Origin of the sequence: Luteibacter sp. W1I16 (assembly GCF_050434905.1) — a bacterium.
Classification (GTDB): Bacteria; Pseudomonadota; Gammaproteobacteria; order Xanthomonadales; family Rhodanobacteraceae; genus Luteibacter.
This window is the reverse complement of the sequence record NZ_JBNDJJ010000001.1, coordinates 3,386,545-3,501,159: the sequence shown is the minus strand read 5'-3', so window position 1 is coordinate 3,501,159 and position 114,615 is coordinate 3,386,545. Positions and strand designations below refer to the sequence as shown.

105 protein-coding genes and 1 pseudogene (2 of these 106 cut by a window edge) are annotated in these 114,615 nt (G+C 64.4%); 48 read left to right on the top strand and 58 right to left on the bottom strand.

The genetic code is table 11. The features are described 5' to 3' along the window. The 5 genes from QFZ41_RS15450 to grxD form a co-directional block, all read right to left on the bottom strand. A protein-coding gene (locus QFZ41_RS15450) for a TonB-dependent receptor (protein ID WP_429199563.1) crosses the window boundary here: on the bottom strand, positions 1-414 show its start. 2,943 nt of this gene lie to the left of the window's left edge; the window shows 414 of its 3,357 coding nt (coding positions 1-414); the start codon lies at positions 412-414; the stop codon falls past the left edge of the window. 490 nt (positions 415-904) lie between these two features. Continuing rightward, entirely contained in the window at positions 905-2,611 is a 1,707-nt protein-coding gene (locus QFZ41_RS15445) for a lysophospholipid acyltransferase family protein (RefSeq protein WP_429199562.1), read from the bottom strand. Positions 2,612-2,826: 215 nt separating this feature from the next. After that, complete coding sequence (locus QFZ41_RS15440) at positions 2,827-3,423, bottom strand: YhgN family NAAT transporter (RefSeq protein WP_429200260.1); 597 nt, start codon at positions 3,421-3,423, stop codon at positions 2,827-2,829. Positions 3,424-3,457: 34 nt separating this feature from the next. Further along, entirely contained in the window at positions 3,458-4,231 is a 774-nt protein-coding gene (locus QFZ41_RS15435) for an SDR family NAD(P)-dependent oxidoreductase (RefSeq protein ID WP_429199561.1), read from the bottom strand. Then, entirely contained in the window at positions 4,228-4,551 is a 324-nt protein-coding gene (grxD, locus tag QFZ41_RS15430) for a Grx4 family monothiol glutaredoxin (protein ID WP_371023936.1), read from the bottom strand. The genes QFZ41_RS15435 and grxD overlap by 4 nt, the downstream gene beginning before the upstream one ends. 108 nt (positions 4,552-4,659) lie before the next feature. On the opposite strand from grxD, the gene QFZ41_RS15425 reads away from it, so the two are divergent. Further along, positions 4,660-5,238 (top strand): superoxide dismutase, encoded by a 579-nt coding sequence (locus QFZ41_RS15425; RefSeq protein WP_429199560.1) that lies wholly within the window; start codon positions 4,660-4,662, stop codon positions 5,236-5,238. A 289-nt stretch (positions 5,239-5,527) separates the two neighbouring features. Here the strand turns inward: QFZ41_RS15425 and QFZ41_RS15420 are convergent, their stop codons facing one another. Then, entirely contained in the window at positions 5,528-6,682 is a 1,155-nt protein-coding gene (locus QFZ41_RS15420; RefSeq protein WP_429199559.1) for a 5-(carboxyamino)imidazole ribonucleotide synthase, read from the bottom strand. After that, positions 6,679-7,194, bottom strand: a complete 516-nt coding sequence (gene purE / locus QFZ41_RS15415; protein ID WP_429199558.1) for a 5-(carboxyamino)imidazole ribonucleotide mutase — start codon at positions 7,192-7,194, stop codon at positions 6,679-6,681. The genes QFZ41_RS15420 and purE overlap by 4 nt, the downstream gene beginning before the upstream one ends. A gap of 73 nt (positions 7,195-7,267) precedes the next feature. Here purE and QFZ41_RS15410 point away from each other — a divergent pair, with 73 nt between their 5' ends. From QFZ41_RS15410 to QFZ41_RS15390, 5 genes and pseudogenes are all read left to right on the top strand, one after another. Further along, positions 7,268-7,549 carry a Trm112 family protein gene (locus QFZ41_RS15410; RefSeq protein WP_429199557.1) on the top strand — a complete coding sequence of 94 codons (282 nt, stop codon included), beginning with the start codon at positions 7,268-7,270 and terminating at the stop codon, positions 7,547-7,549. Positions 7,550-7,593: 44 nt separating this feature from the next. After that, a pseudogene (locus QFZ41_RS15405) lies at positions 7,594-9,075 on the top strand (DUF1631 family protein); the annotation flags it as partial. Continuing rightward, entirely contained in the window at positions 9,002-9,901 is a 900-nt protein-coding gene (locus QFZ41_RS15400; protein ID WP_429200259.1) for a DUF1631 family protein, read from the top strand. The pseudogene QFZ41_RS15405 and the gene QFZ41_RS15400, both read left to right, overlap by 74 nt. A 33-nt stretch (positions 9,902-9,934) precedes the next feature. Then, positions 9,935-10,807: a carboxylating nicotinate-nucleotide diphosphorylase gene (nadC, locus tag QFZ41_RS15395; RefSeq protein ID WP_429199556.1), complete on the top strand. Its 873-nt coding sequence runs from the start codon at positions 9,935-9,937 to the stop codon at positions 10,805-10,807. 50 nt (positions 10,808-10,857) lie between these two features. After that, positions 10,858-11,253 (top strand): DUF3301 domain-containing protein, encoded by a 396-nt coding sequence (locus QFZ41_RS15390; protein ID WP_429199555.1) that lies wholly within the window; start codon positions 10,858-10,860, stop codon positions 11,251-11,253. Positions 11,254-11,282: 29 nt separating this feature from the next. Here QFZ41_RS15390 and QFZ41_RS15385 read toward each other — a convergent pair whose 3' ends face one another. The 5 genes from QFZ41_RS15385 to petA form a co-directional block, all read right to left on the bottom strand. Beyond that, a complete protein-coding gene (locus QFZ41_RS15385) occupies positions 11,283-11,714 on the bottom strand; it encodes a ClpXP protease specificity-enhancing factor (protein ID WP_429200257.1) in 432 nt (143 codons plus the stop codon). 122 nt (positions 11,715-11,836) lie between these two features. Then, on the bottom strand, positions 11,837-12,481 hold the full coding sequence (locus QFZ41_RS15380) for a glutathione S-transferase N-terminal domain-containing protein (protein ID WP_429199554.1): 645 nt from the start codon (positions 12,479-12,481) through the stop codon (positions 11,837-11,839). 71 nt (positions 12,482-12,552) lie between these two features. Next, positions 12,553-13,308: a cytochrome c1 gene (locus QFZ41_RS15375; RefSeq protein WP_429199553.1), complete on the bottom strand. Its 756-nt coding sequence runs from the start codon at positions 13,306-13,308 to the stop codon at positions 12,553-12,555. Next, positions 13,301-14,602, bottom strand: coding sequence for a cytochrome b (locus QFZ41_RS15370; protein ID WP_429199552.1), 1,302 nt, complete (start codon positions 14,600-14,602; stop codon positions 13,301-13,303). Before QFZ41_RS15370 ends, QFZ41_RS15375 begins: the two co-directional genes overlap by 8 nt. Then, a complete protein-coding gene (gene petA, locus QFZ41_RS15365) occupies positions 14,602-15,201 on the bottom strand; it encodes a ubiquinol-cytochrome c reductase iron-sulfur subunit (RefSeq protein WP_426285239.1) in 600 nt (199 codons plus the stop codon). Before petA ends, QFZ41_RS15370 begins: the two co-directional genes overlap by 1 nt. A gap of 235 nt (positions 15,202-15,436) precedes the next feature. Between petA and QFZ41_RS15360 the strand changes: the two genes are divergently transcribed. Continuing rightward, the gene (locus tag QFZ41_RS15360; protein ID WP_429199551.1) at positions 15,437-16,621 is read left to right on the top strand and encodes a S1C family serine protease; all 1,185 of its coding nucleotides are present in this window, start codon (positions 15,437-15,439) and stop codon (positions 16,619-16,621) included. 378 nt (positions 16,622-16,999) lie between these two features. On the opposite strand, the gene QFZ41_RS15355 is transcribed toward QFZ41_RS15360, so the two are convergent. Continuing rightward, the gene (locus QFZ41_RS15355) at positions 17,000-18,001 is read right to left on the bottom strand and encodes a lytic transglycosylase domain-containing protein (protein WP_429199550.1); all 1,002 of its coding nucleotides are present in this window, start codon (positions 17,999-18,001) and stop codon (positions 17,000-17,002) included. Positions 18,002-18,289: 288 nt separating this feature from the next. On the opposite strand from QFZ41_RS15355, the gene miaB reads away from it, so the two are divergent. The 7 genes from miaB (at position 18,290) to tssA (ending at position 25,883) form a co-directional block, all read left to right on the top strand. Continuing rightward, positions 18,290-19,639 (top strand): tRNA (N6-isopentenyl adenosine(37)-C2)-methylthiotransferase MiaB, encoded by a 1,350-nt coding sequence (gene miaB, locus QFZ41_RS15350; RefSeq protein ID WP_429199549.1) that lies wholly within the window; start codon positions 18,290-18,292, stop codon positions 19,637-19,639. A gap of 5 nt (positions 19,640-19,644) precedes the next feature. Next, entirely contained in the window at positions 19,645-20,622 is a 978-nt protein-coding gene (locus QFZ41_RS15345) for a PhoH family protein (RefSeq protein ID WP_429199548.1), read from the top strand. Beyond that, positions 20,619-21,080 carry an rRNA maturation RNase YbeY gene (gene ybeY / locus QFZ41_RS15340; protein ID WP_429199547.1) on the top strand — a complete coding sequence of 154 codons (462 nt, stop codon included), beginning with the start codon at positions 20,619-20,621 and terminating at the stop codon, positions 21,078-21,080. The genes QFZ41_RS15345 and ybeY overlap by 4 nt, the downstream gene beginning before the upstream one ends. Before the next feature lie 300 nt (positions 21,081-21,380). After that, positions 21,381-22,229, top strand: coding sequence for an HlyC/CorC family transporter (locus QFZ41_RS15335; protein ID WP_429199546.1), 849 nt, complete (start codon positions 21,381-21,383; stop codon positions 22,227-22,229). 177 nt (positions 22,230-22,406) lie between these two features. Continuing rightward, positions 22,407-23,615, top strand: coding sequence for a DUF4105 domain-containing protein (locus QFZ41_RS15330; RefSeq protein ID WP_429199545.1), 1,209 nt, complete (start codon positions 22,407-22,409; stop codon positions 23,613-23,615). A 269-nt stretch (positions 23,616-23,884) separates the two neighbouring features. Then, a complete protein-coding gene (locus QFZ41_RS15325) occupies positions 23,885-24,868 on the top strand; it encodes a LysR family transcriptional regulator (protein ID WP_429199544.1) in 984 nt (327 codons plus the stop codon). Next, a complete protein-coding gene (gene tssA, locus QFZ41_RS15320) occupies positions 24,855-25,883 on the top strand; it encodes a type VI secretion system protein TssA (protein WP_429199543.1) in 1,029 nt (342 codons plus the stop codon). Before QFZ41_RS15325 ends, tssA begins: the two co-directional genes overlap by 14 nt. A gap of 17 nt (positions 25,884-25,900) precedes the next feature. Here the strand turns inward: tssA and QFZ41_RS15315 are convergent, their stop codons facing one another. The 20 genes from QFZ41_RS15315 to tssB are packed head-to-tail and all read right to left on the bottom strand — an operon-like array spanning position 25,901 to position 50,224. After that, positions 25,901-26,224: a hypothetical protein gene (locus QFZ41_RS15315; RefSeq protein WP_429199542.1), complete on the bottom strand. Its 324-nt coding sequence runs from the start codon at positions 26,222-26,224 to the stop codon at positions 25,901-25,903. After that, positions 26,224-29,112 (bottom strand): bifunctional serine/threonine-protein kinase/formylglycine-generating enzyme family protein, encoded by a 2,889-nt coding sequence (locus tag QFZ41_RS15310; protein ID WP_429199541.1) that lies wholly within the window; start codon positions 29,110-29,112, stop codon positions 26,224-26,226. Before QFZ41_RS15310 ends, QFZ41_RS15315 begins: the two co-directional genes overlap by 1 nt. Next, positions 29,112-29,837 (bottom strand): PP2C family protein-serine/threonine phosphatase, encoded by a 726-nt coding sequence (locus QFZ41_RS15305; protein WP_429199540.1) that lies wholly within the window; start codon positions 29,835-29,837, stop codon positions 29,112-29,114. Before QFZ41_RS15305 ends, QFZ41_RS15310 begins: the two co-directional genes overlap by 1 nt. Further along, entirely contained in the window at positions 29,834-30,445 is a 612-nt protein-coding gene (gene tagF / locus QFZ41_RS15300) for a type VI secretion system-associated protein TagF (RefSeq protein WP_429199539.1), read from the bottom strand. The genes QFZ41_RS15305 and tagF overlap by 4 nt, the downstream gene beginning before the upstream one ends. After that, positions 30,442-31,137: a type VI secretion IcmF C-terminal domain-containing protein gene (locus QFZ41_RS15295; RefSeq protein ID WP_429199538.1), complete on the bottom strand. Its 696-nt coding sequence runs from the start codon at positions 31,135-31,137 to the stop codon at positions 30,442-30,444. Before QFZ41_RS15295 ends, tagF begins: the two co-directional genes overlap by 4 nt. After that, positions 31,103-33,886 (bottom strand): type VI secretion system membrane subunit TssM, encoded by a 2,784-nt coding sequence (gene tssM / locus QFZ41_RS15290; protein WP_429199537.1) that lies wholly within the window; start codon positions 33,884-33,886, stop codon positions 31,103-31,105. Before tssM ends, QFZ41_RS15295 begins: the two co-directional genes overlap by 35 nt. Further along, positions 33,883-35,184: a type IVB secretion system protein IcmH/DotU gene (gene icmH / locus QFZ41_RS15285; protein WP_429199536.1), complete on the bottom strand. Its 1,302-nt coding sequence runs from the start codon at positions 35,182-35,184 to the stop codon at positions 33,883-33,885. The genes tssM and icmH overlap by 4 nt, the downstream gene beginning before the upstream one ends. A gap of 4 nt (positions 35,185-35,188) precedes the next feature. Further along, a complete protein-coding gene (gene tssK, locus QFZ41_RS15280; protein WP_429199535.1) occupies positions 35,189-36,529 on the bottom strand; it encodes a type VI secretion system baseplate subunit TssK in 1,341 nt (446 codons plus the stop codon). Further along, a complete protein-coding gene (gene tagH, locus QFZ41_RS15275) occupies positions 36,526-37,866 on the bottom strand; it encodes a type VI secretion system-associated FHA domain protein TagH (protein WP_429199534.1) in 1,341 nt (446 codons plus the stop codon). Before tagH ends, tssK begins: the two co-directional genes overlap by 4 nt. Next, a complete protein-coding gene (locus QFZ41_RS15270) occupies positions 37,863-38,372 on the bottom strand; it encodes a DUF6931 family protein (protein WP_429199533.1) in 510 nt (169 codons plus the stop codon). Before QFZ41_RS15270 ends, tagH begins: the two co-directional genes overlap by 4 nt. A 35-nt stretch (positions 38,373-38,407) precedes the next feature. Next, positions 38,408-40,372, bottom strand: coding sequence for a type VI secretion system Vgr family protein (locus tag QFZ41_RS15265; protein ID WP_429199532.1), 1,965 nt, complete (start codon positions 40,370-40,372; stop codon positions 38,408-38,410). Between the two features lie 7 nt (positions 40,373-40,379). Continuing rightward, a complete protein-coding gene (locus tag QFZ41_RS15260) occupies positions 40,380-41,018 on the bottom strand; it encodes a hypothetical protein (protein ID WP_429199531.1) in 639 nt (212 codons plus the stop codon). A gap of 14 nt (positions 41,019-41,032) precedes the next feature. Beyond that, a complete protein-coding gene (locus QFZ41_RS15255; RefSeq protein ID WP_429199530.1) occupies positions 41,033-41,632 on the bottom strand; it encodes a hypothetical protein in 600 nt (199 codons plus the stop codon). A 1-nt stretch (position 41,633) separates the two neighbouring features. Next, a complete protein-coding gene (tssH, locus tag QFZ41_RS15250) occupies positions 41,634-44,300 on the bottom strand; it encodes a type VI secretion system ATPase TssH (protein WP_429199529.1) in 2,667 nt (888 codons plus the stop codon). Continuing rightward, on the bottom strand, positions 44,297-45,334 hold the full coding sequence (gene tssG / locus QFZ41_RS15245) for a type VI secretion system baseplate subunit TssG (protein WP_429199528.1): 1,038 nt from the start codon (positions 45,332-45,334) through the stop codon (positions 44,297-44,299). Before tssG ends, tssH begins: the two co-directional genes overlap by 4 nt. After that, on the bottom strand, positions 45,298-47,163 hold the full coding sequence (gene tssF, locus QFZ41_RS15240; protein ID WP_429199527.1) for a type VI secretion system baseplate subunit TssF: 1,866 nt from the start codon (positions 47,161-47,163) through the stop codon (positions 45,298-45,300). The genes tssG and tssF overlap by 37 nt, the downstream gene beginning before the upstream one ends. Before the next feature lie 5 nt (positions 47,164-47,168). Next, entirely contained in the window at positions 47,169-47,672 is a 504-nt protein-coding gene (tssE, locus tag QFZ41_RS15235) for a type VI secretion system baseplate subunit TssE (protein WP_429199526.1), read from the bottom strand. A 7-nt stretch (positions 47,673-47,679) separates the two neighbouring features. Next, positions 47,680-48,186, bottom strand: a complete 507-nt coding sequence (locus QFZ41_RS15230) for an Hcp family type VI secretion system effector (protein WP_429199525.1) — start codon at positions 48,184-48,186, stop codon at positions 47,680-47,682. 28 nt (positions 48,187-48,214) lie between these two features. Next, on the bottom strand, positions 48,215-49,708 hold the full coding sequence (tssC, locus tag QFZ41_RS15225) for a type VI secretion system contractile sheath large subunit (RefSeq protein WP_429199524.1): 1,494 nt from the start codon (positions 49,706-49,708) through the stop codon (positions 48,215-48,217). 3 nt (positions 49,709-49,711) lie between these two features. Then, complete coding sequence (gene tssB, locus QFZ41_RS15220; protein ID WP_429199523.1) at positions 49,712-50,224, bottom strand: type VI secretion system contractile sheath small subunit; 513 nt, start codon at positions 50,222-50,224, stop codon at positions 49,712-49,714. Positions 50,225-50,456: 232 nt separating this feature from the next. Here tssB and QFZ41_RS15215 point away from each other — a divergent pair, with 232 nt between their 5' ends. The 6 genes from QFZ41_RS15215 to QFZ41_RS15190 all read left to right on the top strand — a co-directional run bounded on the left by QFZ41_RS15215 (position 50,457) and on the right by QFZ41_RS15190 (position 60,014). After that, positions 50,457-51,479, top strand: coding sequence for a magnesium and cobalt transport protein CorA (locus tag QFZ41_RS15215; protein WP_429200255.1), 1,023 nt, complete (start codon positions 50,457-50,459; stop codon positions 51,477-51,479). Between the two features lie 379 nt (positions 51,480-51,858). Further along, complete coding sequence (locus QFZ41_RS15210; protein WP_429199522.1) at positions 51,859-56,142, top strand: RHS repeat-associated core domain-containing protein; 4,284 nt, start codon at positions 51,859-51,861, stop codon at positions 56,140-56,142. 2 nt (positions 56,143-56,144) lie between these two features. Beyond that, entirely contained in the window at positions 56,145-56,495 is a 351-nt protein-coding gene (locus QFZ41_RS15205; RefSeq protein WP_429199521.1) for a hypothetical protein, read from the top strand. A 278-nt stretch (positions 56,496-56,773) separates the two neighbouring features. Further along, a complete protein-coding gene (locus QFZ41_RS15200; protein ID WP_429199520.1) occupies positions 56,774-56,983 on the top strand; it encodes a hypothetical protein in 210 nt (69 codons plus the stop codon). 1,274 nt (positions 56,984-58,257) lie between these two features. Further along, complete coding sequence (locus QFZ41_RS15195; RefSeq protein WP_429199519.1) at positions 58,258-59,046, top strand: hypothetical protein; 789 nt, start codon at positions 58,258-58,260, stop codon at positions 59,044-59,046. A gap of 308 nt (positions 59,047-59,354) precedes the next feature. Continuing rightward, complete coding sequence (locus QFZ41_RS15190) at positions 59,355-60,014, top strand: methylglyoxal synthase (RefSeq protein ID WP_429199518.1); 660 nt, start codon at positions 59,355-59,357, stop codon at positions 60,012-60,014. 34 nt (positions 60,015-60,048) lie between these two features. Here the strand turns inward: QFZ41_RS15190 and QFZ41_RS15185 are convergent, their stop codons facing one another. Beyond that, on the bottom strand, positions 60,049-62,139 hold the full coding sequence (locus QFZ41_RS15185; protein WP_429199517.1) for a prolyl oligopeptidase family serine peptidase: 2,091 nt from the start codon (positions 62,137-62,139) through the stop codon (positions 60,049-60,051). Between the two features lie 164 nt (positions 62,140-62,303). Here QFZ41_RS15185 and QFZ41_RS15180 point away from each other — a divergent pair, with 164 nt between their 5' ends. From QFZ41_RS15180 to QFZ41_RS15150, 7 genes are all read left to right on the top strand, one after another. After that, complete coding sequence (locus QFZ41_RS15180; protein WP_429199516.1) at positions 62,304-63,680, top strand: hypothetical protein; 1,377 nt, start codon at positions 62,304-62,306, stop codon at positions 63,678-63,680. 90 nt (positions 63,681-63,770) lie between these two features. Next, entirely contained in the window at positions 63,771-65,123 is a 1,353-nt protein-coding gene (locus QFZ41_RS15175) for an ArnT family glycosyltransferase (protein WP_429199515.1), read from the top strand. A 100-nt stretch (positions 65,124-65,223) separates the two neighbouring features. Next, on the top strand, positions 65,224-65,661 hold the full coding sequence (locus tag QFZ41_RS15170) for a pilin (RefSeq protein ID WP_429199514.1): 438 nt from the start codon (positions 65,224-65,226) through the stop codon (positions 65,659-65,661). A 295-nt stretch (positions 65,662-65,956) separates the two neighbouring features. Further along, a complete protein-coding gene (locus QFZ41_RS15165) occupies positions 65,957-66,400 on the top strand; it encodes a pilin (protein WP_429199513.1) in 444 nt (147 codons plus the stop codon). 424 nt (positions 66,401-66,824) lie between these two features. Next, on the top strand, positions 66,825-68,603 hold the full coding sequence (locus tag QFZ41_RS15160; protein ID WP_429199512.1) for a tetratricopeptide repeat protein: 1,779 nt from the start codon (positions 66,825-66,827) through the stop codon (positions 68,601-68,603). After that, entirely contained in the window at positions 68,600-70,561 is a 1,962-nt protein-coding gene (locus QFZ41_RS15155; RefSeq protein WP_429199511.1) for a hypothetical protein, read from the top strand. The genes QFZ41_RS15160 and QFZ41_RS15155 overlap by 4 nt, the downstream gene beginning before the upstream one ends. Continuing rightward, positions 70,558-71,781 (top strand): lipopolysaccharide biosynthesis protein, encoded by a 1,224-nt coding sequence (locus QFZ41_RS15150; protein ID WP_429199510.1) that lies wholly within the window; start codon positions 70,558-70,560, stop codon positions 71,779-71,781. The genes QFZ41_RS15155 and QFZ41_RS15150 overlap by 4 nt, the downstream gene beginning before the upstream one ends. On the opposite strand, the gene QFZ41_RS15145 is transcribed toward QFZ41_RS15150, so the two are convergent. The 7 genes from QFZ41_RS15145 to QFZ41_RS15115 all read right to left on the bottom strand — a co-directional run bounded on the left by QFZ41_RS15145 (position 71,758) and on the right by QFZ41_RS15115 (position 78,457). Next, positions 71,758-72,660, bottom strand: a complete 903-nt coding sequence (locus QFZ41_RS15145) for a hypothetical protein (protein WP_429199509.1) — start codon at positions 72,658-72,660, stop codon at positions 71,758-71,760. The genes QFZ41_RS15150 and QFZ41_RS15145 overlap by 24 nt on opposite strands. After that, complete coding sequence (locus QFZ41_RS15140; RefSeq protein WP_429199508.1) at positions 72,653-73,624, bottom strand: class I SAM-dependent methyltransferase; 972 nt, start codon at positions 73,622-73,624, stop codon at positions 72,653-72,655. The genes QFZ41_RS15145 and QFZ41_RS15140 overlap by 8 nt, the downstream gene beginning before the upstream one ends. Before the next feature lie 98 nt (positions 73,625-73,722). Further along, positions 73,723-74,514, bottom strand: coding sequence for a class I SAM-dependent methyltransferase (locus QFZ41_RS15135; RefSeq protein WP_429199507.1), 792 nt, complete (start codon positions 74,512-74,514; stop codon positions 73,723-73,725). 262 nt (positions 74,515-74,776) lie between these two features. Beyond that, positions 74,777-75,715, bottom strand: coding sequence for a glycosyltransferase family 2 protein (locus QFZ41_RS15130; protein ID WP_429199506.1), 939 nt, complete (start codon positions 75,713-75,715; stop codon positions 74,777-74,779). Continuing rightward, a complete protein-coding gene (locus QFZ41_RS15125; protein WP_429199505.1) occupies positions 75,705-76,850 on the bottom strand; it encodes a glycosyltransferase family 4 protein in 1,146 nt (381 codons plus the stop codon). Before QFZ41_RS15125 ends, QFZ41_RS15130 begins: the two co-directional genes overlap by 11 nt. A 6-nt stretch (positions 76,851-76,856) precedes the next feature. Next, a complete protein-coding gene (locus tag QFZ41_RS15120; protein WP_429199504.1) occupies positions 76,857-77,588 on the bottom strand; it encodes a class I SAM-dependent methyltransferase in 732 nt (243 codons plus the stop codon). Next, a complete protein-coding gene (locus QFZ41_RS15115) occupies positions 77,585-78,457 on the bottom strand; it encodes a glycosyltransferase family 2 protein (protein WP_429199503.1) in 873 nt (290 codons plus the stop codon). Before QFZ41_RS15115 ends, QFZ41_RS15120 begins: the two co-directional genes overlap by 4 nt. Positions 78,458-78,629: 172 nt before the next feature. Here QFZ41_RS15115 and pilB point away from each other — a divergent pair, with 172 nt between their 5' ends. The 4 genes from pilB to coaE all read left to right on the top strand — a co-directional run bounded on the left by pilB (position 78,630) and on the right by coaE (position 83,319). Then, positions 78,630-80,357, top strand: a complete 1,728-nt coding sequence (pilB, locus tag QFZ41_RS15110) for a type IV-A pilus assembly ATPase PilB (protein ID WP_429199502.1) — start codon at positions 78,630-78,632, stop codon at positions 80,355-80,357. 147 nt (positions 80,358-80,504) lie between these two features. After that, positions 80,505-81,770 (top strand): type II secretion system F family protein, encoded by a 1,266-nt coding sequence (locus tag QFZ41_RS15105; RefSeq protein WP_429199501.1) that lies wholly within the window; start codon positions 80,505-80,507, stop codon positions 81,768-81,770. An 80-nt stretch (positions 81,771-81,850) separates the two neighbouring features. Next, positions 81,851-82,720: a prepilin peptidase gene (locus tag QFZ41_RS15100; protein WP_429199500.1), complete on the top strand. Its 870-nt coding sequence runs from the start codon at positions 81,851-81,853 to the stop codon at positions 82,718-82,720. Continuing rightward, positions 82,717-83,319, top strand: coding sequence for a dephospho-CoA kinase (coaE, locus tag QFZ41_RS15095; protein ID WP_429199499.1), 603 nt, complete (start codon positions 82,717-82,719; stop codon positions 83,317-83,319). Before QFZ41_RS15100 ends, coaE begins: the two co-directional genes overlap by 4 nt. A 16-nt stretch (positions 83,320-83,335) precedes the next feature. On the opposite strand, the gene QFZ41_RS15090 is transcribed toward coaE, so the two are convergent. Next, entirely contained in the window at positions 83,336-84,586 is a 1,251-nt protein-coding gene (locus QFZ41_RS15090) for a putative bifunctional diguanylate cyclase/phosphodiesterase (protein WP_429199498.1), read from the bottom strand. After that, positions 84,583-85,803, bottom strand: a complete 1,221-nt coding sequence (locus QFZ41_RS15085; RefSeq protein WP_429199497.1) for an HD-GYP domain-containing protein — start codon at positions 85,801-85,803, stop codon at positions 84,583-84,585. The genes QFZ41_RS15090 and QFZ41_RS15085 overlap by 4 nt, the downstream gene beginning before the upstream one ends. 162 nt (positions 85,804-85,965) lie before the next feature. Between QFZ41_RS15085 and msrA the strand changes: the two genes are divergently transcribed. Then, positions 85,966-86,637: a peptide-methionine (S)-S-oxide reductase MsrA gene (gene msrA, locus QFZ41_RS15080; protein WP_429199496.1), complete on the top strand. Its 672-nt coding sequence runs from the start codon at positions 85,966-85,968 to the stop codon at positions 86,635-86,637. Between the two features lie 203 nt (positions 86,638-86,840). On the opposite strand, the gene hutU is transcribed toward msrA, so the two are convergent. Continuing rightward, entirely contained in the window at positions 86,841-88,514 is a 1,674-nt protein-coding gene (gene hutU, locus QFZ41_RS15075) for a urocanate hydratase (RefSeq protein WP_429199495.1), read from the bottom strand. 82 nt (positions 88,515-88,596) lie between these two features. Further along, the gene (locus tag QFZ41_RS15070; RefSeq protein WP_429199494.1) at positions 88,597-89,010 is read right to left on the bottom strand and encodes a hypothetical protein; all 414 of its coding nucleotides are present in this window, start codon (positions 89,008-89,010) and stop codon (positions 88,597-88,599) included. Positions 89,011-89,064: 54 nt separating this feature from the next. Here QFZ41_RS15070 and QFZ41_RS15065 point away from each other — a divergent pair, with 54 nt between their 5' ends. Genes QFZ41_RS15065 through QFZ41_RS15045 form a run of 5 tightly spaced genes read left to right on the top strand, consistent with a single transcriptional unit; the run spans position 89,065 to position 93,622 of the window. After that, positions 89,065-90,327, top strand: coding sequence for an ectonucleotide pyrophosphatase/phosphodiesterase (locus QFZ41_RS15065; protein WP_429199493.1), 1,263 nt, complete (start codon positions 89,065-89,067; stop codon positions 90,325-90,327). Between the two features lie 36 nt (positions 90,328-90,363). Continuing rightward, positions 90,364-90,756 carry a hypothetical protein gene (locus QFZ41_RS15060; RefSeq protein WP_426285291.1) on the top strand — a complete coding sequence of 131 codons (393 nt, stop codon included), beginning with the start codon at positions 90,364-90,366 and terminating at the stop codon, positions 90,754-90,756. After that, a complete protein-coding gene (locus QFZ41_RS15055; RefSeq protein ID WP_429199492.1) occupies positions 90,757-91,350 on the top strand; it encodes a biliverdin-producing heme oxygenase in 594 nt (197 codons plus the stop codon). Then, complete coding sequence (locus QFZ41_RS15050; protein WP_429199491.1) at positions 91,343-92,863, top strand: GAF domain-containing protein; 1,521 nt, start codon at positions 91,343-91,345, stop codon at positions 92,861-92,863. Before QFZ41_RS15055 ends, QFZ41_RS15050 begins: the two co-directional genes overlap by 8 nt. 57 nt (positions 92,864-92,920) lie before the next feature. Continuing rightward, a complete protein-coding gene (locus QFZ41_RS15045; RefSeq protein WP_429199490.1) occupies positions 92,921-93,622 on the top strand; it encodes an arginyltransferase in 702 nt (233 codons plus the stop codon). Positions 93,623-93,668: 46 nt separating this feature from the next. Here QFZ41_RS15045 and QFZ41_RS15040 read toward each other — a convergent pair whose 3' ends face one another. Genes QFZ41_RS15040 through pdxH form a run of 3 tightly spaced genes read right to left on the bottom strand, consistent with a single transcriptional unit; the run spans position 93,669 to position 95,552 of the window. Then, positions 93,669-94,511: an ABC transporter substrate-binding protein gene (locus QFZ41_RS15040; RefSeq protein WP_429199489.1), complete on the bottom strand. Its 843-nt coding sequence runs from the start codon at positions 94,509-94,511 to the stop codon at positions 93,669-93,671. Next, positions 94,511-94,951, bottom strand: a complete 441-nt coding sequence (locus QFZ41_RS15035; RefSeq protein ID WP_429199488.1) for a secondary thiamine-phosphate synthase enzyme YjbQ — start codon at positions 94,949-94,951, stop codon at positions 94,511-94,513. Before QFZ41_RS15035 ends, QFZ41_RS15040 begins: the two co-directional genes overlap by 1 nt. Positions 94,952-94,964: 13 nt before the next feature. Further along, positions 94,965-95,552, bottom strand: a complete 588-nt coding sequence (gene pdxH, locus QFZ41_RS15030; protein WP_429199487.1) for a pyridoxamine 5'-phosphate oxidase — start codon at positions 95,550-95,552, stop codon at positions 94,965-94,967. Positions 95,553-95,575: 23 nt separating this feature from the next. Here pdxH and QFZ41_RS15025 point away from each other — a divergent pair, with 23 nt between their 5' ends. Beyond that, on the top strand, positions 95,576-96,388 hold the full coding sequence (locus tag QFZ41_RS15025) for a kinase (RefSeq protein ID WP_429199486.1): 813 nt from the start codon (positions 95,576-95,578) through the stop codon (positions 96,386-96,388). 39 nt (positions 96,389-96,427) lie between these two features. Here the strand turns inward: QFZ41_RS15025 and QFZ41_RS15020 are convergent, their stop codons facing one another. Further along, positions 96,428-97,270: an SDR family oxidoreductase gene (locus tag QFZ41_RS15020; protein WP_429199485.1), complete on the bottom strand. Its 843-nt coding sequence runs from the start codon at positions 97,268-97,270 to the stop codon at positions 96,428-96,430. 7 nt (positions 97,271-97,277) lie between these two features. Here QFZ41_RS15020 and QFZ41_RS15015 point away from each other — a divergent pair, with 7 nt between their 5' ends. The 4 genes from QFZ41_RS15015 to hemE are packed head-to-tail and all read left to right on the top strand — an operon-like array spanning position 97,278 to position 100,260. After that, on the top strand, positions 97,278-97,808 hold the full coding sequence (locus QFZ41_RS15015) for a shikimate kinase (RefSeq protein WP_429199484.1): 531 nt from the start codon (positions 97,278-97,280) through the stop codon (positions 97,806-97,808). Continuing rightward, positions 97,808-98,875, top strand: coding sequence for a 3-dehydroquinate synthase (gene aroB / locus QFZ41_RS15010; RefSeq protein WP_429199483.1), 1,068 nt, complete (start codon positions 97,808-97,810; stop codon positions 98,873-98,875). Before QFZ41_RS15015 ends, aroB begins: the two co-directional genes overlap by 1 nt. A gap of 58 nt (positions 98,876-98,933) precedes the next feature. Beyond that, on the top strand, positions 98,934-99,197 hold the full coding sequence (locus QFZ41_RS15005) for a WGR domain-containing protein (protein WP_426285300.1): 264 nt from the start codon (positions 98,934-98,936) through the stop codon (positions 99,195-99,197). Continuing rightward, positions 99,187-100,260 carry a uroporphyrinogen decarboxylase gene (gene hemE / locus QFZ41_RS15000; protein WP_429199482.1) on the top strand — a complete coding sequence of 358 codons (1,074 nt, stop codon included), beginning with the start codon at positions 99,187-99,189 and terminating at the stop codon, positions 100,258-100,260. Before QFZ41_RS15005 ends, hemE begins: the two co-directional genes overlap by 11 nt. Before the next feature lie 130 nt (positions 100,261-100,390). Here hemE and QFZ41_RS14995 read toward each other — a convergent pair whose 3' ends face one another. The 5 genes from QFZ41_RS14995 to purT all read right to left on the bottom strand — a co-directional run bounded on the left by QFZ41_RS14995 (position 100,391) and on the right by purT (position 107,141). Continuing rightward, positions 100,391-100,903: a tetratricopeptide repeat protein gene (locus QFZ41_RS14995; RefSeq protein ID WP_429199481.1), complete on the bottom strand. Its 513-nt coding sequence runs from the start codon at positions 100,901-100,903 to the stop codon at positions 100,391-100,393. Positions 100,904-100,906: 3 nt separating this feature from the next. Then, complete coding sequence (gene mrcB, locus QFZ41_RS14990; protein WP_429199480.1) at positions 100,907-103,237, bottom strand: penicillin-binding protein 1B; 2,331 nt, start codon at positions 103,235-103,237, stop codon at positions 100,907-100,909. A gap of 97 nt (positions 103,238-103,334) precedes the next feature. Continuing rightward, entirely contained in the window at positions 103,335-104,168 is an 834-nt protein-coding gene (locus QFZ41_RS14985; RefSeq protein ID WP_429199479.1) for an SDR family oxidoreductase, read from the bottom strand. Positions 104,169-104,176: 8 nt separating this feature from the next. Then, entirely contained in the window at positions 104,177-105,889 is a 1,713-nt protein-coding gene (locus tag QFZ41_RS14980; protein WP_429199478.1) for a hypothetical protein, read from the bottom strand. 70 nt (positions 105,890-105,959) lie between these two features. Beyond that, positions 105,960-107,141, bottom strand: coding sequence for a formate-dependent phosphoribosylglycinamide formyltransferase (gene purT / locus QFZ41_RS14975; RefSeq protein ID WP_429199477.1), 1,182 nt, complete (start codon positions 107,139-107,141; stop codon positions 105,960-105,962). Positions 107,142-107,264: 123 nt separating this feature from the next. Between purT and QFZ41_RS14970 the strand changes: the two genes are divergently transcribed. The 3 genes from QFZ41_RS14970 to QFZ41_RS14960 all read left to right on the top strand — a co-directional run bounded on the left by QFZ41_RS14970 (position 107,265) and on the right by QFZ41_RS14960 (position 110,383). Next, a complete protein-coding gene (locus QFZ41_RS14970) occupies positions 107,265-108,758 on the top strand; it encodes a transglutaminase-like domain-containing protein (RefSeq protein ID WP_429199476.1) in 1,494 nt (497 codons plus the stop codon). A gap of 69 nt (positions 108,759-108,827) precedes the next feature. Continuing rightward, on the top strand, positions 108,828-109,694 hold the full coding sequence (locus QFZ41_RS14965; RefSeq protein ID WP_429199475.1) for an SPFH domain-containing protein: 867 nt from the start codon (positions 108,828-108,830) through the stop codon (positions 109,692-109,694). 503 nt (positions 109,695-110,197) lie between these two features. Further along, the gene (locus QFZ41_RS14960; RefSeq protein WP_429199474.1) at positions 110,198-110,383 is read left to right on the top strand and encodes an Arc family DNA binding domain-containing protein; all 186 of its coding nucleotides are present in this window, start codon (positions 110,198-110,200) and stop codon (positions 110,381-110,383) included. Here QFZ41_RS14960 and QFZ41_RS14955 read toward each other — a convergent pair. Further along, positions 110,340-110,762, bottom strand: a complete 423-nt coding sequence (locus QFZ41_RS14955; protein WP_429199473.1) for a DUF423 domain-containing protein — start codon at positions 110,760-110,762, stop codon at positions 110,340-110,342. The two genes, QFZ41_RS14960 and QFZ41_RS14955, sit on opposite strands and share 44 nt — an antisense overlap. An 81-nt stretch (positions 110,763-110,843) precedes the next feature. Here QFZ41_RS14955 and QFZ41_RS14950 point away from each other — a divergent pair, with 81 nt between their 5' ends. Both QFZ41_RS14950 and QFZ41_RS14945 read left to right on the top strand, forming a co-directional pair. Further along, positions 110,844-111,461, top strand: a complete 618-nt coding sequence (locus tag QFZ41_RS14950; RefSeq protein ID WP_429199472.1) for an SCO family protein — start codon at positions 110,844-110,846, stop codon at positions 111,459-111,461. Then, positions 111,458-111,913 (top strand): copper chaperone PCu(A)C, encoded by a 456-nt coding sequence (locus QFZ41_RS14945; RefSeq protein WP_429199471.1) that lies wholly within the window; start codon positions 111,458-111,460, stop codon positions 111,911-111,913. The genes QFZ41_RS14950 and QFZ41_RS14945 overlap by 4 nt, the downstream gene beginning before the upstream one ends. 146 nt (positions 111,914-112,059) lie before the next feature. Here the strand turns inward: QFZ41_RS14945 and QFZ41_RS14940 are convergent, their stop codons facing one another. Genes QFZ41_RS14940 through QFZ41_RS14930 form a run of 3 tightly spaced genes read right to left on the bottom strand, consistent with a single transcriptional unit; the run spans position 112,060 to position 114,066 of the window. Then, positions 112,060-112,329 carry an acylphosphatase gene (locus QFZ41_RS14940; RefSeq protein ID WP_429199470.1) on the bottom strand — a complete coding sequence of 90 codons (270 nt, stop codon included), beginning with the start codon at positions 112,327-112,329 and terminating at the stop codon, positions 112,060-112,062. 1 nt (position 112,330) lies between these two features. After that, positions 112,331-112,798, bottom strand: coding sequence for a TlpA family protein disulfide reductase (locus QFZ41_RS14935; protein WP_429199469.1), 468 nt, complete (start codon positions 112,796-112,798; stop codon positions 112,331-112,333). Then, the gene (locus QFZ41_RS14930) at positions 112,795-114,066 is read right to left on the bottom strand and encodes a YihY family inner membrane protein (RefSeq protein ID WP_429199468.1); all 1,272 of its coding nucleotides are present in this window, start codon (positions 114,064-114,066) and stop codon (positions 112,795-112,797) included. The genes QFZ41_RS14935 and QFZ41_RS14930 overlap by 4 nt, the downstream gene beginning before the upstream one ends. An 80-nt stretch (positions 114,067-114,146) precedes the next feature. Between QFZ41_RS14930 and wrbA the strand changes: the two genes are divergently transcribed. Next, positions 114,147-114,615, top strand: partial view of an NAD(P)H:quinone oxidoreductase gene (gene wrbA / locus QFZ41_RS14925; RefSeq protein ID WP_429199467.1) — the 5' portion only. It continues 134 nt past the right edge of the window; the window shows 469 of its 603 coding nt (coding positions 1-469); its start codon is at positions 114,147-114,149; its stop codon lies beyond the right edge, outside the window.

The following is a 114,615-nucleotide window of genomic DNA, read 5'->3' as shown; positions in this document are numbered from 1 at the left end:
GTTCTCGGAGGTGAACTGGCCGGACACGGCCGACACGGTGACCGCGCCCAGCGCGGTGGCATCGGCGGCGCTGGCTGCGCCCACGGTCAGGTTCACCGCGGTGTCGCTACCCAGCTGCAGGTAGACGTTGTCCTGGCGAACCGACGGGCTGCCTTCCTTCGTCGCGGTCACGTCGAACGGACCGCCGACGCGCAGGCCCTGCGCCGAGTAACGGCCGCTCGCGTCAGTGGTGGTGGTCTTCGTGGTGCCCGAGGGCTCGTGGACGATCACGACGGTGGCGTTGGCCACCGGCTGGCCGGCGGCGTCCAGCACGCGGCCGCTGATCGTCGAGGACGTTTCCTGCGCGAACGCAGGCACCGCGAAGAGCGATGCGATCGCCAGCGGCAGGAGTTTGGCGCGGATTCGGCTATTCATCTAATGGTCGACCCTGTGGCTTGCAACGAAAAAAGTTTTGGCCAAACGAATGGCTACCTGGCGGTGGGCCGGGTGCTGCGTTCGTTTGAGCTTTCCCCAATCTTTGGCTGTGTCGTCTCGTGTGATCCCGGTCACATCCATGAGCCCGGTGGCGACAGTTGTTAAGCCAACTTTAACGGCATTGTATGACAGATTTGTAACGTTTTCACGCCAGATTGATAAATACCACTTTTTCCTACGCGGGGCGGTTTTGCTTCCAACTCACTGTTGTTGATGATTATTTATCTTTGCCTAGCGGGGCTTGTAGCGGACGAAGAGAAGCCACCGGGCGTGTCATGTGGGTGCGGAAGTTGTGGGAGCCGACCCTGTCGGCGATGGGTGCTCGCCTTGATCCGGCCCGCTGCCGCGGGATCGCCGACACGGTCGGCTCCCACCCAAGCGGAGGCAAGCACTCATCGCCGACGGGGTCGGCTCCTACCGGCTCTTGGGGTCAGTCTTTTCCGAGGTAGCGCGAGCGCTTCGCCGGCTTGAGCGACGCGAGGTCGAGCATCACGAGGCCGTCGACGCAACCGGCGAAATCCGGGTCCTCGCCGAAGGCGAGGAACTGAACGCCCTGCGGGTCGACCAGGTCGACGTACTGGCGGTAGAGCACCGGCAGGGTGACGCCGAGGGCATCGAGGCGATGCTTCAACTTGCCGAGGCCTTCGGCGGGATCGAGACCCTCGAGTTCACGGCGTACCGACTCGATGGTGGCTTCCGGAATCACGAACGGCTGCCGCGCGGCGGCCAGGCCCTGCACGCCGAAGAAATGCTGATGCGCGGCCGCGATCCACTCGCGCGCTTCCCGCGGCATGCTGACCGACATGCTCACGGGCCCGAACAGGTAACGCAGTTCGCGATGCCGTTGCAGGTAAAGACCGATGCCCTGCCAGAGCTGGTCGAGCGCACGCGAGCGCCAGTAGGCAGGGGCGATGAAACTGCGCCCGAGTTCCAGACCCTGGGCGAGGCGCGACTCCAGTGCCGGCGAATAATCGAACAGGCTGGACGTGTACAGCGCACTCATGCCGTGCTTGGCGATGAGACGGCCACCATGACCGAACCGGTACGCGCCCACGACGCGCAAGGCCTTGGCGTCCCACAATACGAGGTGCTCGTAGAGCGGGTCGTAGGCGTCGAGGTCACGGCGCTTGCCGGTACCCTCGCCCACGCGGCGGAAGGTCAACTCACGCAGGCGTCCGATCTCGCGCATGGCGTAGCTGTCGCTGCTCCCCTGCAACAGCAGGATGCGCTTGCCATCCGGCAGTTCCGCGAGCAACTCGGCCTTCTCCAGTTCGGCGACCACGCGCTCGACGGGTTCGGGGTGCGCCAGCGGGGTTTGCCCGCCGAAGACGAGGCCGCGCTGGCGTGCGACACGATACACGTGCCGGCGCATCAGCTTGGCTGCACGCTCCGATGAACCGCCACTGGCCTGCTTTAATTCCTCGGGGTCGACGAGTTTGCCGATGCGAAAACCCACCCGCTGCTTGCCCGAAGTGGCCTCGCGCGGAAGCATGGCGGTGCTGAGCGGCTTGGCCAGCATCGACAGTCCGTAGAACGCGACGGAATTGCGCGCGGCGATATGCACGGGAAGCACCGGCACGCCGGCGCGCATGGCGATGCGCGCGAAGCCATCCGACCACTTGCCATCACGCACGCCGCCGGGGCGCATGCGGGAGACCTCGCCGGCCGGGAACATGATGAGTACCTCGCCCGCCTCGATCGCGCGGAAGACGTTGCGCATCTTCGAGGTGGCGCCCTTGCCGAAGACGTCCACCTTCAGCAGCAACGAACCCAGCTGCGGCACCGCCGACAGCACGTCGTTGCCGAGGATGCGAACGTCGCGGCGAACCGAACCGATCAGCTGGATGAGGGCGATCGCGTCGACCATGCCCAGCGGATGGTTGGCCACGACGATCAAGGGGCCTTCGACGGGGATGTTCTCGCGTTCGCGTTCGGTGACACGACAGCTGACGCCGAGGTAATCCAGCGTCTTCTCACAGAATTCGAAGCCTTGCGCGGGGCCGGCAAACGCCAGCGTGCGATTGAAGCGGTCCTCGTGCGCCAGCGTCTCCAGCATGCCGACCAGCGGCTTGCGCAGACGGGGGTGCTGGGCCAGCCATGGCATGCGTTCCAGCAGGGTCTGATCGATGCTCAGCATGACTTGGGCTCCCTTGACGTCGAACGATGGCTACCTTGCCGGGCCGGTGCGGAGTCGTGATTTCTCATAGTGCCTTCGAACATCCTCTGTGCCCCTGAGAGGGCTTTCGACCCATGCCCGGTGCCAGGAGCGTTCCTGGCCCCGGCCATGCTCGCGGGCAATTATGACAGTAACCCTACCGCCACGTATGTTCTTGCGGCAATCACCCTTACGTGTCAGACCGCCAGGTGCAGGTAGGCCGAGATGCCGGCGAGGAACATCTGAACCGACAAGGCGATCAGCAGCATGCCCATCAGGCGCTCCAGCGCGGTGAGGACGCTCTCGCCCAGCCAGCGGAACAGGAAGGTGGAGCTGAGCAGGATGACCGCGGTGGCCAGCCAGGCCAGGAACAGGGCGATGCCCCACTCCGCCGTGCGGCCGGGCTGCGAGTTGGTCAGCAGCAGCAGGGCGGCCATGGCCGAGGGGCCTGCCACGCCGGGAATGGCCATCGGCACGATGAAGGGCTCGCCCTCCCCCGTCTTGCCGAACACGCCGCCTTCCACTGGCGGGAAAACCATGCGGATGCCGATGAGGAACAGCACGATGCCGCCGGCGATGCTCACCGATTCCTGGCGCAGCTGGAGCACCTTGAGGATGTACTGCCCGCCGAGCAGGAACGCGATCAGGACGGCCAGCGCGATCAGCAGTTCGCGCACCATCACCTTGCGCCGGCGCTGCGGCGGCACGTCCTTCAGCAGGGCGAGGAACAACGGGATATTGCCCAGCGGATCCATGATCAGGAACAGCAGGATGCCCGCGGACAACGTCGTCATCTGCGTTTCCATGGGGTAGAACTCCTGCGGTAAGTCAGTGGGTGGGGCGTAGATCGAGGATGGCACCGCGCGCATCCGCGCCGGCACCGGAAAGCAGGTAGACGATGGCATCGGCCGCGGCCGTCGGCAACGGCTTCTCCAGGGTGTTCTCGCCGTAATAGGCCGCGCGGCGCAGGGCCGTGCGCATCGGCGTCGGCAGCAGCGTGTGCACGCGCAGGGGGCCGCGCCCGTTCTCGGCGTGCAGCACCGCGGCCATGCGTTCCACGGCGGCCTTGGACACGCCGTAGCCGCCCCAGTGGGCGCGCGAGAGCAGGTCCGGATCATCCAGCACGAAGACCACGGCGCTGTCGTCGGAACGCGTGAGCAAGGGCATGCACGCCTGGGTCAGCGCGAAGGGCGCGGACACGTTCACCTGCATCGCGCGCAGCCAGTCGTCGGGCTTGTGCACGGCGATGGGCGTGAGTTCGTTGAAATGCGCGGCGGCATGCACGATACCGTCGAGGCGCCCGAACTCGCGCTCGATGCCTTCGGCCAGCGCGGCGTAATCCGCCGGCGTGGCGCTTTCCAGGTCGAGCGGATGAATGACCGGCTCGTTGCCGCCGAGCGCGACGAGTTCGTCGTAGCGTTTCTCCAGCGCGCGCACCTTGCGCCCCGTGATCACCACCGTGGCGCCCGCACGGACCACGGCTTTCGCCGTCTCTCCGCCCAGGCCACCGGTGGCGCCGGTGACGATCACGACGCGGCCCGCCAGCGCGCCCGGCGCCACGGACCAATCCTCGGGCAGCCGGACGGAAGGCAACGCGCTCACGTCGCGGCCCCGGCCACGTCGGCCGCCATGCGCTTCAATTCGCCCGCGGCGTGCAGGTCTTCGACGATGTCGCAGCCACCAATGAATTCGCCGAGCAGGAACAACTGCGGGAACGTCGGCCAGTTCGAGTAATGCGGCAGGCCGGCGCGGATGCGCGGGTCGGCCAGCACGTTCACCGAATGGAACGCCGCACCGGCGGCCTGCAAGGCCTTCACGGCGCGATCGGAGAAGCCACAGGTCGGATATTCCGGCGTGCCTTTCATGAAAAGCACGATCGGGTGGGCCGCCACGATGGCCTTGATCTCGTCTACGACGTCCATAGCTCGGTTTTCATCATTAGAATGCGACTAGTTGCATAGTGTAGCAGTGCCCGGCCTCGCGGCCCCTGCTTACGCCCTTCCCCCCAGCCACCGCTAAGGAGTCCCGCAATGGCGTTCGAACTTCCCCCGCTCCCGTACGAGAGGGATGCCCTGCAGCCTCATATCTCCGCCGAGACCCTCGATTACCACCACGGCAAGCATCACCAGACCTACGTCACGAACCTCAACAACCTGATCAAGGGAACGGAGTTCGAGGGCAAGAGCCTGGAAGACATCGTCAAGACCTCGTCCGGCGGCATCTTCAACAATGCGGCGCAGACCTGGAACCACACCTTCTACTGGAACTCGATGCGCGCCCCGGGCGGTGCCGAACCGCCGGCCAAGCTGGCCGACGCGCTGACCAAGGCTTTCGGCTCGCTCGACAAGTTCAAGGAAGAATTCGCCAAGCAGGCGGCCGCCAATTTCGGCTCGGGCTGGACCTGGCTGGTGCAGCGCCCGGACGGCTCGCTGGCGATCGTCAACACGTCGAACGCCGCCACCCCCATCACCGGCAGCGACAAGCCGCTGTTCACGGCCGACGTGTGGGAACACGCGTATTACATCGACTACCGCAACGCGCGCCCGAAGTACCTGGAAGCGTTCTGGAACATCGTCAACTGGGATTTCGCGGCGAAGAATCTCGCCTGATTTCCTCAGGGCGGTTTTAGAGCCCTGGCTATGAAATGAGAAAGGCCGGGTCGCGAGACCCGGCCTTTTCTTTAATTCTGTGGGAGCCGCTAATTCTGTGGGCGCCTCCAGGTCTGTGGGACCCGTTTCAGCGGCGATCCCGCGGCAGCGGGCCAGGTTAACGCAAGCACCCATCGCCGACAGGGTCGGCTCCCACCAGGGCAGCGGGCCCGCCGTAGCTGTGGGCGACTCGATGGACTGGTGGGAGCCGACCCTGTCGGCGATGCTCTTAGCCCAGTGCCTCGACCGCCTAGCCCAGCGCCTCGACCGCAGGCGCCACCTGCCCTTCCCGCTCCAGCGCGGCGCCCACCTCCACCAGCTTCGCCCGCAGGCTGCCCGCGTCGGTGGCGCAGATCGTGGCATGACCCACCTTGCGGCCGGGCCGTGCCTCCTTGCCGTAGTCGTGCCAGTGGCCATCGGCCACGGACAGCACGGGTGCCGGATCGGGCATGTCGCCGATCCAGTTGAGCATCGCGCTCGCCCCGCGCACGCCGGTGTCCCCGAGCGGCAGGCCGAGCACCGCGCGGATGTGGTTCTCGAACTGGCTGGTGTGCGCGCCCTCGATGGTCCAGTGCCCCGAGTTGTGCACTCGCGGCGCCATCTCGTTGCCGAGCAATTCACTGCCGCGGACGAACAACTCCAGCGCGAACACGCCGACGTAATCCAATCGCTCGGCGATGGCCCGCGCATGCGCGATGGCCTCCTTTTCGAGCATGTCGGAGGTGCCTGGCGCCGGCGCCAGGCTCAGCGAGAGCACGCCGTCGACATGCCAGTTGCGCGTGAGCGGCCAGGTGCGGAAGGCCCCGTCGCGACCGCGCACGGCCACGACCGACAACTCGCGGTCGAACGGCACGAAGGCCTCGAGGATCAGGCCATGCCTGGATGCGGCGTCGCCGAGGGCGGCCCAGGCCGCGTCCACATCGGCCGGCGTCTTCAGCCGGAACTGGCCCTTGCCGTCGTAGCCGAGGCGGCGCGTCTTGAGGATCGCCGGCAAGCCGATGCGCCCGACCGCGGCGACCAGGTCGTCATGGGTGTCGACCACGGCGAATTCCGGCGTATTCAGGCCGGACTCGCGGAATAAGGTTTTCTCGGACAGCCTGTCCTGGGCCACGGCGAGCGCGCGCGGATTCGGGAACACGTCGACCTGGCCGGCGAGCCGTTCGGCCGTGGCCGCCGGCACGTTCTCGAAGTCGAAGGTGACCACGTCGACCTGCCTGGCGAATTCCGCCAGGGCGGCCTCGTCGTCCCAGTCGGCGACCACCAGGCGGGAGACCTGGCCGGCGCAGGCATCGGCCGCGCCGTCGACAGCGAGCGTTCGAATGCCGAGGGGGGCGGCCGCCAGGGCCAGCATGCGGGCGAGCTGCCCGCCACCGAGAATTCCGACGGTGGGGAGCGTGCGACTCATGTGCGCGGGTCCGGGTGGTCGAGCACCGAACGGGTCTGCCCGGCGCGGAAGGCGTCCAGCGCCTCGGCCACCGCCGCATCGTGCAGGGCCAGCACCGAAGCGGCGAGCAACGCGGCGTTGGTCGCGCCGGCGCGGCCGATGGCCAGGGTGCCGACCGGGATGCCAGCCGGCATCTGAGCGATCGAAAGGAGGGAATCCATGCCGTTGAGCGCCTTGGACTGCACCGGCACGCCGAACACCGGCAGGGCCGTCTTGGCGGCGATCATGCCCGGCAGATGGGCCGCCCCGCCGGCACCGGCGATGATGACCTGAATGCCCCGGGCACGAGCCGTTTCGGCGTAGTCGAACAGCAGGTCGGGCGTGCGGTGCGCGGAGACGACGCGGACCTCGTGGACGATGCCCAGGCGGGTCAGCGTGGTGGAGGCATGCTCCATGGTTTCCCAGTCCGAACGCGAACCCATCACCACGCCCACGCGCGGCGCGTTCGCTTCGTTACCCTCGTTGGAAGTCATGGCCCGAGCACCCAAAAGTCGCTATTGTAAAGGCATTCCCGTTTATCAGGTTGGCCCCCGGCGGCCACTTCCCATGGACAAGCGTCTACTCGACATCCTCTGCTGCCCCGTCAGCAAACGTCCGCTGCGCCCGCTCACGGCGACCGAGCGCGATCAGCTCAACGGAGCGATCCGCGCCGGGGCGGTCGACACCGTCGCCGGCGAGAAAGTCGCCGAGCCGATCACGGAAGGCCTCATCACCACCGACGGTCAGCTGGTCTACCGGGTGGAGGACGGCATCCCCGTCATGTTGCCGGAGGCCGGCATCGGCACGCTCCAGCTGTCGGGCTTCGCGCCTGAAACGGGCCGCGCATAAAATCCGTGACGCGAGTCACGCTATAAAGCATTGGTTCCCGCACAATGACGCCTCGGGCGGGGGCCAGAAACATTCCAGGATGCGCGATGAACAACGCGAGCGAGCCGTCTAACGTCGTCGATCTCAGTCAGCGCCTGGATCCGCGCAGCGAGAGCGTGGGCGCGTTGCTGGTGACGGTGCGTGGGCTGGCCACGAAGCGCCTGCACGCGCTGGCGTCGAACATGTTCGAGAACATCGACGACGCCCTGTTCGACCTCGCCGAGAAGGCCGAGAACAACGCGGCCCAGACCCAGTTCTTCGACGGCATGCGCGAGGTTCGCAAGAAGCGCGCGATCGTCGAGCGTACCTTCCTGGGCCAGGTCGCGCGCGACCTGGCCGATTTCTCCGCCGGCCGCACGCGCGCTCCGGACGCCGATGGCTCGGGCCGTCCGCTCGCCAACATCGAACTCAGCCTCGTCGGCGAGAACGAACTGGAAGAATCCCTCGCCATCACCAGCATGATCGGCAAGAACGAGCAGCGCCTGGCGCGCGCCCTGTTCGCCGTGAACCAGCGGCTGTCCGTGATCTGCGGCGGCAACAAGATGGACGACGCGTCGAACCCGGTCGGCCCGGCCTCGCTGGCCGGCGCGTTCCGCCAGGCGATGCGCGAGCTGATCGTCGAGGTCCGGGTCAAGCTGATCATCTACAAGCTGTTCGACCGTTACGTGCTGGCCGGCATCGACGAACTCTACGACGACATCAACAACGAGCTGGCCAATGCCGGCGTGCTGCCGCAGTTGCGCCACGAGATCGCCACCCGGCGCAGCGATGCCCCCGCGCCGATCGGCCCGGTATCCGCGGCCGCCGCCCCGCCGGCCGCCACCACGCCGGTGACCGACGCGGCCGCCGCGGAGTTCATGCAGTCGCTGCACGCGCTGTTCTCCGCGCGCCGCGACAGCATTCCGGCAACGGGTGGGCCGATGGGCGGCGCGCCGATGCCGGCCGGTCCCTTGCCGAGCCCGGCGGAACTGCTCGGCGCGCTGACCTTGCTGCAAAGCCAGATCGCCACGCTGCCGAACACCGCCGCCCCGCTCGCCACCCAGGCCGACGTCAGCCGCGATGTGGCCCAGCTGAAGGAACAGCTTCTCGCCCAGATCGGGCAACTGCGTGGCCAGCAAACCGCGCATGTGTCGGGGATCGACGAAGACACGATCGACCTGGTCGGCATGTTGTTCGAGTTCATCCTCGAGGACGACAACCTGCCGACGGAGATGCAGGTGTTGCTCGCGCGCCTGCAGATTCCCTACCTCAAGGTGGCGCTGCTCGACCGCCGCATGTTCGCGCACAAGTCGCATCCGGCGCGCCAGTTGCTCGACGCGCTGGCCGACGCGGCCAAGGGATGGTCGGCCGAAGCGGACCGCGATGGACGCCTGTTCGACAAGATGAAGTCGATCGTCGACCGCCTGCTGCACGATTTCGACGACGACACCGCGATCTTCACCCGTCTCGCCAGCGACCTGCAGGATTTCCTGGACGTCAGCCGCAAGCGCGCGGAACTCGCCGAGCAACGCGTCGCCGAGTCGACACGCGGCCGCGAAAAAACTAGAGCAGGCCCGCCGGCGCGCCGCGCAGGAGATCGTCGGACGCATCGGCGGCGCGTCGCTGCCGCCGCTCATCTATGGCGTGCTGACCCGTGCATGGGCCAACTACATCGTGCTCACCCTGCTGCGCCAGGGCGAGGAATCCCACGAGTTCCGCGATTCACTGCGCTTCATCGACGACTTCATCGCCAGTGCGCGTCCGGTGCACGACATCCATGGCCGGCGCGACCTGCGCGTCATGTTGCCGGGCATCGAGCGCTCGCTGCGCCGTGGCCTGGCCGCTGTGGCCTTCCAGGAAAACGACACCGAACAGTTGCTCGGCCAGCTGCACGCCTTCTATCGCCAGCAGCTCGGCGAAGCGGCGCCGGACACCGCGTCGGGAACCATCGTCGCCAGCGTGATGCCGCTGCCCGAGGCGATCCAGGCCATCGAGGAACCGGTGATCGAACCGGAACCGGACGATGAGGTCGAGTCGCTGATGGACGAGGCCTTCGACGAGCGAAACCTCGCCCAGGCACGCGAGCTGAAGGTGGGCCAGTGGCTCGAGTTCACCGCGGCCGACGGCACCACCGACCGCGCCAAGCTGTCGTGGGTCAGCCCCATCAGTGGCCGCTACCTGTTCGTCAACCGCCGTGGCCTCAAGGTCGCCGACCACAGCCTCGCCGGGCTCGCGCAGGCCTTCGCCAGTGGCACGGCGCGCGTGCTCGATTCCACGCTGTTGTTCGACCGCGCGATGGACGCCATCGTGGAAAAGCTGCGTCAACCCGAATAAGGTAGCGTCCTCTTCCACGGAGGCCGCCACCCGATGAGCCCTGCCGATCCGCGCCACCTGGCCGACGCCTTGCCAACGCCGGGCGAGATCCTCGCCGATGTCGAACGCGCCTTCGCCGAGGACGTAGGTCCGGGCGATGCCACGGCCGACCTGCTCGATGCGGAAGCGACCGCCACGGCCGTGCTGACCTGCCGCGAGGATGCCGTCCTCTGCGGCGCACCCTGGTTCGAGGCCTGCTTCCGCAAGCTCGATCCGGACGTGAAGGTGGAATGGCTGGCACACGATGGCGACCGCGTAGCGGCGGGCTCGGCGATCTGCCGGTTGGCCGGCAATGCCCGGGCCCTGGTCACGGCCGAACGCTCGGCGCTCAACTTCCTGCAACTGCTGTCTTCGACGGCCACCGTCACCGCGCGCTACGTGGATGCGCTGGCGGGCACCCGCACGCGCATCCTCGACACGCGAAAGACCATCCCCGGCCTGCGGCGCGCACAGAAGTACGCCGTGCGCTGCGGCGGTGGCACGAATCACCGTATCGGCCTGTTCGACGCGATGATGCTCAAGGAAAACCACATCATCGCCGCGGGGGGCATCCGGCCCGCCGTGCGTGCCGCGCGCATGATCCATCCGGCCCTTCCGCTGATCGTGGAAGTGGAAACGATGGACGAATTGGCCGAGGCGATCGACGCAAGCGCCGACCGCGCCATGCTGGACAATTTCACGCCGGACATGCTCAAGGAAGCGGTGGACTACACGGCGGGGCGCATCCCGCTGGAGGTTTCGGGCAACGTCGAACTCGATACGGTTCGCGCGATAGCGGAAACCGGCGTGGATTTCATCTCGAGCGGCGCGCTCACGAAACACGTCCGCGCGATCGACCTTTCCCTGCGGCTGGACGTGAAGCACTGAGACCCGGCGAGGGGCTTGTGGTCCGTGCGAACGGGCCACACACTGACCCCATGTCTTCGTTCACCGACCTCTTCTGGCTATTCGCCCTCGCCGCCGGCATCGCAAGCTGGTACCGGTTGACCCGCGCCCGTGAGGTCGCCGTGCGGGCGGCGACGGCGCTGTGCAAGCGTCACGGCCTGCAATTGCTCGACCAGAGCGTGGGCCTGCGCTCGATCCGGCTGCAGGGGGTCGACGGGGTGCGCCGGCTGGAACGCTGCTACGCCTTCGAAGTGAGCGAGGATGGCCAGTCGCGGCAAGCGGCTCGCCTGTGGATGGCGGGCAACGAAGTGGCCAGCTTTTCGCTGCCGCAGTCGGGATCGCCGGAGCTGGAGACCGTGGTGGCGACGGATTCGGTGGTGCACACCGGCAACGTCATCTCGCTGGCCGATCGCCGGCGGCTCCACTGAACCGCGAACGCCTTACCTGACCACCCGCGTTACTTGACCACGCGAAGGTGCGGTGCGCCGCGCTTCGGGCGGTCGTCGTCGCCACCGGCCTGTGGCGGGGCTTCGTTGACCTCGTCCGCCGCATCGGCGGCGTTCGCCGGGAGCGCTTCGTTCTCATCGGCAGGGAACATCATGCCCTGGCCATTCTCCTGCGCGTAAAGCGCCAGCACGGCATGCATCGGAATCACGATGGACTGGCTCACGCCGGAGAACCGCGCCTGGAAGGTGATGCGCTCGTTACCCAGGTCGAGGTTCGCCACCGCGCGCATCGCGAGGTTGAGCACCACCTGCCCGTTCTTCACGACATGGGCCGGCACCTGCACGCCGGGCTGGCCGGCGTCGACCAGGACATAGGGCGTGAAGCCGTTGTCGCTGATCCAATCGTAGATGGCGCGCAGCAGGTAGGGCCGATTGGAAGTCATGCCCGCGTTTTCGTTCGTATCCATGGAAAGCATCCTCGTCGTACCCGCCGGTCGGTCGGGAACCACCAGCCCGGCAGGGCAAGGTCAAGACGAGAGTTTAACGGGATACGGGCGCCTGAGGGCTAACCGGGGCTGAAGTTGAAGTCCGGTCGCATGTCACGCTCCTCCGGCGTGAGGCTGCGGGCGAAGCCCTGGCTGTGGAACAGACGCTCGCCGTAGTCGACGATCGGCTTGCCCTCCTTGCCCAGGTCCACGCCCAGGTGGGGCAGGCGCCAGACCACGGGGGCGACCAGGCAGTCGATCAGGCTCATTTCCGGGTTGAGGAAGAAGCGCGACGCCCGGAACAGCGGCACGGACAGTAACAGGTGTTCGCGCAGGCGCTTGCGCGCGCCATCGCCGACCTTGCCGCCTTCCGCGATCGCCTCGATTTCGGGCAGCCAGTCATTCTCGATCCGCCACGTGCCCAGGCGAAGCCGGGCGCGGGACAAGGGATCGATTGGCATCAACGGCGGGTGCGGATAGCGCTCGTCGAGGTATTCGACGACGACCGCGGGGTCGTAGAGGGTGAGGTCACGGTCGACCAGGGTCGGCAGCGTGCCATACGGATTGAGTTCGAGCAGGTCCGGCGTGGGCTGGTCGGGCTTCAGGATGATCCGGTCGTAGGCGACGCCCTTGGCGGCCAACACGAGGCGCGTACGGTGGCAATGGATGTCGTCGGCACTGGTATAGAGCGTCAGTGCCGAGCGCGAACGTGCGTTCTGGACCATGCTTTCGATCTCCCTCCCTGCTACCTGAACGAAAACGGGGCGACCGCGAAGCCGCCCCGTCGGGACATCAATCAGTGACTCTCGTGGACGTCCTTCCAGTACTCATGCTTCAAAAGGTACAGGAGGAACGTCAGGCCGGCCAGAAACAGGATCACCCACACGCCGATCGACTGACGCTCCAGGGCGGCGGGTTCGGCCGCGTATTCCAGGAAGGTGGTCAGGTCGCGGGTGGCGCCACGGAACTGCTCCGGCGTCATCCGGCCCGGCGTGGTGATTTCCAGCTTCTCCACCACCGCTTCCTCGCCCGGCTTGGCCTCGCCGTGCACGGCGGACTGCAAGCCCTGCAGCTCCCACAGGGGGTTGGGCATGGAAGCGTTGGGGAACACCGTGTTGTTCCAGCCGACCGGACGGCTCGGGTCGAGGTAGAACGAGTTGAGGTAGTTGAAGATGAAATCGACGCCCTTGGCGCGGGCTTCCAGCGAGAGATCCGGCGGATCCTTGCCGAACCAGGTCTTCGCGCTGTCGGCCGGCATGTGCGAGATCACCGGCTCGCCGAACTTCGCCCCCGTGAAGTTGAGGTTGGACATCACCTCTTCCTCGGACAGGCCCAGGTCGGACGCCAGGCGCGAATAACGCACGTACTTCAGCGAGTGGCAGCCGACGCAGTAGTTGAAGAACAGCTTGGCGCCTCGCTGCAGCGAGGCACGATCGCCCACGTTGGTGCCGGCTGACGCCAAGCCTTCTCCGCCTTCGGCGGCGAGGGCGGGAATCGTGGCGGCCGCGAGGCCCAGCGCCAGGGCGAGGGAGTAGATATAGCGCTTAATCATGCAGCGTCACCCGTTCCGGAACCGGCTTGGTTTTCTCGAACCCAAAGCGCGTGTAGACCCATACGAATACGAAGAATCCGAAGTAGCCCAGCACCATGAGCCTGCCGAAGGCGTTCTCCCAGGTGGTGACGTCCGCGCCCGGGAACCACTCGGGTATGACCTCGGCGGTGACGCCGGCGCCGACCAGGCCCAGGGCCAGGAAGGAGAACACCAGCACGCCGAGCGCGATGCGGAAGCCCAGGCCGCGATAGCGGACCGAGCGGACCTCGCCCTTGTCGATCCAGGGCAGCAGGGCCAGCAGCAGGATCGCGCCGAACATGCCGATCACGCCCCAGATCGCCGTACCGAAGAAGGACGGGATCATGCGCAGGATCGCGTAGAACGGCGTGAAGTACCACGACGGCTTGATGTGGCTCGGCGTGACGAGGTTGTTCGCCGGGGTAAAGTTGTCGTGCTCGAGGAACCAGCCACCGAAGGTCGGGGCGAAGAAGATGATGAACGCGGCGATGGTGAGGAAGAAGCCCACGCCGACCAGATCCTTCACCGTGTAGTACGGGTGGAACGGGATGGCGTCGGCCGGCTTTTCCGGGTTCCAGCGATTGCCCTTCGGACCATGCTTCACGTCCACGCCATCGGGGTTGTTCGAGCCCACCTCGTGCAGCGCGGCCAGGTGCAACACCACCAGGAGCAGCAGCACCAGCGGCAGCGCGATCACGTGCAACGCGAAGAAGCGGTTGAGCGTGGCGTCGGCGGGCAGGAAGTCGCCCATGATCCACTCCACCAGCGAATTGCCGATGTAGGGAATGGTGCCGAACAGCGAGATGATCACCTTGGCGCCCCAGAACGACATGTTGCCCCACGGCAGCACGTAGCCCATGAAGGCCTCGGCCATCAGCACCAGGAAGATCAGCATGCCGAGGATCCAGACCAGCTCGCGCGGACGCTTGAACGAGCCGTACATGATCCCGCGGAACATGTGCAGGAACACCACCACGAAGAACAGCGAGGCCCCGGTGGAGTGCATGTAGCGGATCAGCCAGCCCCACTCCACGTCACGCATGATGTACTCGACCGAGTTGAACGCTTCCAGCGCACTCGTCTTGTAGTTCATGGTGAGGAAGATGCCGGTCACGATCTGGTTGACCAGGACCAGGAGCGCCAGCGAGCCGAAGTAGTACCAGAGGTTGAAGTTCTTCGGCGCGAAGTACTCCGTCATGTGCTTCCGGTACGTCGGCGCCAGGTTGGGCGCGCGCTCGTTGACCCAGTCGCCGATACGGGTAAGGACGTTAGCCATCAGCCTGCCTCCTGCGGATCGACGCCGATCTGGATGTGCGTGTCGTCCACGAAGTGGTACGGCGGCACAGGCAGGTTCTTCGGCGCGGGCACGCCGCTGAAGACACGACCGGACAAGTCGTAGCGCGACTTGTGGCAGGGGCAGTAGAAGCCACCCTTCCAGTTCGCGTCGAACGGCTCCGGCTTGATGTCCGGCACGAAGTCGGGCACGCAACCCAGGTGGGTGCACAGGCCGATCACCACCAGCCACTCGGGCTTGATGGAGCGGTTTTCATTGGTCGCGTACTTCGGCTGCTGTGCGGCGTCGGACGACTGCGGGTCCAGCAAGCGGGGCTCGAGGCCCTTCAGCTGCGCCAGCTGGTCCTTGGTGCGATTGACGACGAAGACCGGAAGGCTGCGCCATGAAAAGGTGACTTTCTGGCCGGCCTCGATGGCACTGATATCGACCGTGACAGGCGCCCCCGCTGCCTTTGCCCTTGCGCTCGGTTCCCACGACTTGATGAAGGGCACGACCGCCGCGACCACTCCCGCCCCGCCGACAACTGCTGTCGTAACGGTTAGGAAGCGACGGCGCCCGTGATCGACGACTTCGTTCGCCATCAGGCTCTCCGGAACTTATGCCATTGAGAATGCGGACCCCAACGCCGGCTCTTTTCGGAAATCGGCTTCCGCAAATCGCGTCAGTGTAACGTCAGCACCAGCCACGTACAATAAACTGAACGCTACCCTGTCCCTTTCGGGGCTGGGGCCGCCACGGAACCGCCTGGACGCGGAAAACAAGGTTGCGCTTCGTGGGCAAGGCGATGCGACGACGACAGGACCCCTTCGCTCTTTCATGAAACACGCCGCCCGCACGCTCGCCTTCGTCGCCCGCTTCGTCGTGCTCGGCCTCGCCGTCGCCTTCGTCATCGGCTTGTTCTGGCCCGGCAGCGGCGCCTTTCTTCGTCAGCGTTTCTCCCCCGCCCCGGCCGGCGAACAGGCCTCGGTGTCCACCTCCCTCGCCAGCGGCGGGCCGGCTTCGTATGCCGACGCCGTGGCCAAGGCCGCCCCTTCGGTCGTAAATATCTACGCCAACAAGCTGGTCACCGAGCAGCCGCGCGAGCTGTATTCGGACCCCGTGCTCCAGCGCATCTTCAGTGTCCCGACCGGTCCGGCGCGTACGCGCCGGCAGCAGAACCTCGGTTCGGGCGTGATCGTCAGCGAGGATGGCTACGTCCTGACCAACAACCATGTCATCGCCAACGCCGACGACATCCAGCTGCTGCTCTACGATGGCCGCGTGGCCAAGGCGCGCGTGGTGGGCTCCGACGACGAGACCGACCTGGCGGTGCTCAAGGTCGACGCCGGCAACCTGCCGGCCATCCGCATGACCGATGCGGACAGCCGTCCGCGCGTGGGCGACGTGGTGCTGGCGATAGGCAATCCCTTCGGTATCGGGCAAACGGTGACGATGGGCATCGTCAGCGCCATCGGCCGCCAGCTCAACCTGTCGAGCCTGGAGAACTTCATCCAGACCGACGCGGCGATCAACTTCGGCAATTCCGGCGGCGCGCTGGTCAACGCCCATGGTGAACTGGTGGGCATCAATACGTCGCTGATCGGCCAGGCGGTGGGCGCGGAGGGCATCGGCTTCGCCATTCCCGTGCAGAGCGCGCGCGATGTGCTGGACCAGATCGTGCAGACCGGCCATGTGGTCCGCGGCTGGATCGGGGCGGATTATGGCGCCGTGCCCGTGTCGGCCGACAGCGGCCTGCCCTCGGCGGCGCGTGGCGTGGTGGTCAATGAGGTATCGCCGGGCGGCCCGGCCGCGCTCGCCGGCATCCAGCAGCGCGACGTGCTGCTGCGCCTGGGCGACGAGGACATCCTCGATCCGTCGGACCTGCGGCGGCACGAGGCTTCGCTGAAACCGGGCGTTCCGGTGCAGGTGTCGGGGTTGCGCTCCGGCGCACCGTTCACCGCGACGGTCACGCCCACGCAGCGGCCGCCGAGCGCGCCGATGCAGGCGTTGCGGCAGCCCTGATCGCCGGCTGTGTCGCCCGACTGTGGCCTGATCGCCGGCTGTGGGAGCCGCTTCAGCGGCGATAGCAGGCTGGCGGCAAGCTTGCCCGCTGCCGCGGGATCGCCGACAAGGTCGGCTCCCACCAAGGCTTAGGAGCATCGCCGGCCAGCCGGCTTCCCACCAGCCAGCAGTAACCCGGTGGGCAGTCAGCCGCAACCTGGTGGGAGCCGACCCTGTCGGCGATGCTCTTGCCTTTATGGGAACCGCTCTGTTTGTAGGGAACCGTTCTGGTGGGAAGCCGGCTGGCCGGCGATGCCCCTGGTCCCTGGTGGGAAGCCGGCTGGCAGGCGATGCTCTTCAGCTCTTGTGGGAGCCGACCCTGTCGGCGATGCCTTCGCCTCAAGCCCCCCGCTCAGCCAACGGCACCCCGGCAGTCGCCCGATGCCGCAACGTCTCCCCGTACCGTTTCCTCAGCACGCCCACGCGCTCGACATAGACCTGTGTCTCGTCATACGGCGGCACGCCGTTGTACTTCTGCACCGCGCCGGGTCCGGCGTTGTACGCCGCCGCTGCAAGGCGCTCGTTGCCGTTGAAGTTGCGCAACAACAAGGCGAGGTATCGCGCGCCACCGCGAATGTTCTGGTCGGCATCGAAGGCGTCCAGCACACCCATGTCGCGTGCGGTGCCCGGAATCAACTGCATCAGCCCCTGCGCCCCCGCGACCGACAGCGCCCTTGGGTTGAACGCGCTCTCGGCATGGATCACGGCACGCAGCAAGGCTTCGTCCACGCCGAACTCGTTGCTGGCCGCATGGATCGCGTCGCCATACGAGGTCAGGTTGAGCGCCACGCTGTTCCAGTCGATCTTCGAATGGACATCGCAGGCGGCACAGGTGGCGATATAGGTAAAGAGCATCTTGATGCTCTGCCCCTTCGTGCCCCCGCCGGGTGGGATGTTGGTGTATTCGACGCCGCCATCGGCCCGCGTGATCCGGTAGACGGCGCCACGCAGCACGCGCGAACCCTTCGGTGACTCGGGTGCCGCGGCCGCCGTCAGGTCGCCGGTGGCCGATTCGCGATAGTCCCAACTGCCCTTCGGGGCGGTAACGGGTGGCAGGACGACGGCATCGCCCCCGGCGCCCACCACCGACCCGGTCACCCCCGCCAGCGAGGAAGCCGCCGCGGGAGCGGAGACCACGCTGCCGGAAACGCCTTTCAACGAAGGCGCGCCGGCCACCGGCTCGAAGACAGGCGCTTTCACGGGCGCGGCCACCGCGGACGGTTTCGCCGGGCGCGCGGAGCCGGTGCTGCCGAGCCGCTTGCAGTCCTTGTAGCCCGCCGTGCTTCCGGAAAAGACGGTTTCGCCCGTGCTGCCGACACATCTATAGAGGGAGCCTGCCACGGCGGGTCCGGCCAGCAGGCCCGACAGCAGGACGCACGCGACCGCGGCCCTGCGCAGTGCGGGCCGGGATCTCAGGAAACGGCGGGCGGCATGGCCGGCGCTTTCCCCTGGCGTCGCGTCGTGGACCATGGGCGCGAGTGTGCCCGAGGCCCCCTTCTCTGCCAAGGCCCGCGAGCGTGACGATGTTCACGCAAGTCATTGATCCACGGCGGGCATCTGGCAAGGTGGGCGGGGGCGGCGTAAACTGCGCGGTTCGGTCAACTCCCACGAATCACGGTACCCCGGCCCATGAGCGGCAAGCTTTTCATCAAGACCCACGGCTGCCAGATGAACGAGTACGACTCGGCGAAGATGGCCGACGTGCTGCGCGCGTCGCATGGGCTGGAGCTGACCCAGGACGAAGCCGAGGCCGACGTCATCCTGGTCAACACCTGCTCGATCCGGGAGAAGGCGCAGGAAAAGGTCTTCAGCCAGCTGGGCCGCTGGAAGGCGCACAAGCAGGGCGGCAAGCCCGTGCTGATCGGCGTCGGTGGCTGCGTGGCCTCGCAGGAGGGCGAAGCGATCATCAAGCGGGCGCCCTACGTCGACCTCGTCTTCGGTCCGCAGACCCTGCACCGCCTGCCCGAGATGATCGAGGCGCAGCGCGCCAGCGGCAAGGCGCAGGTGGACATCAGCTTCCCGGAGATCGAGAAGTTCGACCGTCTGCCGGAACCGCGCGCCGAAGGCCCCACCGCCTTCGTCTCGATCATGGAAGGCTGCTCGAAGTACTGCTCCTATTGCGTGGTGCCCTACACCCGCGGGGAGGAGATCAGCCGTCCCTTCGACGACGTGATCGTGGAAGTGGCCCAGCTCGCCGAACAGGGCGTGCGCGAGGTCAACCTGCTCGGCCAGAACGTCAATGCCTACCGTGGGCCCATGCACGACGGCGATATCGCCGATCTGGCCGTGCTGATCCATGCCATCGCGCAGATCGAGGGTATCGGCCGCATCCGCTTCACCACTTCGCATCCGCTGGAGTTCTCCGACTCCCTGATCGAGGCCTATGCCAACGTGCCGCAACTGGCCAACTACCTGCACCTGCCCGTGCAGGCCGGTTCCGATCGCATCCTCGCGGCCATGAAGCGCGGCTACACGTCACTCGAGTTCAAGCAGCGCATCCGCAAGCTGCGCGCGGTGCGTCCGGACATCTGTGTGTCGTCCGATTTCATCGTGGGCTTCCCCGGCGAAACCGACGAGGATTTCGAGAAGACCATGAAGCTGATCGACGATATCGGCTTCGACCAGAGCTTCTCCTTCATCTTCTCGTCGCGCCCGGGCACGCCTGCGGCGAACCTCGCCGACGACACGCCGGCCGAGGTCAAGCATGCGCGCCTGACCCGCCTGCAGGCGGCGATCAACGAGAACGCGCGCAAGATCAACGAGGCGATGGTCGGCACGGTCCAGCGCGTCCTCGTCGAGAAGCCCAGCCGGAAGAACCCGAACGAAATGACCGGACGCACCGAAAACATGCGCTATGTGAACTTCCCCGGCCATGCGCGGATGATCGGCCAGTTCGTCGACGTGGTGATCACCGAGGCGATGTCGAACTCGCTGCGCGGCCGCGTCCGCCTCGACGACGAGGTGGCGCTCGCCTCGTGAACGCCATGACCCTTTCCCAGCGCGATTTCGCCCTCGATCCCGAAGACAACGCCCGCCTCGCCAATCTCTGCGGTCCGCTCGACGAGCACATCCGCCAGATCGAACTGCGCCTCGGCATCGAGATCGACCACCGCGGCAGCCTGTTCCGCGTGATCGGCGACGAGGCCTCGGCCAAGGCCGGTGAACAGGTGCTGCGCGTGCTTTACGACGCCACGGAGACCGAAACCCTCACCGGACAGACGATCAACGTGCGGCTGGCCGAATCGGGCATCGACGCGCTGAACGAGCAGGCCGCCGAGTCCGCGCAAGACGTGGTGATCAAGGTCAAGCGTGGCGTGATCAAGGGGCGCGGCCCCAACCAGGCCCGTTACCTGCACGCGATCACCACGCACGACATCAATTTCGGGGTCGGTCCGGCCGGTACCGGCAAGACCTACCTCGCCGTGGCCAGCGCCGTCGAGGCACTCGAAGCCAATCGCGTGCAGCGCGTGCTGCTGGTGCGCCCGGCGGTGGAAGCGGGAGAGAAGCTCGGCTTCCTGCCCGGCGACCTCAGCCAGAAGATCGATCCTTACCTGCGCCCGCTCTACGACGCGCTCTACGAAATGGTCGGTTTCGAGAAGGTGTCCAAGCTGATCGAGCGCAACGTGATCGAGATCGCGCCGCTGGCCTACATGCGCGGCCGCACGCTCAACGATGCCTACGTGATCCTCGACGAAGCGCAGAACACCACCGTCGAGCAGATGAAGATGTTCCTGACCCGCATCGGCTTCGGCTCGGTCGCGGTCATCACCGGCGACGTGTCCCAGGTGGACCTGCCGCGTCATGTCCGCTCCGGGCTTCGCCACGCCATCGAGGTCCTGCGTGGCGTGGAAGGCATCAGCTTCACCTTCTTCACCTCGCGCGACGTGGTGCGCCATCCGCTGGTGGCGAAGATCGTTCGCGCCTACGAGGCCTTCGAGCAGAAGCAGGACGACGAGCGGTGAGTTCGCTGGATGTGGCCGTGGGCTATGCCACGTCGCGCCGGGGCGTGCCCGCCCCGGCCAGTTTCCGCCGCTGGGTGGAGGCCGCGCTCAAGGGCGCACGCCGGCGCAAGGCCACCGAGGTGGCCATTCGCATCGTCGATGCCGATGAAGGCCGGGCGCTGAACCTGCAATATCGCGGGCGCGACTACGCCACGAACGTGCTTTCGTTTCCCGCCGACCTGCCGCCCGGGCTGAACCTTCCGCTGATCGGCGACCTGGTGATCTGCGCGCCGGTGGTGGTCCGCGAAGCCGCCGAGCAAGGCAAGAAGCCGGCCGATCATTGGGCCCACCTCACCGTCCACGGCACGCTGCACCTGCTGGGTTACGACCACATCGACGAGGCCGAGGCCGAGGCGATGGAGGGATTGGAGACGCGGGTACTGGCGGGATTGGGCATCGCGGACCCTTACCTGGCTTGAAGGCGGCCTGGCCTTTGTGGGAGCCGCTTCAGCGGCGATGCGTGTGTGCCAGGATGGCGGGTTCGCTCCGTAGCCATCGCCGACAGGGTCGGCTCCCACCGGAAAAGCCGTCACCGTGTGGGGCTGGGCAAGTGCCATCGCCGACAGGGTCGGCTCCCAACGGGTTCGCCGCCATCGGGTGGGAAGCCGGCTAGCCGGCGATGCTCTTCCGCTCTGATGGGAGCCCCCGTCTTCCTGAACCGTCACACGAATTCCGTTAGACTGACCCTTCCGCCCCGTAGGGCAGAACTCCAAAGAGTAATGAACGAGGACCCTGGTAGTACCAACGGCCCGGCTCACCGATCCTGGTGGGACCGCCTGGGCCATCTGTTTTCCGGCGAGCCGCGCAATCGCGACGAACTGATCGAGGAACTGCGCAACGCCCAGGTCAACGGCCTGCTCTCGAACGACACCCTGACCATGGTCGAGGGTGCGATCAAGGTGACCGAGCTCAGTGTCGACGACGTGATGGTGCCCCGCGCCCAGATCGTCAGCCTGCCGGTCGACGCCCCTCTCCCTGAAATTCTCGCCTCCGTGGTCGAATCCGGCCATTCGCGCTTCCCCGTGCACGGCGAAGACAAGGATGAAGTGCTGGGCATCCTCCTGGCCAAGGATCTCTTGAAGTATTTCGGCCAGAGCGAAGGCTGCGACGTGCGCGCCCTGCTCCGCCCCGCCGTGCTGATTCCCGAATCGATGCGGCTGAACGTGCTGCTGGCGGAGTTCCGCCTCACGCGTAACCACATGGCGCTGGTGGTCGACGAGTACGGCGGCGTCGCCGGCCTCATCACCATCGAGGACGTCCTCGAGCAGATCGTCGGCGAGATCGACGACGAGCACGACGACGAGGAAGATCCCGTGCTGGTGCAGGCCCTGGAGGAAGGCGGTTTCGCGGTGAGCGCACTCACGCCTATCGCCGACTTCAACGAGGTGGCCGGCGCGCATTTTTCCGACGAGGAATTCGACACCATCGGCGGCATGATCACCTCCGAGTTCGGCCATCTTCCGGCCGCGGGGGAAGAGATCGCCGTGGGTGGGTTCCGGTTCCGCGTGACCGAAGCCGACGATCGCCGTGTGCAGCAGTTCCACGTCGCCCGCGCCGACGCCGCCTGATCGATCACTCCGTCATCCCGGTGGGAAGTCTCCCGGGGTGGGGAACCTCCAGGTGAGGAACCTCCGGGTGGGAAGCGGCCTGGGCCGCGATCGGGAGCTTGCCGCAAGCCCCGATCGCGGCTCAGGCCGCTTCCCACCCAAACTTTCACCCAAGTCGACAGGACCTGCCCTTTCTCGATGCGCCATGCACTGATTCTGCTGCTCGCCCTGTGCTTCGTCCCGATGGCCCACGCAGGCATCGTCGACGCGCCCGCGGCCAACCTCGAGATATCGCTGATGACCTACGGGCCCGGCGATATCTACTGGGAGCGTTTCGGGCACGACGCGCTGGAAGTGCGCGACACGGTCAGCGGCGAGTCGGTCGCGTTCAATTACGGCGTGTTCGATTTCGACCAGAAGGGATTCCTGCTCAACTTCGCGCGGGGAATCATGGCCTACCGCATGGACGCGGAAAACACGCAGTCGGACATCGATTTCTATGCCGGTGAGGGCCGCTACGTGCGCCGCCAGCGCCTGGCGCTGGACGATGCGCAGAAGGAACGGCTGCGCCGTTTCCTGCTCTGGAACATCCGCCCCGAGAACGCCGGCTACCACTACGACTACTACGTGGACAACTGCACCACCCGCGTACGTGACGCCCTCGATGACGCCCTCGACGGCGCCTTGAGCGACCAATTGCGCGACAAGCCCGGTGGCATGACCTTCCGTGAGCAGACCGCGAGGCTGATGAGCAACCAGCCCTTGTTGATGCTCGGCATGGACCTGGGCCTGGGGCCTTACGCCGACCAGTCCATGACGGCGTGGAAGGAAGCTTTCCTGCCCATGACGCTCGAGGCGGAACTTCGCCATGTGCGCATCGGCGAGGGCGATGCGGCGCGGCTGCTGGTGGTGGACGAGACCACCATCGCGCCCGCGCGCCTCGACCCGCCGCCGGATCTGGCGCCCGACCTGCGCTGGCCCTTGTTCGGCGCGGGGCTGCTCCTGGCCATTCCGCTCTCCCTGCCCTTCTTCACCAGGCACCGCGTGGCGCGTGGCGTCTTCGTGGCCGCCGGCACGCTGTTCACGGTGTTCGCGGGCGTCGCCGGCCTGTTCATGCTGGGCCTGTGGGGCCTGACCCTGCATCGCTCCGCCTGGGGCAACTTCAACCTGCTCGCGTTCCAACCCCTCGCCTTCCTGCTGCTGCCCGCGATCTGGCGCCTGCGTCGCGCAGGCAGGCCCATGGGGCGCTTCGCGCCCCGCATCGCCACGCTCTCCTTCGGAGCCTGCGTCATCGGCCTGTTGCTTCACCTGTGGCCGGATTTTCCGCAGCGAAACCTCCCTTGGATACTGTTCGCCCTGCCTTGCTGGACAGCGCTTTTCGCAAGCTTCTGTCGCCGGCACGACTGAAGCCCCGTTCCCCACGACACAAACGGACATCCCCCGCCACCTTCTTTCGGGTGATTGACGGGTGCGCGCGCGTGCGCGCAAATGGACGTCCAACTTCCGAAGAAGACGTGGGCTAAACACCAGCCCAACGGCACGCGCCCAAGCGAGTGGAACTGCGGACCACGTCACGGAATACGACCGCCTAAACCTTCCGGCGCGAGGCACAGGGAATAAAACCCCGCGCCAGACATCTGCACTTGTCCCCACAGGTGAACGGTGTACCGCAATCGATGAACCTGAAACCGAGTGACCTCCCCCTCCTCGTGTCCCTCGACATGCTGTTGGAAGAACGAAACGTCACGCGTGCCGCGTCCAAGTTGCACGTAAGCCAACCCGCGCTTTCCGCTCAACTGGCTCGGCTGCGCCGCCTGTTCAAGGATCCTCTCCTTGTCCCTTCCGAGACGGGCCGCGGCATGGTGCCCACGCCCAAGGCGGAGGAGATGGCCGCGGCCCTGCGCGACGCCTTGTCCCAGCTGGGCACGCTGGGCGATCCCCATGGCGCGTTCGATCCCACGCGCGACGCGGCGACCTTCCGCATCGGCGGATCGTTCAGCGCGGTGAGCAGCTTCGCCAAACCGCTCATCCAGGCGTTCCAGGAGAAGCGGAACCGCGAACTCCGGCTCGCATTCCGTACGGGCTGGGAAGACATGGACGTGCTGGCCCAGTTCGAGAGCGGGGAGATCGACATCCTCCTCGCCCCCAACGAACAGTTGCCTTCCTCGTTGAAGATGCGCTCGCTGATGGCCGACGAGTTCGTCATGCTTCAGCGTGAAGGGCATCCTCGCGGTACGCATCCGCTGACCATCGAGGACTACTGCTCGCTCGGGCACCTGATCGTCTCCACGACGGGCCGCATGTATGGCCTGATGGATGCGCGCCTGAAAGAACTGGGCCTCAAGCGCGATGTCCTGGTGTCGGCGCCGCATGGCGATACGGTGGGCCCGATCCTGCGCGCCACCGACCTCGTCTGCACACTGCCGCAAAGCATGGTGGACGCCGTGGGGCCAGGCGTGGAGGCGTATGCCATCCCTTTCGACATGCCGGACATGTCGCTGGCCATGGCGTGGCATAGCCGCCTCGACAAGCAGCCGGCGCACCGCTGGCTACGCGACGAGCTCATTCGCGTGAGCCACCGCCTGCACCCCACGCGTCACGTCGAGCCGCCCAAATCCTTGTTCCCGATCATCGAGCGAGTCCGTGATGGATACCACTGAGGCACTGCTTTCCCCGCTCGACGCCGATGCGCCTTGCGGCCCCAACCTCGAGTACGACGCGCTTTTCCTCGCGCTGGAATCGGTGGCCACCGTCACGCCGGAACGCGCGGTGGGCACTGCGGTGCGCCAGGCCGAAGAACCGGACTGGCGCGAGGTGGCACAGCATGCGGAAACGGTGGCCCAACGGACGCGCGACGTGCGTGTCGCCGTGCACCTGGCCAATGCATGGCTGAAGATCGGCGGCTTTCCCGCATGGTCCGATGCCGTGGGCCTCATCCACGGCCTGCTCGAGCGCTACTGGGACGAGGTTCACCCGCGCCTGGACGACGGCGACCCGATCGAACGGATCAACGCGCTCGCCGCCTTGGCATCCACCGATGGCATGCTGTCCCACCTTCGGCGCACGCCCCTGCTCCACGCCGAGCGCATCGGCAGCTTTTCGCTGCGCGATCTGCGCGTGATCAACGGCACGCTGAAGCCCGACGGCGGCGACCATCCGGCGGTGTCGCAAGAACATGTGGATCTCGTCGCGCAGCAAGCCGATGTCGAGGAACTGCGGCGTGTCCACGACAGCGTCGTGGCCGCACTGGATCACGCCCAGGCTATAGGCAAGACGTTCGAGCAACGGACCCCCGGCATGGGTCCCGATCTGGACGCCTTGTTGCGCGACCTTCGTGAACTGCACGCCTTCCTGCGGGCGCTGGTGGGGTCGAGGCTGCCGCAGACGAATGTCGATACGGAAAACGACGGAGCGTCACGTGGAGACGACGCGCCGGACGCGGGTTCCGCCACCACCGGCGCGAACCGCGGCCCCATCCGTGGAACGGGCGACGTGGTTCGCCTGCTCGACGAGATCTGCGCGTGGTACGCCGTCCACGAGCCGTCCAGCCCCGTTCCGCCGCTGTTGCGGCGGGCGAGCCAACTGGTCGGCCTGAGCTTCGCCGACTTGCTCAAGGCCATCGCGCCCGGCGGCCTTTCCGAATTCCAGGTCCTGGCCGGCGACAACGACAGCTGACCGGCCGCGGTGCTCAGTCAGAGCGACGACGAACGGTACGCGATAACCGCCAGGGCACAAGCGAGCGCGGCACCCGCGACCCACCACGGCCACAGGGCCGCCCGCCGTGACATGCGTGAGGAACCGGCGCGACGCATCGGCAACGCCTGCGAAAACGCGGGCGTTGCCGGCGGCGCGCCCGCAGGCCGGCGCAAGGTGTGGATCGATGCGCCTCGGCGGCGCATGGCCGAGCGCAGAAGCATGCGCCGGCGCAAGCGGTATTCGTGCGTATCGATGCGCCCATCGTTGTACGCGTCGTTCAGGGCCGCCAGCTCGCGGTTCACGATCACATCCCACTCCATCAGCGAATCTCCCTCACCAGGCGAAACCCGACGTCGCGCTCGGCCGTTCCATCGCTCGGCCGCACCGTGTCGACCGAGCAGGCATCCGGTCCGCTGCGGTAGCTGCCACCGCGCGTGGCGAACGAACCGCCCTTCGTCACCCACTCCCATACACCACCGGTCATGTCGACGAGTCCCCACGGGTTCGCGATGCCCTTCGTGCTGAAGTCGGGCGCCTTGAGCAAACGGCCGATACCCGAGGAAGGCGCGCCGCAGTTTCCTTCCTTGCTATCCCACCCCGCGTTGGCATGCGCCGCGAAGGACCACTCCTCGTCGGTGGGCAACCGATACGTATGCCCACTGACCTGCGAGAGCCATGCCGCATACCGTTGCGCGAAAGCCAGGGGAATCGAGCGCGCGGGCTCGGCGGCGGCGATCCCACGCGAGATCGCGCAAGTACGCGTCGCGCGGCAGAACTGGTCGAGGTTGCCCACGGTGATCTCGGTGCGGGTCATGGCGAACGGCTTGCGGCCGAACGGCACGACCACCATGGCGGGCCCGTACGCACCGACGGCGAACGTGTCGAAGCACTCGCGCGCGGTACCGGCGAGACCTCGCCGCGCGCACGGGTCGGGCGGCGTGACGACCACGGGTGCCGAGTGCAGCTTCTTCACCACCGCTTCCAGGGAACCCTCCGGCAGCGCTTTCGAGGCCACCATGGCTGCCTCGAGGTCCTTCAATCCATCGGGATCGCCTTCCTTCACCGCGGCCAGCCGGCGACGCAGGTCGTCCTGATCGGCGGGGGATACCACCGGCGCCTTCGCCGCGGTCATCACGGCCGTCGCCAGGTCATAGCGCGTCAGCGCCCTGCGCAGGTCGTCGCGTTCGCCGATGATCGCGAGGGCGCTGTCGATGCGTCCCGCGGCTTCCTTCCACCGGCCTGCACGGCACGCCTCGCGTGCCGCTTCCAGGAATCCATGCGTCAGCAGGTTCGCCGCTTCGTCGTTGGTGTCGACGTTGCCACCATCGATCTGGCGAAGCTGCTGGAAACTCTCGATCGCCTTGCCGAGATCGTTCGCCGCCGTCGCGCGGCGCAACGATTCCAGCCGCGCCTCGTGCTCGGCGCGCGGCAAATCCGGAGGCGCCGCCGGGGCGGAGGATGCCGCCGCCGGGGCCTGCGCGGAGGTGGGCGCCAGTGCGACGCTGCGTGCGGCGAGCCGCGTGGACGAGGGGTACAGCCGGCGCGCGGCGGCCAACCGGTCGGCGGCGACCTTCATGTCGCCCGACGCGATCGCATCGCCGACCGCCGCGTCGAGCTTGAGCTCGAGTTCGGGATTCGCCAGGAGGCGGCTCTCCGGATCGATGGTGCGGATCTGGCCGAGAATCGCCGGAACGTCGTCGGGGCCATCGCCGAACAGATGCCCCGCGAGGATCGCCTGGCTGAGCAAGGTGTCCAGGCGGTTCAACACGTCGTCCCGCTCATGTGCGACCTCCTCGCGCCGGCGGTCGAGCTTCGGCGCGAACGTCTTCAGGTCCGCGCGGAGGCGAAACGTCGCCATGGCACCCGCGTAGTCGAGACGGCCATGCGGCGGATCCCAATGCGTGGCGAGCAGGCGCACGAGGAATCCGTCGATCGCCTCCGCCCCGTCCACGACGATACGGCGGCGCTCGTCGCCGTCGAGCGCGGCGAGCGCGCCGCGAACCTGGTTTTCGTCACGGAAGCCGTCCGCCTGCCCCGGGGCGAACCGGCGCAACGTCTCGGCCACGTGGCGGCGTTCCACCTGCATCGCCGCCACCCATGCCACGGCAGCCGACAAGGCCAGGACGAAGCCCGCGACAATCAACCATGGCGTTGCCCGCTCACGCCAGCGCCGCTTGCGCAAGCCTGCCAGCACCACGGCGATATCCGCGCTTCGCTTGTCCGCGGTGAACGCGACGCTGTCGCACAAGGCCTTGTACTGGCGCTTGTCGAGGCCGGCGACCGGTGGTGGGCGCTTGCCCGCCTTCATCGCTTCCTCGGCGTTGTCCTTGCCAAAGGGATGCCGGCCGGTGAGCAGTTCGAAGACCACGCAGCCGAACGCGTAGATGTCGTCGCTGGCGGACGGCGGCCTGCCCTGGATCATCTCCAGGCTCGCGTATGCCGGTGTCATCGCGCCCAGCGACCCGGCATCGAAGACCGTGCGGTCATCACCGGCATCGACGCCCAGCTTGCCCGCGCGCGCGATGCCGAAGTCGAACACTTTGGCCACGCCGGTGGCGGTCACCATGACGTTGCCCGGCTTGAAGTCCGAATGGACGATACCGGCGGCGTGCGCACGCCGCAGCGCCTCGCCCATGCCTTCGATAAGCGGCCACGCCTCGTCGAAGCGCATGCCGTCGCGCGCCTTGCCTCGAATGAGGGAGCGCAGGTCGCTGCCTTCCACATATTCCATCGTCATGAAGACGTTGGTGCCGTCCTTGTCGAAATCGTAGACCCGCACGATATGGTCGTTGGCCACCTGCTGGGCACGGCGCGCCTCGCGTTGCAGGGCGACCAGCGCGTCGGGATGCTTCCGGAACTCGTCGTTGAGCACTTTCACCGCGACGTAGGGATCGCGGTCTCGCGCCTCTACCTTGCGCTCGTCGCGGGCGAGATAGACCACGCCCATGCCGCCGCGCCCCAATTCCCTTTCCATGAGGAAGCGGCCCTTCAACAAGCTGCCCACGGCGATCTTCTCGCCCTGGGCGAGATCGGCGATACGTCGCCAGCCCCCGTCGCCCGTACCCAGCGAGGACGAGCCGGTGGCTGTTCCCTCGCCGCCCGCCGCCGCATGCAGCGGCTTGACCACCGTCGCGTCGTCCTGCCCCGCCGATGGTGTCACCGCACGCAGTGGAACCACCCGCGTTTCATCGTCGTCATGCTGGCTCATCAACAGGTTTCCTCGGTTTCTTCCAGCCGCACGACCACGGCCGATACGTTGTCGCGACCGGCGCGCCCGAGCGCGCCGTCGACCAGGCTGGCGAGCAGCGCCGCGGGGTCCGCGTGGCGCCGGCAACATGCCTCGATGTCCTCGTCGGTGAGTTCCTTGTTGATGCCGTCGGAACACAACACGAAGCGCATGCCGCTGCGCCGCGGGGTCAGCGTCCAGTCGACGTAGAGGCGGTCTTCCGCGCCGACGGCGCGGGTCAATACCCCGGACGCCACCGGTGTCGCCGCGCCGAAGCGGGTTTCGTCGCCGCGATCGCCGTGCACGTGATCGCGCGTGAGGAGACGCAGGCGCCCTTCTTCATAGCAGTACGCCCGGCTGTCACCGACCCAGCCACACAACACCATGTCGCGGGTATGCACGAGCACCACCACCGTCGAGGCGATCGCATCGACACGGCGTTCGCGCGCGATCGAGCGCAGCATCCGGTTCACGCGCAGGAGTTCGTCCTCGATCGCATCGATGAAATCGGTGACGTCGTCGCTTCGCGGCAACCCGCGCAGCCTGTCGACGATCATGCCGCTGGCGACGTCGCCGGCACTGTGGCCGCCGAGTCCATCGGCGACGACCCAGAGCCCGAGATCGTCGGCGACCAGGATCGCGTCTTCATTGTGCCGCCGTACATGGCCTGTCTCGGTTCGGCCGGCGGAGCGATAAGGCAAGGTCACACGGGTTCCTCGTTGCGTTCGGCACGGAGGCCATCGATGAAGCGCAGGTAATCGTCGGCGTTGGGCAGCCCGCGCAACGCCACGCCGGAGCTCGGGTCCCCTCCGCGCCACCAGAGACTGCGCATGAGGCCGCCGCCGGCCGGGACCCAAGGCGGGGACGCCATGAGTCGCGGATCGGCGAGCGCGTGGGCCGCACGGTCGAACTCCGCCAGCGAACCGTGTTCGCGGGCCTCGTGCACGATGGCTTCGGCCGCGTCGAACCACGCAGCCTCCGGCCACCGCGGCCATCCGTTCGCCGTTGGCGCGGCCGATACCGCCAGCACCAGGGGGAAGATGCGACCGACCCGGTCCGACGAGAGCGTGACGGCACCTGTCCAGGGTCGCGGCCCGCATACATGCGCCGCGAGTGCGAAGCGCCATACCGGCGCCGCCAGACAGCGTGCCTTGTGATCGTCGCCGAGGCGGGCCGCCAGGCCGGCCATCGCCTCTTGGCATGCGCGATCCCAGGGCTCGACGAACTCCGGCGGAAGCCGGCGCTGGACGAAGTCGCCGAGCAGTGGAAGCTTGCCGTGGAACCCCGGGGCCACGTTTCCGGTTCTCGCGCTCATGCGGGGCACCGGAAACGGCGCACGCTGCTATCGCTGAAGGGATTGCGCAAACTCGCCGCCTCGATGTCCACGTTCGCGTGCGTTGAACCGAAACCGAAGGTCGCGCCGAAGCGGGTCTCGGTGCGCCGTTGCAGGGAGGCGGCGTCGAGTGCGTGGAAAAAACCCCAGTCGCCCGGGTACTCGAGCACAGGGAGCGGGTTGCCCGACGTATCCCAGGCACTGATGCGCGTCAGGCCGGGTTTCGGACCAGGCCATTGCATGGCGACGGACACGGGTGCCTGGCCGGTCTTGTACTCGTAGGTCTGGCCGTCCACTTCGATCGTCAGCCGATCGATACCGGCCGGCGGTGTCGTGACCGATACGGTGAAACCGACCTGCGGTCGCGGCCCGTCGCGGAAATACACCTGCCGGATCGTGTCGGCGAGTTGCGCCCCGGCGAGCACTCCTGCTCCCGCCCTCGCGCTGCCGGCATCACGAAAAGTCCACGTCGGTCCCGCGCTGTCGACGACGCGCGACAAGGTCTGCCGGAAGAACGTGTCGAAGCGGCCGCCGTTGCCGAACAACGCGGCGAAGTCCTGCAGCGGTATATCGTTGCCTTGCGTCGCGACGAAGGGGTAGCGCCCCTGCACGAAGCGTGTGCAGTCAGCGCCGGCGGCTTCACGAAAGCCGTCGGCCAGCGCGCCCGCTTGCACCCTTGCTCACCAGGGATTGGCTACTGCCCACGAGACTGCCCACCCATGCGGACAACGGCGGCGGCAACTGCGCCGCTTCGAGCCGCGCGGCGGCGAGCGCGGGGTCGGGCCGGCCGATCGCATCCGCCGCGGGGTCGCGGCTCAGCAAGGCCTTGCTCAACTGATCGAGCGTGCCGAGAGTGTGGTCCAGTGGCGTCGCGCCGGCCGCGCCGTCCGTCAGCTGGTCGAGCGTCGCGAAGTGATCGGTGATCGGCGCATCGGCGCCATCGTCCGTCCCACCGGCGGAAGCGGTACCCAGGAGGTGCCTCGTGTTATCGCGCACGAGCGCCAGCAGCGCCTTCAACGGCGAACCCGGTCCGGCGAGCCGCGCGGCCACGCCACTGGCTTCCTGCACGTTGCTCACCGGTTGCAGTTCGAGATCGCCGAGCAGCCCGTCCCAGGCGCGGATATAGTCGGCTACATAAAGCGCCCGCACCTGGGCGGCGAGCGATACGCGTTGCAACGGGTCCGCCGTCGTGGCGCCGAACACCCAGCCATCGCCGACGAAACGATCCACCGCGCTGGATATTCCGCCGCCCGCACCGCCCGCCGATGCAGATGTCCCCTGCACCATCGCGGCGAACACCGGCCGCGTGAACAATGCCGGTAACGGTCTGGACAGCGGAGCGCCACTGCGGCGGCGGAATACATCGCCACGCAGTCCCAGGACGCGATCCAGCCGCACCGGCGCATCGCGACGCGACGCGCTGTCGATTTTCACGCCCCCGTAGATCAGCGTCGCCAGGTCCGCCGCGCGCAACGTGGCGCGCGCCGCTTCGACCAGGGAGTTATCGAGCGGCAGGGCCCGCATCTTGTCGCTTCCGTCGAAGAGGATGCGGAAATGACCTTCCAGGGCCTGCACGAGGCTGTCCTCATCGGGAAACACCTCGCGCCATCGCTCGCCAGCCAGCAGCACGAGCTGGTCGCGATCGCGATGACCGGCATCGCCAAGCATGAGATAACCCTTGAGCACGTAGTAGAGCCGTTGCGGGTCTCCGGCAAGGCCGCGCAAATCATCGCGGAACTGCAACGCGAGCCCGGGAACGACGCTGGCCTGGAACTCGCGCTCATGCGCTCCACGTACTTCGTCGAAAACCGCATCCCCCTGGAACAGCCCGAAGCGCATGGACCATGGCACGGGATCGCGTACCTGGCCCGCCATGCGTTCAGCGCGGGCCAGCACGTCGAGGCGCTGCAATGCCTGCGCATAGTACTGGCGCAATGAGTCCGGTCTCGCGCCGGGGTCGCCGATGGGGAAATCGTGCAAGGCCTGGTCGACACGTGCGACATAGTCGGCGTTGCGGCCGAAACTCGTCGTCATGCCGACCACGAGCGCGACGGCCAGCACACCGATACCGCCGATCGCCGCCGCTTCGGCCAGACGACGCCGGCGCCATGCGACCGGATCGGCACCGACGAAGCCCGCCTCGGGCAGGATCGTTTCCTTCAACAGCCGTTCGGTGAAGTAGGTGCGTCTCTGCGCACGCGTGGATGCCGGCGCGGTGGCGTGCATGCCGAAGGAACGTCCGACCACCGAAAGCACGCGGTCGATCGGCGTGCCTTCCTGCGTGCCCGACGTGAGGTACACACCGCGCAGGAGCGGCGGCCGTCCATAGGCATGGCTGCCGAAGACCGACGAGACCAGCGGCAAGGCCGCCTCGCGGAACGCCCGCAACTGCTGCGGAAAGGACAATATCCGTGCCCGCCTGCGCACGTCGCGCTCGGCGTGCATCCGCTCGATCACGCGCTCGTCGATCCGCTCCAGCAAGGCGTCGAATTCCGTACCCAGCAGCCCCGGCGCGCCGCCCTGCACGCTTTGCGCGGCAGTGAAGGTGGTACCCCATACCTGGGCGCGCCCCGCCGGGTCGAGCGCATCGAAGAACTCCATGAAGCCCGCCACGAGATCGCACTTGGTGAACACCATGTACACCGGCACCGCGACGCCGAGGCGGGTGCCGATCTCGTCGAGACGTTCGCGCAGCCTTTGCGCGTGCTGCTGCCGCTCGGTGTCCGTCATGGTCAGGGCGTCGGCGACGCTCATCGTGAGCAGGATGCCATTCACCGGTCGACGTCGGCGGTGGCGCCTCAAGAGCCCGAGGAAGCCCGTCCACGCCGAGGCATCCGCATGGGGATCGGAATCCTGCGTCGTATAACGGCCCGCGGTATCGAGGAATACAGCGCGGTCGGTGAACCACCAATCGCAGTCGCGCGTGCCACCGACGCCTCCGAGCGAACGCTGACCCATGCCACCGAGCAAGGGGAACTCGAAACCGGAGTGCTCGAGCAAGGTGCTCTTGCCTGAACCCGGCGCACCGATGAGCAGGTACCAGGGCAGTTCCCGCAGGTCGCCACCGCCATCGCGACGCTTACGCAGCACGGCCATGGCTTCGGCGAAGCGGTGGCGCAAGGCGTCACGCTCGGCACGCGCGCGCGCCTCGGAATCCGCACGCTCACCGTCGGGTTGCGAGGAGAGTTCCGCGCCCAGGCGTTCACTGCGACGGAGCGCGAGCCAGCGACGCCCCATCAGGACACCGATCCATATCGCAGCCACCACGGCGATCGCCACGAACCTCGAGGTGACGCTTGCCAGCGGCTGCGTATCGCCGAGCCCGAGGTACGGACCGCCGAATCCGATCAGCAAGGCACACAGGGCGATGCCGAACAGCGCTCGTACCCATGACGTATGAAACAGGTCGGCAAGGATCTTCATCCGGCCTCCGGCATGAACAGGATCTCGACGCGCCGGTTGCGCGCGCGATTGGCGGGAAGGTCGGGCGGCGTCGCGACCGGTTGCGAGGCACCGGCGCCGCTCGACTCCACGCGGCGCGGATCGCGCAGGTCGCGGCTCAGGATCGCACTGACGTTGCGCGCCCGCGCCGCCGACAGTTCGAAATTGTCCTTGAAGCGAAGCGACCGGATCGGCTGGTCATCCGTATGACCCACGACGACGATGCGGCCGCGCAGTTGGTCGAGCGCGCGGGCGACGCGGGACAGCAAGGCCGCCTGCTCCGGCGCCACCTCCGCGCCGCCGGAGGGAAACATGTTCGTGGCGGCGAGGCGTAGCGTCGCCTGGCCGTCCGGCTTCTCGTCGATGGCCAGCGCGCCGCTGCGTTCGTCGCTGGCGAGCAACTGGCGCAGGCTCGTGGCAGGGGGTTTGGCCGGTGCGCCGGTCGTCGGCAGCGGCACGCCGCGCAGGCCGATGGCCGCTAGCCGTGAGCTCACCGGGTCGGTGATCCCGTTGAGGCGGCCGTGAAGATAGACCCACGTGCCAGCGACGATGCACAGCGCCACCAGCGCCGCCATCCACACCGGCACACCACGGCGAGGCACGAGTGGCCGGTCCAGGCCACGCCATCGTGGCGACAGCTCAACGGGCGCGGCGGACCGATACGCCATGATCCGCCGGTAGAGATCCTCACGGCGATCCGCGAGCCGCGACATGCCGCCGGGTTCCACGAGGTACTTTCCGCCGAAGCCGAGCGCCAGGCACAGGTACATCATCTCGACGAGGTCGATGTGGCGGACCATGTCCTGCGCCAGCCGGTCGAGGATCGCGAAGAACTTCTCGCCGCCGTAGGTCTCGCCATGGAAAGTCACCAGCAGGGTTTGACGCTGCCATCCGGTCTGGTCACCCCATGGCGAATCGAGCACCGCCTCGTCCAGCATCGTGCACAGGACGTAGCGTGCGGCTATGCCTGTCTGCGCGTCCACGCCCGCCCGCGCCGCCAGATCGTCGAAGCGGCGAATCGAGGTCACGGCGCGCTCGCGCAGCAATACGGCGTCCGGTGGTTCGGCGCTGTTGCTCAATTGCGCGGCCATCAGGAGCAAGGGGTTGGCCGCCCGCACCAGTGGATTGCCGCCCGCCATGGGCAGCTCCTGCGGCGTCGCGATGTCTCGCGCTTGCCCACGTTCGCGCCGCGGCGTGACGGGTGACGGTTCACGCGCGGCGCTGGGGCGCACGATGGTGGCGTCGTCCGGGCCGTGGCCCGGCCTCTCGTCGGTCGTCATCGGATCAGGCCCTCACCGCCCACAGTTCGAGTTCGAGCCCGTCGAAACCGTTACCGAAGTGCAGCGCCACGCCGCCGGACGTGCGCAGGGTCTTCCACATCGGCGAGGCCTTGTCGAGTTCGAAATACTGGTAGCCCGCGTGGTACGGGATCTGCCGCGGTGCGCTTGGCATCGACGCCACGGCGATGCCGGGCAATTGCAGGTTGACGAGGTCGCGGATCTTCTCGACCGGACCGATCTTCGATTGCGTGGGCAAGCGGCGGCGCATGTCCGCCGCGGCGATGTCGGCCTTGGCGGCAAGCACGAAGGCGGCTCCATCGAACAACGTCGTATCCGCGACGGTGCCCACCCATACGCCGTACTTGCGCTGTTGTAGCGGAACCGGAACGGCCGTTTGCTCCAGCACGGCGCTGAGGCTCGCACGCAACGCCGCGATGACCGGCTCGAAGCTCTCACGCAAGCGTTCGTGCCGATAGGGCGGAAAGGCGTCGCTGCGCTTACCCGGCGTGGTGAACGTCGCCAGTTCCCCCGCCATGCCGAGCAACATCCGGTAGAGATCTTCCGGATGCAGGAGCGGGGCCTCGGAAAGGTGAGCCAGTTGTGGCTGGTACCGGTTGACGAACTGGAGCATGAGGAAATCCGACAGCTCGGCGGTACTGGTGCGGTCGCTACCCCCCACACGTGCGGCCAACGCCTCGCCGCGTTGATGCAGCAGACCCAGCAACTCGGTGAGGAACAGGCTCAGGCTTGCCGACGCCCGACAGGTCAGGGCACTGGGAATGAAGCCATCGTCGAGCACCACGCGGCGGTCGGCGCGGCATTCCACGAGATGCGCCAGCGGCAGGTCCACCAGGCCCTCGCGCGGTTGGCTGGCCGCGAGGAGCCGCGCGCTGAGCCCGCCGACCTCGAGCATCACCGTTCCGGTCGTGCTGCCCGACGCATCGGCCACTTCGGCCTCGCGCACGCGGAAGCGCGCCAATTGCCCTGGCGGCGCCGTGTCGGGCCATACGCTTTCCGCCTGCGTCGCCGAACGCAAGGGCAAGGTGAGGTGGATGATCTGGTCGCGCCAGTTCGGATCGATGTCGAGGGGCGCCGGCAAGGGATCGCGATCGGGCATGGAAAACGGCGTGCCGTCCGGGAAGACGCCACGCGCCCGGCGAATGCCGAGCTTGCCGATGGCCAGCAGGTCCCGTTCCAGTTCCAGTTCGTCGAAACCCCACGGATGCGGGCGCAGCGTGGCCGCCCGCAGTTCGATGTAGCGTTCCGTGTAACGGTCCTGCTGTTGCATGTGCTGCGGGCGAAGGAACAGTCCTTCGCTCCAGACCACCTTGTTGAACGAGGTCATCGTGCGGCTCCGTCGCTCTTGAAGCGTGCCAGCTGGTCTTCGTAGGCCCGGGCGAACTCGTCGCCGAACAGGCGGCGAAACCGTTCATCGGGATCGGCCGCCAGGCCCTGGTAATGCGCGCGGTAGCGATCCCACGCGCCCTTCCCCGCACCGGGCAGGAAACGCGGCCGGCGCGGACCTCCCTCGTCTTCGAAACGCGCGGGGTCGAATTGGGCGATGAGGTCGTCGAAGGCGGCGCGTACCCCGGAAAGCAAGGCCACCTGGTGGAGGCGGATATCGTCCATCGCGTCGACGATGGCCGCTTCTCCCGAGAGGAAAGCTTCGTTGGGTGCGGCGAGCAGGCGAGCCATGGCTTCCCCCGCCGTGGGAGCGAACTTCAGCGGGTTGTTCTCGCTCCGGCGAATCAGCGTCGCGGGCATGCGAAAACCGTTCTTCAGTTCCGCGCGTGCACGAAGGACATCCATCACGCCTTCAAGGACGAGCAGGAACAGCGGTTCGACAGCGGCATGCGCGATGCCGGATGGTGATGGTGAAGGAGCGGGCGATGGCGCGGCCTCGACCTTCGCGTCCACGGAAACGGGCACTTCGGCAACCGGCACCTCGGCGACGAGCGCCTCGGCGGCCGTCGCCACGGGAGCCGGCACCGGTTCACGGAACAGGCTCCGTGTCCTGTCCCAGTTTTCCGGCAGCACGGCCGCGTGACGCGGTACTGCGTCGTGGTCCACGCGCGGCACGACGAGATGTTCGTCCAGTGGCGATACATGGCTCCAGGGCGTCTGGGATGCGGCGGTGGACCGTGCTTCACCCAGACCCGTGGGCAACGCCGTCTGGAACCATGCGAGCGGGTCGAGCGACGCTGTCGCACCTCCTTCGCCCGGCACCAGCGATGCCGCCCGTGACGGTGCCTGCGCGACATCGATCAAAGGCGCCGGCGGCCGAATGGCGGGCGCGGTATCCGCGATGTCGCGCGTTTCCCGCCGTGCCGTGGTTCGCGCCACCTGCTCGACAGGCGGCTCGATGGCAACGAGGACTTCGAACGTATCGATCTGCACGAGGTCGCCGTCGCCGAGCAGCGCCGGTTCACCGCCGCGCAGGGGCGTGCCATTGAGCAACATCCCGTTGGTGCTGCGGTCTTCGAGGAAGTACAGGCCATTGATGTGGCGTACCACCGCATGCTGTCGCGAGACGCCGTGGGCATGGAGCACCCAGTCGCATTGCTCGGCGCGGCCGATGGTGAGGTCGCTCCCTTCCACGCGCACCGATGCCCGGTCGGCGATTTCCTCGGTGCGTGCGCCGAGCACGGAGAGGACCAGGCTGGGTCCGGCATAACGGTTCATACGGAATCCTCCGATCGGAGTAGGCCAAGGGCCGATGTGACGAAGGCGCGGCAACGCGCATCGAAGTCGTCGCCGGCCGCGGCCAGGGTCAACAAGGCACCCGCGGCGACGACCGCCATCAGGTGTGCGGCGACGGGGGCGACTTCCTTGCCCGACGCATCGAGCAGGAAACCCTCGGACCACCCCGCGCTGGCGGCGATCAACGCGCCCGCGCCGACGTAGTGGCGGCTGGCCGCATAGGCGAGCGCCTTGCGCCGGTTCGCCTCGTCACGATCGCGCAACCACGCCTCGGCGAGGTGCAGCCCGGGGCGATCTTCCTCGGCGATCGCCGCGTCGGCGGCGCATTGGCACAACCAGGGCACCACGTAGCCACGCGGCAACAAGCGCATCTGCAAGCGCAATGCCGCGCCCGCATGACCACCGTCGAGCAGGGCCTGCACCGCGGCCCGAGGGGTCATCCCGTTGCGCAGCCGCTCCATGGCGGCCGCTTCCAGGCCCATGTCCATGGCGGCCCTGGTGATACTGGTCGTTGTTGTCGTGGTCATAGCAGCAATGGCGGCGTGCCCTTGAGCACGGCCGGTCCGGCGGTGGAGGAAAGCATCAACGCCGCGCCCGCGGTGACGGCGATGGCGGCGGTGGCGTTCACCGTCACCGTGGCACCCGCGGTCAGCGATACCGCCGCCCCCGAGGTGATCGACACCGCGCCTCCGGCCGTGAGGTTCACCGCGCCGGTGCCGGTCAGGCGCAACGTCGTGCCGGCGATCTCGATTTCGCCGGTCCGCTTCAGCACGATCCGGGCGAGCCCGGTGACGAGTTCGATCTCCTCCCCGGCTTCGATACGTAAGCGGCGGCCCACGCGCAGGCTGTCGTCGCGACCGATGTCGTGGCTGCGATCGCGCTTGATCGCGGTCGTTTCGTCGCGGTCGACCGTGCTGATGTGATCGTTCTCCGCTTCGTGGCGAAGGTCGCGCTGGGCGTGCAACAACAGTTCCTCCGCCCCCTTGCGGTCTTCGAAGCGGATCTCGTTCGCGTCGCCCGCCGAACCCATCAGGCTGCGGCTGACGACACCACTGCGGGTTTTCTGCTCCGGCAACGGATACGGCGGCAGGTGGTCCTGGTTGTAGACGCTGCCGATGATCAAAGGCCGGTCCGGATCGCCGTCGAGGAAGGCCACCACCACCTCTTGCCCCACGCGGGGCACGAACTGCGCGCCCCAGCGCTTGCCGGCCCAAGACGAACCGACACGCACGGGGCAGGACTGGTCGGCCTTCGGCTTGCCCGGCGCATTCCAGAAGAAGGTCACCTGCACGCGTCCGAGAGAGTCCACCTGGATGTCCTCGTCGGCCTGGCCGTAAACGACGGCCGTCTGCACGCCCGCGATGGAAGGACGCGGGGTGACCTGCGCCGAGCGGAAAGGCTGCCGGCTGCGAATGGCGCGGAAACGACAGGCGAAAGGCGCCTCGTCGGCATCGGGCTCCACGCCGCCCGCCTGGTAATCCACTTCGACCATGCGCGTCGTCGAACCGATCACCAGGTATTCCTGGTTCGCGTCCGCCAACGGGAAATCCTTCAGGGTGAATAGATCGCCGGTCGCCAGGCCGACGGCGTCCGTGGATCCTTCGCTGATCGCATCGGCCACGTTGAGCGCATCGACGCGGACCCTTGCGAAACGCTGGCCATCCGCCACCTTCTGGGCATAACCCACCGACCCGTACGGGTAGTCGTAGATATCCAGCCCCGGCACGGCATGGACGTCGGGCCCGCCCGTCACCGGCTCGTTCGCGAGCAGCGAGGCCCTGGGCCGCTGGTAGTCATAGTCGTCCATGCGCACACGCGTGGGATTCACGCTGCGCGCGACGTGCCAGTCGCTGACCGACGCCTTCATCCGGTGGCCACGCTCGGTGGGAGGCGCATAAGGAAGCGTCTCGAAACCCGGGCGAGGCGCATGAGCGCCCAGCGCGTCGGCGAGCACCATCGTGTGGCTGGACGATGCGTGGGCGAAGAAATAATAGATGCCTTCCTGTTCCATCAACCGGCTGATGAAATCGAAGTAGCTCTCGCGGTACTGCACGCAGTAGTCGCGGGCCGTATAGCTCGCGCTCAGGGCGAGCCGCACATCTCCGTAACCGAATTCCGCGAGCACCTCGCGCACGATCTGCGGCACCGTCTTGCCCTTGTAGATGCGGCAGTCGGACGTCTGCCTGAGAAGCCAGGGCGTCGGGACGACGCGGAACGCGTAGACCGCGTAGCGAACGTTCTGGATGCTGATGAAGGCGCCCTGCTCCGCCTCGGCGACGATGCCGTTGAAGTAGCGAACGACGCCTTGCGGCGTGACCATCTTCACGGTCATCGGCGTACCCAGGAGCGCACGCAGGTCGGCCTGCGCGTTCTTGCTGATCGCCTCGATGCGCAGGTCGAACAACCGGCCGAGTTCTTCCTTCGCCGTCATGTTGGCGAACAAAAGGGCATCGCCCAGACGGGATGAAAGTGTGATGGCGTGCGCCATGGCCGGATCAACGAGCCGACGGTTCGGCGGACCAGCCGGCGAGCCCGCGCCTCAGGACGTTTCGCCACGCGGTCTCGTCACCGGCGTACTCCACCGTCCCCGCGGTCGACAGATCCTGCCTGATCGCGATGAGCCACTTCGCGACCAGCCGCGTGAGATCGCCACGGATGAACAGCTCCACCTGCCTGCACAGTTCCTTTCGCGCATCGCTGCTCTTCGGCGCCTGCGCCAGCGAACTTCCCTCGATGAATCCCTTGCGCGCGGCCGGATCCTGGCCCGCGTTCACCATGTCGCGCCAGGCCATCATGGGGTCGGCAGGCAAGCCGCACACCCACTTATAGAAAACATCCTTGAAGTCCTTCGCTTTCTTGCCGAACTCGATCGAGTTGTGATCATTCGCTTCCACGCGCTCGTCGTCCTGGATCCAGCTTCGTTCCCTCATGCGCGGATGTGCCCTTATCTCCAGCAGCAAGGGATACGAGGTGGCGAACTTCGAGTTCATGACACGGCGCCCTTCCGCCACGTCACCGCCGCTTCCATTCAACGCATTGAAGTGGCACTCGAGCCTGTACTGCTCGAGAAGCAGGACGAAGCACGAGACGATGCAGCTCTCGAAGTCGTTGAAGACGTGATTTCCGTTGGCCATGAGTACGTCCCGAACTAAAGCGTGTAGATGTTGTTCAACATTTTCTGGCGATCACCGCTGAAATCCTTGTGCGTGTAGTAGCGCAAGTAATCGCTGGCATCGACGGGGCGCCAGGTCGGTGAGTAGCTGTTCGTCCCCAACCGATACCGGCAGAACGTCGCGACCTTGCTGTAGTCGTTGAACACCTTCTTGAGGGCAGGAAGATCAGCCATCTGGCGGTCGCCGACCACGCCGCGCATGATCTTCTCGACCAGGCGCGACCGGGCGGCCTCGGACGTCAGCGCCACCACCTTTGCCAGGTCCGGATTCATCTGTGTTCCGCCGCTGGCGCCCCGTGCCAGCGCGTGCTTGAAATCATCGCGCCCGGCCTTTCCGGCCAGGTCTTTTTCCTTGTAGTTGTAGTCGGTGAGCACGATGCGCGGGCCATTTCCGTGGCTGTACGCGAACAACTCGAAATTCGGCGTGCGATAGAAGTACGAGTGGCCCAATCCATCGTCGTCGACATACGAAACGTCGATCTCCGACCGGAGCGGAACGTTCGCGAAATTGGCCTGCCGGAATGCGACGAGGAAGCGCGAGTAGGCCTCGGGCGTCAATGTCAGCGATATCGTCATATCAGTGCGCCCCGTCTTCGAAGCGGTAAGTGAAGCCGCCGTCCGCGACGCCTATCTCCACGCGCTGCACGGCTTCACCCCGTATCGTTCGTTCGAGGAAGGCACGGCTGATGTCGGGAAGCATCGTGTTGGTCAGGATCGCGTCGATCATGCGGCCACCGGATTCGCCTTCGGTGCAGCGCGAGACCACCCTGCCGACCACCTCGTCGTCATATGCGAAGGGAACGCGGTAACGCGACTGGACGCGGTGCTTGATGCGGTCCAGTTGCAGGCGGACGATGCGTTCCAGCATGGACTCGCTCAATGGGTAATAGGGAATGGCGACGAGGCGCCCGAGCAGGGCCGGCGGGAAGACATCGAGCAGTGGCGCCCGCAGCGCGCTCGCCATGTCGTCCGGGTCCGGCACGCCGCCGTCGCGCCCGCACAGGCGGGCGATCGTTTCGGTACCGACGTTGCTGGTCAGGATGATCAGGGTGTTGCGGAAGTCGATGGTCCGCCCTTCCCCGTCTTCCATCACGCCCTTGTCGAAGACCTGGAAGAAGATCTCGTGCACGTCGGGGTGGGCCTTCTCCACCTCGTCGAGCAACACGACCGAGTACGGCTTGCGGCGCACGGCTTCGGTGAGCACGCCGCCCTCGCCATAGCCCACGTAACCCGGAGGCGCGCCCTTCAGCGTGGAGACCGTGTGGGCTTCCTGGAACTCGCTCATGTTGATGGTGATGAGGTTGTGCTCGCCGCCGTACAGGGTCTCGGCCAGTGCCAGGGCCGTCTCCGTCTTGCCTACGCCCGAGGTGCCTGCGAGCAGGAAGACGCCGATGGGTTTGTCGGGATTGTCGAGGCCGGCGCGGGACGTCTGGATGCGCCGGGCGATCGCTTCCATCGCATGGTCCTGGCCGATGACTCTGCGTGCCATGAGGCTGCCCAGGTTCATCACCGTTTCGAGTTCGCTGCGCAACATGCGGCCTACCGGAATGCCGGTCCAGTCGGCGATCACCGTGGCCACGGCCTGCTGATCCACGCTGGGCAGGATCAACGGCGTCTCGCCTTGCCGTTCGGCCAGGCTCGCTTGCAGGAGACGAAGTTCGTCCAGCGCGGCCGCCCGGCCGGCTTCGTCGAGTGCGCCTTCCTCACCCAGCCGGGCACGCAAGGCGAGCACCTGACCGACGAGTTGCTTCTCCTCCGCCCAACCCGCTTCGAGCGCATCCAGGCGCACGCGCTCGTCGGACAGCTTCGCGGTGACGGCGGCCTCGCGTTCGGCCACGTCGATGCCCACGGTCTTTTCGCGCGCGATGATCGCCAACTCAGTCTCGAGCGCATGGATGCGCTTGCGGCTGTCGTCCACCGCCGCGGGAATGGCGTGCTGGCTCACGGCCACCCGGGCGCACGCCGTATCCAGAAGGCTTACGGCCTTATCGGGTAATTGTCGTGCTGGGATGTAGCGGTGCGAAAGCTTCACGGCCGCCTCGATCGCCTCGTCGAGCACCTGCACGCCGTGGTGCGCCTCCATCACGCCCGCCACCGTGCGCAACATGAGTACGCCGCGCGCTTCGTCCGGCTCACCGACGTGCACCGTCTGGAAGCGGCGGGTCAGCGCGGGGTCCTTTTCGATGTGCTTCTTGTATTCGACCCAGGTGGTGGCGCCGATCGTGCGCAAGTTGCCGCGGGCGAGCGCGGGCTTCAACAGGTTGGCGGCGTCGCCGGTGCCCGCCGCACCACCCGCGCCGACCAGGGTGTGTGCTTCATCGATGAACAGGATGACGGGTCGTTCGGAGGCGTTCACCTCGTCGATCACCTGGCGCAGCCGGCTTTCGAATTCACCCTTCATGCTCGCGCCGGCTTGCAGGAGGCCGACATCGAGCACGCGCAATTCCACCTCGCGAAGCGCGGGTGGCACGTCGCCTTCGGCGATGCGTCGGGCGAAACCTTCGACGACGGCCGTCTTGCCGACGCCGGCTTCACCGACCAGCATGGGATTGTTCTGCCGCCGGCGCATGAGGATGTCGACGACCTGGCGGATCTCCTCGTCGCGACCGACCACGGGATCGATCTTGCCGGCACGCGCCTGATCGGTGAGATCGACCGTGTACCGCTGCAAGCCTTCCCGTTTGCCGAGCGCGGCCGGGGCGGGTTCGCTGGTGTCGCCGCGTGGCCGCCCATCGATGCGGAAACCATCGTTGGCACCGAGGCGGTCCTCCGGCGAGCCGGCGACGATGCGCGGCAGGTCGTCGAGAAGGGCCTCGGCGCGTAGCTTGTCGAACTCGGGTGAGATCCCGGTCAACACATGCCTCAGGCGGCGCGTTCTCGCGATGGCGGCGATCAGGTATCCCGTGCGCACCTGCGCTTCGCCGAAGCGCAAGGTCGCATAGACCCAGGCGCGCTCGACGGCTTCCTCGATATCCGCCGACAGGTCGCTCACCGACGAGGCGCCGCCGGGCAGGCGCTCGAGCGTATCGGTGATGTCGCGGGCGAGACGCGACGGGTCGATGCCCGCATGGCGGACGATGCGGTGCAGATCCGAGTCCGCCAGACCGAGAATCTGCTGCAACCAGTGCACGAGTTCCACCTCACGGTGGCCACGCAGACGGCACGCCACGGTGGCGCCTTCGATCGCCTTGTAGGCGATGGCGTTGAGCTTGCCGAACAGGGCGGCACGGCTGATGTCGGTCACGACGGCATCCTTAGGCGATTCGATAGGGAGAGGGGTTGCAGCACGAGGTCGTCGGCGTCGCCGGGGCCGGGGAAGCGGCCCATCCAGGACGACAGGCCGAGCCGTCCCGAGCGGCCCATGTGCGTGAGCGGCACCTCGTCGCGGCGTAGGATCACCTGGAGGTCCCAGTCCTTCTCGTCGCCCGCGTAGAAGCGGACCGCGGCGACGAGTTCACGCAGCGCCTCGCCGCCCGGCTGGAAGCGGCGGTAGTCGGACAGGCTTACCGGGCCGATGCGAAGACGGAACCGGTGTTGCGCATCGCGCACGGCCGTACCCAGCACCGTCGCGGTGCCCAGCGTCGCCATGCCGCCGCCCATGCGCAGACGCCCGTCCTCCGGGAGGACGAGCCATGCCACCGCGAATTCCTCGATCCGCACGGGCACGGCGAAGAACGCGGCGAGGAAGGCGACGAGGCCTTCGGCATTCCTCGCCTGGGACAGGACGCGTCCCGCCATGTACCGGCGGAAGCGGTCGGGTAGCGCATCGCGGTTAGCCAGTGCGGGACTGTCGATGCCGGCCAATGCACCGAGGAAGTGCGCGAAGGCGTCCTCAGCGGGGCGGTCCATCTGCACGGTGGGTTGTGCGTCGGCCCAGGCGCGGTAGAAAAGACTCAGCATTCGGTGGTGGAACACGTCCGCGAATGCCGTGAACGTGCGGTCCCGCGCCGTGCGCTCGCGTTCGAGCACGTATTCGGTGAGGTGCAACGGCAAACCGCCATTCGGCCCCCATAACCCGAGCATCAGGCTATGAACTCGCGGCGTCTCGCCTTCCGTGTCCACGCTATCGATGCTGTGCGGGGGAAAGGCGAGCGAGGGCGCGTGCGCCAGACGCACGGGATCGTCCGCCGGCCGGACCGAACGGCCAAGCCTGGGGCGATCGTCATACACGCACTCGATACGGCGCAACGCGTCGAACCAGTCGAAGGAACCCGGTTCGGCGCGTATCGCTTCGAGCAGCGTCACAGGATCGGGCGCGTGCCGGATCGAGCCGTCCACCGGGCCACCTCGTTGCGTTCCAGGGTATGCAGTACGGTTTCGGTGAACGAGTTCAGCGAGACGTACCGCGAGAAGAAGTGCTGCATGACGGAGCCGAACAGGAAGGTGCCGGTGCCTTCGAAGGCGCGTTCCTCACAGGTGAGCCGGATCTCCAGGCCACGTCCGTACGTGACCGGACCGGCGATCGGCAGGCGGCGGACGATCGGCGCGGAGCGCACGTCACGCACGCCCTCGACGAGGCGGCGCGAGGCCGCATCGTTCTCGTCGCTGTAGAGCGAAAGCATTTCACGCAGCGCCACCGCCCCCTGCTCGTGCTCCAGCAGGGAGAGGTAGTTGAGCTGCAGGTGGCTGATGAGCTTCCACGCCGCCTGCCCTTCGGCGATCGCGGGCCTTGGACGCGTGGGCCCCGCAAGGCAGCGCACGCTGCGCACGGGGGCGTCGGTGTCGAGCAGGAAATCCGTACGTCCCTTCCCCACCGGCATGTGCAGCGGCAGATCACGGTTGCTGCAAAGCAGCCGCATGCCGACCTGGCGCAGGCTGCTGGCATACGGTGCCTCGCGCCCGTCGACCAGGGACAAGAACACTTCGCCGCCCGTGTAGCTCGACCTCGGGCCGTCGCGCCGTTGCCGCGTGGAGGCGAGACGCGGCTCGCGGCGCAACGTGTAGAACGCGGCCGCGGGATCGTGCCACGTTCGTTCCTGCCCGCCATAGAAGGGATGGAAGTTCTGCTCCGGCTCCTGGCTGTCGCCGAAACCCTGGACGTCGTCGACCTCGACGACCTCGAAATCCATGGGACGGGCCCGGTCGGCCAGCACGTGGTATTCGGCCGCGCCATCGCGAAGATGGATGCGATCGGCGCGGCGTGGGAACAGGTTGATCGCCGGTGTGCAGAACAGGCGCAGGTAAGAGGCGTCGACGGCGTTGTCCAGGCGCGGCACCGAGCGGTCCAGCCAGACCACGATATCGAACTCCCCCGCCGACGACTGTTGCAACACACGGCGCAGGCCGGTGAACGCCGCGAACTGGAAGCGTTGCGGGCAGGCGAAGTATTCCTGCAGCAAGCGGTAGCCGCTGAACGAGCGATCGGAGACCGGCAGCAAGGCTTCGTCTTCCGCGAAGCCGCGCGCCTCGATGCGTGCCTGCTCGACGAAGCGGTTCGTATCGGCGGCGATGACCGAGAAGCCCAGGCCATTGCCCAGGACCTGCTCATAGAGAAGCCCGGGCAAGTCCCCGCCACCAGCGAAGAACAGGGGCAGTTCGTCGAACGACAGCGCGTCGAGCCGCGCGCCCGCACCGAGCTGGAAGCGCAGGCGCAAGGCCGCGCGGGGCGACGTGCCCGCGGACGGTGACAACCCCGCGGCCGCGATCGCGGCGGGGCTCGCCAGGTAACGCGCTTCGCGAAGCTCCAGCGGCAGCAAGGTGACGGCATGGGCGGTGCGGTATTCGCAGGCGGTCCGTTCGCCGAAACCGATCTGGCTGCGCAACGCGCTGCCACGCGGCACGAGGTGTCCATCCACCGGCAGGCTCTCCGCACCGTCGGGCGTCATCTCCACCACGGTCATGGAGGGGACAGGTGCGAGATAGTGCGGGTAAAGCATGCGCAGCAGGTGCTGGGTGAACGCGGGATGTTGCGCATCCAGCTTCATCTGCACGCGCGCGGCCATGAACGCGAACCCCTCCAGCAGGCGCTCGACATAGGGGTCCGCGCACTCCATGCCCTCCATGCCAAGGCGGCCGGCGATCTTCGGATAGGCGCTCGCGAACTCCGCGCCCGTCTCGCGGACGTGCTGGAGTTCCTGGCTGTAGTAGCGAAGCAGTCTGGGATCCATGATGCTCAGCCGAGACCGTCGAAAACGCTGAAGCGTGCGGTTTCCAGGTCGACCTCGGTCTTCAGGTAGAGATTCAGGGGCAACGGTTGCGCCCACATCGTCGATTCGATCCGGAAGGACAGCGTCAGGCGGTCCATCCGCGTCGTGTCCGCCTGCACGTCGACATGCAGCGTGGCCGGGTCGAGCCGTGGTTCGAAGGCGACGATCGCCGCGCGCAGGCGCTGGCCCAGCGATTCGATGTCCATGCCCGCGATGGCCGCACCAGTGAGATCGGGGACGCCGTAGTCGAGGACGGAGTCCTCCACGTACGGCAGCCCCGCCAGGTCTTCTTGCGACCAGTGCCGCGTGCAGTTGAACAACCAGCCGAGGTCGCGCACGACGTACTCGCGCAGGCGCGCCGCGGTCATGACGCGCTTTTCGCGGCTTTCCTCCGTCACGTGCGGTTCGTCATCGCGAAGGCGGTCCAGCAACGAAGGCTGGAGCCGCTCCTGGGTGGTCAGCTCGGCCATGGGTGGATCAGGCCTGGCCCTTCACCTGCTGCATGTCATAGGTGAAGTCCTTGGTGCCGCCTTCCGCTTTGCCCTTGTCGTTCTGCGGCTGGAACGAGTACTTGAACTTGCCGAAATGCAGGGTGATGTTCTCGGTGAGGCGCTCGTCGCCGCCGCTGCCACCCGTCGACACGGAGGTGACCATCACGCCTTCGCTCAACTCGATGGTGAGGAAGTCGGTCTGCTCACCCGTGGCGTTGGTGACATACAGTGTGGCGCTGTCCACGCGCGCACCCGTGCAGCAGGCGTTGAGCAACGCATTGGAACAGGAGTCGACGAATTTCGTGATCGTGATGTCCTGCACGTTGGCCTTGCCGCCCGAGGCGTAGCCGGCGCCGGTGTGCAGGTTTCCGGAATTGCTCGCACCCCACGCCCAGGCGATGATCGGGACCTGGCCCTTGTGCTTGGCGTGGTTGGACGCGCCCTCGATCGAGACCTGACCGGGGCCGAACTTGATGTGCATGTCGTATGCCATGGAACGCTTTCCTCAAAGGAGTGTGGAATCAGGCGGCCTTGCCGGAAGGCAGGCGGGCGACCAGACGCAGCGAGACGGTCAGGCCTTCCAGCTGGTAATGCGGCTTGAGGTAGAACTTCGAGGTGTAGTAACCCGGGTTGCCCTCCACCTCCTCCACGACCACCTGGGCCGCGGCGAGCGGCTTGCGCGCCTTGGTTTCCTCGCTGGAGTTCACGGGGTCGCCGTCGACGTAGTTGAGGATCCAGCTGGTGAGCCAGTTCTCCATCTGCTCGCGCGTGCTGAACGATCCGATCTTGTCCCGCACGATGCACTTCAGGTAATGGGCGAAGCGCGAGCAGGCGAACATGTAGGGAAGACGCGCACTGAGCGCGGCGTTGGCCGTGGCGTCCGGATCGTCGTATTCCTCGGGCCGGGCGAGCGACTGCGCACCGATGAAGGCGGCCATGTCGGAGTTCTTCCGGTGCACCACCGGCATCAGGCCCATCTTGTCGAGTTCGGCCGAACGGCGGTCGGTGATGGCGATTTCGGTCGGGCACTTCATGTCCACGCCACCGTCGTCGGTCGGGAAGACATGCGCCGGCAGGTTGTCGATGATGCCGCCCGACTCGACGCCGCGGATGCGCGTGCACCAGCCGTACTGCTTGAACGAACGGTTGATGTTCACGCCCATCGCATAGGCGGCGTTCTGCCAGGTGTACTTCGAGGAATCGGCGCCGCCGGTATCTTCCTCGAAGTCGAAGTCCTCCACCGGATCGGTCTTCGCGCCGTAAGGCAGGCGGGCGAGCGTGCGCGGCATGGTGAGGGCCACGTATTTCGCGTCCTCGCTGTCACGCAGCGAGCGCCATGCGGCGTAATCGGGCGTGGTGTAGATCTTCGCGAGGTCACGCGGGTTGGCGAGTTCGTTCCAGCCGTCCATGCCGAGAAGGCCCGGGGCGGCGGCGGCGATGAACGGCGCATGCGAAGCGGCGGCGACCTGTGACATGCCGCGAAGCAGTTCGACGTCCTGCGGACTGTGGTCGAAGTAGTAATCGCCGATGAGACAGCCATAGGGTTCACCACCCAGTTGGCCGTATTCCTCTTCATAGATCTTCTTGAAGACGGGGCTCTGGTCCCACGCCGTGCCCTTGTACCGCTTCAGCGTGCGGCCCAGCTCGTTCTTCGACAGGTTGATCACGCGGATCTTCAGCTGCGTATCGGACTCGGTGTTCGTCACGAGGTGATGCAGGCCACGCCAGGTGCCTTCCAGTTTCTGGAATTCCGGGTGGTGCAGGATCAGGTTGATCTGCTCACTGAGCTTGCGGTCGATCTCGGCGATATAGGCGTTGATCGTCTGGGTAACGTCGTCGGAGACCATGTCGGCGTGGTCGAGCACCTGCTCGGCCAGCGTACGCACGGCGGATTCCACCTCGGCCCGGGCGCGCTCGCTCTTCGGACGGAACTCCTTGTTGAGCAGGGCCGCGAAGTCGTTGCCTTCGACGGTGTCGGCGAGCACCTCGGCTGCCTGGGTCTGTTGCGTGGCCATGGCTCAGCCCTCCTGCGAATCGGTGGGGTGGCGCGCAGCCGCCAGGGCCGCCAGCAAGGCGGGGTCTTGTATGGCCTGGGCGATCAGCTTTTCCGCCCCGGCCTTGCCGTCCAGGTAGGTGCCGAGGTTGGCCAACTGGGTGCGAGCCTCGAGCAGCTTAGCCAGGGGCTCCACGTTTCGCGCGATCGCCGCAGGCGAAAAATCGTCGAGGTGGGCGAAGGTCAACTCGACATTCAGGCTGTTCTCGCCCGTCAGCGTGTTGGGCACGCCGATGGCGAGCGACGGCCGGGCCGATTCCAGGCGCTCGTTGAAGTTGTCCGCGTCGATCTCCAGCGCCTTGCGCTCTTCCACCGGAGGCAGGTCGCCGGCGCTCGCCCCGGAGAGGTCGGCCATCACGCCCATCACGAAGGGGATGCTGACTTTCTTCTGCGCCCCGTAGAGCTCGACGTCGTACTCGATCTGGACCCGTGGCGCGCGATTACGGGCGATGAACTTCTGGCTGCTCTGCTTGGCCATCGTTTTTTCCTACGGCTGCAATAGATGCAATGAATCGGCCTGACAGTTTTATTTCACACTGTCAATCGAGCGGCCATTGTCGGCCAGTGCCGCAGGGAGCTGAAATCGTTCGTGGGTATATGAGGCATAAGGAGATGTGATGCCTCACGACGCAACTTTCCGGCGCCGGATCGCCACGGCACCACGCAGCAACGCATTGCCGCGTCACATGCCGACCGGCATCATGCCCGCCATGGCATCTGTCTCGATCCTCCCTGAAGTCGCACCCGCCCCCGTCTCGGGCGGCATGGTCGTCAACTGCGTGGCCTACCGGAACAACGGGCAGCGCATTGGCGACATCACCATCGAAGCCATCAGCGACGTGCTGAAGGAGCCGGACACCTTCGTGTGGGTCGGCCTGCACGAGCCCGACGAAGCATTGCTGCTGAAACTGCAGGAGGAATTCGACCTGCACGACCTGGCCATCGAAGATGCCCAGCACGCGCACCAGCGCACCAAGATCGAGGCTTATGGCGACTCGCTATTCATCGTGGCGCAAACGGCGCAGCTGGTCGGCGGCAACATCGCCTTCGGTGAAACGCAGATCTTCGTCGGGCAGCGTTATTTCGTGACGGTGCGCCATGGCGCGTCGTTGTCGTATGCGCCGGCTCGGCGTAGTTGCGAGCAATCGCCGGAACTGCTGGCCATGGGTCCGAGCTATGCGCTGTACGCCGTGCTCGACTTCATCGTCGATAACTTCTTGCCCATCGTCCGGGATTTCCGGGAAGAACTGCACGAGCTCGAAAACGATATTTTCGCCGAAACGCTGAACCGCCAGACCATCAAGCGCCTCTACGACATGCAGCGTGAACTGATGACCCTGCGCCTGGCGGTCGTGCCGCTGCAGGACCTCGTGGCGCAGCTGGTTCGTTTGCATCCGCATTTGATCCATGACGAGTTGCGGGCTTATTTCCGCGATATCTACGACCATGTGTTTCGCGTCAACGAATCGATTTCGGCGATGCGCGAGATGCTTGGGGCGGCGATCAGCGTGAACCTGGCGCTTGTCACCTTCGGGCAGAATGAGGTGATGAAGAAGCTGGCCGGGTGGGCGGCGATGTTGGCTGCGCCTACGTTGATTACGAGCTGGTATGGGATGAATTTCGCACACATGCCGGAGTTGGATAAGCCTTGGGCTTATCCGGCGATCACGTGTTTGGTGGCTTGTATTGTGGGTGGGATATTTATTGCTTTGAAGCGGAATCGTTGGTTTTGACCGGTTTAGCCACTAGCGACCCTAACAGCCTAAGCATCGACTAGGACTACAAATGCTTGAACATTTAGGAATGCTGTCCTGGCTTGGCTGGTCTATCGCATCGGCGTAGCTACCGCGGACAGCGGCCATCCCATGGTCGCCCCGAGTCAAAGAGGGTACTAGATACTTCTGACTCGAAACTTGTCATATGGTCAAAGCCAGCTCCTGCAAAAACTGCGTCGTAAGCGACAGTACGTATAGTCAGATGTCCGGAACAAACGGATGCCGAAAGCTAATGGCCCCTTGTCAGATTTCCCTTACAGACATTCTCCAACGAGGGAGATTATGCTCCGCATAATCAATGACCGTCGCTTTGTCGATGGCGAATCAGGGGAAAGTCATGACATCCGCATTTTTCAACGGCGAGTCGACACGCCGTTCGATTTTCATGGCACGAAGGTCAGTGTTAATTCTGATTGCTGCATGGATGCTCCTCTGGGGACATGAGGCAGTGGCAAGCAGCCAATGGTGCTCATCACCGCCGCCAAATGACTACCAGAGCGTGGCGGCTTGGTGTACCCAGGAACAAGCCAAAACGATGAGCGAGCCTAACCCCGAATATCTGGTAAAGGCTTGTCATGCCACCGTAAACCCGTATGCCCAAGTAGGTTCAAACGGCACCTTCTCTTTTACGTGGGCTCAATGGGGCGGCCTTCACAGCATGGTCAAGGATTGGCAATGTGAGGGTACTCCTGCACCCTCACCGGCCAAGCCGTCAGGCCCGCCGCCCTGCGGAACCTGCGTGGGCGACCCCATTCACGCGGGCACCGGCAACGTATTTGTTAGAGAGGAAGATTTTCACTTGAGCAAAGCGCTCCATTTTCAGCGCTTTTATAACAGCAATACCGCAACCGCAGGCCTTCGGATGGGCCCGCGCTGGACTTATACATATGCGCGGCGAATACGTTACACACCTGCATCTGGAGCGACCGCGCCTTTAGCCGTGGCGGTACGCGATGAAGGACAGGAATGGACGTACCAATACAACGGTGGGATTTGGGGCGGCGAGGCAGACGTCTCGGACCAACTGAACTCTATCCACGACGACAACGGCGCCATCACCGGATGGACGTTACGCAGGGTCCCCGACCACGCGACAGAAGTGTATGGTGCCGACGGTGCACTCATTCGTGTCGATGATTTCAGCGGATCGAGTACGATCCTCAGTTACGAGGTATTACCGACGGACCCGAACACCGGCCGGAGACTTTCGATCGTCACAGATCAGCAGGGACGTACCATTCGATTCCAGTATGACAATTTGAATCGCATCTCGTCCGTGACGACCGCAGACGGGTTAGGCTATCAGTACAGATACGGCGCAACCGGTTACCTGGCATCCATGTCTACCCCAGACGGTTCGACACGTGCCTTTCTTTATAACGAAGCCGCACACCTTGCTGCGCCACAGAATTACCCGCTACTGACCGGCATTCTGGACGAACTATCACAGCGATACGCCACATACGACTACGACGCGGCTGGTCGGGGCATATCCACACGTCTCGGTGATGGTGCGAACCGTCACGACTTAACTTTTAATGATGATGGAACAACCACCGTCATCGATCCACTCGGAGGAGTTTCAAACCGCTCCTTCTGGCATGTCAGCGGCAGTGTCTACGCCAATACTCTGAGCGCTCCATGCGAAGACTGTGGTCCGATCAGAAGCCGAACTTACGATCTCCTTGGTGACCTCGTGCAAACGACGGACTTCAATGGCGTTGTAACGACATATACCTACGACATCAATCATCTCCCCACTCAGATGATCGAGGCGTCGGGAACAAGTGACCAAAGGGATACCCAGACCACCTGGAATGATTTCTATCAGCCTGTTGAAAGACGCGTCTATAGCGGCGCCTCATATGTCTTGTTCACGCGAACGCTGTGGTTATACAACAGTAGGGGGCAACCCACTGCACAGTGTGACGTCGATTGGCGCAAAGCACCAGGATACGTATGCACGAGCAGCACCGACGCACATGCGGGTGTTCGTAAACGCCTCAATACATACTGTGAGGTAGTCGACACCGTAATCTGCCCCATTGTTGGGCTTGTGCTAACTACCGATGGTCCCCGAACGGACGTCCAAGACGTCACCTCTTACAACTATTACATAGATAATGATGAAAGCAACTGTACGTCCGTAGGGGGAGTCTGCCATCGCTTAGGTGACCTCAAGTCCACGACGGACAGTGCTGGGTTGGTCACAACCTATATCTCGTACGACAAGGCTGGGCGCCCCACCCGCGTTCGGAATCCGAACGGGACCCTGACCGACTACACCTACACACCGCGCGGCTGGCTTGCAACGAAGATCGTTCGCGCCGATACATCCGGAATTCCTTCGTCAGCCGATGCCGTCACGACCATCGTTTACGACCCGACCGGCACCGTGCATTCGGTCCGGGACCCTGATGGTGTCACCACGACCTACACCTACGATGCCGCTCACCGCCTCACCGATATCACCGACGCTAACGGAGCGCGGATCCACTACACCCTCGACGCCGCCGGCAATCGCACCAACGAGCAAGTATTGACATCGACTGGAACGGTCACGCGCTCCCTCGGTCGAACCTTCAATCCCCTGGGACAACTCACCGCCCTGGCGGACGGCCTGAATCGAACGGTATTTGCCGCGGGCTTCGCCGACAGCTACGACGGCAACGGCAATCTGGTGCACAGTCAGGATGGTCTGTCTGTCCAGCAGAAGCAGTCCTACGACGGCCTCAACCGCCTCGTGAGCACCATCCGCGACTATCAGAGCACCAACAGCGCCACCGCTAACACGCAGTCAGTGACCAGCTTCGATGCCCTGGATCGGGTTACCGGATTCAGCGACCCCGACGGTCTTAACACCACCTACGATATCGATGTCTTTGGCAACATTACGGGCCTGCACAGCCCGGATACCGGGACGACCACGAAAACGTATGATGTGGCCGGCAACCTGATAAGCACTGTGGATGCCAACCAAGTAACGACTGCCTTCACCTATGACGCTTTAGGGCGCCCCACAGGAACGACCTATCCAGATACGACCCTCAACGTCGCCTATCACTACGACGAATCGGATTCCGTCACAGGGTGCACAGGAGGCTTCAGTAAAGGCCATCTGACCCGCGTGGTCGAAAGCAATGGCGGAATCGTGTACTGCTACGACGGCCACGGCAACGTGATCAAGAAGCAGCAGACCGTAGGATCGGTGACTACGACGACCAGCTACGCGTGGACCCTCGGTGATCGGCTTAAGTCCATCACGACAGCCAATGGCACCGTTGTCGCTTACTCGCGTGATGCCAATGGACGCATCATCACAGTGACCGCCACGCCGCTCGGCGGTGCGACGACGACCATTGCGTCGAACGTCGCTTATCAGCCCTTTGGGCCCATCGCGTCGTACACGCTAGGTAACGGTCAGACTGTAACCCGCACCTATGACGCCAATGGTCAACTCACGGACATTGCCAGCGCGGCGTTCTCGCTGCATCTGGGTCGCGATGCCATGGGCAACGTGGCCGCCCTGGGCGATTCAGTGGGTGCGTCACCAGCATCGGAAACCTATAGGTACGACTCGCTGTACCGCCTGACTGGAGTAAACGGCTCAAGCGGGAGCTCGATCGAAGCTTATACGTACAACAAGACGGGGGATCGCCTGTCCAAGGCCGCGCCAGGTCTGCTGACAGGGGCCTATAGCTACCAGCCGGGCACGCATCGACTGGTAGCCGTAGGCACCACGACGCGGCAGGTTGATGCACGAGGCAATACGACCGCGAATGTTCTGCCAAGTGGGACGTTTGGGTATGGCTACAACCAGCGCAATCGACTCGCGGTCGTCCAGAAAGACGGGGTTACCGTCGGAAGCTATGTGCTCAATGCGCTGGGACAACGTGTACAGAAGACAGTCGGGAGCACGTCTACTCGGTTCGATTACGATGAAGCGAGTCAGCTGCTGTCAGAAGTCGTCGATGGAACTGCGCGAGACTATGTATGGCTGGACGACCTTCCTATCGGGATCATTGATCGCAGTGGGTCTACCTTGGCTATCAGGTTCATTCACGCAGACGACTTAGGCTCGCCGCGTGTCGTGACCGACAACATCGGTGCAGTGCAATGGAAGTGGGCCTATGCTAACAATCCCTTCGGCGAAAGAGCGCCAGCATCGACCCCGGGATACATACTAAATTTGCGGTTTCCAGGCCAGTACTTTGATGCGGAGTCTGGACTGAACTACAACATCCATCGTAACTACGAAGCAGTATCGGGGCGTTACATTCAGAGCGACCCCATCGGACTCGACGGCGATGTAAGTACTTACGCGTACGTAGGTGGTAACCCATTACGCTATATTGACCCGACAGGGCTCTGCCCTATCGATAACGAACCTACTGGCGAGAAAAAGATTTCTGGCCCGAAGTGGTGTCCGATGCCTTTCCCACCTAATAAGCCACTTGAGCCTCTTCCTGGTGCTAGCAATCCCAGCGTAGGATGCCAAGCGGCGTTTATGGAAAAGATGAAGGCTTGCGTCCAGAAGTGCCCAGGACCCACCGTAGCGATGTGCGAAGAAGCATGGCGAATTAAGTTGGATAACTGCGCAATTGAGGCCAATGGAGGTTGATTGTGAAACGGCCGGTTCAGACTGCTCTAATTACCGTCCTGTGGGCAAGCTCACTCTGGATTTGCTTCTGGCTCGGGTTTCTCAAAAGTCAGACGATTGCCAGTCAAACCCATCATCTGGACAATTTGCGTTCCTTATCCGACCAGAAGGCACTTTTAGAGAATATCACTGCAGGTAAGATTTCTAAGGCACAAGATGAACTTAAGGAACGCATCTCTCTTGGTGAATCAATGGTTCAGATACAAGTCAGTCCGAATTACAGTTTTTTTGACGCCCTACTCTATGCGATCTATCCGCGAGAAGCGTTAACACTGATCAAAGTTTCTAATTCGAATGATCGCGAAAAGAAATAAAATGACTACCTTACTTCAGGATGGATTCGATCTCCCTGTCGTCAAAAATCAGGTCGGTTCTCGTCTCCGAAGAAGCCAATTCTTGCTTGCTTGTGACGTCGACCACCCAAAGGATCGAGATGCGAGTTAAGTCCAAGTTATTGATCCGGAGTTCTCTTCTTCTCATCGGGAGTCTCCTAACTGGATGGATTTCATATTGGGCCGGATTTAGCAAAGCTTTAGAGATTGGGCTATACATTAACCAACTCCACGATCTGTCGCAGGCAACCGAGAATGACATGATCGTTGCGCAGCTTGAGTCAGGAAAAATTGAAGAGGTCCGATCTCACCTCAAAGTGTTAAGCAGCATTTTGAAGGAGCAATCAAAGTTACAAGGCAGTGAAACCAATTCCATTTCGGATCTGCTTGTTCCGACGAGCGGCCTATCGCTTGTTCGTGATTACGAAGCGCGTCGAGCCAAGACGCCGAACATTCAACGCAGTCGTTAGAAGTACTGCAATCTATGTGGAGCCGTGTTCCCGTGGTCGCATCAAATCAGACCGCAATAACTGATTTGATGGCGATGCATCTGTCCAATTCTGGGGGGCCTAAATGACATACGCACTGAGGAAAAGTCGCAGATCGACTACGTTGATTGCTTTGTTCCTCGGCGCACCATATGCAGTCGCTAGTCATGCGCCACGCATAGTCGTTGATGCTATAGACATCCAGCATGACTCTGACAGAGTCATGCTGGTCATGTCCGTTATCAACTGCAGCCCGACAACCTTGCACGCGGATGCTGCCAATATGCCTTGGGGCGAGAACACAACAGGACTTACGTTGAGGCAGGCGTCCGAGATGCCAGGAGGTGAGTTCCGGCAACTCATCCCTATCCGACACTCGGCCCCTTATGCAATGGTCATTCCTCCCTGGGGCCGAGCTAAAGGCTCGATAGACCTTACGGAGCGGTTTCCTGATCTGACCAAAGCGAATAAGAACAAGAGGTTTGTGCTTTTCTGGACATACAATACGACGCTTCTTGTAAAGAATGGCGGCAGCCAGCTTTCTGGCGTTGTAAATTACCCCGACGATACCGCCTCTTCCAATCATATGGGGAAGGACGCCTCATCGGCGTGTTCTAAGGCGCCATAGTTGTTGTCTTCAAGCAGGAAACCGAGGTACCGTGGGTAATAGGACGAATAATCCACAGCGAGACGCCGTGAAGCTCTTCGACTTCGTAGATGGCGGCGATGGCGCCATGATGGTCGTCGGAATCGCTGAATCGGCCGAATTTGCACCCGGCTATCAGTTCGAGATGGCGCCACGTCGCGACGCCGGCATCCTTGTGGTGGCCGAGGACGGATCGCTTAAGTGGCGCCCACTACCTCGGATGCCGCTCTTGCTCTGCGAACGACCGCAAGGAGCACTGCGGAACATCGTTGAAGTAAATATGCATGCTCCACTTCCCGCCGCGGCGCTCCCTCCCTATCACGGCTTCTATGTGGACGGTCAGAGGATATATATTCGCCAAGCTTCCCGGCGGAAGAATGGTCCTACCTCAAGTTCGGGTTCCTCGTCGAATCATCAACTGCGGATGTCCAGTGGTACAAAGAGGCCGACGAGGACTTAGCGCTGGTGTCGCGAGCTTAAGCGCACTCCGTAGCAAAGCAACACACTTGCGCGCCGAACGTCCTTTCGTAATCGACATGTATTGGGTTAACACACCAATGCCGTTGTTAAGTTACCACATCAACATTTCAGACACGGGGCGGCATTGGTGATGAAAAGTGCGATACAGGACGTATTGATCCTGGCGCTGGCCATCTCCTCGATCTCGTGCTCTGATCGTGTGACACAGTTTGATGGGATGATACCGTCGGACGCGACAAATGTTTCGTATCTCCGTCAGTCCGACAAGAGCATGGGTGTAACTTTTCACGTAAGATCGCAGCGCGATTCATATCAGGACATCGATGCAGTACGAACAAAGCTGCGCGCGTCGGGGTACAGATTATGCAGCAAATCGGCAATCAGCAAATGGGAGCCGTTCCCGCAGAATGCTCAGCCCCCTGTACCTTCCGTTTATTGGATAGATGAGCTTTACACCATGGAAAACTTTGGCAGGTTCTTCCTCATTCGTACAACCGAGTCCCCTGCCAAAGACGGTAGTACATGGATCCAGAACTTCTTTCTTGCACTTCAGATCGTACCTAAGGGCAGGCAAAACATGGCTTCCATCAAGGAGTTTTGTGATCCCGTTGCACCTTACCCGGTATCTTTCCTACCGAACAGTACTGATCAAACTTGGCTCCAAGCAGATATGAAGTATCCAGATGGACAAGTTGCACATCTTGGAGACGTAGTGACGCTCGGCGGGAGCGAAGGGCGGGTCGTCTGCTCTCTCGACACGAAAGAATACGGCGAGGACCCGGATTACTCCGAAGCTCAGTGGGGGTATCTTCAAAGAGGGATCATGGCCGAGTTTCCGGCCTTTGGACTTATTCACTTTGTGGAGTCCGAGCATGACCTTCTGTTGGTTCGCAGGGCGGCAATACCAGGGGCAAGGTAGAAATACTTGAGAGGCACCTACGACGTAATGGATATTCCCGAGGAAGCATCTTCCCACTAGCATGCTTTCACCCAAGGATGGGATGACGAGCTATGCAACTAGGGCTTCTCGTAAGTCGCGAATATCTGGATGGCGAGGACTCCCCGCTCCACCGGCTGCTACATCGATGGGCAGCCGGCATTTGCGAGATGGGTCTCACCTTGTGTGTTCCCGCAGATTCGTACGACGCCGTCCGACGCATCCGTGGTCCCTCCGACCGTTCTGCATTGACGTCCTACCCTGGCAATCATTTTTACGATGTCATACGAATGGCCACAGCCATCGTCGATACCGGTAGGAGTGGCGTCTTGGATGGAGTCGTCCATCTGGCTGCACCCGGCGACGAATCGACCCTGACCCCCGAGGTACGGGCGCTGAGGCGTTTATGTCTCATCCATGCAAAGCCCTATCTCATCACCGCGGCTTCCGCCGTGGAGTGGATAGAAGCAGAACGGATTATTTGCGGATTGCCACCAAGGCCCCTGACCGGCTCGCGTCACCGATTCGCACACCAAGCCATCGCACTTATTGCGCACGACGCATGGAAGCCTTGCATGGTGGAATTCGTCGTGAGGCACTTTGCGCTGCTATCAAGCTTTTCTCGCCGAATTTGCACGGGGACCACGGGTTGTCGATTGAACGATCTCGCTCGACAACAGGGCTGGTCGCGGGATGAAGCGTGGGCCACCTGCTACGAAAGCGGCCCAATGGGCGGCGATGTGCAGATTGCCGATCTCGTGCTTTCGGGGCAATGCCAACAGGTGATCTTCTTCCATGATGTGCGCGTGAATCATCCGCATGAGGCCGACATGTTGCTTCTCGAACGGGCTATCGCGGCAAGCACTGCCGAGGTCGTTTATTTCAGTGGCGCTGCGGTGGCATATCGATGGGCGGAGGCTGCCGAGCGCGAGGTAGGTGACAGACTATGAGGGATGGCCGCCACCGGCGACCACCCCCATGTTGTTACTTCGCCCCCGGAGCCGTCCACTCCTTCAACCAAGCATTCACCGTCTCATGCCACTGCACGCTGTTCTGCGGCTTGAGTACCCAATGATTCTCATCGGGGAAGTGCAATAGCTGACTGGGAATACGGCGACGCTGCAGCGCCGTGAACGCGCCCAGACCCTGGGTATCGGGAATGCGGAAGTCCTTGCCGCTGTGGATGACGAGCATCGGCACGCGCCAGTCCTTTACGTGATTGACCGGGTTAAAGCGCTCGTAATTCTCCGGATGGTCGAACTGCGTGCCGCCATTTTCCTTTTCCTCGAACCAGAGTTCTTCGGTTTCGTAGTACATGGCGCGCGCGTCGAAGACACCATCGTGGTCGACGAAGCACTTCCACGGCTGGTTCCAGTTGCCCGCCATCCAATAGACCATGTAGCCACCGTAGCTGGCGCCAAGGGCGCAGGCACGGTTGCCATCGAGGAAGTTGTACTTTGACAGCGCCGCGCTCCAGCCGGCCTTCAGATCCTCGAGCGGCTTGCCACCCCAATCGCCCGAGATGGATTCGGTGAAGGCCTGGCCGTAACCCGTCGAACCGTGGAAGTTGACGGTCACCACGGCGAAGCCCTGGCCAGCGTAGGTCTGGGCGTTCCAGCGGTAGCTCCAGCTGTTGGTCATCGCGCCTTGCGGACCGCCGTGGATGATGAAGGCGACCGGGTAGGTCTTCCCGCGCTTGTAGCCGACCGGCTTCACCACGTAGCCCTGCACGGTTTCGTTGTTCCAGCCCTTGAAGGTGAAGAACTCGAAATCGCCGGTCTGTGCGCCCTTGATGCGCTTGGCGTTGAAGTGGGTGACCTGCTTGAGGCCCTTGCCCTTCAGGTCGGCGGTGTAGAGGTCTGCCGGGCGCTTGAGGTCGTCGCGGGACAGCAGGACCTTTGAACTGCCTGCCGAGAACGCACCCACCGAGCCGTCGGTGACGAGGACGCTGGCCTTACCCGTCGCCACGTCGATGGCGAACAGCGGATGTTGGCCCTTGTCGTCGGTGGTGGTGTAGAGGGTCTTGCCATCGGCCGAGACCTGGAGGGCTCCGGCGGAGCTATCCCACGAAGGCGCCACTTCCCGCTTGCTGCCGGAGGCGAGGTCCAGGGCCATGATGCCGAAGCGGTCTGCCTCGGAGCCCGGCTCCTTCATCGCCGTGTAGAACAAGGTCTTGCCATCGGGCGATACCAGCGGGTTGGCGTCCCACGCCAGGTTCTCCGCGGTGAGGTTCACCGGAGCGGCCGAGCCGTCGGCCGGGACGCTGTAGATGTCGAAGTTGGTCGACCACGGCTCGGTCGTGCCGGCGATGCGGGCATCGAAGTAGACGGTCTTGCCGTCCGGCGAGAAAGAGAACTCGTCGTCCCCACCGAAAGGCTTGCTCGGCACGTCGCCGTCGATGTCGCGGCTCAGCAGTACTGGCTGCGAAGGAGCATTGGCATCGGCGATGTACAGCTGCGAGCGGCGGCCGTCCGTCCAGGTGTCCCAATGACGGACGAAGAGCTTGTTGTAGACCGTGCCGGTGGACTTGTCCTTCTCGCGGCCGTCCAGGCGCTCCTTGGTGCAGGCGAGGTCGGGGCAGTCGGTGAATACGTCGTAGCTTAGGAGCAGTCTGGAACCATCCGGCGACAGCTTAAAGGCATTGACGTCCAGAGGGGCATCTGTGACTACGTCACCGGTACGAACCGTCAACGCCAGGCCTTTGCCGGAATTGTCGGCATAGAACGAGCGGCGCCAGACCTGCGCCGTGCCTTCCTTCGGGGCCGTGTAATAAATCGACTTGCCGTCCGGCGCCCAGCGGGGGGATGAGCCCTTCTCCACGACCATGACCGGTTGCGGTGGCTTGTTGAGATCGACGACATAGAGGGAGGTGACTCCCTTGTTGGCCGCGTAGTCCGTGGCGCGGACGGAGAACAGTGCGTAGCGGCCGTCCGGGGACAGCTGGGGGTCGCCGACGCGGTCCATCATGACTAGGTCGCGGATGGAGAATGGATGGGGGGTGGTGCTGTCGGCGTCTGCGGACAGGACGGGGCCGGACGCTAGGGCCAGGGCTAGCGCGGCTAGGAGGGGTTTCATGGTGGGGGCTCCCTTGGGTTGTGCTTGGGTGGGACGGTACGGGGGCGTAGCGGCGGGCGCAAGCGTCGCCTCATCGCACCGTAGGAACGAGGTTAGGGAAGACGGCTGCGTTTCGCGTATTCTTTCCCCGTTCGGCGACATCGCACGAATACTCCAGGGGCAATATGTACGGCAAATATGTGGATGGGGAACCAAGGCGTCACCGCACGGCGCTCGTCATTGCCATTCTGGCAGGGCTGCTAGCCTTTCTGCTTCGGTGGTACTTCGTCACCCATGCCCAGGTCCTGGAAACGATCGACGCGGGCCAACTGCGTGGCGATGCCGTGCAGTACTACCGTTATGCGTGGAACATCGCTCATCGCGATGTTTTCTCGAGCGCATCACCCACGACCGCCATCGTGGTGCCGGACAGTTTTCGGGACCCTGGCTACCCCCTCCTGATGGCGGCAATCATGGTATTGACGGTTAGCTTCCCAGCTTTCTACGCAAAGATGCTGCTGTTACAGGCATTGCTCGGAGCCATCACCGTTTCGCTTTTGGTGTTAGCTGCACGCGATTGGCTACCGAGTGCTGGACTGGCCGTGTCCGCACTACTGATGGCCATCTGGCCACATAGCATCGCTATCACAGCCTATCTCGTGTCGGAAACGCTAGTGGCACTGCTATGCGCAAGTGCGCTGCTGGCGCTGAGATGGGCCATCAGCAGCCAGGCACAGCATCGCTACGTAGTTACAGGCCTAGCATTTGGACTCACTGCGATAACCAACGCCGTATTCATCCCCTTCGGAGTCGTGCTAGCAGCCGTTCTGTGGCGGCGAAAGCTCGCCAATGGGCGACTTGTCCTTGCATTGGCCCTAGCATCCCTGGCGCTGCCATGCCTATGGGGCGTCCGATCAACGATGCTACCACCTTCGGCTAGCGCGACGAGCCGTGCAGTAACGAACTTCGTGCAGGGATCCTGGCCAACGTATCACGTCGCTTACCATTTGGCGGCGCGGGGAGAAGCCGAAAGCATCGACCAACTTCGTGGCATTCAGTACGAAATTGACCTTCTGCAGAACGACCCTCTTGCGGGCTTAGCCCTTATGCGGCATCGCATGGGTGAGTTAGCCGTTCCGTATTTACGTTGGTACATCGGCAAGCCGGCACTGCTATGGGGTTGGGATATCCGGGTCGGCTGGGGGGATATCTATGTCTACGCCACTCGCTTCTCTCCGTTTGAAAAAGGCAGGCCGTGGGCTCCGATAGAAAGCGCGTGTTTCGTGCTCAATCCTGTATTGATGGCCTTAGGATTCATCGGCGCCCTGGCAGCCCTATTCCTGAGGCGACGCGATGCGATAGCCCTCGCCTGCTCGTCGCTCGCCCTCTTTATCACGCTCGTCTATGGTTTGCTTCAATCTGAGCCACGTTATTCGATCCCACTTCGGGGGGTGGAGATACTCCTCGCGACTTGGGGCGCTGTGTCTGTCGCCGCGGCACTACGCGCGCGTGCAACAACACGCGAAGGCTCCGTCCCACCGACCAAACATGCATCCGACTAGGCGGACTTGGGGGCCGACGATACCCATGTCGCGCATGCTCACGTGCCCGGCGCCTAGACGTCGCCGACAAGGCGCGGCCGGCTTGGGGATATGATGATGCGACTCACAGATCAAGCCCAAACGAATCGATGGAGTTCGGCGGCGATTGCCGCGGTCACGCTATTCGCATTCCTGGTGCGCTTCTACTACGTGTGCACGGCAATCGTCGATCGGCCAATTCGTGGGGACGCACTTCAGTACGTCGCTTATGCCCGCAATCTGGTTGCGCACCATGTCTTTTCTATGCAGGCGCACACGGCGAACCCGTTACCCGACAGCTTTCGAGATCCTGGCTTTCCCGTTTTCCTGGCCCCCATCCTCTCAATATTTAGAAGCGATGAAAGTTTTTATGCGGCTGTAGTCATTACGCAAAGCATCTTGGCCGCACTAACGGTGGGCGCTTATTCGCTTCTGGCCAGAAGGTTCTTTGGCCTTGCGGCGGCTATCGCTGTAGGCGTCGCTCTGGCGCTTTGGCCTCATTTAATTGTGCTCTCAGGCAATGTCCTCAGCGAGACCTTACTTGGCTTTCTCGTTGCAGTCGCAATTCTGCTCTTAAGCGTGGCGCTCGATCGCAAATCAGCGAACTGGGGAGGTTGGGCGGGCATGACATTCGCCGCAGCCGCACTTACCAATGCCGTTCTTGTCCCCCTCATTCCGTTACTGGCCGCCGTGGCAGCGTGGCGCGATGCACCGCGACGATACCTATGGATCGTCGTGCTACTGACGGCATTGCTGCCGCCCCTTATCTGGGCCGGCCGCAATGTGTCAATTCCATCTGAGTTCGGATCGAGCGACCGCGCCACAGTGAACTTCGTCCAAGGCTCCTGGCCCCGCTATCACGATGCATGGACGTCCGCAACACTCGCCGCTGATGATCAATCCATCGCCACAATGAGAGCCATGGAGGAGGAGCAACGGCTGATGCAGAACAGCATCCTGGCAGGACTCAGAATGATTGCTTCCAGGTTTTCGGAGCAACCTCTTCGGTACCTACAGTGGTATGCGTCGAAACCCATCGAATTGTGGGGCTGGAGTATCGGCATCGGCTCTGGAGACATATACGTGTTCCCTACTTACAACTCGCCGCTTTCCACGAATGGGCCGCTCAAGGTAACCACAGATATTGCGTTCCTGCTCAACCGGATAATCATGCTCCTGGCAGTAGTCGGAATCGTACTTATATTCCTTCATTCGAGTGAGACTCCTGCGGGGCTGATTGTCGCCGCGCTTCTTGCGGCGTATGTAACGTTTGTGTTTACCGTACTCCAAGCGGACGTACGCTATTCGGTACCCTACCGAGGCATTGAATGGCTCCTCGCGTATGCGACCATCCACAGGTTTACCAGTTGGGTCCTACGCATTCGAAAGAAGGCTGGCGAGCCCGCGATGGCGAGCCACGAATAGGTGATTGAGATCACGTTTGGACATCCACCGTCGCGTTGCCGTCGCACCGTGGTACGAATCGTGCTCAGCACTGGGAACACCCTGCCAAGAATCTCCACCCATGCACTCGAAGAATCGACTTGCTGGTTTCACCCTCATAGAATTGATGATCGTCGTGGCGATCATCGCCATCTTGGCTGCCATTGCGATACCTGCTTATCAGGACTATGCAGTCCGAGCGCAGGTCTCAGAGGGCATAACGGTCTCTACCGGAGCCAAAAGTGCAGTCTGGGATTTCTTTGCCGACAAGGGACGGCTCCCGCCGAGTAACGAGTCTGCCGGCCTAGCTTCGGCGGTATCAATCGCAGGGAAGTACGTTTCTGGAGTTACGATCACGGACGGAGCAATACGGGTGTCATTCGCCACGGCTGCCGCCAATAGCCATGTCAGGGATAGCAATCTCACACTTTCGCCCATTACCAGTGCAGGTAGCATCGCATGGGTCTGCAAGGGATCGTCCATGGAAAACCGCTATCTCCCGACCAGCTGTCGCATTTAAGGTGACGCAAAACGTCACCTTATGACATTCCACGTCATGATGCATCGCATTGAATCCCAAGAAATTTTCTTGTTGCTCAACAGACGTGACACTCGGCACAATTCCGGCACCCGTAATATGCGGGAATACGCGCCGTCGGGTGTGGCACGTAACATGCAGCCGACAAGCGAGCTTCCTGGTCGTTCCTGACCACGTGAGTGTGAAAGGGGATCGGGCCCTTCCTAGGGGGAGCCGGTACCGGGGCTCAGGGGGCATCACAATCTGGTTAGCTAACCACCAAGAGATAGGACACGCCATGAAGAACGTGCAGAAAGGTTTTACCCTGATCGAACTGATGATCGTCGTCGCGATCATCGCCATCCTCGCGGCCATCGCTATCCCGGCCTACCAGGACTACACCATCCGCTCGCAGGTCTCGGAAGGTCCGGTCCTCGCAGACGGCGCCAAGACGGCTGTGGCTGAGTTCTTCCAGAATACGGGACGTTTCCCGAAGAGCAACGCTTCTGCGGGCCTGGCTACGGACGGTTCCATCAGTGGCCAGTACGTAACCAAGGTTGGAGTTGACACCAGCGGAACGGGCCTTATCACTGCGACGTATGGTGGCAAGAAAGCCAGCACCAAGATTGGTAGCAACGCGACACTCGTCCTCTCGCCCATCACCAACGCCGGAAGCATCGCCTGGACCTGCAAGGCTGGCCAGAACATCAAGCCGAACTACCTGCCGTCGAACTGCCGCTAATAGCAGGAGCGGCATTCGAAAAAGGGGCCGCGTAAGCGGCCCCTTTTTTTGCAATGTGACGCCGCAGCCTAGCCGTTCAGGCAGATCTGACGTCGAGTGTAGGCACCGGAACTGGCACAATAAGCTCGTATCGGGACCATAGGAACTGTGCAAGATCGCTCCGCGCCCAATACGCCTCACCCAGCACTTAGTCCACACATCCAATGGATCCATGGTCGTCAGTCGTCTCACAAGCCTCCTAGCCATCGCTACGCTTTTGATTAGCGCTTGGCTGGCCTATCACCCTGGACTTAGGGGTGGCTACCTTTTCGACGACTATGCCAATCTTCCTTCATTAGGTGAGACAGGACGTGTCGACAACGGAGCGACATTCGCACGATATATAACATCAGGTACCGCCGACCCTTTAGGCCGACCCGTTGCCATGGCAAGCTTCCTGATCGATGCTCGCGATTGGCCGGCCGACCCAGCGCCATTCAAGCGAACAAACGTCCTCCTTCACTTGGTGAACGGCTTCCTTCTTTATCTTGTGCTGAGCGCCCTTGGTCGCCAGAGCTTACCTCTCGCATCAATATCGCGGTTAAGGGCCTCGGCTTGGATAGGCGCAGCACTGTGGACACTTCACCCACTATTTGTTTCGACCACTCTCTATATAGTGCAGAGAGAAGCGATGCTGCCGGCCACGTTCACTTTAGCTGGCATGCTTGTTTGGGTGAAAGTCAGGCAGGCGTTGGAGAATGGCGCGATCAAAGCAGCGACGGCATATGCGGTAATCAGTCTAGTGTTTTGTACAACACTAGCAGCGCTGTCGAAAGCCAACGGCATCTTGCTGCCAATACTAATTCTCAGCATCGAATATACCGTGTTTTCACGCGCCCCAATGAAGGTATCCCCTAGGGCACAACGACTACACCATATCCTGTTGGTCGCCTGTTGGATGGTCGCGATCGCCGTTGGAACGGCACTGCTTTATGTTGCTATATCGAGCATCAACAACGGCCTTGCTCATCGTTCCTGGACGGAACAACAGCGTCTCCTTACCGAGCCAAGGATTCTCTGGCAGTACCTTGGCCAATTGTGGATGCCCCACCCGTACACGGCCGGTGTATTCAATGACGCCGTGATCGTATCGACCGATATCGTGCACCCGTGGACCACCTTACTTGCGATAGCCGCCCTTTCCGCTGCGCTAGTCGGAGCGATTCTGTATCGGCATCGATGGCCTTTCTTCGCCTGCGCTTTTCTTTTTTTCTTTTCGGGGCACCTGCTTGAGTCGACTAGCATACCTTTAGAACTCTACTTCGAACACCGTAACTACTTACCAGCAATGCTATTGTTTTGGCCTCTCGGATTATGGTTTGTTGGTGCTACTCAGAAAGAAGGTGAAACAAGATCCTATCCCTCTCTTTCCGTTCGATATGTCATCGCTACTATCGTGATCCTATCGCTTGGCCTCATGACTTACGCCAACGCGGCAATTTGGGGCGATACGGCTCACCAGGCATCACTCTGGGCAGCGCTGAATCCCGAGTCGCCGCGTGCGCAAGTCATTGCGGCACAGGAAGAACTACAAAGTGGTGCAGCCGACAAAGCCGTTGCGCGCCTCGGGCTAATGCTGGTCCAGCACCCATCCGAAGTACAGGTCGCTTTCAATCTCATTGCAGCGCATTGCGCTCTTGGCGATCTCCGTCCAGAACACCTAGCCGCCGCGCAACACGCCATATCGACCACCGCTGACCCCGGCACCCTCCTCGTAAGTTGGTTCGATAGAACGATCGAGGCTGCAAAAAAAGGTTCTTGCCAAGGACTCGATCTAGACGATTTGACCACGCTCGCGAAGTCCGGCCTTGGCAATGCTCGACTTCCGGCAGGGCGCCGTCAAGATATAGAGCATGTTCTAGGAGCTATCGCGTTGAGCATGAACCAACCCGACAGCGCTTTACTATATTTCAATCGCGCACTCGCATACGATCCGCGTGAGCCAGCCGCCCTACGTCAGGCAGCCGAGCTGGGATCGGCAGGTTACCCAAGCTATGGACTAAGCCACCTAGAAGCCTTTGATTCACTCCCCGCCGCAGCGATCAAGGCGTCACCTGGAATGCCCGTGATACACGCGTGGATACTAAAAAAACAACAATACTGGCTACGGGAGAGGCAACGCCTCGAGGCTACGCTCCGCGCTGATGCGGCGTCAAACTTGTGAGCACAGGTATCTATAGCCGGATCATCAAGCATCCATGGATTATTTTCTTCCTAGGCGTTGTTCTGACGATAGCCGTTTATGTTCCGGGGTTATCTGGTGGCTGGCTTTTCGACGACTTCCCCAACATCGTCGATAACCCCGGGGTGCACCTGGAACGGTGGAGCGTTCCCAATCTAGTGAATGCTGCGCTTTCGTCACCATCCAGCGACTTTAAGCGTCCGCTCGCATCCTTGAGCTTTGCGATTAACTACTTGTTTAGCGGAAACGACCCGTCGGCAATGAAGCTGACCAACCTCATAATTCACTTACTCAATGGGCTGGCTGCGTTCCTCTTTGTCAGAGAGCTTCTCTGGGCGATTCGTCCGGAAGCTCGTACCCGAGCAGCGTGCATAGCTTCGCTAGTGGCCATGGGATGGCTTCTACTGCCCATCAACCTCACGGCCGTCCTGTACGTCGTGCAACGCATGGAAAGTTTGGCGAATTTATCCGTTCTTCTCGGACTATGGGGCTATGTTGCCGGTAGACGGCAAATGGTTCGGAGAGGACACGGTTTGCTTGTAGCGACCGGTAGTGTCGTCGCCGCAACAGCAATTGGAGTACTGGCTAAAGAAACAGCCGTTATGCTTCCTCTGTATGCGGCGTTGACTGAATTCTTCATTTTTCGCGGAAAGCGGCAGGAAGGCGCGGCGCGTGATTGGCGTATTTTCGCCTTCTTTACCGCGATATTGCTCGTGCCGATGATCGCTGGTGGCCTGTGGCTCTTACCCGGTCTAATTGACCCCGCAACTTGGATTACCCGTGATTTCACCCTAAAGACCCGCCTCCTAAGCGAGGCTCGTATCATCGTCGATTACGTTATATGGACCATCTTTCCTTCCCCCCATGCTCTTTCCTTCTACCACGACGACTTTGTCATATCACAAGGCCTTCTTGATCCGCCGACCACAGCGCTAAGCGTCGCAGCACTTGCAGGACTCACTTTGCTTAGTGGTTTGCTCCGGCATAGTTTGCCTGCTGCCGGGCTAGGTATCGCCTTGTACCTCGGCTGCCACCTCTTGACAGGAACGGCGCTGCCGCTGGAACTCGTGTACGAGCATCGCAATTACTTTTCCAGCCTCGGCCTTATCCTAGCCGTCTTGGTTGCCGTTGAATCTGTTCCATATGCATTTTCCGTTGCTCGTCGACTGGCTTACTTCGCCGTCGTCCTACTCGCTGGACTCTGGACTGTACAGACCTTCGTGACAGCGAGGGCATGGGGCGACCCGATCGCTCTCGCCCGTGAGCTTGCATGGAGAGGACCAGAATCACCACGTGCTCAGTATGAGCTGGGCCGAATGTACATCATCGCCTCGCATTACGATCCTGCATCGCCATTTACCCGCCTGGCCTACGAACCACTCGAGCGCGCTGCACGCTTGCCTGGGTCAGCGATCCTACCGGAGCAGGCGCTAATCTTCATGAACTCGAAGATGCATCTCGCGATCAAGGACGCTTGGTGGACGAGCATGATAGACAAACTCAAGATGCGACCAGCCACCATTCAGGATGAGAGCGCGCTCGACGCTCTGGCGGCATGCTTACGCGATACGTCGTGTGATTTTCCAGCGGATCCTCTTTATAACGCGTTCTCAGCGGCCCTGTCGCACGACAGGCGCAGCCCTCGACTTCTAGCCATGTATGCCAACTTCGCCTGGTCTACCTTGCACGATGGCGATCTAGCCATTCGCGTGCAACGCGAGGCAGTGGCCGCCGCGCCCAGGGAAGCTGCCTATCGCGTCGGATTGGCTCGATACGCGATCAAGCTTAACGATCATGCCGAGCTCGTGCGGCAAATCGACAGCCTGGAAGCCATGAACGTCGGTGACCGACTGGAGGCCGACCTAACACCGCTCCGGGCTGCTCGTGACCGTGCCTTGCCCCCCAATTGCGCCCGTACCGAAAAGTCCTGCGCCCAATGATCGGTAAGCTTGCGCGCAGCAGCCTCGTGACCATAGGCGTCCTGGGATTACGTATGTTGACCCAGGCGGCAACTCTAGTTCTCATCACCCGGCTCCTTGGACCATCTCTTTACGGCGACTACATGGCAGCGGCATCGCTCGCAGTAGTCGCGGGCCTCATTCCGAACCTAGGCTCAGGCTATGTACTCATGGCGCGCACGGCGAGCGAAGGCCATTCAGCGGTAGAGACATGGAGATATGGATGGCCACTGAGTATCTCTATCGGTGCATTCCTGTGCCTGGGCTTCCCATTCGTGGCGCAACTCCTTACCCGTGGAACACTGTCGTTCGGCGACCTGCTGCTCATCGGCTTCGCAGAACTGCTCGTGACGCCGATAACGCAGTTGCTGGGGTTTGTCCTTCAGGCACGTGATCGTGTACCCCAGGGCCAATTCCTACTTTGGCTTCCCCTTTGCTTTCGCGCCATCGCAGCAGCAACATGCTTGATACTTGTTGAGGACGGCTCATTACATCTCTTTGTTGCGCTGCAAGCTGCAGGTGCCACGGCAGGCCTGGCTACAGCGCTAATCATGACTCTTCGCGTAGTTCGGCTTCCATGGGCACCCAGGCGCCCTACGCGCCAGGAATGGCGATCCGGTGCCGCTTATGCGGCAATGCATGTCGTTGCAGCCAACCCTGGCGAACTGGACAAAATGACCTCTCCTTTATTGCTAGGAGATCACGCAGCTGGCATCTATAGTGCCTCCTCACGCGTGATGAACGCGGTTGTCACACCAGTGCTCGGCATCCTGCTCGCATCGCAGCCCCGTCTATTTCGCCATGGCTCCGCGCCCACGTCAGATGGACAGCGGCTGATACGTACCCTTGGCTATCTCGCATTTGCTTGGGGGGTCATTAGCGCTCTCGGAATGGCAGTGATAGCCCCAGCGCTCCCGTTTATTCTAGGTCAGGCGTTCTCGGATACAGCTCTTACGCTTCCCTGGATGGCGCTTGCCGCTCCATTTGTGTCCCTGCGAATGGCCGCCGGAACAATTCTTGTAGCGCTGGGCAAGCCGCTACAGCGACTTCGCTTTGAACTCACCGGTATCGTCGTCCTTGGATGTCTCCTCACTATAGGAGCCCATGTACTCGGCTTGCGCGGGATGGCATTAGGGCTGGCCTGCTCCGAAGCCTGCATGGCCACATATGGTTATATTCTAGTGCGTGCTGCCCGGACTTGAGGATGCTGGCGGCGTCAGGCTGCGGCAACGCCCTAAACACACATCCAGTGCAGCCACGCACAGGCCTCGCCACGGGCGTATGGCGCGGAAGCGAATACTGCGAATCGATGCGCGCAGCCCAAGAAATACGACACGACCTGCGACGAGACAAATTCTTCCGCCCAAGCCGTAGCCCAACCGAGAAACCATGAGCAAGTGCGCACGTGCCATATGGTATTCGTAAAAGAGCGAGCCATTCCCGCTGCTGCCGGACCCCTGGTGAATCACTACCCCTTCGGGCACATCCAGCAACTCGATACCACCCTTGGCAAGGCGAAAGCTGAGCTCAATATCGTCCCCATAGAAGAAGAAGGACTCGTCAAACAACGGCGCACGCACGAGCGAATGATGGAGCATGAGGCATGCACCACCGAGCAACGCATGTCCACGCCAGCCCGGGCCTGCGGGAGAAACCGTTGCGGAAAAGTGCCTATAGTACGTACGCGCGGGCACAAGCCCTGTAGGCCCGTCGATCGACGGTGCCGCAATCGACGGGAGATCGCCTGCTACGGCGCGACGCAAAACATCGACCGTGCCCTGAGCCAATGTGGCATCGCTGTTGATCAGCAATACATCAACATTGGACATTGTTCTCTCGATCAGTTCGATGGCACGATTAACACCAGCAGCGAAGCCCAGATTGCGCCCGGGTTCAATGACATGCAATCTTACCGACGCTTCGCCTAACGATTCCTTTAACGCGTGCAGAGATGCTCCGCAATCCTCGGAATTATCAACGAGCACCACGGTGGACACGCCTTCACTCGCTAGCGACTCTATGCAACTACGCGTCATCGCCGCGGAACGAAAGTGAAGCAAAATAGCGATGCAATCACGCATGATCGGCGCCACGCTCTGGAGCAAAGGCTATTACGACCAGTTCGTCACCACCAGCCGGTAAAAAGGTGGCCATAAGATCGGCCCACCAACCCTCAAGACGTCCCAAAAGCTTCCGAAGCTGATTGCCCCACCCCGGCCGATAACCGGCAATGCGTCCGCTTTCGCGAGCGATGCTACGTGCGTGATGCCCACGACGGAGAACTCGTGGTGCAACAAAGCCAGCTTGCCGCAACATATCCTCCATTGCACTCGCACTCGGAATGCACAGGTGCCGAGGTGCTTCAAGCCCACGCCAGGAAGAACGGAAGATACGCGCACCGGTGCCGTTGGGATTGGGCCATGCGAGCCAGATCATGCCTCCCGGACGAAGCCGTCGAAGGCAGTGACGCAGATCGGCCCTAGGATCTGGAACGTGCTCGATGCTGTGGCGCAAAGTCACCGCGTCGAAGGGGCCTGCGACGTTCGGCTCTTCACTGTCGGCAAAACCCACCCACGACTGAAGCCCTTGCGCCCTACAAGCATGGACCGCTTTCGGATCAGGATCCAGGCCAACGGCATGCCAGCCGAGACTTATGGCACGCTTCAGAAACTCCCCGTTACCCGAACCTATATCGAGTACGCGGCGCTCGCCCTCCCGGACTCGATAAAGGTGTCGGCCGTGATAGTCGAGTTTAAGCCGTAGCGGCTCGACAATGCTGAAGAGAATGAATCCAAATTTTGAGGCTGGCCGCACACACGCCCCGAAGCGACGATTCATGTAGCTATTAACAGATGATACGGCGCAGCGCTTTAGGCCCGATTGAGCACCCGAGAGGTGTTCAATGTCGTGGGTATAGTAATTTTCATAGGCTTCACCTATTGAATCGTCGGAAGGCCTCGGATCCGGGTAGAGACTATGACAGTGGGAGCATCGCCAGATCGTCCACAGGTCTTCGGCATCCAGGCCGCGCAAATGGTCGAACACGTGTGAGGCATGGAGTCGACGCCTTAAATCACCACAGGCAGGACAAACGGGTACACGCACCGCAGCCCCGCCGCTCCATGTCGTTGATACTACTTTGGTCACGCTGAGTTCCGAGTAATCGCATTATTACTCTTTCGAGCGACAACTACATTTTCTTCGGCATAACGCACGCTGAGTGTAGCAAGCGTATCTGTGAGCAACGAAAGCAATCCGGCGATGGACGAACTAGCACTTAACCAACGGCCACCACGCGTCCGGGCAATCTCGGCACTACGCCTGTAAAGCCTGCCTGTATGCGCCCCCCGACGGCGAACCTCGACAATGTCGAATCCCGCTTCGCGACAGGCGCTCTTGAGAACATCGATAGATGGCAAGCATAGGTGGCGGGGCACGTCATAGCTCTCCCAGTTCAAACCATAGAATCGAGCTCCAATCGCTGCAGGATTCGGTAACGCGATCCAAAGGGTCCCTCCCGGGGTCAGCATATCGAACATTCGACACAACATGCCCCTGGGGTCTGGAACGTGCTCAAGAGAATGACTCATGGTGATCGCGTTCCAGTACGAAAACCGCTTCTCGATAGCAAGGTCGTCAATGAAACCGTGGGTAACGGCGATCCCACGCTCACGGCAGGCATCGATCGCAGCATGATCCGGATCGACACCCTCCGCTTCCCAACCCATAGTATGTGCCAGCGCGACGAAATCGCCGTTGCCACAGCCCACATCGAGCAATCGCCCCCCAGATGAACGCACAAGATGACGGCCAAAATAGTCAAGCTTGAGCCGCAGCGGTGGGATCATCGAGAACACTAGGCGCCCCCATCGTGACGCCGAAGCACGACGCATACCGAAGCGATAATTTAGGTAGCCGTCGATCAACGAGGTCATCCAGTTCGCGTGCTGCACCACCTGTGGCGATCGATGCGTTACGTAATCAAAATCATACGCGGCAGGAATCGATACATCGTCTGGCCTGGGATCAAGCCAGACGCTCTTACACTGACAGCATGACCATAACTGCCATTCGTCGTCTGTTGGCCTCATAGTGTCATGCATCGATCCTAGGGAAGCACGTTCCTTTCCTTTGCACATGGGACAGAAAGGAACGGCAACGAGATCGCCACGTGACCAATGCCCGTTCTTTATCACTTCACCCACGCTCTTCGTCTCGAACACCGTCAACCATACCCCTGCAAATCTTTCGCCACTGTTCAGTCCGGCCTGGGCCGTAGAGAGTCACCACACACAATGTCAGCACGGCCTTTGCTACGGCCCATGTTTTCCACACGACAGGCACATACCGGCGACGCAACAACTTTATGGTGTTCCTGTAAAGGTAGTAGTGGCGAATCGGGCTACGTTCGGGCCATACGCGCCATCCCAGCAGCCAAAGCCGGCGTCCGCGATTTCCCATGCGGTGTTCGAAAGACAGCCAAGGGATACCAAAAAGATGAAACCCATGGGAGGTCACGCGAAACGACCACTCGGTGTCGACGTGGTCGATGAACAATTTCGAATCCAGCTCGCCGATTCGATCCACCATGTCGAGCGACATAGTGGTACCGCTACCGTTGAGGTTAGCCACCGGGAAAGGGCCGGCATCGGCTGAGGGAAATGCTCGCGCCCATAACCAACCATGAGCAACATAATGGAATCCGTGTTGCATGCCCGCAGAGGGATCGACTAACGCAGGCCCAACGCAACAGAGGGTGCCGGTTTCGGACTGCACGCGGTTCAATGCATCGAGCAAACCCCTTGGGACATTCGGTGCAAAGGTCGAATCTTGATCCAGCAGAAGAACCGCGCGGCTACCGGGAGCATGGATACGAGCAGATACCATCCCTTCATTCAGTGCAGCACCGAGGCCTGCGTTCACATCCTTCTCAACCAATAGCAACGACCGAGAATTTGTCGCCAAAATGCGCAACTGTTCTCGAATTTCAGCGGAGGACGCGTTATCGACAATGACGCGTAAACCGACGTCGACCAGTGCCTGAAGTTGTTTCTTAAGCAAAACAAGATCGGGATTGAACGTAACCGTTACGGATGCCAGTTCGTCAATAGTTAGGAAGCGCGGCTTATGTTCCATGCTTAGCTTCCGTGAGCGGGCGGATTTTCTCGCCGAACGAAGCCCACGCGAACCCTTTCGCAAACTCTCGACTGCCGGATTTGAACTCGCCACTAGCTGCATCCAACACTCGGCCGATCGCGTCGACGAAGCCTGGATAATCGCCAGGCTTCACCAGGAACCCAGAAATACCATTCGACACCGCATCAGGAACACCGCCGACAGCGAACGCGACTGTTGGCAATCCATGGGCTGCCGCTTCGATGGCGACCATGCCGAAGCCTTCGACATCGCCAGGAATATCCCGCACCGGAAATATGGCTACATCCGCTGCGGCATAAGCGCGCTTAAGATCCTCGTCATTCAACTCGCCATGCATAACAACGTGCCTTTCGAGCCCCAAGGCAGACACCGCTACTTCCACGGAGGTTCTAACACTGCGTGCGACGCGGCGCAGTGCATCCGGGGCATCGTTTCCGACGACAGCTAAGAGAATGTCTGGATACCGCTCGACAATGAGCGGAAGCACGTACTCAATGAATTCGACGAGGCCTTTGCGTTCGGTCAAGCGGCCCACAGATAGCAGAACGCGCCGCCCACCCCATCCCTTATCTCGGCGAAACGAGTCAATCGTTGAACCATGCGGAAATTCTTGAGGTAAATCGACGCCAGGATGCACAATCCGAATGCGTTCTGATGATATTCCGGCCGCCACCGCCAACTCAGCAGTATTTTTGCTGTTAACCACACATACGTCGCAATGACGAATGAAAGGTAGCCAAAGATTCCGATATACGGCGCTATCTACAACTATATCGAGACCATGAAGATAGACTGCGGCACGAGCCCCAGAGAGACGTGCGGCTATCCATGCGAACGGAGCACAAAGCCCGCTTCCAGCCATGACAAACGACGGACGACGTCTTAGAACTGCCCGCATCGCTCCGAATAGCGCGCTAAAAAGAAAAATCGGCAATGGCTTCAACCTGCATTCAATGGCTGTAACACCATCAGGCAGTTCACCGCGACATCCTTCCGGGCCAACTACATCCAGGCTACCGCCTTGGTTCAGTTCGCGTGCCAATTGAAGGTTCAGGCGTTCCATTCCGCCGCGCAATGGCGGTAAATTCCGCGTGATCAGCAGAACATGTCGCACGCGAGATCACCCCTTATTCCGCTGTGCGTAGTGATACACCTGGTATTGCCATGCAACAGGCCAGAGCCCTAGCAGGATTGCCTGGATTGCACGAAAAGGCCATGTTGGCCATTTGCCATGAACGATCCACCGCCAACTAAGTGGGTGTAGGTCACGTCGACGTTGCCGAACCGTCAAACCCGCGGATCGGAACAGTGCCGCCCATTCGTCGAGCGACATGACGTCTTCCTTAACCTTTATCTGATGAGTGCCGCCATAGAGACCAAGCCTGCGACTGAGGAAGCCTGCATTCGGCACGAGCAGCAAGAACTCTGCGTTTGGCCGTGCCACCCTCAGCATTTCACGCAAGGCACCAAGTTTGTCTACAAAGTGTTCAAGCGACCCCATGCACGTGACGACATCAAAGCTGGCATTAGGAAATGGAAGAACCTCGGCCGGTCCGGCTCGAAAATCACCATCTGGATATGCAACCCGAGCAGCTTCAATGGCCTTGATCGACAAATCGATTCCACTAATAGTGCGAGCACCCATGGATGAGAACTGGCCTAGCCAGGCCCCGGTTCCGCAGGCTACGTCCAAGACATCTCCACCACGGACCAAGGTCAGCCCACGCGCCGCCATACGACAATGCCAAGGCAGCTTATGCTGTTTGTCAACGTTGCTGGCGTAGTATTCATCGTCATAAAAGGCTCGGATCCCGTCGAGCTCACGCTGCTTATCATTCGATTGCAAGCTCATCGCGACGCGCTTCCATGTTCGCCAGGACGATAAGTCAGCGAAGTAATTTGCTCGGACACCAGGCCGATAAGAAACACAATGACAGCAGCGCTCCACATCAGCGTACTGCCGTTGGTCAGTCGACCCTCATGAACGAAGGTCCAGGCATAGTTGGCGCAACCGAGCAGGAAGAAAACAGCGCTGACGGGGAAAAATAACTTCAACGGAGAGTACAACGTAGCTATCTTGAAAATGATCAACAGGAAGCGCACACCATCCTTCAACGGCTTGATGTGACTCTTTCCCACCCGCTGGGCAGCCTTGATCGGTTCATAGGCCACGCCGTAGGCACTGCGGAAGAACGCCATGGTGCTGGTCGTCGGGTAGGAGAACCCATTGGGCAGCAGGTGAATGAATTCCCTGAACCGATTAGCCCTGACCACGCGAAACCCTGAGGTGAGATCAGCCACAGTCTGTCCAGTCATCTTGCTGGCCAACCAGTTATAGACGGTATTGGCCACACCTCGACCCACACCAGCCTGGCTCTCCCAGTCCCGCGCACCTACGACCATGTCGTAACCCTGCTCCAGTCGTACAAGGAGACGGGCGATGTCGGCGGGATCGTGCTGCCCATCCCCATCCATGAAGACGAGGACCTCACCCGTGGCGGCGCGTGCACCGCGCTTGATAGCCGCACCGTTGCCCATGGAATACGGAGACGAGAGGCAGGTCACCCCCGCCTGCGCACAAACAGCACGGGTGTCGTCGGTGGAGCCATCGTCCACCACGATGATCTCGGCGCCCGGCTGGGCAGCTGTCAGGCGGGGCAACAGGTCTTTCAGTGCAGCCGCCTCATTCTTGGCGGGCAGGATAATGCTTATACGACTCAAGATATCTCCCCCATGGTCGTTGAATCATAAGGGATATCGCCCTGTGGAAACGAGAAGGGCGGCGCGATCCGGTTACCCGTCACAGGACAATGCCGTACCGTGCCGGTCAGGCGTGACCAATCCCAAAATGTGGAGTAGATTCAGCCGCGTATCTCGGGGAAACAGGTTCTTCATGGCTTCACAAATGCATACGCCGATCCTGGCGGGCCTCACCGGCATGGCGCGCCGCCTCGTCACCGAGAACGTGCTGCCCGAAGCCGACGTGCGCAAGGCCGTGCAGGACGCCGCGGACAAGCGTGTCTCTCTCTCCGCCTGGCTGGTCGACCACAACCTGGTCGATAGCCCGAAGCTGTCCCAAGTCGCCTCAGCCGAATTCGGCATGCCCCTGATGGACATCGGTGGCATGGTCCCCGCCAACATGCCCCTGGACCTCGTCACCGAGGCCCTGATCACCAAGCACCAGGCCCTGCCCCTGTTCAAGCGCGGCAAGCGCTTGTTCGTGGGCATCGCTGATCCGATGCAGTCTCACGCGCTGGACGAGATCAAGTTCCACTCGAACCACATGGTTGAGCCGGTACTGGTCGAGCGCGGCCAGTTACGCCGGATCATCGATACCGCCCTTTCGGCCATGAGTGCCAATGTCCCGGGTTTCTCGGACGGCGGACTGGACGAGCTGATGCTCGAATCCGGCGAAGACGAGGGCGAGGGCACCACGGGCATCGATGCCAACGCCAACGACGATGCCCCCGTCGTCAAGTTCGTCAACAAGATCCTGGTCGACGCCATCAAGCGCGGGGCCTCCGACATCCACTTCGAGCCCTTCGAGGCGGTCTACCGCGTCCGCCTGCGCATGGACGGCATCCTGCGTGTCGTTGCCACGGCCCCTATCAAGCTGGGCAACCGCATCGCCTCGCGCCTGAAGGTCATGAGCGGCCTGGATATCGCCGAGCGGCGCGTTCCGCAGGACGGCCGTATCAAGCTCAACCTGACCAAGACCCGTGCGATCGACTTCCGCGTCAGCACCCTGCCGACCCTGTTCGGCGAAAAGATCGTGCTGCGTATCCTGGACGGTTCCTCGGCCAAGCTGGGCATCGACAAGCTCGGCTACGAGGACTTCCAGAAAAAGCTGTACCTGGACGCGATCGAGAAACCTTACGGCATGGTCCTGGTCACCGGCCCGACCGGCTCCGGTAAGACCGTGTCGCTGTACACCGCCCTGAACATCCTCAACACCGAGGGCCGCAACATATCCACGGTGGAAGACCCCGTCGAAATCCGCGTCGAGGGCATCAACCAGGTCCAGCAGAACACCAAGCGCGGCATGACCTTCGCCGCGGCGCTGCGCTCGTTCCTGCGCCAGGATCCGGACGTGATCATGGTCGGCGAAATCCGCGACCTGGAGACCGCCGAGATCGCGATCAAGGCGGCCCAGACCGGCCACATGGTGCTCTCCACCCTGCACACCAACGATGCTCCGCAGACGATCGCCCGCCTGATGAACATGGGCATCGCGCCCTACAACATCACCTCGTCGGTGACGCTGATCATCGCTCAGCGCCTGGCCCGGCGCCTTCACGACTGCAAGCGGCCCATCCAGTTGCCGCCGGCTGCCTTGCTGGCCGAGGGATTCACCCAGGAAGAGGTGGACGCCGGCATCACGATCTACGAGGCGGTGGGCTGCGACAGCTGCAACGAGGGCTATAAGGGCCGCGTGGGCATTTACCAGGTCATGCCCATGGTGGAGGACATCCAGAAGATCGTCCTCGAAGGCGGCAACGCCATGCAGATCGCCGAGGTAGCCCGAAAGGCAGGCATCAACGACCTGCGCGCCTCCGCCCTGCTCAAGGTCAGGAACGGCGTCACAAGCCTGGCCGAGATCAACCGCGTCACCAAGGACTGATCCGGTCTCTACGCTGCCTGCGACACGTGAAGATGTGCGCCAGGCGGCAGAAAGGGACGCGGCCGAGCGGTCACACTAGAATAAGAACAGGGGCCGGTCCGGATGGAGCGGCCCACTGAAGCATCACTCCGGGGGGAATACCGCGTCATGGCTACCGCCACCGCCACAAAGAACGTACGCGCCGTTGGCGCCGCGCGTGCCGAAGTCAATAAGCTGGTTACGTACGATTGGACGGCCCTCGACAAGCGCGGCAAGCGCATGAAAGGGGATATGCAGGCCAAGAATGCGGCCCTGGTCAAGGCGGAATTGCGCCGCCAGGGCATGAACCCACAGACCGTCCGGGAGAGGGCCAAGCCGCTTTTCGGTGGCACCGGGAGCGCGGTAAAACCCCGTGACGTCGCGATCTTCAGCCGCCAGATCGCCACCATGATGGCGGCTGGCGTACCGATGGTGCAGGCCTTCGACATCATCGCGAGTGGCCAGAAAAACATTCGACTGAAGAACATCCTTACGGACGTCAAGAACGCTATCGAAGGCGGCGCGTCCCTGCATGAGGCCCTGGCGCTCTACCCCGTGCAGTTCGACGAGCTCTATCGGAATCTCGTCCATGCGGGCGAGTCGGCGGGTGTCCTGGACACGGTGCTGGACACCGTCGCCACGTACAAGGAGCGCATGGAGGGCATCAAGGCCAAGATCAAGAAGGCCCTGCTCTACCCCATCATGGTGCTGGTCGTGGCGGCGCTGGTCACCATGATCCTGCTGCTCTTCGTGGTCCCGGTGTTCGAGCAGACCTTCAAGGACGCCGGTGCCGAACTGCCCATGCCGACGCAGATCGTCGTCTCGGCCTCGCGCTTCATGCAGTCCTATTGGTGGGTGGTCATCGGCAGCATCGTCGGTGGCATCGCCGCCATCATCTTCGCCAAGAAGCGCTCGTTGAAGTTCGCGCATTTCCTGGAGCGGATGTCGTTGAAGCTCCCGGTGATCGGCAATGTCCTCCGTCTGTCCGCCATTGCCCGTTTCGCCCGCACCCTCGGCGTTACCTTCCACGCCGGTGTGCCGCTGGTCGAGGCGCTCGAAGCCGTGTCGGGCGCGACTGGCAGCATCATCTATGGTCAGGCGGTGCTACAGATGCGTGACGACATCGCCGTGGGCCACCAGTTGCAGTTGTCCATGCGACAAACCGGCCTATTCCCGAACATGGTCGTGCAGATGACGGCCATCGGCGAGGAATCGGGGGCGCTCGACCACATGCTGTTCAAGGTCGCGGAGTTCTACGAGGAAGAAGTGAGCAACGCGGTAGATAACCTGGCGACCCTGCTCGAGCCGTTGATCATGGTCATCCTCGGCGCGATCGTCGGCGGCATGGTCATCTCCCTCTACCTCCCCATCTTCAAGCTCGCCGGCACCGTCTGACCCCGATCGTTCAGGCAAGGCACAATACGAACCCTTCGTCCTCGCGGGCGAGGGGTTTTTCTTAACCCACGGCCGAGCCCATGCCCGACTTACCCATCGCCCTCTGGATCACCTTCGCCGCCGTCTTCGGCCTGCTCGTGGGCAGTTTCCTCAACGTGGTCATCCTGCGCACGCCGCCGCGCATGGAATGGGAATGGCGCAAGCAGGCGCGGGACGTCCTGGCGCTCGAACCGGTCGACGAACCCAAGCCACCGGGCATCGCGCTCGAGGCCTCGCACTGCCCGCAGTGCAAGCATCGCCTCGCCGCGCACGACAACATCCCCCTGTTCGGCTGGCTGTTCCTGCGCGGGCGCTGCCGTTACTGCGGCACGAAGATCTCGGCGCAGTACCCGCTGGTGGAACTTTTCACGGGCCTCGCCAGCGCCCTGGTGGTCTGGCACTTCGGCCCGACACCGGCCGCTCTCACCGGCCTGCTGTTCACCTTTTTCCTGATCGCTCTGTCCGGCATCGACGTCTGTACCCAGCTGCTGCCGGACGAACTGACCTATCCCCTGCTCTGGATCGGCCTAGGGCTCACCCTGATCCCAGCGTGGCAGCCGCTGCCCGTGGAACCATCGTCGGCCATCCTCGGCGCGTTGATCGGATACCTCAGCCTGTGGAGCGTGTACTGGCTGTTCAAGCTGCTCACCAGCAAGGAAGGCATGGGCCACGGCGACTTCAAGCTGCTCGCCGCGCTGGGCGCGTGGATGGGCCCGGTGTCGCTGTTGCCGGTCATCATGTTGTCCTCGCTGATCGGCGCCCTGGTCGGCGGCGGGCTCATGCTGTTCCGCAACCATCAGCGCGACGTGCCGATCCCCTTCGGCCCTTACATCGCCGCTGCGGGCTGGGTCTGGTTCCTGGCGGGCGATCGATTGTTCGCCGCCTACGCGCGCTTCACCGGCCTCCAATGAGCGGCTTCGTCGTCGCGCTGACCGGCGGCATCGCCTCGGGCAAGAGCGCCGTGGAGCGACGCTTCGAGGCGCTCGGTATCCACGCCTACGACGCCGACGTGGCGGCGCGGGCGGTGGTCGAGCCCGGTTCCGAGGTCTTGGCCGAAGTAGCGCGGACGTTCGGCCCTGGGGCGCTGGACGCCGAAGGAAGGCTCGACCGCGCAGCGATGCGCCAGCGCGTCTTCGACGATCCTTCCGCACGCGCGACCCTGGAAAGCATCCTGCACCCGCGTATCCGCACCTGGCTGCGCGACGCCGCGGCGGCCGACCGCGGCCCGTACTGCATCCTCTCGATCCCCCTGCTCGTGGAGAACCGCGAGCACTACGCCTGGGTGGATCGCGTGCTGGTGGTGGATGCGCCGGAAGCGGTGCGGATCGAGCGGCTCACCCGCCGCGACGGCATCGACGCCGGCCTTGCCACGAAGATGATCCAGGCGCAGGCGTCCCGCGAACGGCGGCTGGCCATCGCCGACGACGTGATCGTCAACGACGGCGACGAAGCCGCACTGGATGCGAAGGTGGCGGCGCTGGACCGGCGTTACCGCGAACTGGCCGCCTGACGAGACGGCCGGTCCGCTACACCAGCGACGCGGCGGCGAGCCGCTCCGTCACGAAATCCTCCGCCCGCAACGGCATGCCGATGTGGTAGCCCTGCACGAGATCGCAGTCCATCTCGACCAGGCGCAGCAGGGTCTCTTCGTTTTCCACGCCTTCGGCCACCGCTTCCATGCCGAGCCGGTGGGCCACGTCGACCATCGCCTGCACGAGCAGCTCGGTACGGCGGTCGGTGTTCATGGCGTCGACGAAGGTGCGGTCGATCTTCAGTTCGGTGGCCGGGAAATGGCGCAGGTAGGCGAACGAGGCGTAGCCGGTACCGAAATCGTCGATGGCCACGCGGACGCCACGGTCGCGCAGGGAGCGCAACACGCGCACGCTCATGTCCAGGTCGGTGAGCAGGGCCGTCTCGGTGATCTCGACGATCACCGCTTCCGGCGGCACGCCCCAGATGTCCATGGCGCCGATCATCTGTTCCGCGAAGCCTTGCTCGGCGAACACGCGCGGCGACAGGTTGATCGCCACGTCCAGCGGGCAACCGCCCCGATGCAGCGTCGCGGCATGGCGCAGCGACGCGTTGAGGCTCCAGCGGGTCAGGGGCACGATCAGGTCGCTGCGCTCGGCGAACTGCACGAAATCGGCGGGCGCCACATCGATCTGGGCGGTCGTCGTCCAGCGGGACAGCGATTCCACGCGCACCACTTCACCGGAACGGAGGTCGCGCAATGGCTGAAAGGCCACGTGCAGGCGGTTGGCCTCGATGTCTTCGCGGAGTTCGCCGTAGAGGATCTCCACGGGCGTGGCGTCGGGCTGGTAGAGCGCGAACGGCTCGCCCACGCGCTGGGCTTCGTCATGGGCCAGTTCGGCGCGGCGATAGAGCAGTTCCGCCGAAGTGCCGTGCTCCGGATGCACGGCCACGCCGACGACGGGCCGGCCGTGCCATGGCCGCTCGCCACGCAACAGCGGTGATTCGAAGGCGCCCACGATACGCGTGGCCGCCAGCAGCGCATGGGTGCGGTTGCGCACCGAAGGCAGCACCACCACGAAGCTGTCGTCACCGGCGACGAACACCGTGTCCACGTGGCGAACCGCCTCGACGAGGCGCCCGCGCGCGGCCAGCATGATCGCGTTGCCGAAGTCGTAGCCGAAGCGGAGCTGCGCCTCGCGCATGCCCTGCAGGCGCACGACGAGCACGGCGCGCCACCCCGAGTCCGGCACCACCCGGTCGAGGATGACCTGCACCGCTGGCAGGATGTCGGCGCGCTCGCTCATGGGAGGAAGTACTCCCGGGGATCGATGCCATGGCTGCCCACGGGCAAGGTGCGCAGGATTTCGCGGCGAAGGCTGTCCGGCTGGTTCATGAGATCGATGATAAGGAATTCCTCGAGCGCTGACTTGTCCTTTCGCGTAAGGATGGCCACACGGGGCTGCAGGCGGCGCGCCTGGTTCTGCATCATGACGATCGCGACCTCGCCCGTATTCAACTCCACCAGCGAGCCGGTCGGGTACACGCCCAGGCAGGCCTGGAACTGTTCCACCAGTTCGCCCTGGAACTCGCGGTCGCGCCCGGCGTAGAGCTGGCGGAGAGCCAGGTGCTGCGACACGGCCGGGCGATACGGGCGCGGCGTGGACATCGCATGGTAGGTATCGATGATCGCGGCCATCCGGCCGGACAGCGGTATGGCGGTGCCGGCAAGGCCCGCCGGGTAGCCGGTGCCGTCGAAGCGTTCGTGGTGGGTCAGCACCATGTCGCGCACCTCCGGATCGCTGACGCCGGCATGGTCGAGGATGGCCATGCCTTCGCTCACGTGCTGGCGCGCCAGCTCCCACTCCTCGTCACTCAACGGACCACTGCGCCCGAGCAGTTCATCGGGCAATTGGGCCTTGCCGACGTCCATCAGCAAGCCGCCGGTAGCGAGGCTCACGATGGCTTCGCTGGCGAATCCCATGTGCCTGCCGAACGCTGCGGCCAGGGTGCTGCAGGCCACCGCATGCTGATAGGTATAGCTGTCGCGCCGGCGCAGGCTCTCGATCCAGAAGAAGGCGTCGCCACTGCGCAGCACGCTGGCGACCATCGGCCGCACGGCTTCTTCCACCGCGCCGGGTTCGATGGCGCGGCCGCTTTGGATGTCGTCGACCAGGCGTTCGGCGAAGCGCGACATGCCGTCGAAGGCCTCGCGGGCCCGCGGCAGCTCCTCCTCGAACGACACGGTGTCCGCATAGGTGTGCCGGGCGACCAGGCGCGGGTTCGGCGCCGGCCTTGCCGCCGGTGCCGCGGGTACCACGCGGGCGGGCACGACCTTGCGGTGCATGTCCACGAACACGTACTTGCAGAAGCGGCTCAAGCGGTCGATGTCGGCCTGCGAGGCGATCGGCAACCCCTGCAGCGGGAACGGCGTATCGGACCACTCGCAATCGAGACGGCTCACGTACATGCCGACTTCCAGGTCGGTCACGAACACGCGTCTCTCCACCAGGTCGTACGCCACTCTCCGATCCCCCTTCCATACCACTGCGTTCCCATGCGGCGGCCGCCCACCCACGGTGATCCCAAGGTTAGCGGCAGCTTCACGCGATCCTGTAGCCGGCTGTGAGGTAAAGGGGGTATCCCCGGTCTCATAGGCAGGCCCACACCTCCCCTGGAGATCGCCATGCGCCGCTCCCTGCTTCCTGTCCTGTTCCTCGCCCTCACCGCCTGCACGGCCGCCTCGGCCCGGGACGAAGGCATCGCCCTGCCCGCTCCCACCGTCGACGCCGCACCGGCCTCTGGCGAGGCCACCGCCGTGTTCGCCGGCGGCTGTTTCTGGGGTGTCGAAGGCGTGTTCCAACACGTGCGCGGCGTGAAGAGCGTGCGCGCCGGCTATGCCGGTGGTGACGCCGCCCACGCCAATTACGACGACGTCAGCGACGGCGACACCGGCCACGCGGAGTCCGTGCGGGTGGTGTACGACCCCGCGCAGGTCACCTATGGCCAGCTGCTACAGGTGTTCTTCTCCGTGGCCCAGGACCCGACCCTGGTGAACCGCCAGGGGCCGGATGTGGGCACGCAGTACCGTTCGGCGGTTTTCTACGCCACGCCGGAACAGAAGAAGGTGGCCGAGGCGTACGTGGCCCAGCTCACGGCGGCGCACGCGTTTTCGGCGCCGATCGTGACCGAGGTGACGCCTCTGAAAGCCTTCTACCTGGCCGAGGACTACCACCAGGACTACATGCGGCTGAATCCGGACGCGATGTACATCGCGGTGAACGACCGGCCGAAGGTGCTGGCGCTGCAGCGGCTGTACCCGCAGCGGTATGTGGCTGGCTGGGCCAACGGGCGCTGAGGCTGGCCTGGCAGGCACTGAGGCGGACCCGAATCGCCGACAGGGTCGGCTCCCACCAAAGCCCAAGGGCATGTATGCCCCGGTAGGACCGACCCTGTCGGCGATTCAGCCCTGGTGGGAGCCGACCCTGTCGGCGATTCAGCCGGGTGGGAGCCGACCCTGTCGGCGATGCTCTTGTGGGAGCCGCTTCAGCGGCGATGCCCTCACCCCACCATCGGCAGATTCAACCCCTGCTCCCGCGCACACGCGATGGCCTCGTCATACCCCGCATCGGCATGCCGCATCACGCCGGTGCCGGGATCGTTCCACAGAACCCGCGCAAGCCGCTTATCCGCCGCTTCGCTGCCGTCGCAGACGATCACCACGCCGCTGTGCTGGCTGTAACCCATGCCCACGCCGCCGCCATGGTGCAGGCTCACCCAGGTCGCGCCGCCAGCCACGTTGAGCATGGCGTTGAGCAACGGCCAGTCGCTGACGGCGTCGCTGCCGTCGCGCATCGCCTCGGTCTCGCGATTCGGGCTGGCCACCGACCCCGAATCCAGGTGGTCGCGGCCGATCACCACCGGCGCCTTCAATTCGCCGTTGCGGACCATCTCGTTGAAAGCCAGCCCGAGCCGATGGCGCTGCCCCAGCCCCACCCAGCAGATCCGCGCCGGCAACCCCTGGAAGCTGATCCGCGCGCGCGCCATGTCCAGCCAGCGGTGCAGGTGCGGATCGTCCGGGATCAGCTCCTTCACCTTGGCGTCGGTCTTGTAGATGTCTTCCGGATCGCCCGAGAGCGCCACCCAGCGGAAGGGACCCACGCCGCGGCAGAACAACGGACGGACGAAGGCGGGCACGAAGCCGGGGAACGCGAACGCCTCGCCCAGGCCTTCATCCTTCGCCATCTGGCGGATATTGTTGCCGTAGTCGAACGTCGGCACGCCCATGGCATGGAAGGCCAGCATCGCTTCCACATGCGTGCGCATGGACGCCTTGGCCGCGCGCGACGTACCGGCAGGATCGGACTTCCGCCGCTCGAACCACTCCTCCACCGTCCAGCCGGACGGCAGGTAGCCGTTCACCGGATCGTGCGCGCTGGTCTGGTCGGTAACGGCATCGGGACGCACGCCACGGCGGACCAGTTCCGGTAGCACGTCGGCCGCGTTGCCCAGCAGCGCGACGGAAACGGCACGCCCTTCCCTCGCGTAACGGTCGAGGCGCGCCAGTGCGTCGTCGAGGTCACTGGCCTGCTCGTCGACGTAGCGCGTCTTCAGGCGGAAATCGATGCGGCTCTGCTGGCACTCGATCGTGAGCGACGACGCGCCCGCGAGGCTGGCGGCCAGTGGCTGCGCACCCCCCATGCCACCCAGACCGGCGGTGAGGATCCAACGGCCGGCGAGGCTGCCGCCGTAATGCTGGCGGCCCATCTCCACGAAGGTCTCGTAGGTGCCTTGCACGATGCCCTGCGAACCGATGTAGATCCACGAGCCCGCGGTCATCTGGCCGTACATCATCAGGCCCTTGCGATCGAGCTCGTTGAAGTGCTCCCAGTTCGCCCAGGCCGGCACGAGGTTGGAGTTGGCGATGAGTACGCGCGGCGCGTCCGGGTGCGAGGGAAACACGCCCACGGGCTTGCCCGACTGCACCAGCAGCGTTTCGTCGTCGCGCAGCTCGCGCAGGCTGCGCAGGATGGCGTCGAAGCACTCCCAGTTCCGCGCGGCGCGGCCGATGCCGCCATACACCACCAGCTCCGCCGGGTTCTCCGCGACCTCCGGGTCGAGGTTGTTCTGCAGCATGCGGAACGGCGCCTCCGTCAGCCAGCTGCGGCAGGTCAGTTCGCTGCCGCGCGGGGCACGGACGGTGCGGGTGGTGTCGATGCGCGTGACTGCGGTCATCGGGGAGACTCCGTCGATCCAGGGAATCGCCGATTATGGTCCCGCGCCGCGACACCTCGCCATACGCGTCGCAGCAATGCCGCTAATGGCCGGCCGAACCGCTCCGCGCCGGCACGGCCCGCGTCGCGTCCGGCCGCTGCAACGTCTGGTACCGCTGCGCGGCGGCGTCCTGTCGTGCCCGGTACAGCTGTTGCTGGCTGCGGTCGGCGTTATCCAGCTGGTTACGCAGGGCCGGATCGGTGGCGTTGGTGCGCTGCCGGTCGAGGTTGTCCTGGCGAAGCTGTTCACGCAGCGCGTTCTGGTTCAGGCGGTTCTGTACCTGCTGCCGGTCCACCTGCCGCTGCCATTGCTGGTTCGGCGTGGGCGTGCTGATCACGACCGGTTTCGGACGCGGTGGCGGCGCGGCGGGCTTGGCCGGTTGGGTCTGCGCCATCGCGAGCGCGGGCAGCATGGCGACCAGCCATGCCAGCAGGATCTTGCGTGATGAATTGGTCATGGGACTCGTCCATCATAGGAGGATTGTTCTGTCATAGAGCGTAAGTCCCCGCCCATGAACGTCACGTTGCCCCGCTGTGGCGCTTTCCTCGCGCTGCTCCTGGTGGCCCTGTCCGGATGCGCCACGCGTCCCGCCAAGCCCGCTCTCCCGCCGCCGCACGCGCAGACCGTCCTGCTGGTGTCCATCGACGCTTTCCGTGCCGATTACATCGATCGCGGGCTGACCCCGAACCTCGCCGCGATGGCGCGTGAAGGCGTGACCGCGCCATACATGCTGCCGTCGTTTCCATCGCTCACTTTCCCGAACCACTACACGCTGGTGACCGGCCGCGTGCCCGACCGCAACGGCATCGTGAACAACACGATGCGGGATCCGACGCTCGGCAATTTCAGCCTCTCCAACCACGCCGCCACCAGCGACGGGCGCTGGTGGGACCAGGCCGAGCCGATCTGGGTGACGGCACAGAAACACGGCCTGCACACGGCGACGATGTTCTGGCCCGGCACGGAGGCCGCCATCCACGGCGTGCGTCCGGACCACTGGATTCCGTTCGACGATTCGCTCACCTCGCGCCAGCGCGTGGACAAGCTGATGTCGTGGATCGACGAGCCAGGCCCGAAGCCGGCGTTCGATACCTTGTACTTCGATGCCGTGGACCACGCGGGCCACGAATACGGGCCGAATTCCGAACCCCTCGACGCGGCGCTGCGCGAGGTCGACGACGCCATCGGCTATCTGGTGGCGCAACTGCGCCAGCGCGGGCTCTACGATGCGATGAACATCGTCGTGGTGTCCGATCACGGGATGGCCGACGTCCCGCGCGGCAACATCGTGTTCGCGGACGAGGAAACCGACCTGACCGCGCTTGACGCGGTGTCCTACGGCGTGGTGTCCACCTTCAATCCGAAGCCCGGCGTCGATGGCTCCAGGGCGGTGGCGCGTCTCCTCGGCCCGCACGAGCACATGCGTTGCTATCGCAAGGAAGACCTGCCCGCTCGCCTGGATTACGGCAGGAATCCACGCGTACCCGCGTATATCTGCCTCGCCGATACCGGCTGGGCGATCATCAGTCACGACGTGCTGGCCAGGCGGACGATGCCCATGTCGCGCGGCGAGCACGGCTACGACAACCTCGACCCCAGCATGCGCGCGCTGTTCATCGCCCACGGCCCGGCCTTCGGGCACGGCGTGACCATCGCGCCCTTCCCTAACGTGGACATCTACCCCTTGCTGACCCGCCTGCTCGGGATCGCGCCGCTGCCCAACGACGGCAAGCTGGAACGTGTGAAGGGCGCGTTGGCCGAGGGAGGGCGCTGAGCGTCGCCGGACGGGCAAATCCCGTAGAATCCGGCCATGCGCGAAATCTATACGTCACCCCGCCAGGACAACATCGACCGGATCGTCGCCCTGCTCACCGAGAACGGCATCGACACCTCGGTGACCAACCGCTCGAGCTGGAACCGGCCCACCTACCAGCGCTTCAGCTACTCGCAGCGCCAAGACGACCGCGACTCCTGGCCTAAGGTCTGGGTGCAGAGTGCCGACGATTTCCCGAAGGCGCGCGCCCTGCTCAAGGAGATCGGCATCGAGCCGGTGGTGCGTTTCCAGGAAGAGCTCCAGCTGCACCGCCAGCCGGACCGCCGTCCCGCCGCCCAGCGCACGGCCTCGCGTGTTCGCCTCATGGTGCTGGCGATCGTCGCGGGGGTGATGCTCGTCGTCGTGCTCAAGGCTACCCAGGTGCTCTGAATGGACGGCGCCTGCGCAGTCGCCCGTCCCGCCCATCTCCTCCTCCGCGAAGCCACGCGCGCCGCCCACGATGCCGCCGAGGCATCGCCGCGCATGCGCCGCTTGTTGGCGGGCGACATGGACGAAGCGGATTACCGGCGCCTGCTCCTGGCGCAGTGGCCGCTGTTCAGCGAATGGGAGGCGGAGCGCCGCCAGTGGCTCGCGGAGACAGCCGCCGCCTCAGGATGGGTCTATGTGTCGCGAGCGGAGCGCCTGGCCGAGGATCTTTTCGATGCCGGTGCCGCTATCGCCGCTTCAGCGGCGATAGCCCCTCCAGGCAAGCCAAACGCCACAGCCTGGGGTGAACTCTATGTGATCGAAGGGTCCGCGCTGGGCGGCCGCCTCATCGCCCGTCACCTGCGCGAACGGTTTCCGCACCTTCCCCATCGCTTCTACACGGTCGGCGAACAGCTCACGGCCCCCTGGCGGTCCTTCCAGGCCATTCTCGACGAGGCATTGACCGGGGAAGCAGCGCGGCGGGATGCCGTGGACGGCGCGCGAAGGATGTTCGCGCGCTTTCAACACGTACTACAGGACGATGCCACGCATGGCTGAACTTCCCGACCTCACCGTCTGCGACCGCGAGCCCATCCACATTCCCGGCTCGGTCCAGCCACACGGGGCCTTGCTCGTGGTCGACGCGTCCACGCAGACGATCCTTCAGGTCAGCGAGAACGCCGGGGACATCCTCGGCGTCGATGCCGGCATCGTGCTCGATGCGCCGTTGCACGAGGTGCTTACGCTGCCCGGCCACCTCTTTCCCGATGCGGCGCGACCGGCGCATAGCGGATGGGTTCCTGTCGACTTTCCCCATTCGCGCAAGCCGGGTCCCTGGCGCGGCGCCGTGCATGCGTACGAGACGCGCTGGCTCATCGAAGTCGAGCCACGCGAGGCCTACTTCGACGAAGATCCCGCTCGCGTCGCCTACGAACTGGCACGGCGCCTGGAACAGGATATTGGCGTCGAACGCGCCGCCTCACGCGCGGCGCAGACGATCCGCAGCCTGCTCGGCTACGACCGCGTGATGGTGTACCGGTTCGATCGCGACTGGCACGGCGAGATCATCGCGGAGGCCCGGCGTGACGATCTCGAGGCCTACCTCGGCATGCATTATCCGGCCACCGACATTCCCGCCCAGGCACGGGCGCTCTACCTGCGAAACCGCGTGCGCCAGATCAGCGACTGCAGGTATGTGCCGGCGCGCATTCTTCCGGCCTACGATCCCGAGACCGCGATCGCCACCGACCTCAGCGACGTGTCGTTGCGCAGTGTCTCGCCGGTGCACCTGGAATACCTGGGCAACATGGGCGTGACGGCCACGCTGGTCGCCTCGATCATCATCGGCGGCAAGCTCTGGGGCCTGGTCTCCTGCCACCACTACAGCCCCTTCTTCGCCGATCACCGCATGCGCGAGGTGGCCGACACGGTGGCGCGCGTATTCGCGGCACGGGTCGCGGCCATCGAGGAACTGGCGAAGATCGAGGTCGAGAGCGCCCTGCTCACGGTGCGCGAGAAGCTCATCACCGCCTTCAACGAGAGCGACCGGATCGACACGGGATTGCTGGCCACCCTCGCGCCCGAACTGCTCGAGGTGGTGGACGCCGATGGCGTGGCGATCCTCGCCGGGAACCAGGTGATACGCCACGGCCAGTTGCCCGACGAAGAACGGCTGCTGCGCATCCGCGATTTCCTCGGTACGCAGGATGCGACGGATGACGACGGCCTCCACGGCGTGCTGCACACCGACGGGCTTGGTGTAAGCCATCCCGCGTTGGCGGACCCCGCCGTGACCGGACTGGCTGCCGGCATCATCTTCATGCCCCTGCAGGCGGATGCGCAGCACGCGGTGATATGGACGCGAACCGAACAGGTGCGGCAGGTGCGCTGGGGCGGCAATCCGAACCTGTCCAAACTGCAGAACATTCCCGGCGCGCGCCTCTCGCCGCGACAGAGTTTCGATGCGTGGCAAGAGACCGTGCGTGGCCGATCGCGGCCGTGGTCGCGCCAGCACCTGGAATCCGCGGCGAGCCTGCGCGCGTTGATCGAGCGGCACCAGCCGGTGGAGTGACCACCGTCGACACATCGCGGTGACGCGCCGCGCGCCGTGGCGCTATAACATCGAACCATGACCGACCGTGTCCGCCTGTTCCAGACCCTGCCGCACACGTGTGGCTATTTCGCCGAGCGGACGGCGCAGAACCTCGTGGTCGATCCCGGCGCGCCGCACCTCGACCGGTTGTACGGCCCGGCGCTGGCGAAGGGCTTCCGCCGGGCAGGCGGACACCTCTACCTGCCGCAATGCGCCGCCTGCCAGGCCTGCGTGCCGTGCCGTATCGATGTCGAAGGGTTCATGGCGGACCGCGGACAGCGGCGCTGCCTGAAACGCAATGCGGATATCACGGTGACCGAGCAGATGCCCGGCTTCACCCATGAGCGGCACGATCTCTACCAACGCTACCTGCAGGCGCGGCACAGTGGCGGCGGCATGGACGCGGCGGATGCGGAAGATTTCCAGCGCTTCCTCGCCGCGCCCTGGAGCCCCACGCTATTCCTCGAATTCCGCCTCGGCGCACGCCTGCTCGGCGTCGCGGTCACCGATGTGGCGCTGGCCGGCGTCTCGGCCGTCTATACGTTTTTCGATCCCGACGAGGACGCCCGCAGCCTGGGTACCTTCGGCATCCTGCAACAGGTGGAACTGGCGAAGCGCCGCGGTATCCCGTACGTGTACCTGGGTTTCTGGATCGCCGGCCATCCCAAGATGGATTACAAACGCCGCTTCCGTCCGCTGGAAATCCGCAAGCACGGCCGCTGGATCGCCATGCCTTAGTCCCACAGCCTTAAAGTGGAACCCGACCCTAAGGTGAAACCCGACCCTAAGGTGGGAGCCGACCCTGTCGGCGATGGGTGCTTGCGGCAGCCTGGCCCATAGCCCAGCGGGCGATCACGGCATGCAAGGCCTCGATGCCGTCGAACAGGGCCGCCGGCCCCGGCTGCAGGATGATCGGCGACTTGATCTCGTGGAGCTCGCCGTCTCGTACGGCTGGCACATCGCTCCAACCCGGCCGCGACGCGACATGCTCCGGCCGGAAGCGCTTGCCACACCACGAACCGAAAACGATATCCGGCTCACGCCGCACCACCTCGAGCGGATCGGCCAGGATGCGTTGCTTCGCCAGCGGCTCTTCGAGCAATTCGGGAAAGACATCGTCGCCACCCGCGATACGCACGAGCTCGCCCACCCAACGAATGCCCGTGATAAGGGGATCGTCCCATTCCTCGAAGTACACCTTCGGCCGTCGCGGCAACGCGGCGGCCAACGCGGCGATTCGCGCGAGGTTTTCCTCGGCGCGAACCGCCAGGGCCTCGGCTTTCGCGGTCGCGCCAACCATGGCGCCGAGACGGCGGATATAGGCAACGATGCCATCCACGCTGCGATGGTTGCTGATCCACACTTCCACGCCCGCGCGGATGAGTTCTTGCGCGATGTCGGCCTGGAGGTCGGAAAAACCGATGGCGAGGTCGGGTTTCAGGTCGAGGATCTGGCCAATCTTCGCACTGGTGAACGCGGAGACCTTCGGCTTCTCCTTGCGCGCACGCGGCGGCCGCACGGTGAACCCGGAAATGCCGACGATGCGGTGATCCTCGCCGATGGCGTAAAGGACTTCGGTCGGTTCTTCGGTCAGGCAGACGATGCGCTGCGGATAGGCGTCCGACATCAATGGCCCGACACGGTGACGGTGATCTTGCGCTGGTGCGCTTCGTGGCGGTGTTCGTAGAGGAACACGCCCTGCCACGTTCCCAACAGCGGCTTGCCGTTGTGCACCGGGACCGACAGCGACACGCCGGTGAGCACCGAGCGCACGTGCGCCGGCATGTCGTCCGGGCCTTCATCGCGATGGCGGAACAGCGGGTCGCCATCCGGGACGAGCCTCGCGAAGAAACGTTCGAGGTCGGCGACGACGGTGGGATCGGCGTTCTCGCCGATCAGCAGGGAGGCACTCGTGTGCTGCACGAACACGTGCGCGATGCCCGTCGCCACGCCACTCGCTGAAACGATCTCCGCGATGCGGCCTGTCACCTCACTCACCGAGCGCCCACGCGTATGCACGGTGAACGTGGTCTGCGCGACGTGCTGGACAGGTTGGGCACGGCTCATGGGAAGGCTCCGGTCACGGATAAAGCAGATGGCTGGACCAGCTTGTACCGCCGGCCGCGTGCACGATCCGTTCGTGAAGCCGGAATGTGGCGCCGTACCAGAACTCGATGCGGTCGGGTTCCACGAGATAGCCGCCCCAATGCGGGGGGCGGGTCACTTCGCGGCCGGCGAACTCTTTTTCGTAATGCGCCACGCGATCTTCGAAGGTCTGGCGGTCCGGCAGTTCCTGGCTCTGCTTCGACGCCCAGGCGCCGATCTGGCTACCTCGCGGGCGGCTGGCGAAATAGGCGTCCGACTCCGCCTCGCCGACCTTGCTGGCGCGCCCTTCGAAACGGACCTGGATACCTTCGCGAATCTGCTTCCAGTGGAAGCACAAGGCCACCTGCGCGTTCTCGGCGATCTCGCCGGCCTTCGCGCTTTCGTAGTTGGTGAAGAAACGCAGGCCTTTTTCGTCGATCGCCTTGAGCAGGACGATGCGCGAATGCACACGGCCGCTGCGACCCGCCGTGGCGAGGTTCATCGCCGTGGGTTCACGGTCGCCGCTGGTTTTGGCCTCGTCGAGCAGGCCGCGAAAGGTGTCGAGTATCTCTGGGGTGAGCATGACGATGGACTATGCTGTCGGCCATGGAATCCACCGATGCTAGCACGCTGGCCGCCACCGTCCTCGGACGTTTCGCCGCGGCGATCGAGCATGCGCCCCGGCCCTTCGTGCTGGGCGTTTCCGGCTTGCAAGGCAGCGGGAAAAGCACCCTCGCCGCGGCGCTGATCGACGCGGCGCGCGGGCGCGGCTGGGGGGCGGTGGCCATGTCGCTCGACGATGCCTACCTGACCCGCGCCGAACGCGAAAAGCTGGCCGGCGAGGTCCATCCCTTGCTGCGCACCCGCGGCGTGCCGGGTACGCACGATCTCGCCCTGCTCGGCTCCACGCTCAGCGCGCTGGAAAAGGCTTCGCCGGAGCGGCCCGTACCGATACCGCGGTTCGACAAGGGCCACGACGACCGTTACGAGCAGTCCCTGTGGCCCGCGATCGGCGAGCCGCCGAGGCTGGTCGTCCTGGAAGGCTGGTGCCTCGGCGTGGAACCCGTCGGCGCGGATGAGCTTGCCGAGCCGGTGAACACGCTGGAGCGCGAAGAGGATGCCGACGGCCGGTGGCGCCGCTGGGTGAACGCGCGGCTGTCGGGCTACCTCACGTTGTGGGAACGCATTGACGCGCTGGTTGTGTTGCAGGCGCCGGCGTGGGAGGTGGTGGCGACATGGCGTGACGAGGCCGAGCGGCCCTTGCGGGAACGTGGTGAGCCGCGGGCGATGGATGAGGCGGAGCTGTCGCGATTCCTGCAGCACTACGAACGGATCAGCCGATGGGCGTTGCTGTCGCTGCCGGGGAAGGCCGATATGGTGTTGCCGCTCGATGAGCGCCGGCGCGTCCATCGCCGCTGAAGCGGCGATGCTCTGGTGGGAGCCGACCCTGTCGGCGATTCAAATCAGCGCGGCGTAGCCGTCCCGCGCATCCGGCCACGCGCAGCGGAAACCCGTCGCGCGAAGACGCGCGTTCGACAGCCGCTTGTTACCCACCCCTGCCGGCGCCGGACCGTCTGGCGGCATCGGTGCACCGATCAGGCGCGCAAGATGGTCGTAAAGCTCGTCGATCGGCAACGGCGTATCGTCCACGCCGATGTACACCGGCTCGGGCGCGGCGGCATCGAGCAGGCACGCGATCGCCGCGGCGGCATCGTCGACGTGGATGCGGTTGGCATAGACATGCCTCCCCCGCGGGACGGCCGCCTTTCCGTCGCGGAGCCGGTCGAACAGTTGTGTACGGCCAGGCCCATACAACCCGGCCAACCGCAGCGACACCCCGCCCACCGCTTGGGCCGCCAGCCAGGCCTCGGCCTCGAGCAATACACGGCCATTGAAACCCGGCGGCGACGGTGGCGTGTCCTCGTCGATCCAGCCGCCGCCATGGTCGCCGTACACCGCCGACGAGGAGACGAACACCGTCCGGCGCGGCGCGTCTGGCAAAGCCTCGATCACGTGCCGCAGCCCGTCCAGGAACACCGCGCGATAGGCGGCTTCCTCGCGGGCATCCGGTGTCGGCGCAAAGACGAGGGCATCCACGCCCGGCAAACCCGAGAGCGTCTCCGGACGAGTGAGGTCGCCGCGCAACCACGCGATGCCGTCACCGCCGGCGGCCTCGCCGCGACGAAGGGCGAAGACGCGGCGTCCTTCCGTCGCAAGCCGCCGCGCGAGGCGCGTGCCGACATCGCCGGCACCGGCCACCAGGACGGTTTCGTATCTCTGTGCGGGGCTTGTTGCTAGCATGAGCGTGATGAATCCTTCGCCCAACCTGTTCCTGGTCGGCCCCACGGGCGCCGGCAAGACATCGATCGGACAGCGCCTCGCGGCGCACTACGGCCTGCCCTTCGTCGACCTGGACGTGGAGATCGAATCGCGCTGTGGCACGACGATCGCCGGCATCTTCGAACGCGAAGGCGAGGCGGGGTTCCGTGCGCGCGAATGTGCGCACCTGGACGAGTTTAGTCTGCGTGAGGGCGTCGTGCTCGCCACCGGGGCCGGCGCCATCCTCGACCCCACGAACCGGCAGGCGCTGATGTCGCGTGGCACGGTACTCATGCTCGGGGTGGGCGTGGAGGAACAGCTCGCCCGCCTCGAACACGACACCGCCCGGCCGATGATCGCCGGCCCCGACCGCCTCGGCCGCCTGCAGGCCCTCGCTGAACACCGCAATGGCCTCTACGAAGAGACCGCCGACCTGATCTTCCACGGCCGCCACGAAAGCGTGGACGATGCGGTGCCGCGCGTGATAGCCCTCCTCGAACGCCACTGGAAACGCACCTGATGGAAACCGTCGACGTCGACCTCGCCGGACGCAGCTACCACGTCTGGATCGGTCCTGGCCTGATCGCCGATAGCGCCCGCTGGCGCGCGGCGATTCGTGGCAGGCACGTGCTGGTGGTGAGCAACACCACCGTGGCGCCGCTGTATCTGGACACCCTGGCGAAAGGTCTCGACGGACTGCGCTGGTCGTCTTACCTGCTCGACGATGGCGAAACCCACAAGACCTTCGCGAACGTGGGCCGCGTGCTGGAGGCGCTGGGCGAACTCGGCGCCACGCGCGACGCCTGCGTGATCGCGCTGGGCGGTGGCGTGGTCGGCGATCTCGCCGGCTTCGCGGCCTCGTGCTGGATGCGCGGCATCGATTTCATCCAGATGCCGACCACCTTGCTGTCGATGGTCGACTCGTCCGTCGGCGGCAAGACGGGCGTGAACCTGCCGGCGGGGAAAAACCTGGCCGGTGCCTTCCACCAGCCGCGCGCCGTGGTCGCCGACGTCGACGTGTTGCGCACGCTGCCGCAGCGGGAATACCGCGCCGGGCTGGCCGAGATCGTCAAGGGCGCGGCCATCGGCGATCCCGCGTTCTTCGCCTGGCTGGAAGCCCATGCGGACGAACTCGCCGCGCGCGACACCGCGCCACTGATCGAGGCCATCGCGCGCAAGTGCCGCTACAAGGCGGGTGTCGTGGCGCGCGACGAAACCGAACAGGGTGAACGCGCCTTGTTGAACCTGGGTCACACCTTCGGGCACGCGCTCGAAACCGCCGGCAATTACAGTGAGATCCTGCACGGCGAAGGCGTGGCCATCGGCATGGTGCTGGCCGCTCGTTTGTCGGAGCGCCTGGGCATGTCCAGCGAGGGCGACACGCGGCGCCTCGTGGCGCTGCTCCAGCGGCTCGGCCTGCCGACCGAGCCGTCGCGGGCCCACGCCGCCAGCCGCCTGCTCGACCTCATGCGCCTGGACAAGAAGAACACCGCCGGCACGCTGCGTCTGATCCTCTGGCGCGGCATCGGCAAGGCCGAGATCGTCTCCGGTGTCCCCGACGCCGACGTGCTCGCCGTACTCCCCTGAAGCAGCGCGCAGGCAAACCGCCTACAATGACCGGCCCTGCGCCAGCCCGGATCGCTCGATGCGGATCTACCTGCAAACCATGCCCGAAGCGGGGACGGAAGCCCCTCGCTACGTCCAGATAACGCTCGAACAGGACCTGCTCGGCGGCTGGACCCTGTACCGCGAAACCGGCGTGCAAGGTGGCAAGGCGATGCTCAAGCGCGAGGTCTACGTCGACCGCGATGCCGCGTTGGCGGCGTTCACCAAGGCCCGCGACGCCCAGATCAAGAAAGGCTTCAAGTTGATGTTCAGTCAAGGGCAGGAGTCGGCGCATGGCCGCTGACGTTCTCCGCAACGACCGCTTCCTCCGCGCGCTGCGCCGCGAGCCCACCGACACCACGCCCATCTGGGTGATGCGACAGGCCGGCCGCTACCTTCCGGAATACCGCGCGACGCGCGCCCGCGCCGGCAGCTTCATGGGCCTGGCGACGAATCCGGAATACGCCTGCGAAGTCACGCTGCAACCGCTCGACCGGTTCGAGCTGGACGCCGCGATCCTGTTCTCGGACATTCTCACCATCCCCGACGCGATGGGCCTGGGCCTCTCGTTCGAGCAAGGGGAAGGCCCGCGCTTCGCCCATCCGGTGCGCGACGCCGCGGCGATCGACAAGCTCGCCGTGCCCGACATGGACGGCGAGCTGCGTTACGTGATGGACGCGGTGCGCCTGATCCGCGAGGAACTCGCCGGGCGCGTGCCCCTGATCGGCTTCTCCGGCAGCCCGTGGACACTCGCCTGCTACATGGTGGAAGGCGAGGGCTCGCGCGATTTCGCTCGGGTGAAGGCACTGGCGTGGAACGATCCCGCTCTCGCCCACCGCCTGCTCGACACGGTGGCGCGTTCGGTGGCCGCCTATCTCATCGCGCAGGCGCATGCCGGGGCGCAGGCACTGATGATTTTCGACACCTGGGGCGGGCTGCTCGGTCCGGCGCCGTTCCGCGAGTTCTCGCTGCGCTACATGGCGCAGGTGGTGGACGCATTGAAGGCCGACCCGGCCAGCCGCGACCTGCCGGTGATCCTGTTTTCCAAGGGCGCGGGCGGGCAACTCGAGGCGCTCGCGGATACGGGATGCACCGGGCTCGGCGTCGACTGGACCCTTGACATCGGCGAGGCCCGCCGGCGCGTCGGCGGCCGCGTGGCGCTACAGGGCAACCTCGATCCGGCGGTGCTTCGCGCTTCGCCCGAGGTGGTCGGGCGTGAGGCGCGCGCGGTGCTCGACGCGTTCGGAAACCACCCGGGCCATGTGTTCAACCTCGGCCATGGCATCACGCCGGAAGTGGACCCGGAGAACGTGAAGGTGCTCGTGGATACGGTGCACGAGCACGGGCGCGTGATCCGGGCGGGTTGAGGCGAGTTCAGGCCGACCGAGGCGAGTTCAGGCGGACCGGAGCGGAGCCATCGCCGACAAGGTCGGCTCCCACCGGGTCATCGGCCACTCGCCAGCCTGGTGGGAGCCGACCCTGTCGGCGATTCGCGTACTAGAACCGGTTCGGCCCCGCGATATGGCACTTCGCCAGTTCGCCGCGCGCCACGTTCGCACCGTTCTGATCGCCCGCCTGCAAGCGCATCTCCACCACCGTCTGCCAATTGCGGGCGCACAGGCTGCCCGACTTCGGACCCATCTCGAACGACTGCTTCGCCAGCTTCTCCGCCAGCGGATAGTCCTGCAGGCGAATCGCGATCTCGGCGCGGTCCTGGATCAGCTCAGGCGCTTCCGGCGCCATCTTCAGCGCCTGCACCAGCTTGGCGTCGGCGTCGGCGTACTTGCCCGCGCGCTCGTCGGCCTGGGCGGCCTGCTCCAGGCCCTGCACGCCCGGATCGCGCAGCGGCGCGACCTCGATCGCCGACTTCTCGCGCTCACCCGCCGCGCGGACCTGGGCGACGATGTCGTAGGTGGGTTTGCTGGGACGGGTGGCCTGCGGCGGGGCGGGCTGGCTGCAGGCGGCAACGAGGGCGACGGTGGCGATGGCACAGAAACGAAGGCGATACATGGGTCAATCCGTAGGATTACTGGGAACGGCCGGCGTGGGCTGCTGCTCATCGCCGCCGCCGAACATACCCTTGAATCGCTGCCAGAAACAGCCCTCCTCCGCTTCGGGCACGTAACCGGCCACGAAGGGGAACTGGCGGGCGCCTTCGCACGAGGGGTCGGTGCGCTTGCCCGTCTGCGTGTTCACGTAGGCCATCTCCAGGCCTTCGCCGGGCGCGGCCGACAACGGGCGGGTTGGCAACTTACGGAAGAGCTCCTGCCATACCCGCATGCTGCCCGTGGCACCGTACAGGCCGGTGGGCTTGTTATCGTCGCGGCCCATCCAGACGATGGCGAGACGGTCCCCGGTGAAGCCCGCGAACCAGCTGTCACGCTGGCTGTCGCTGGTACCGGTCTTGCCGGCCGCATGCAGCCACGACAAACCCGAATTGCCGATGGCCGCGGCGGTGCCGCCGTTCACCACCTGCTGCATCGCCCAGGTGGTGAGACGCGCGGCGGTCTGGTATTCGCCGTCGCCACCCTTCACCTCGTAACGCTTGATCGCCCGGCCCTTGTTGTCCATGACGCCGCGCACCGCCACCAGCGGCAGGGCGTGGCCATCCGCCGCGATGTATTCGTACAACTGGGCCACCTGCAACGGGGAGAGGTCCACCGCACCCAGCAGCAAGGAAGGACTCGGATTCACATCCTCCAGTCCGAACGACTCCAGGAAGCCTTTGATGCGCGGCACGCCCACCCGCATGCCCAGGTTCACCGTCGCCAGGTTCCACGAATGGACCAGCGCGTCCAGCATGGGCACCTGGCCATGGATTTCGCGGTCATCGTTCTGCGGCGTCCACGGCTTGCCGTCGGGCTGGCGAAGATTGATCGGCGAGTCGTCGACGATCGAGGCCAGCGACCACTTCGATGGCTGCGCGAGCGCGACGAGGTAGACCAGCGGTTTCACCAGCGAACCGATGGGACGGCGTGCGTCGAGCGCGCGGTTGAATCCCTGGTCGCCGGGATCGCGCGAGCCGACGACGGCGAGCACGCTGCCGTTGGTGGTGTCGGTGACGACCGCCGCGGCCTGCGCGGCGGCACCACGCTTGCCCAGCGCCTTCATCGTGCCGAGGATCGCCTGCTCGGTGTACAGCTGCGCGGACGGATCGAGCGTGGTGAAGATCGAGAGACTGCCGTCGCGCAACGCGGCTTCGTCGAAGTCGGCCGTGATCTGCGAGCGGACCAGCTGCATGAATGCGGGAAACCGGTTATGCGGCAGCTGCGCGTTCGCCGCGATGCCCAGCGGCGTCGCCTGCGCGGCCTTGGTCTGCGCATCGTCCAGCAGCCCGGTGTCGTGGAACTGCTGGAGCACGAGGTTGCGACGCGCCAGCGCGCGGTCCGGATAACGGCGCGGATCGTAATAGCTCGGGCCTTTCACCAGGCCGATGAGCAGCGCGATCTCCTGCGGCCGCAGGTCTTCCAGCCGGCGGCCGAAGAAGAACTCGCCGCCGGCGGCGAAACCGTGCACGGCCTGGTTGCCCTGCTGGCCGAGGAAGACTTCGTTGACGTAAGCCTCCAGGATGCGGCCCTTCGAGTAGTGCGCTTCCATCAGCAACGAGAGGATCGCCTCGTTCACCTTGCGCAGCATGTTCTGGCTGCGGTCGAGGAACAGGTTGCGCACGAGCTGCTGCGTGAGCGTGGAGCCACCCTGCACGGTGTGTCCGGCACGGAGGTTGGCGAACGACGCGCGCGCGATCGCCGAGAAGTCGAGGCCGATGTGGCTCTTGAAGTCGCGGTCTTCCACCGCCTGCAAGCCCTGCACCAGCAACGGCGGCACGTTCTCGAGCCGGACGATGCGGCGCTCTTCCTGTTGCGCGCCGTACAAGGTGGCGATGCGCGCGGGATCCAGGTGGATCGACTTGACCGGCTTGTTGTTGGTGTCGTCGACCACCGAGGCCACTTGTCCGTCGGACAGCGCCACGCGGATGCGATGGGGCAACTCCCCGCCATCGGGCCCGGCATACCCGTGCGACGCGATCACGAAGCGCGAACCGTTCTTCGAATAGCTGCCCTGCACCTTGCCGCCACCCTCGGTGGTGTAGCCGGCGAACGTGAGTTCCAGTTCGAGCGCGGCGGGCGTCATCGGCAGGCCCTGCGCCAGCGGCAGCGGACGCGCGTAGACGCGCGTGGGCACCGCGAACACGAGGTCGTTGAACCGCTCCTGCAGGCGCGCGTTGAGGATCAGCGTGTAGGGCAGGAGGAAGCCGAACACCAGGCCCATCACCAGCCAGAAGGGAATGCGCAACCATGGCCAGGCGGTGCGCAGGAGGGAGCCGAGACGGGTCAAGAAAGCCAACGCGGGGAAATCCTGGGGAAGAAGACGTACCCGGATGATAGGGGCACTCCCCCGGCGCTCATCTGAACGAACGCTGGCGGAACCGTGGCGGGACGCCTCAGCGCGTCGGCCGCCAGGTCTCCGGACCGGGCTGGAACGGGCGCGGATGGACGCCCAGCACCCGTTCCAGCTCCCGATTGTCGGCGATCAGGTCGCTATCCAGCCGGCGGATCGGGCCTCGCATGGCCGGCGACACCAGCGCCGCCAGATCCAGGGCGAGGCGTGGAATGGGGGCCGGAAGCGTCGGGCCGCCCGCACTCCGGCGGACGCGGCGGAACATCTCGGCGGCGCTCATGCGCTCGCCGCCACCGATGGGAAAGGTGTGCCCGCGGGCGAAGGGCGAGCCGAGAGCCGCCATGATCGCTGCCGCGATGTCCTCGGCATGCACCGGTTGCCGCTGGCCACGGCCGGCGGGAATCGGAAACACCCGGCGCCGCAACGCCGCCTGCACGATGGGCGTCAGGCTCTTGTCGACGCCGGCACCGTAGATCAGCGTGGGACGGAACAGCGTCCAGGGCATGCCGCGGGACGCGCAGGTGGCGATGAGGGTGGTCTCGGCATCGCGCAGGCGGCGGGACAGTTCCCTCTCTTCCGGCACGTCGGAATCGCGCTTGGTCTCGGCGCTCATCGACGAGGTGGCGATGACGTGCGGCGTGCCCGCCAATCGGGTGGCCGAGAGCCACGGCGCCAGGTGGTCGAGCGGCCCCAGACTGATCACGGCATCGACCGCGGGCAGCTCGGGCATCGCATCGGGCAGCGCTCCCGCGAGCCATCGCGGGTCGGCCGGCGGCGGTCTGCGGCTGACCGCGAGGATGTCCGCGCTCGCGTCGGCGAGGCGGGGAAGCAGGAACTGGCCGATCTGACCCGAACCGCCGATGACGAGAACCGTCATGCCGCCGCTCAACGGCCCGTCGCGATGCGCTCGTATGCGCTCTGCAGGCGGGGGTCGTCCGGCGCATAGCGGCGCGCGTGATCCAGTGCCTGGAACGCGCCCTGGCGATCGCCCTGGCTTGCCCGTTGCAGCGCGTTGTCGATCCACGCGCTGCCGAGCCGGTGGCGCAGGTCGGCTTGCGAGGTACCGCCGGGCGCGAGATCGGACAAGGTGGCGTACAGGTTCTCGGCACGCTGGACATTGCCGCTGGCCACGGCCTGCTGCATCTGCTTTTCCACCTGGGTGGGCAGGCCCTGCAGGCCCGCGCGCGCGGAGGCGTCATTGCCGTCGATCGCCAGCGCGTTGCGGTAGAGGTCGTAAGCGCTGTCGCCTGGCGGGTCCATGATGTCGCCGCGCGAGGCGGCGGCCTGGGCACGGCGAACGAGATCGGCCACTTTGGCCTTCTGCTCCGGCGTGACCTCCATCGAGGCTTCCGCCATGGCGTCGTCACCCGCGGGCTGTCCGGCGATCGCCGGCGTCGCCGCCCTGGCCTCGCCGCCACCGATCCGGGCTCGCGCGGCGGCCAGTTCCGCCGACTTGGGCGCGAGCTTCGCCGCCTGGTCGAGCAGGCGCGTCGCCTGGACGTCGTCCTCGCTGTCGAGCGCGGCGTTGGCTTGCACGATCAGCGCTTGCGCCACCCTGCCCATCCCCGCCTTCGCGTCGGCGTTATCCGGATCGGCGGCGAGCGCGGCGCGGAATCTCGCCAGGGCGTTGTCGTCGCCGTCGCCGATGAAGCGGCCAGCGCGCATCGCATCGTTGCCCTGCTGGATGAGCGCGTTGACCGCCTGATCGTCTTGCTTCTTCGTTTCCGCGAGCGCCGCGCGCAACGACGGCAGGTCACCGTAACCCGGCACGAGCAAGGCGATGCGATCGACCAGCGTATTGGCCTTCGCCTTGTCGCCCGCCGCGATGGCCTGACGCGCCTGCGCGGCGAGGGCATCGCCCACCTTGTCGAGTCCGCGTGCCGCGACCGCGTTGGTCTTGTCCGTGTCGAGCACGCGCCGGTACAGCGCTCCCGCGCCGTCGTCGCCGTCGAGCTTGCCCGCGGCGAACGACTGCTGCGCCTGGTCGACCAGCGATTCGGTACGCCCCTGGGGATTGCGTGCCTCGGACAGCCGCTGTGCGATGCGTTCCACGTCGTTGCCACCGCCGAGCAACTCGCGGGCCACATTGAGAGCGGCTTCGGCTTCGTCGAGCTTGCCCGCGTTCAGCGCGGCGTCCGCGCGTGCGACTTCCGCCTGCCCCACGCGGCGCAGGCCATCGCGGGCGGCGTCGCTGTCGGGTTGCTGGTCACGTGCCTTCTCGAAGAGTTCGCGCGCGCTGTCGCCGTTGGTTCCGTCGAGGTGCCCTTCGTCCAGCGCATGGTTGGCCTGGGCGAGCGTGTCGTTGAGTTCGGTGGCCGGCACCATGTCGCGCAGCCTGTCCTGTTGCAGCCACAACGCGGTGGCGGCACCGATAAGGACGAGCACGAGGACCGGAATCAGCCAGCCGCGCTTGCGCGGCGGGCGGCGCTGGCTGGATGGCGGCGGCGTGCCGCCGCGCCGGCGTGGTGCGTCGACGACGATATGCGGCAGGCCATCGTCGACCGGCGGCGCCGGTGCGTCGAGGTCGTCCAGCCGGCCCAGCGTGGGTTCGGTGCGACCGCGCGATTCGCGGTCGTTATTGTCTCTGCGTCCGCTCATGGCAAGGCATCTTCCATAGGAGCGTCGCAGCTTAACATTCAGGCGTGAACGGCCGTTGTAGGCGGAATGGTCAGAGTTCCACGCGGAGGCGGCTGGCCGCCCGCTTGGCTTTCTCCAGGGCCTCTTCCACGGTGGCCGCGCGTGCCAGCGTCACCGCCATGCGCCGGCGGCCATGGACTTCCGGCTTGCCGAAGATGCGAAGCATCGTGCCCGTCTCGGCCAGCGCGTCGCCGACGCCGTGGTATCTCGGCGCACCGCCCTCTCCCTCGACCAGCACCGCGCACGATGCCGCCGGAGCGAAGGCGTGGATCTCGGGCACCGGCAGGCCGAGAATGGCGCGCGCGTGCAGCGCGAATTCCGAGAGATCCTGCGAAATCAGCGTGACCAGCCCCGTATCGTGCGGACGCGGGCTCACCTCGGAGAAGATCACCTCGTCACCGCGCACGAAGAATTCCACGCCGAAGACGCCCCAGCCGCCAAGGGCCGCCGTGACCGCGTCGGCCTGGCGTTCGGCGTCGGCACGTGCGGCATCGCTCATCGGCTGGGGCTGCCATGATTCGCGATAGTCACCGTCTTCCTGACGATGGCCGATGGGTGCGCAGAACGACACGCCGTCGCGATGACGCACCGTCAACAGCGTGATCTCGTAATCGAAATCCACGAAGCCTTCGACAATCACGCGACCACGCCCGGCGCGTCCCCCCGACTGCGCGTACTCCCACGCCGCATCCGCATCGCCCGGCGAACGCACGACGCTCTGCCCCTTTCCGGATGAACTCATCACCGGCTTCACCACGCACGGCGTACCCAGTGCCGAGATAGCGGCAAGGAACGCTTCGCGCGTATCGCAGAAGCGGTAAGGAGACGTGGGCAGGCCGAGTTCTTCCGCGGCCAGGCGGCGGATACCTTCCCGGTCCATGGTGAGCCATGCCGCCTTCGCCGTCGGCACCACCGTGAGGCCTTCCTTCTCCATCTCGACCAGGGTGGGCGTATGGATGGCCTCTATCTCGGGTACGACCAGGTCCGGCTTTTCCTGCTCGATGACCGCGCGCAACGCCGCGCCGTCGAGCATGTCGATCACATGGCTGCGGTGCGCAACCTGCATCGCCGGCGCGTTCGGATACCGGTCCACGGCCACCACCTCGACGGCGAAACGCTGCAGTTCGATAGCCACTTCCTTGCCCAGTTCGCCCGATCCCAGCAGAAGCACCTTGAGCGCGGTGTGGGAGTGCGGGGTGCCGAAGGTCTTCATGCAGGGGATCCAGGGAAACGAAACCGCCATTCTAGCCGCCCGGGCCACCGGCCAAAGGGGGGATTGACTCGCGCCGCGAACGTGATGTGATGGAGGCGTCCCCAACAATCCGGAAGTACGCTCATGAGACGCTATCTTGCCGTCCTCGCCGTACTGTGCCTGGCCCCTTCGCCCCTCCTGGCGGAGGAGCGCTGGATGACCGTCCTGCTCGACGGCCGGAAAGTGGGGAGCCTGCGTATCGACCGCCAGATACAGGCCGATCGCGTGGTCACCTCGCAGGTGCTGGAATTCCGGCTGACCCGGGCGCGCACGCCGCTGGCCTTGCGCACCGAACTGCGCTCGACGGAGTCGGCGAGCGGTTCCCCCCTCGCCTTCTATGCGAGCACCCGGATGTCCACCCAGGAGAACCTGGCGACCGGGGAGGCGCGTGACGACGGCACCTTCCAGGTGGCGAACACCGTGGGCGGCCAGTCGAAGGTGAACCTGCTCATCTGGCCCACCGGGGCGACGCTCGCCGAAGGCCAGCGCCTCACCATGGCGGCCCATGGCTTCAAGCCGGGAACGTCCTATCGCCTGCGCAACTTCGATTCGATCAGGCAGCAGGTCGCGAACGTGGACGTGGAAGTGATCGGCGACGAGGTGGTGATCATGCCGGACGAATCCAGGCAGACCCTCCACCACCTGCGACAGTCGATCGCGGGTGGCGCGAGCGACCACAGTGTCGACATCTGGGTCGACGACGATGGGTTCATCCGCCGCAGCCTCGCGCCGCTCCTGGGATTCCGCCTGGAAATGGCGGCCTGCGACATGGCCTGCGCGCAGGCCCCCGACCAGGACATCGATCTCTTGCGCGCGGCAATGATCACGGCACCCCGCCCGATCGTCGCGGCGCTGCGCGTGGCGCCCATCCGGTACACGATCAGCGTGCGCGGTTCGATTCCGAATCCTTTCATCAACACCGACGAGCAACGGGTGAACGCGCTCGGCGACGGCGTGTATATCGTCGATGTCGGCTTCGGTTCCCGGCATGGCGACGAACCCGGTCCGCTGGCCGAAGACACGGCCGCCAACGCCTGGGTGCAATCCGACTCGGACGAAGTACGGGCCCTGGCCCGCAACGCGGTGGGCGACGCGTCCACCGATCTTCAACGCATGCGCCGGTTGCGCTCATTCCTTTCCGATTACATCAACGTCAAGGGACTGGACGTGGGTTATGCATCGGCGCTCGAGACGATCTCGACGCGGCGCGGCGATTGCACCGAGCACGCCGTCCTCCTCACCGCCATGGCGCGCTCCCTGGGTATCCCCGCGCGCGTGGTGACCGGCGTCGTCTACGCCGATCGCATGGGCGGTGCCAATCGCGTCTTCGTGCCCCACGCGTGGACGCAGGCATGGATCGACAACCGCTGGATCAGTTTCGATTCGGCGCAGCGGCGCTTCGATTCGAGCCACATCGCCCTGGGAACCGGCAATGGCGAACCCTGGCGTTTCTTCGCGGCGATGAACGCGCTGGGCAAGATCAGGATCGATCGCGCCGTGCCCGGCGCCACCCTCATCGACATGCCCGCACCGAGCAACGCGGGTGGCGCGGCCGGCGGAGCCCGGGGCGCGCCATAACATAGCTCATCTTGACTTTGATATCACATTGATATCATATGATCCCACCATTCCAGGGGTCATTCCGTCATGAACGAACGTCCCGCTCCTTCCCTGCCCGGAATCCCGGCCGCCCTCGTACTGATCCTCATCGTCCTGCTGACAGGCGCGGGCGTGTTATCCCAGACGACACACGGGGGCAACCCGGCCGCCGCCGGCGCCGTCGCCCTGATTCCGATCTTCGCCTTCCTCGCCAAGGGATTTTTCCAGGTCCAGCCGAACCAGGGCCAGGTGATGCAACTCTTCGGCAAGTACTCCGGCACCGAACGGCGCGAGGGCTTGCGCTGGACCAACCCCTTCTATTCACGCCGCCCCGTGAGCCTTCGCGTGCGCAACTTCGAAAGCAGCCGGCTGAAGGTCAATGACAACGACGGCAATCCGATCGAGATCGCCGCCATCGTCGTCTGGCAAGTGGTGGACACGGCGGAAGCGGTGTTCTGCGTCGACGACTACGAGAACTTCGTGCAGATCCAGAGCGAATCCGCGCTGCGGCAGATGGCGCAGAGCTACGCCTACGATGCCCACGACGATTCGAAGCCTTCCTTGCGCAGCCATGGCGAGGAGATCAACAACCACCTGCGCCAGGAAGTGGAGGCGCGTCTCACGAAGGCGGGCGTGCAGGTGATCGAATCCCGCATCAGCCACCTCGCCTACGCGCAGGAAATCGCCCAGGCGATGCTCCAGCGCCAGCAGGCCAGCGCCATCGTCGCCGCGCGCGAACGCATCGTGGAAGGCGCCGTCGGCATGGTGGCCATGGCACTCGATCAGCTTCGGGCGCAGGGCGTCGTGGAACTGGACGAGGAGCGCAAGGCGGCGATGGTCTCCAACCTGCTCGTCGTCCTCTGCGGCGACCGCTCGACGCAGCCGGTGGTCAACGCCGGCTCGCTGTACAACTGAGCGCATGGTGACTGCCGTAAAAAAGCGATTGGCGTCGAGGAAGGGGAGCCGCCGGGTGCCACCCTGGTCGCTAAGTCCTCGTTCGGCCTTCGCCTCCCTGCGGAATCGCTCCCAGGGCGACACCCGACGACTCCCTCCGACCTGCGACGATGGCTTGGCGGAAGAGCAAAAGCAGTGTGTTGCTTGCGCACGTCTTCCACGGCAACCGGTTGAATGCAACACCTCGCAGGGAGCTACGACTTCATGCAGGCGAGCACCAGGCGTTTCGTGGCATCGATTGAACGGAGAGCGTCTGCGACCTCGTTCCGCTCGCCCCCCAGCCTACTGCGCCGTCTGGAGGGGAGCCGTCGGGTGCCGTTCTCTGAGCGATTCCGCAGGGAGGCGAAGGCCGGACGAGGACTTAGCGAACGAGAACGGCACCCGACGGCTCCCCCTGCCTCGACGCAAAGAGCCCCACGATGGCGAAGCCGAGTCTGGTATCGGCCCCGCCCCGGAAACGTACGATGAGTGAGAAGAAGGCCTACCCGTTGCGTGTGAGCGCACCTGTCCTCGAGGCCATGCAGGCGTGGTCCGAGGACGAGTTGCGTTCGCTCAATGCGCAGATCGAGTACGTGCTGCGCGATGCGTTGCGGCGCGCGGGACGCCTCAAACCGACGAAGGTCCAGCCGGTGGACGATCCCGAGGATTGACGCGGCCGCGTTGGCGAAGTGAAACGCTCATGGCGACCCAGCCGGCGATGAAGGCGACGCCACCCGCGGGCGTGATCGCGCCGATCACGCGCGGCGCGCCGAGCGCCAGGGCGTAAAGGCTTCCGGAGAACAGCACGATGCCGATGGCGAACAAGGCCACCGCGGCGGCACGCGCCCGTCCTTCCGGCAGGCACGCCGCCGCCACGAGCAAGGCCAGCGCATGCCAGAAATGATATTCGACACCGGTGTGCCAGGTGGCGAGTGCCGACGCGTCGATGACTCCGCGCAGCGCATGCGCACCGAACGCGCCCAGAGCCACGGCGGACGCGCCGGCGAGGCCGGCGAGCAGTGCGGCGGCGGTATTGACAGGTTGTCGCATGAGCGGGGAATTCCTCGGTGGACATGCCTGTTCGCCGGCACGGGTGGCGTATCCTGCGCGGGATATCTCGCGGAGTGTCGCATGAAGCCGTCCAGCTGCCGCCGGTTCGTACTGGCCCTGATCGCCCTGCTCTCCATGGTGGCGCTGAGCGCATGCCAGCGGGAGCCTCAACCCGAATGGCGGCTCACCGACGTGTCGGGCCATCTGCCGGACCTCGACTTCAAGCTGACCGACGACAACGGCAAGAGCGTCACCGGCGCCGACTACAAGGGCAAGGTCGTGCTCATGTACTTCGGCTACACGCACTGCCCCGACGTCTGTCCGCTCACCCTCACGCAGTTGCACGTGGTACTCGACCGTCTGGGCGCGCCGGCGGACAAGGTCCGCATACTTTTCGTGAGCGTCGATCCCAGGCGCGACACGCCGGCGGTCATGCACGACTACGTGAACGCCTTCGACAAACGCGCCGTGGGCCTGGTCGGTTCCGATCGGGACGTGGAAGCCCTGGCGAAGCGCTACCGCTCCGCGTTTACGCGGGAACCCGATCGCGCCGACGGAAACTACGAGGTCAGCCACAGCTCCGCCATCTACCTGTTCGACGCCGAAGGCAAGGCGCGGCTGCTTGCCACGCCGTCCGCCTCGCAGGACGACATCGTCCACGATCTGCACCTGCTCACGTCGCTGGAGACCCGTCCATGAAGTACCGCTCGCTCGCGGCCGTCCTGTTCCTGCTTGCCGGTAGCGCCGGCACGTCGTTCGCCGCGGATACCGCCGGCGTCCGGGTGAGCGGTGGTTGGTTGCGCGTCCTGCCGGGCAGCCTGCCCGCCGGCGGCTATGTCACTTTCGAGAACACCACGGACCGCGCGCTGACGATCGTCGGCGCGGAAAGCCCCGACTACGCCGAGGCGATGATCCATCGCAGCAGTACCGAAGGCGGCATGGGACGGATGGAGATGATGGACAGCGTCGCGCTACCTCCGGCCGGCAAGCTGACCTTCGCCCCCGGCGGCTACCACGTGATGCTGATGCGGGCGAAACACCCGGTGCAGCCCGGCGAGAAGGTGACGGTGACCTTCAAGCTGTCGGACGGCGGAACGATTCCCGCGACCTTGGTCGCGCGACCGGCGAACGCCAGCGGCCCAACGGACTGAGGCGAGCACCCATCGCCGACAGGGTCGGCTCCCACTGGGCTTGCGTAACTCTCACAGGAACTGACCTTCTTGCGGCCCAGCTTCGGTGGCCCCTGCTTTTTGGTGGGAGCCGACCCTGTCGGCGATGGGTGCTCGCCTCAACGTCACTACCTGACCAGGAATTCCGACGGCGCATCATGCGCGCCGATCTCCTCGCGATAGAGCTGGTCGACCTCGGCGGCGTCGGGTCCATCGCGCAGCCAGGTTTCGAGACGATCGATCGCCGCCTCGTCGCCGTACACGACGACTTCGACGCTGCCGTCGACCAGATTGCGCGCGTGGCCGGTGAGCTTCAGCGCCATCGCCTGTTCGCGCGTCGATGCGCGAAAGAACACGCCCTGCACCTTTCCTCCGACGACGAATCGCGCGGCTTTCATGTCACGACCCCTTGGCGATGGCCTCGTTGAGTTTTTCCGCCGTGACCGGCCCCACGAAACGCTGCGCGACGTGGCCGTCCGGCGCGATCAGGTAGGTGGTGGGAAGGCCCTTGGGCGAGTCGAAATCCTTCGGTGGCGCGGTGACGTCGACCTGCGCGATGGGATACACGACGGGATGCTTGTGCAGGAAGGCGACGATGTCGCTGGCCTGGGTGTCCTCGAACGCGAGACCGATCGCGGCGACATCCTTGCGGCTCTTCACGAAGTTGGAAATGTCCGGCATTTCCTTGATGCATGGCACGCACCAGGTGGCCCAGTAATTAACCACCACCCACTTTCCGCGCTGCGCGGCGAGATCGAACGGCTTGCCGTCGAGCGTGGTGACCTTGAGTTCGGGTTTGGCTGCCGTGGCGGCGATCGCCGGCGTGACGAAGGCGAGGGCCGCGATGGCGAGCAGGCGGGGGATCATGCGGGGGTGTCCTCGGTGGGGGCGGGGATGGGCGTGGGCGGGAACAACTGGTCGAGGCGCGCGCCGAGGGTGGCGTCGAGTGCCTGTGCCAGATTATCCAACAGGCCGAGCAGCTCCGGCGGCAACTGGATGCCCAGGCGTTCCACCTGTTCACGCGGGCGCAAGGGAAGGCGGTACTGCGTGCAACGGTACACACGCAGCAATTCGGTGGCGTCGAGGCTGCGGCTGAGCAACCAGCCGCCGGCTTCCCCTCGCTGGATCATGTCGGCCCGTTGCAGGTCGTCGAAATAACATGCGATCGCGCTCGTCGGAAGATACGGCTCGCGCAGGCGGATCGTGGCGGGATCCACGCTCTCGCCCGATCGTTGCGCATCGACAAAATGCTGCAGCACGACGAGCAGTCCGATGAATTCCGCCCCCTCCGGCAAGGCCTCGTGCGGCACGGTGTATTCGAAAGCGGAAATGGACGCCGCGATGGATGCGCCGAGGATCACGATGATCCACGACAGGTAGATCCACAGGAGGAAGATCGGGATCGCCGCCAATGCACCGTAGATTTCCTCGTAGTTGGGCGAATTGCGGATGAACTCGGTGAAGCCCCAACGCGCGAACTCGAACAGGATCGCGCCCAACAGCGCGCCGATGGCCGCATGCCGCCACGAGACACGGCGGTTCGGCACCATCGTGTACATGAGCACCAGCGTCACGAAGGTGATCAGGAAGGGAAGCAGGTTGAGCAGACGGCTCTGCGTGGCGATCTGGTCGGCCGCCGCATGCAGCAACGGAAGCGCGGTGATGTACGAGGACAACGCCAGGCCGCCCACGACCAGGATCGGCCCGAGCGTGAGTGCCGCCCAGTACAGCAGCAGGCGCGACGCCCATCCGCGCGGCTTGCGGACGCGCCATATCCGGTTCAGCCGGTCTTCGATGCTGATCATCATCGAGACGGCGCTGAACAGCATCACCAGGATCGAGATGCCGGTGAGCTGGCTCGCCTTGTCGGCGAAGGCCAGCATGTACTCCTGGACCTTCATTCCAGTGGCGGGGACGAAGTTCTGGAAGGCGTAATTCGCCAGCGACCCGCGCCATTCCGCGAAAACGGGGAACGCGGAGAGGATCGCGAAGATTGCCACCGTGAGTGGCACGAGCGACACCAAAGTGGTGTAGGAGAGCGCACCGGCCGTCTCGAAGCACTTGTCGTCGACGAAGCGCAGCCAGGTGAAGCGCGAGAAACTCAAGGCGCGGTCGCGATCGATGCGCAGCGGCATGTCCATCCTCATCCAGTCCCGAACGATTGGGAACGCGTGGCAGTTCTGCGAGACTAGCGCCTTCGCAAAGGCGGCCATCCATGTCCCACGACGTCCTCGTACTCTACTACAGCCGTAGCGGCCACACGGCCCAACTCGCCCGTTTCGTCGCCCGTGGCGTCGAGGAAGTGCCGGGCATGCGGGCGCGCCTTCGCCAGGTACCGCCCGTGGCGCCGGTCACCGAGACGGCGATGCCGCCGGAACCGGAGGAAGGTGCGCCCTATGTGTCACGCGCTGACCTGGTCGAATGCGTCGGCCTGGCCATGGGCAGCCCCACGCGCTTCGGCAACATGGCCGCCCCGCTGAAGTACTTCATCGATACCACGGGCGCCGAATGGGCCTCGGGGGCCCTCTCCGGCAAGCCGGCGGCGTTGTTCACGTCCACCAGTTCGATGCACGGCGGGCAGGAAGCCACGCTGCTGTCGATGGCCCTGCCCCTGCTCCATCACGGCATGCTGATCGTGGGCATTCCCTATACAGAGCCGGCGCTGAGCAGCACCACCACCGGCG

Excerpts from the sequence above, each read along its gene's own strand:
- QFZ41_RS15445 (WP_429199562.1), bottom strand. The coding sequence starts at position 2,611 with ATGCTGAGCATCGATCAGACCCTGCTGGAACGCATGCCATGGCTGGCC.
- QFZ41_RS15440 (WP_429200260.1), bottom strand. The coding sequence starts at position 3,423 with ATGACGACGTTGTCCGCGGGCATCCTGCTGTTCCTGATCATGGATCCG.
- grxD (WP_371023936.1), bottom strand. The coding sequence starts at position 4,551 with ATGGACGTCGTAGACGAGATCAAGGCCATCGTGGCGGCCCACCCGATC.
- QFZ41_RS15425 (WP_429199560.1), top strand. The coding sequence starts at position 4,660 with ATGGCGTTCGAACTTCCCCCGCTCCCGTACGAGAGGGATGCCCTGCAG.
- QFZ41_RS15420 (WP_429199559.1), bottom strand. The coding sequence starts at position 6,682 with ATGAGTCGCACGCTCCCCACCGTCGGAATTCTCGGTGGCGGGCAGCTC.
- purE (WP_429199558.1), bottom strand. The coding sequence starts at position 7,194 with ATGACTTCCAACGAGGGTAACGAAGCGAACGCGCCGCGCGTGGGCGTG.
- QFZ41_RS15410 (WP_429199557.1), top strand. The coding sequence starts at position 7,268 with ATGGACAAGCGTCTACTCGACATCCTCTGCTGCCCCGTCAGCAAACGT.
- nadC (WP_429199556.1), top strand. The coding sequence starts at position 9,935 with ATGAGCCCTGCCGATCCGCGCCACCTGGCCGACGCCTTGCCAACGCCG.
- QFZ41_RS15390 (WP_429199555.1), top strand. The coding sequence starts at position 10,858 with ATGTCTTCGTTCACCGACCTCTTCTGGCTATTCGCCCTCGCCGCCGGC.
- QFZ41_RS15385 (WP_429200257.1), bottom strand. The coding sequence starts at position 11,714 with ATGACTTCCAATCGGCCCTACCTGCTGCGCGCCATCTACGATTGGATC.
- QFZ41_RS15380 (WP_429199554.1), bottom strand. The coding sequence starts at position 12,481 with ATGGTCCAGAACGCACGTTCGCGCTCGGCACTGACGCTCTATACCAGT.
- QFZ41_RS15375 (WP_429199553.1), bottom strand. The coding sequence starts at position 13,308 with ATGATTAAGCGCTATATCTACTCCCTCGCCCTGGCGCTGGGCCTCGCG.
- QFZ41_RS15370 (WP_429199552.1), bottom strand. The coding sequence starts at position 14,602 with ATGGCTAACGTCCTTACCCGTATCGGCGACTGGGTCAACGAGCGCGCG.
- petA (WP_426285239.1), bottom strand. The coding sequence starts at position 15,201 with ATGGCGAACGAAGTCGTCGATCACGGGCGCCGTCGCTTCCTAACCGTT.
- QFZ41_RS15360 (WP_429199551.1), top strand. The coding sequence starts at position 15,437 with ATGAAACACGCCGCCCGCACGCTCGCCTTCGTCGCCCGCTTCGTCGTG.
- miaB (WP_429199549.1), top strand. The coding sequence starts at position 18,290 with ATGAGCGGCAAGCTTTTCATCAAGACCCACGGCTGCCAGATGAACGAG.
- QFZ41_RS15345 (WP_429199548.1), top strand. The coding sequence starts at position 19,645 with ATGACCCTTTCCCAGCGCGATTTCGCCCTCGATCCCGAAGACAACGCC.
- QFZ41_RS15335 (WP_429199546.1), top strand. The coding sequence starts at position 21,381 with ATGAACGAGGACCCTGGTAGTACCAACGGCCCGGCTCACCGATCCTGG.
- QFZ41_RS15330 (WP_429199545.1), top strand. The coding sequence starts at position 22,407 with ATGCGCCATGCACTGATTCTGCTGCTCGCCCTGTGCTTCGTCCCGATG.
- QFZ41_RS15325 (WP_429199544.1), top strand. The coding sequence starts at position 23,885 with ATGAACCTGAAACCGAGTGACCTCCCCCTCCTCGTGTCCCTCGACATG.
- tssA (WP_429199543.1), top strand. The coding sequence starts at position 24,855 with ATGGATACCACTGAGGCACTGCTTTCCCCGCTCGACGCCGATGCGCCT.
- QFZ41_RS15315 (WP_429199542.1), bottom strand. The coding sequence starts at position 26,224 with ATGGAGTGGGATGTGATCGTGAACCGCGAGCTGGCGGCCCTGAACGAC.
- QFZ41_RS15310 (WP_429199541.1), bottom strand. The coding sequence starts at position 29,112 with ATGAGCCAGCATGACGACGATGAAACGCGGGTGGTTCCACTGCGTGCG.
- tagF (WP_429199539.1), bottom strand. The coding sequence starts at position 30,445 with ATGAGCGCGAGAACCGGAAACGTGGCCCCGGGGTTCCACGGCAAGCTT.
- tssM (WP_429199537.1), bottom strand. The coding sequence starts at position 33,886 with ATGAAGATCCTTGCCGACCTGTTTCATACGTCATGGGTACGAGCGCTG.
- icmH (WP_429199536.1), bottom strand. The coding sequence starts at position 35,184 with ATGACGACCGACGAGAGGCCGGGCCACGGCCCGGACGACGCCACCATC.
- tssK (WP_429199535.1), bottom strand. The coding sequence starts at position 36,529 with ATGACCTCGTTCAACAAGGTGGTCTGGAGCGAAGGACTGTTCCTTCGC.
- tagH (WP_429199534.1), bottom strand. The coding sequence starts at position 37,866 with ATGAACCGTTATGCCGGACCCAGCCTGGTCCTCTCCGTGCTCGGCGCA.
- QFZ41_RS15270 (WP_429199533.1), bottom strand. The coding sequence starts at position 38,372 with ATGGACATGGGCCTGGAAGCGGCCGCCATGGAGCGGCTGCGCAACGGG.
- QFZ41_RS15265 (WP_429199532.1), bottom strand. The coding sequence starts at position 40,372 with ATGGCGCACGCCATCACACTTTCATCCCGTCTGGGCGATGCCCTTTTG.
- QFZ41_RS15260 (WP_429199531.1), bottom strand. The coding sequence starts at position 41,018 with ATGGCCAACGGAAATCACGTCTTCAACGACTTCGAGAGCTGCATCGTC.
- QFZ41_RS15255 (WP_429199530.1), bottom strand. The coding sequence starts at position 41,632 with ATGACGATATCGCTGACATTGACGCCCGAGGCCTACTCGCGCTTCCTC.
- tssF (WP_429199527.1), bottom strand. The coding sequence starts at position 47,163 with ATGGATCCCAGACTGCTTCGCTACTACAGCCAGGAACTCCAGCACGTC.
- tssE (WP_429199526.1), bottom strand. The coding sequence starts at position 47,672 with ATGGCCGAGCTGACCACCCAGGAGCGGCTCCAGCCTTCGTTGCTGGAC.
- QFZ41_RS15230 (WP_429199525.1), bottom strand. The coding sequence starts at position 48,186 with ATGGCATACGACATGCACATCAAGTTCGGCCCCGGTCAGGTCTCGATC.
- tssC (WP_429199524.1), bottom strand. The coding sequence starts at position 49,708 with ATGGCCACGCAACAGACCCAGGCAGCCGAGGTGCTCGCCGACACCGTC.
- tssB (WP_429199523.1), bottom strand. The coding sequence starts at position 50,224 with ATGGCCAAGCAGAGCAGCCAGAAGTTCATCGCCCGTAATCGCGCGCCA.
- QFZ41_RS15215 (WP_429200255.1), top strand. The coding sequence starts at position 50,457 with ATGGCATCTGTCTCGATCCTCCCTGAAGTCGCACCCGCCCCCGTCTCG.
- QFZ41_RS15210 (WP_429199522.1), top strand. The coding sequence starts at position 51,859 with ATGACATCCGCATTTTTCAACGGCGAGTCGACACGCCGTTCGATTTTC.
- QFZ41_RS15200 (WP_429199520.1), top strand. The coding sequence starts at position 56,774 with ATGATCGTTGCGCAGCTTGAGTCAGGAAAAATTGAAGAGGTCCGATCT.
- QFZ41_RS15195 (WP_429199519.1), top strand. The coding sequence starts at position 58,258 with ATGAAAAGTGCGATACAGGACGTATTGATCCTGGCGCTGGCCATCTCC.
- QFZ41_RS15190 (WP_429199518.1), top strand. The coding sequence starts at position 59,355 with ATGGCCACAGCCATCGTCGATACCGGTAGGAGTGGCGTCTTGGATGGA.
- QFZ41_RS15185 (WP_429199517.1), bottom strand. The coding sequence starts at position 62,139 with ATGAAACCCCTCCTAGCCGCGCTAGCCCTGGCCCTAGCGTCCGGCCCC.
- QFZ41_RS15180 (WP_429199516.1), top strand. The coding sequence starts at position 62,304 with ATGTACGGCAAATATGTGGATGGGGAACCAAGGCGTCACCGCACGGCG.
- QFZ41_RS15175 (WP_429199515.1), top strand. The coding sequence starts at position 63,771 with ATGATGATGCGACTCACAGATCAAGCCCAAACGAATCGATGGAGTTCG.
- QFZ41_RS15170 (WP_429199514.1), top strand. The coding sequence starts at position 65,224 with ATGCACTCGAAGAATCGACTTGCTGGTTTCACCCTCATAGAATTGATG.
- QFZ41_RS15165 (WP_429199513.1), top strand. The coding sequence starts at position 65,957 with ATGAAGAACGTGCAGAAAGGTTTTACCCTGATCGAACTGATGATCGTC.
- QFZ41_RS15160 (WP_429199512.1), top strand. The coding sequence starts at position 66,825 with ATGGCAAGCTTCCTGATCGATGCTCGCGATTGGCCGGCCGACCCAGCG.
- QFZ41_RS15150 (WP_429199510.1), top strand. The coding sequence starts at position 70,558 with ATGATCGGTAAGCTTGCGCGCAGCAGCCTCGTGACCATAGGCGTCCTG.
- QFZ41_RS15145 (WP_429199509.1), bottom strand. The coding sequence starts at position 72,660 with ATGCGTGATTGCATCGCTATTTTGCTTCACTTTCGTTCCGCGGCGATG.
- QFZ41_RS15135 (WP_429199507.1), bottom strand. The coding sequence starts at position 74,514 with ATGACCTCGTTGATCGACGGCTACCTAAATTATCGCTTCGGTATGCGT.
- QFZ41_RS15130 (WP_429199506.1), bottom strand. The coding sequence starts at position 75,715 with ATGGAACATAAGCCGCGCTTCCTAACTATTGACGAACTGGCATCCGTA.
- QFZ41_RS15120 (WP_429199504.1), bottom strand. The coding sequence starts at position 77,588 with ATGAGCTTGCAATCGAATGATAAGCAGCGTGAGCTCGACGGGATCCGA.
- pilB (WP_429199502.1), top strand. The coding sequence starts at position 78,630 with ATGGCTTCACAAATGCATACGCCGATCCTGGCGGGCCTCACCGGCATG.
- QFZ41_RS15105 (WP_429199501.1), top strand. The coding sequence starts at position 80,505 with ATGGCTACCGCCACCGCCACAAAGAACGTACGCGCCGTTGGCGCCGCG.
- QFZ41_RS15100 (WP_429199500.1), top strand. The coding sequence starts at position 81,851 with ATGCCCGACTTACCCATCGCCCTCTGGATCACCTTCGCCGCCGTCTTC.
- coaE (WP_429199499.1), top strand. The coding sequence starts at position 82,717 with ATGAGCGGCTTCGTCGTCGCGCTGACCGGCGGCATCGCCTCGGGCAAG.
- QFZ41_RS15090 (WP_429199498.1), bottom strand. The coding sequence starts at position 84,586 with ATGAGCGAGCGCGCCGACATCCTGCCAGCGGTGCAGGTCATCCTCGAC.
- msrA (WP_429199496.1), top strand. The coding sequence starts at position 85,966 with ATGCGCCGCTCCCTGCTTCCTGTCCTGTTCCTCGCCCTCACCGCCTGC.
- hutU (WP_429199495.1), bottom strand. The coding sequence starts at position 88,514 with ATGACCGCAGTCACGCGCATCGACACCACCCGCACCGTCCGTGCCCCG.
- QFZ41_RS15070 (WP_429199494.1), bottom strand. The coding sequence starts at position 89,010 with ATGACCAATTCATCACGCAAGATCCTGCTGGCATGGCTGGTCGCCATG.
- QFZ41_RS15065 (WP_429199493.1), top strand. The coding sequence starts at position 89,065 with ATGAACGTCACGTTGCCCCGCTGTGGCGCTTTCCTCGCGCTGCTCCTG.
- QFZ41_RS15060 (WP_426285291.1), top strand. The coding sequence starts at position 90,364 with ATGCGCGAAATCTATACGTCACCCCGCCAGGACAACATCGACCGGATC.
- QFZ41_RS15055 (WP_429199492.1), top strand. The coding sequence starts at position 90,757 with ATGGACGGCGCCTGCGCAGTCGCCCGTCCCGCCCATCTCCTCCTCCGC.
- QFZ41_RS15050 (WP_429199491.1), top strand. The coding sequence starts at position 91,343 with ATGGCTGAACTTCCCGACCTCACCGTCTGCGACCGCGAGCCCATCCAC.
- QFZ41_RS15045 (WP_429199490.1), top strand. The coding sequence starts at position 92,921 with ATGACCGACCGTGTCCGCCTGTTCCAGACCCTGCCGCACACGTGTGGC.
- QFZ41_RS15040 (WP_429199489.1), bottom strand. The coding sequence starts at position 94,511 with ATGTCGGACGCCTATCCGCAGCGCATCGTCTGCCTGACCGAAGAACCG.
- QFZ41_RS15035 (WP_429199488.1), bottom strand. The coding sequence starts at position 94,951 with ATGAGCCGTGCCCAACCTGTCCAGCACGTCGCGCAGACCACGTTCACC.
- pdxH (WP_429199487.1), bottom strand. The coding sequence starts at position 95,552 with ATGCTCACCCCAGAGATACTCGACACCTTTCGCGGCCTGCTCGACGAG.
- QFZ41_RS15025 (WP_429199486.1), top strand. The coding sequence starts at position 95,576 with ATGGAATCCACCGATGCTAGCACGCTGGCCGCCACCGTCCTCGGACGT.
- QFZ41_RS15020 (WP_429199485.1), bottom strand. The coding sequence starts at position 97,270 with ATGCTAGCAACAAGCCCCGCACAGAGATACGAAACCGTCCTGGTGGCC.
- QFZ41_RS15015 (WP_429199484.1), top strand. The coding sequence starts at position 97,278 with ATGAATCCTTCGCCCAACCTGTTCCTGGTCGGCCCCACGGGCGCCGGC.
- aroB (WP_429199483.1), top strand. The coding sequence starts at position 97,808 with ATGGAAACCGTCGACGTCGACCTCGCCGGACGCAGCTACCACGTCTGG.
- QFZ41_RS15005 (WP_426285300.1), top strand. The coding sequence starts at position 98,934 with ATGCGGATCTACCTGCAAACCATGCCCGAAGCGGGGACGGAAGCCCCT.
- hemE (WP_429199482.1), top strand. The coding sequence starts at position 99,187 with ATGGCCGCTGACGTTCTCCGCAACGACCGCTTCCTCCGCGCGCTGCGC.
- QFZ41_RS14995 (WP_429199481.1), bottom strand. The coding sequence starts at position 100,903 with ATGTATCGCCTTCGTTTCTGTGCCATCGCCACCGTCGCCCTCGTTGCC.
- QFZ41_RS14985 (WP_429199479.1), bottom strand. The coding sequence starts at position 104,168 with ATGACGGTTCTCGTCATCGGCGGTTCGGGTCAGATCGGCCAGTTCCTG.
- QFZ41_RS14980 (WP_429199478.1), bottom strand. The coding sequence starts at position 105,889 with ATGAGCGGACGCAGAGACAATAACGACCGCGAATCGCGCGGTCGCACC.
- purT (WP_429199477.1), bottom strand. The coding sequence starts at position 107,141 with ATGAAGACCTTCGGCACCCCGCACTCCCACACCGCGCTCAAGGTGCTT.
- QFZ41_RS14970 (WP_429199476.1), top strand. The coding sequence starts at position 107,265 with ATGAGACGCTATCTTGCCGTCCTCGCCGTACTGTGCCTGGCCCCTTCG.
- QFZ41_RS14965 (WP_429199475.1), top strand. The coding sequence starts at position 108,828 with ATGAACGAACGTCCCGCTCCTTCCCTGCCCGGAATCCCGGCCGCCCTC.
- QFZ41_RS14960 (WP_429199474.1), top strand. The coding sequence starts at position 110,198 with ATGAGTGAGAAGAAGGCCTACCCGTTGCGTGTGAGCGCACCTGTCCTC.
- QFZ41_RS14955 (WP_429199473.1), bottom strand. The coding sequence starts at position 110,762 with ATGCGACAACCTGTCAATACCGCCGCCGCACTGCTCGCCGGCCTCGCC.
- QFZ41_RS14950 (WP_429199472.1), top strand. The coding sequence starts at position 110,844 with ATGAAGCCGTCCAGCTGCCGCCGGTTCGTACTGGCCCTGATCGCCCTG.
- QFZ41_RS14945 (WP_429199471.1), top strand. The coding sequence starts at position 111,458 with ATGAAGTACCGCTCGCTCGCGGCCGTCCTGTTCCTGCTTGCCGGTAGC.
- QFZ41_RS14940 (WP_429199470.1), bottom strand. The coding sequence starts at position 112,329 with ATGAAAGCCGCGCGATTCGTCGTCGGAGGAAAGGTGCAGGGCGTGTTC.
- QFZ41_RS14935 (WP_429199469.1), bottom strand. The coding sequence starts at position 112,798 with ATGATCCCCCGCCTGCTCGCCATCGCGGCCCTCGCCTTCGTCACGCCG.
- QFZ41_RS14930 (WP_429199468.1), bottom strand. The coding sequence starts at position 114,066 with ATGCCGCTGCGCATCGATCGCGACCGCGCCTTGAGTTTCTCGCGCTTC.